The organism is Nonomuraea sp. NPDC050733 (assembly GCF_040654215.1).
Classification (GTDB): domain Bacteria; phylum Actinomycetota; class Actinomycetes; order Streptosporangiales; family Streptosporangiaceae; genus Nonomuraea.
In genome coordinates this window covers 217,201-327,926 of the sequence record NZ_JBFAHO010000003.1, presented here as the reverse complement: position 1 = coordinate 327,926, position 110,726 = coordinate 217,201, and the positions used below count along the sequence as shown (strand labels likewise).

Sequence of the window (110,726 nt, the reverse complement as noted above, 5' to 3'; positions counted from 1 at the left end):
CGGTCCGGAGCCCTTACGAGAGGCGGAGGCATCGGAGCGGCCGCGCTGCTCATCGCAGCCTTGGCACCGGCTTTCGCCTCCGCCCAGACGTCCCCGATGAGCCGGCCGCCTCCGACGCCTTGCCACCCCGCCCTGCCGCCGCCCAACAGCCGCCCAAGAAATTCACCCCCGCAAATGGCGCGATCAGCTCGCCTCGATGCACCAGACGGCAGCGCTGCAAGGCTGGGTAGCCTGTTGATGTGAATCTTGTGCAGCGTGCCGTTGGCGCTGTCGTCGGCTCGGCTGTGGGTGACGCGCTGGGTGCTCCGTTCGAGTTCGGCCCGGCTGGCGCGTTCTCCTCCCGCTTTCCGGTACCGGGTGCCGGCGGTGAGATGAGTGGGGGCGGCGGCTGGGACGCCGGGGAGGCCACCGACGATACGCAGATGGCCGTTCACGTGGCTGAGTCGCTGCTGGAGCACGGCGGCTTGGACCTGCCGGACATCTTCGCCCGCTTCCAACGATGGGCGGCCGATGAGCCTAAAGACATCGGACTGCAGACCGAAGACGTACTGACCCGCGGCCTGCCCTGGGATCAGGCCGCCGCCGCCCACTACCGGAGCAGCAACCGAGCCGCGGGTAACGGCGCGCTGATGCGCGCCACCCCCTCGGCGGTGTACTTCGCCCGCGACGGGCGGCAGGCCACCATGGACGCAGCTCGGCATATCGCCGCCGTCACCCACGGCGACCCGGCGGCCTGGGAAGGCTCCGCGATCTTTCATGACCTGATACGCGTCGCCCTGAACGGTGCGGACCCCTTGGCCGAACTCGCGCAAACTCTCGCCGCTGTCCATCCCGACCATCGTCAGCGCTATACCGCCATCCTCGACCCCGGTTGGCATCCCGACCAGGCCACCGAGTTCAACGGCGCTGTCTGGCCCTGTCTGGGCTCAGCCGTATGGGCGCTGCGTACCACCCGCAATTATGAGGACGCCATTCGCGCCGCTATCGACCTGGGCGGCGACACCGACACCGTCGCCGCGGTCACCGGCGGCCTGGCCGGAGCGGTGTACGGACCGGCTGCGATTCCCACCCACTGGACCGAGCCCTTACACATTCCGCTACCCGGAAGCGGCGGCCGAACCCTTCGTCTGCCCCACCTGCTCGATCTGGCTCGGGACCTCGTCGAGCGTCCAAGCTCGGCCTGACGCCCGACCTCGGCTGCCGGCGACCTCACGAACAAGCCGTCGCCGGCTACATCGCCAAGTTCGCCACCAAAGCCGCCGAATGCGTCGGCACTCTGGACCGCCGCATCAACCCCCCTCGGCAACCTCGGCGCCTTCGACCTCCGCAACCACGCCAAACGCCTCATCACCGAATGCCTCCGCCTCGGCGCCATCGAGGACCTGGCCGATCTCCGCCTCGCTTAATGAGCCGTCGCGTCACCAAGCTGCTGATCACCACGAACATGCTGCTTCCCGTACACCGGGCTACCTGGTCGCACATATGGGCGCCGGCTGCCTGTGCGGCGGGCCTCCCGCCCAGGACCGGTCTCCATTGCCTGCGGCACTACTTCGCCACGCTGCTGATCCACAAGGGCGCCTCGGTGAAGACCGTGCAGCTTGCCCTCGGCCACTCCATGCCGATGGTCACGCTGAACACGTACGTGGGGAGTGGCCCGAGGCACAGGAGAGGACGCGTGCCCTGGTGGACAGCGCACTCGGCCGTGTGCCCCGGATGTGCCCTCCGCGATCCCCGAAGGGCTGAAACGCCAGTTCAGAGCCCCGAAGCAGGCCCTTGTTACCGGTAGTTGACGAACTGCAGCGCGATGTCGAGATCCTTGCCCTTGAGCAGGGAGATGACGTCCTGCAGGTCATCCTTCTTCTTCGAGCTGACCCGCAACTCCTCGCCCTGGATCTGCGCCTTGATCCCCTTGGGCCCCTCGTCGCGGATCAACTTGGAGATCTTCTTCGCGTTCTCCTGGTCGATGCCCTCCTTGAGGCTGACCAGCATGCGGTACTCCTTGCCCGACAGCTTGGGCTCACCCGCGTCCAGGATCTTCAACGACAGACCCCGCTTGACCACCTTCTCCTTGAACACGTCGAGGGCGGCGTTCGCCCGCTCCTCGCTGTTGGCCTTGATCTCGATGTTGTCTTGCCCGGACCAGCTGATGCTCGCCCCTGTGCCCTTGAAGTCGAAGCGGTGCCCGATCTCCTTGACCGTCTGGTTCAGCGCGTTGTCGACCTCCTGGCGGTCGATCTTGCTGACGATGTCGAAAGACGAATCGGCCAAAACGCACATCCTCTCAGCTGCGTACGCATGTCTGCGGTGTCCGGCCCCGGTCTCAGGGCTCGCCGACCACGCATCGCGCCCCCGTGAACACGGACCCAGCGCACGAGCCTAGCCAGCATCGGCCCGCAGTGCAGTCCACCAGGCCCGTACCCCTCCACCCTGCCACCACCCACAGCCTCCGCGACGGCGATCCCCGACGGTACAAACCGGTGTCACGTGCACCCCGGAAGTCCGCTATTCTTCTGTCTGTCGCCGCGAGAGCGGAAGACACGGCAGGTTGCCCGAGTGGCCAAAGGGAGCGGTCTGTAAAACCGTCGGCTCAGCCTACGCAAGTTCGAACCTTGCACCTGCCACACCAGCAGAAAGAGGCCCTTCACCAGCGGAAACACGGTGAGGGGCCTCTCTCGTTGTGTCCGACTGTTCATGGTCATCATCGGCGCTCTACGGGTGCTCGCGTCGTATCCGCGTCGGCGTCAGTCGGCCTCCTGCAGGGGCGCCAGGGCGTCGGAGATGAGCCTCCGGGCGACGGCGTCCTGCCCGACGATGCACTTGGCGTAGACCCGTAGGAGTACGTGCACGCTGTGCCCTGCCCACTCCGCGACCTGAGGCGCAGGAACGCCCGCGTTGAGCCACGTGGACACACAGGCATGCCGGAGATCGTACGGCCGTTCTGCGAGCGGTGAGGCGGCCTCCGCCTTGCTCAGCGCCGACGCGCGTGCCTTCTGCCAGAGGCGGCCGTAGACACTCTCCGACAGAGGTCCGCCGCGCTCCCCGATGAAGAGATGGCCATCCGGACTCACGCCGTGCTCCGCGAGGTGGCTCCGGAGAAGGGCGACCAGCGGAGGAGGGATCGGCACTCGCCGGACCGCATGACGGGCGCGGTGCTTGAGCTCGCGCGACTCCCGCCGTTTGCCGTTCCCCGTCCAGTCGGCGCCCACGGCCGGTGCGGAGTCGCCGAGGAAGAACCAGCCCCAGTCGTCCCCGGTTTCAGGGAGATCGACCTCATCGAGGGTCAGGTCCACGGCTTCGGCCGGCCGCAGCGCGGAGTAGTACATGACTGCGAAGAAGGCGGTGAGACGCGGGGCGATCTTCGAGACGGCGGCCAGCAATGCCTCGGCTTGCTGTGGGTTGATAACCCGTCTCGGAGAGACCTCCTCGCTGATCTTCGGCGTCTTCCACTTCACGCCGATCAGCGGATTGCTCGTCAGGAGCTTCGCCGGCCTCACCGCGTAGTCGAGGACGTTGTAGAACACCGCGCGCTTGCGGGCAATCGTGGTGGCCGCCGCAGTCGTGCCCGCCAGTGTCTTCGAGATGCCCTTCAGTACCTTCAAGACGACCGCCTCGTCGGCCAGCGAGGACACAGGCACCGTGTTCTTCTCCAGCCACGCGACGGCACGCGCGATGTCCTTCGGCACGTCGCCGGAGGCGCGCCGCGGCTTGTGGGCGGCCCACTTGACCACCGCTCGCCTGATGTCCCCCTTCGAGACAGGTCCGGCCCCGTTGGGGAGCAGTGAGAGCGTCGCGGTGGCCAGGGCGTCGGCGGTGGTGCGGCGGCTGTTGGGTGCCGACTCATCCCAACGGTGATCGACGTACTCGCACATCAGCGCCCACCAGGTGACCGAGCGCGCTCGCTGTCCCGCGTGCTGCACAGGGCGCCCTGTGGTCGGATCGAACGCGTTCCCTTTCCTGATCGCAGTGAGGAGTTCGGCGCGGAAGCTCTCGGCCAGTGCGCGGGTCTTGAACGTGTCCCGCCACGGCTTGCCGGCGGTGACCCAGCGCACGGAGTACGTGTTCCCGCGCTTGTTCTTGTTGGTGAGCACGTGCCACACGCGCACGTCATAGGTGCTGTTCACCAGGAGGTCTCCTCTCGGGAGGCGAGCCAGCGTTCGTACTCGGCGCGGCGAATGCGGAGGCTGCCGTTGGGCAGGGTGATGCACTTCGGGGCGCGGCGCTTGGCGCGCCAGTCGTAGAAGGTGCTGCGGGAGATGCCGAGTTCGGTGCAGAACTCGGCAACGGTCAGGGGCCGGCTTCCGGCGGCGGACTCTGGAGCCCGGTCGAGCGTCCTAGCCATTGATGATCACCTCTTCCTTGCCGCGTGCGGAGAGACCGGCTGCGAGTGCGGATTCTCCGGTGGTGAAGCCCTGGCCGCCGTACTTCCAGCGGGCCAGGACGAGGGCGTTGCTCGGGTCGTACGGGAGGCGGTCGTGGTCGCGGGCCTGGCGGTAGTCCAGGCGGACGCGGCGCAGGGCGGTGAGCGTGGTGGAGTAGGCGCGGCTCTTGGTGGAGAAGTGGCCGCGGTAGCCGAGCATGTGGGCCCAGCGGCGGAGCCGCAGTGGGGCGAGGTCGGGATGGGTCTCGGGGTTGCCGAGGTCCCAGGCGGTTCTGATCAGGCGGGCGGCGTGGTCGGTGACGCCGTACTGGTCGAGGCGGGCGAGGTCGTGGTGTCGGACCGGGCGGTCGAGGGTGCCGGAGGTCTCGGCGGCTTTGGTGGCGTACTTGGCGACGTAGCCCGCTACGGCGGCTTCGGAGATCGTGGTGTCGTCTGCCGTGTTGGACTGGATCGGGCGGACGTCGATGGCGCCCCAGCGGAGCGAGAGCGAGCCGTTGCCGTACGGGTCGGGCAAGTCGATGCGTACGCGGCTTGCGGCGGGTGGGATGGCGTCGGTGAGCAGGTCGACCGTGGCCCAGGGCGGCGGGGCGGTGATGTCGCCGTCCGGTGTGCGGCCGTCGAGGCGGACGACGGCGTGGAAGTGGACGATGCCGCGTGCCTGGTACTCGGCGACCTTGGCGAAGGACAGCCGGAGTTGGCGGCTGAACTGGGCGCGGGTGAGTCCGGCCGCGGCGCCCAGGTGCCGGCGGAGGTAGATGCCGAAGCGGTGCCAGAGGACACCGGCGTGGGCGTTCCACAGGACGTGGCCGACGTAGTCGTAGGTGTCGGGGTCGAGTGGTTGGCCGATCTGACGGTCGTCGGCGGGATGGCGGGTGAAGCAGGCCGGGCCGTTGCGGCGTGGGTGGCAGACGTCTGAGTGGCCGTGCTTGTCGGGTCCGCGGTGGACGGGGCCGAAGCTTGGCGCGGTCAGCGTCGCCAGGACGCGCGGGTGGCTGCCCACGGTGGCCGGGACGCCCTTGTCTCCGCCGAGCAGGCCCGCGCGGATGAGGTGGAAGGTGTCGGCGCGGTAGGTCTCGGCGCAGGCCGGGCAGCGGGAGGCGCGTCGGTTGCCGCAGCGGACGAGCAGGTGTCCGTGGGGCTCGTGGTCGGTGGTGTAGTGGTGCAGCAGTTCCCCGGTGGCCGGGTCGAGGGCGGAGACCTCGCCGACCAGGCGGACCGGGTCGGAGCAGCCGCGCAGCCGTTCGACCTGGTGGAGCCAGCGGTTCAGGTCGCGGCCGGAGCGGCGGGCCAGGTCTCGGATGACGGGACCGACGAGGTCGCCGATGACGATGGGCTGTTCGGTCACGTGTCCTCCTTCCTGGAGCCGGGGTGGTCTGCGGTGATGGGCCGGTGGCGCATACTGGGTGTCCTTTGCGAGTGAGCGAAGGGAGACGCCCCGCGGAGCGGCGAGCTGGCCGGCTTGGGCCGCTCCGTGGTGGCGTCGCCGATCAGTCGCGGTTGTCGATGCCGGTGCCGTCGCAGTCGAGGCACGTGGCGGTCGTTTGGGTCAGGTCGTGGTCGTCGTTGACCACGCCGGTGCCGTTGCAGGTGGCGCAGGCGTAGTTGTGGATCACGGGCTCTCGTCCTCCGGTTCGGGGCAAGGGCAGGACGTCTCGTCGTCGGGGTCCAGGCGGTCGCACTCGGCCGGGTCGCCGTCGAGTTCGCAGCCGTAGCGGGCGCAGCAGAAGCAGAACGGGCAGCGCAGGCGGGGGATCACGGCGCGATGACCCAGGCGGAGCGGTCGCCCCCGGCGTGGCGGATGGCGGCCAGGACGAGGGAGAGGTTGGTACGGTCCAGGCGCGCGATGGCCGGGCCGAGGTCGACGGGGTGGCCCTCGGCGAGGCTGAGCGCGATGCGCAGGACGGCGGCCTCGGAGTTGCAGCAGGGGAGCAGGCCGTTGATGAGTCCGCTGTGGAGGGTGTCCCAGCGGAAGACGGCGTACGAGGTGCCGCTGTAGTGCGCCGGGGCGTACTCGATTCCCATGCGGAGGAAGTCGCTGCGTCGCAGCCAGACGTCGTGCTGGATCAGCAGCTCGACTGCGGCTTCGGTGGAGTACGAGCCGCGTGCCCAGGCGCGGGCGGCCTCGATGAGGCGGGGAAGAGCGGGACGGGTCATCGCGAGTCCTTTCTCAGTTCGAATTGGCGGTGATCTTGCGGAGGAGGTCTGTGGCGAGGTCGCCGGAGATGCCCATGCGGGCGCGGAGCAGGTCCGCTGTGATGGGGCGACCGTGCTTGGAGCTGTGTTCGTCGGCCAGGCGTCGGGCGTAGGTGAGCAGGGCCGGCGACGGGGCCGGCTGAAGTTCCAGCTCTGCGGGGGCGGGCTGAAGCGGTGCGGGAGCCGGGTCGCTCTCGGGAGCGGTTGCCGGTGCCGGTGCAGGTGTCGGCTCGTGTGAGGCGCGGCGTTCCAGCATGGAGACGGCCACGAGGAAGGCCACGGCGGGCGTCGCCGCGCACACCCATCCCCAGGCGGACGGCTCTGCGCGGGCCAGGTTCGCGGCCAGGGTGAGCACGATGCCGCCGGTCAGGACGAGTGCCGGCCACGAGACCATCCCGCGGCGAGGGCGTCCGGTGCGGCGGTCGCGCTGGCGCTCCCGGGCGGCCATGACGCACATCAGGTCGATGCACACCGCGACCGCCCAGGACTGCCAGCCGCGCTGACCGTGCTCGGCGGCCAGCTCGGCGATGTGCGTGAACGAGCCCACGGCGGCGATCACGGCCAGGACCACGACGGGCGCGGAGTCCAGCAGCGTGGCGCGGACGCGGCCGGGCCGGGTCTCGGTCATGGCGCGGGCCTCCTTCCGGTTTCAGGCATGGATCGGGTAGGGACGTGGCCGGATTCGGCTCGGGCCGGGGCCGTTTGTGTGCGCCGGGTCAGGCGGGTGCCGACTCGGGGAGCAGGGTGTTCAGCTCTTCGTCGCTGATCGGTTCGACCGTGGTGGTGATCTCCGCCCAGGTCGGCGTCAGGTCCGCGTACGTCTCGGCGGCCCGTTCGGCTTCTTCCTCGGTGACGTACACCGACCGGGCGCGGTACCAGCGGCCGTCTTCGCCGATCACGATGGCTGTGCCGGGCATGTTGGCCGGGATTTGGCGGGAGGCGATGAGTGCGGCCGGGTCGGCGTCGCCGAGGGTCATGTTCGCGGTCTCGGGGTCGTTCACCCGATGGCAGACGCGGCCGGAGAGCTGGGACCGGAGTGCCGTGACGCCGGGGCCGAGGTCGGAGCCGACCCGCTGTCCGCAGACGAACAGGTAGACCCCGAAGGCCCGGCCAAGCTGGGCCAGCCGGAGGAGCTGCGTCGCGGTCTGCGCGATCTCGTCCTTCTCACCCTTGTGCGCCATCAGGAACAGTTCGGCGACCTCGTCCACCAGGACCACGACCGGGATAGGGCGCAGGGCCTCCGGCAGCTTCCAGATGTTGCGTACCGTGTGGGCGCGGCAGAGCGCCATGCGCCGCTTGACCTCGGTCATCAGGTCGTTCAGCAGGCCGGCGCACTCGGGGCGTTCGGTGGCGAGCGCGGTGAGACGTTTGCTGTACGGAGTCAGCTCGACGCCGCCCTTGAGGTCGAACCCGACCAGCGCCACGGGCTGGGAGGCCAGGCCGGTGATCAGGGCGTTGACGAGTGTGGACTTGCCGGACTGAGTCGCGCCGGTGTTCAGCCAGTGCGGCACGGTGGTGAAGTCGAGCACCCACGGACTACCGGTGTCGAGGACGCCGACGCGGACGCGTAGCAGGCCCTCGGACAGGACCGGCAGCTTGACCGTGGTGAGCGGGTCGCCGGTGGTCGCCAACAAGGTCACCCGGCCCGGTTTCCAGGAAGTCAGCCGTACTGAGTGGACACGCCAGGCGTGGGCGAGGTTGGACAGGCGTGCGCTGTAGTCCTCGGGCGTCTGGCCGTCCATGAGCCGGACGTTCAGCCGGAAGCCGAGCTTGCAGGGTCGGACGATGCCGAGGCGGGGCGGCTTGTCGATCGGAACCCGCCGTAGCTTGCGCTTGTGGGACAGGGAGGCGACGGTGATCGTCGCATTGCCGAGGACTGGTAGGCCGTCGAACGTCCAGCGCAGGCGACGGCGCTTGCGCGTCAGTCCGCAGCCGGCGGCGACGTTGCCCCAGGTGAAGTAGACGCTCAGCACTTTGAGCGGGAAGCCGAGGCCGTACCAGAACGAGACCGGGTGAAGTAGGCGCCAGGCGCACAGGGCCGAGACGAGCGAGGCCGCGCCGAGCACGAGCCAGACCATGTGGTCGGACATAATCGGGACAGTCCTTTCGTGCATGCGAGAGGAAGGCCCCGGAGCGGGCGGTAGCTGCCAGGCGATGCGCCCGCTCCAGGGGCATGAACTTCGCGGACCCGGAGTCAGGCCGCCTTGGCGTGGGCCAGGCGGATGGTCTCGGCGCGGAAGCCGAGGCCGGAGCGCCCGTTCATCTGCCAGTAGAAGGCGGCCAGGCCGACGGGGACGACCTGCACGCCCTCCGGGATCTGCGGGAACGTCTCGCTCGGGAACGTCACCACGATCACGGGGTTGCGCCGGTCGTCGTTCGGCTTGGGGAGGAGCGGGATCGTGTAGAGCTCCCGACCCTCCGCGTCCCTCTTCACCTCGCCGGTGGCGCGGTCCACGATCTTGGGCTCGGGCTCGCCCGCGACCGTGAACGCCAGGGCCGAGGTGTCGACGGGGATGTTGCGCATGGAAACCAGCTCCTCCGAGGTTGCCTAACTTGGCTAGGCATCTTGTCGATGGCTCCATGTTGACCAGCATGGCTAGCCATGTCAAGCATCATGGAAGAACTGGCCTAGGCGACCTAGGAGAACTAGACTGGTTTGCGTGATGAGTCTCGATCCTGACGACCCGCGTCCGCCGTATCAGCAGGTGGCGAACGCCCTGCGCGCGGCCATCCTGACGAAGAAGTTCGAGCCGGGGGAGAAGCTGCCCTCAGGGACCGAACTCGCCAAGCAGTACGGCGTGGCGCGGATGACCGTGCAGCAGGCCATCCGGATCCTGCGGGATGAGGGCCTGATCGTGTCGCGTCAGGGGAGCGGCGTGTTCGTGCGTGAGCGCACGGAGCGGCCGGTGGAGCTGCGGCCCCACATCGAGCACGCCTTCGAGGCGAGCAACGTGTCCATCGACTTCGCCGGCTTCTCGGGGGAGACGCTGCAAGGCATGCTCCAGGAGCCGCTGGACAAGATCCGGCTCGGGCGGCTTACGCCGGAGTCGATCGGGATCCGGATCCTGGTGCCGGACATGGGGCATCCGATGTCGCTGCCGTGCCGGGCCGAGGACCTGGAGGACGATCCGGTGATCCGGGAACGCGCCCTGCGGATCCAGCAGCGCAGCACCCAGGCCATCGCCGATGCCGTACATGAGCTGGCGGATCTGGGGTTGGTGAAGACCGCGTCCGTCGAGGTGCGGGTTCATCAGACGACGCCGGCGTTCAAGTTCTACGTGATCAACCGGGATCAGGTGTTCTTCGGGTTCTACCCGGTGGTCAAGCACACGGTGCGGATCAAGGGCGAGCCGCACGAGCTGTACGACGTGATGGGCAAGGACGCGGTCCTGTTCCACTACCAGGTGACCGAGGACGACTCGTCCATGCAGTCGCAGTACGTGGCCCAGGTCCGGCAGTGGTTCGACAGCATGTGGGGCACGATCAGCCGACAGGTCGAGCTGTGAGTGCTGCTGCCCTGGTCGAGATCTTCCGTCAGACGCGCGCCGTGCTGCTCGACTTCGACGGGCCGGTGTGCAAGGTCTTCGCTGGTCTGCCGGCCCCTGAGGTGGCGGCCCGGCTCAAGCGCCTGCTCCAGGACGAGGGGGCCGAGTTGCCCCGTGACGTGGTGGAGCTGGACGACCCGCTCAAGGTTCTCCGGCGTACGGCGGATTTCGCGCCGGAGCTGGTGGACAAGGTGGAGGCCGCGCTGGTGGCGAACGAGGCCGAAGCCGTGGAGTCGGCTGAGATCACTCCTGGCGTACGGGACCTGCTGGCCGCGTGCGCCGAGACAGGACGACCGGTCATAGTCGTCAGTAACAACTCACGGCCCGCGATTGAGCGGTTCCTCGGCGGTGCCGGACTGAATGGCAGCGTGGCCGGGATCGTTGGGCGCCCGATCGGGAGGCCCGACGAGATGAAGCCCCACCCACGATCAGTGCTGCGAGCCTGCGAGATAGCCGCTGTGCGGCCGGAGGAGGCCCTACTGATCGGGGACTCGGGGTTCGACATGGAAGCCGCCATCAACGCCGGAGCTCGCAGCATCGCCTACGCCAACGAGCCAGGCAAGGGCGTGACGCTCACGCAGGCCGGAGCCGACGCAGTGACCAGCGCCATGAGCGATATCGCAGCGGCAGTCAGGGCCGATGGGTAGCACGCCGGACAGGTGTGGTTCAAACCTTCCCTACGTCATCAAGCCGCCGCCCGATGGGCGGCGGGCGGCCGGGCGGTCCGGGCGGGCGTGCGGCCTCTCCGGGCCGGTCCCGCCCGGCCACCCCGCCGCACCATCGAACGAAGACAGAACCACGCGCAGAACGTTCAACAGCACCATGCGAGACGCCGGCCACCGGACTGAGCCGATGAGGCCAAAGAATGCCTCCGGCGGGAGCACTCCGGCACCGAGGCGATCACCACACGGCTCTGAACGTAGATGGGTGGCTGAGGGCTGATCACCTCGCACACCATCGACTCAGGCAAGCCCAGCAGACCGACTCCTCCGTATCAAGCCCGGCTCTGACCGCAGGACAATGCATGATCGAGGAACGGCGGCCGGCGAACGTACACGCGACGCCGAGCTTGACACTCCGTCCCCGGCCCGCTGCCGCTACGCGGTGAGTCGACGGCGTACGAGGTGATCAGAGGGCGCCGCTGTCGCGGTCTAGCTGACGGCCGGTGTCGTGGATCAAACGCAACTCAGGCCGAGCATGAGAAATTGCTTCTCGCCCACCCTTAAGTGCGATAGGGGCGAGACCAAAGATGTGTCTGTTTAGCTCATCTAGGCTTAGGTCCACACTCTTGGCAAGCTGGGGAGCGCTAATTCCGTTATCGCGCAGAACAGCGAGGACCTTGGTGAGAAGCTGAGAGGTCTCTCTAGGAATTCCGCCTGGCTCGGAGCTGCGGTACCCCATTTGCGAAAGCCGTTTGGCTGTGGTCCTGTATACCCAATCGGACATGAGGTTGAGATCGTGCAGCCTGTAGGTCAACGCCATGGCGGCCACTTTCCACTTCTGTTTTGCTTTCAAGATCTGTGGAATAGAGGGGTTGCGTAGACCTTGAGCGAGCAAACCCGCCCTGGGCATGAGAAACGCTGAAGCGAATTGCTGAGCTTCCCTTTCAGCCTCTGGGCCGTGCGGTACTCGGTGTTCAACATGCAGAACTAGATGGCCCAGCTCGTGGGCCGCGTCAAATCGACCGCGTTCACCGCTCTTATGTGTGTTCAAGAACACGAACGGCTGCTTTCCCCCGTGCCGCAGAGAAAAAGCATCAACAGATGCGCAGTCGGTAGCAAGGGAGAAGACCCGGACACCGTGTGCCTCAAGAAGATGGATCATATTTGGTGCGGGGGCTTCGCCAAGTCCCCATCTGGCTCGCAGTAGTTCAGCTGCCTCTTCTGGTTCTAGATGAGGAAAGGTTGGGATATCGGGTAGAGGTAGGTCGAAGCGAGCCTCTATCCACTCACCTAGAGCAATCGCGAACGTGCCAGCGCTGAGTGCCGCATCTCTGTCTAGGGCACTCATCTTTGTCAGCGCGCGAAAACTGGCTTCCCCTACTGGGATCTCATTAAGATCCACGCCCCCAAAGAAGGAGACGGGAAGCTCTAGAGCATTGGCTAGAGCCTCCAGCGTCTCTCCGCTAGGTGCCTTATGCCCGTTCTCAAACGCGGTCAGGCTTCGAACCGATACGTTCGAAGCCTTGGAAAGCTTCGCAAGGGTCATCCGGCGGCGCTTTCGTGCGAGAACAAGGCGTGAGGCAGTGAACACTTAGAACCATCCCTAGTGGACCAAGGCGCGGCCGTAGGGCGTCACCTGACGAGCGACCTAGATGCCCTTGTAGGTGACGTCGAACTCCGGGCCCTGGTCGTCGTTGTCGTCGGTGTTGATGTTGAACTCCGCGCCTCCGTCGCCGAACGGGATGGTGTCCACCATGATCCGTTCGGCCCACGTGTCGACGTACTTCCCGTGCATCTTCACCGGCAGGGAGACTTCGACCGCGATCCCCGTCTCGTCCATCCGGTAGAGGATGAACCAGGTGGGGAGGTCATCGACGTTCCTCTCCGTCTCCTCGGAGATCGTGATGCCGAGGTCTTCGAGGGGGAACAGGCCGAGCTGCTGGTTCAGCTCGACAAGCACCGCGATGGCGGCGCCCTTGGGGTTCTTGGCACGGACAGGAGCATCCGGGTCCCCCACGCCCTTCGAAGCGCTCATCGCGGTGATGGCGAAGGTGCCGGACGGGTGGATCGTGCGCAGGATGGTAAGGCGGTTGCTGAACTTCCAGTCTTCCGGGATGAGCTGTTCACGCATGTAGCGGTTGCTCCGGCTCCAGAAGAGAGAAGCCGCCGCACCGGGAGCGTCCAACGCGGTGCAGGTGCGCGCATCGGCGGCAGCGGTTTCGAGGGCCTGATGAATCATCTCGGTCGACAGACCCAGCTGCGTCAGGCGCGAGATGGCCTGAGCGCCGACATGGCAGACCTCTTCCATGAGCCCCTCCAAGGTCATGATGGTTCCAAGAACTCTACCTCATTTGAGGTCGCAAAAGTGGAACCACGCGACCATCGCCTATGGTATCGAACATGCAATCGATTTGGGAGAAGGTGGCTCCAGCTTGTGCCGGTGGCTGTGAGTGGCGAACTGAATGACGATCGCAGAGTATGAGCACGGACGCTCGCAGACGTCGCCTGACAGTCGATCCAGGTCAGCAGTAGTGATAGGGCTGTCCGGGGGCAGGGTCAGGTGGCTTCGCATCGAAGTGGTCAAGGCCGTGACGATCGCTCGCTTGGTACTCGCCGTTAACTTCGGGGTGATCGCTGGCGGCAAGGAGCGACTTCGTAGGTTCTTGCCGTCGGCTGGCGTGGCTGGACGAAGTGCGCTCATCGATCGGACAGTCAAGTGCTGATCGGAACGCTGCGAGCACAAGCGCACACCCAGGGTTCACGAGCCCTTCCCGTCTATCGGGCGGTTCCCGATAGGAGGCATGTCCAGAGCGTCCAAGCGTCCTTCAGAGGCAAGGGGCTGGTCTCGTGGACCTGGTGGCAGTCGTCGAGCTGTACGGTGCGGCGGATGAAGGCTCGGCCGCCGGCGCTGCAGAGCTCGTACACGGTGGCTCGGCACGGGCACGTCCAGGCGATCACGCCTATCCGGTGAAAGCGGGGTCCGTAGGGGTGCCATTCCAGGCGTACGTGGCCGCGCTGTGGCATCGCCACATGTGGACTCATGCACCGGTCAGGGCCAGTGGGGAAGATCTCCGGAGCAGCCATGGCCGCATTTTAGACTGGTAAAGCTATGGCGCGCTATAGCGCGCTGTCCATCGCCATGGCACGCAGCAGCTTCCTACCGTTCATGGGTGGTGGAGTTGAAAGCTAATCAGCCCAGGTGGCGGCAAGTGCACGCGATCATCGCGGAGCGCATCCGCACGGGTGAGTACAAGGCCGGCGAGCGTATCCCGTCCCTCATCGCGCTCATCGAGGAGTTCGGCATCGCCAACGCCACCGGCCAGAAGGTCATGCGCGCTCTGCGGGCGGACGGTCTGATTCGCACCGAGCCCGGCATGGGCAGCTTCGTGACCACCCCGGAGGAGCGCCGGGCGGCCGAAGATCGGTGATCGAGGAGCTGGCGGTTGCCGCGTGAGGATGACCGGGTGAGGTGCTTTCGCCGACCCTGGGGCGACGATCGTGGGGACGAGTACGCCAGTTGGGGGACGTCGGTGTACTACCTGGCCATTGACGAGGCCGGAACCGTGCGCCAGCAGGTCGAGGTGTACGCCAGTGGGGTGGTCCTCGCGTACGACGAGCAGCATGAGCAAGATCGGTACGGAGCATTGACATGCGCGGATCTCGATCTCGAAGAGTTCTTGCCTTTCGAGATTTCGCGGCAGGAGTTCTTGGATGCTGTGGCTGAGCTCAAGCCCATCAACCGGCGCCGTGGTAAGTGATGAGCTGGGTCGGCGACCCAACAAGTCAGGCGTCGCAGGTTGACGACCAAGGGTAAGCAGCATGGCGCCGAAGTGCTCAGGGGGCTCTCGCCTCTGCTCATCTCCACCCAGGTCAAAGCCAGTCTCCCGTAGCGGAAGGGCCTTTTGCGCGCCGTAAACGGCCGTACAGCAGCCTGCTCACGCGGGGCCGTCGGCAGGGAGGCTGCGGCGCCGCGGTGATCTTTCTGGCCCATCCTTCGACGCACTTTGTCAGATCAAGTGATGTAGATCACACGGCATTTCTTCAGGTGCTGCACGGCCCCGTGACACGCGACTTGACCTGGCAACATGTCGATCATGGTCAATCCGTCCTGACTGGCGGTGTTGGGTAAGTGACGCTCCCGTCGTTGACCGATCTTGGTCTGTCGATCAAAGTCCGGTTGATCCAATTTATGTCTGCCTTAGGCATGTAAGGCCTCGGTGCCCCGGGGTCTGCGTCAGCGTGCCCTGAAGGGATGCGGGATGCCGAGTCGCCGTCTGCCGGTGTGGTTTGTGGCGTTCGTGATCGGGCTTGTGTCACTGGTGCTGGTCTCGGGCGTGGGAGTTCCTGACCAGTTGATTCCACAGGCCGGGGCGGCGACGCCTGATCCGGAGCGTTCGGTGGACGGGCGACCGGTGCCGGCGAAGAAGGCTGCCAAGGGCGCCGAGGAGTCCGTGCCCAAGGTGGAGCGGCGCAAGCCCGTGTGGCCGAAGCCTGGCAGCGCCGAGGTCAAGGTGGCCGAGGTCGGCAAGGTGGCCGAAGTGGGGGCTCTGCCGCTCAAGGTGGGGCAGGTCAAGGGTGCTGACGTCGGCAAGGTCAAGGTGGAGACCTTGGCGCCGGAGGTGGCGCGTGCTCTGGGCGGGGTGGGGATCGCCGCCCGGGTGATGCGGGCCGATGGCGGTTCAGCGTCGGGCAAGGTGCGGGCGGAGTTCTCCTACGCGGACTTCCGGGACGCTTTCGGCGGGAACTTCGCCAGCCGGTTGCAGCTTGTACGGGTACCGGCATGTGCGCTGGAGACGCCGCGGCCGAAGACCTGTGTGGTGCGCCCGAGCGTGGTTCCGTCCACGAATGACGTGAAGGCCGGAACGGTGACTGCGGAGGTGGAGGCGACCCCGGCCGGAGCCGTTGCGGCGCAGGTCAAGCCGGTGGCGCCGGGCAAGGACCGCAAGGCCTGGATGGCGCAGGTGGCGCAGGAGCGGCTGGCGGCGCAGTTGGCCGCGGGGTCGGTGTACCTGTTGGCCGGAGGGATGACGGGGCGCGACGGTAACTGGGGCGCGACCGACCTGAAGCCGTCGGGCACCTGGCAGGCGGGCACGTCGGGTGGCGGTTTCGACTACGACGTGCCACTGCCGGAGCCGCCGTCGGTGGCCGGCAACGGACCGGACCTGTCGCTGCAGTACGAGGCGTCGTCGGTGGACGGCCAGGGCGACTGGACCAACAACCAGTCCACCGTGGTGGGGGCCGGCTGGGACCTGAACGCCGGGTTCATCGAGCGCCGCTACCGCCGCTGCTACGTGGACAACTCCTACGTCGAGAACGAGGGGATGGTGTGGACCGCCCGGGAGAGCGGCATCGGTGGCGAGGCGTTGTGCTGGGAGTCGCCGGACGAGACCGACGACGACTCCACCACCAACGACAGGACGCAGTCGGAGCTGGTGCTGAGCGCGGGCGGCCGTTCGGCGCAGATCGTCAAGGACCGCACCTCGGGGGCGTGGAAGACGGTCCCGGATCTCGGGTGGAAGATCGAGCAGGTCGCGGGCGGCGCGGACGGCCAGCCGTACTGGAGGATCACCAACCAGGACGGCACGGTGTGGCGGTTCGGCTCCACCAAGGATGCCCAGTGGCAGGTGCCGTACGTCGGCAACGAGTCGGGTGAGCCCTGCTTCGACCGCTACAACAACGACGACATCCCGCCGACCTGCACCGGCGTGTGGCGGTGGAACCTCGACCAGGAGGTCGACCGCAACGAGAACGTCGTCGACTACTCCTACACCCGCGAGAGCAACTACTTCTGCCTGCCCTCGTGTGAGCACGAGCTGTACCGGGTGCTGCCGTACGACCGGGGCGGGTTCCTGTCCTCGGTGAAGTGGGGCCACAACACCCAGGTCAGCGGCAGCGCGCCGACGGCGCGGATGACGTTCACCACCGACGCCCGCACCGGCGGTGACGTGCCGACCGACCTGCAGTGCACGCAGGCGACCGGCTGCGTCAACAAGGCGATCGCGTTCTTCACCACCCGCAAGCTGACCTCGGTGCTGACCGAATCGCTCAACCCGACCTCGGGCGGCTGGGATCCGGTGGATCGGCTCGACCTTCAGCACACCTGGATCTACCAGCGCACCGACTTCGGGCCGGCCGATGATCCTGCACTGTGGCTGGACAAGGTGCAGCAGACCGGCCTGGCCGGCACCTCACAGGTGACGCTGCCACCGTTGGACTTCGACGCGGTGATGCTGGCCGGGAAGATGGACCACGACACCATGTCCGACTGGACCGACCTGGTGTCCTGGCGGATGGTCCCGCGCATCGCCGCGATCGCCAACGGGATGGGCGGCCGGACCGAGGTCTCCTACGGCCAGGCCGACCCGTGCAGCGGCGGCAAGGGCCGCGACGGCTCCAACTACTTCGCCGACAAGATCGGCGACTGCTACGACGTCGACCAGGGCAGCGACCCCGAGCAGGGGTACGAGTCGTGGACCCGGTACTACAAGCAGCTCGCGGTCAAGGTGACCGAGCGGGACATGGTGGCCGGTTCGCCGGACATGGTGCACCAGTACGAGTTCCTGGGCAGCCCGCGCTGGACCAAACCCATCCAGTTCGCCGAGCCTAACCAGGCGCCCCAGAACTCGGAGTGGCGCGGCTACAGCCAGGTGCGCACCGTGGAAGGCTCCGGGACCGACCCGTCGGCCTACAGCGTCAGCACCCGTACGTTCCTCCGTGGTACCGGGGAGACCGTCACCGACTTCGACGGCGGCACCGTCGTGGACAAGCCGATCCTGCAGGGCAACGTGCTGCAGGAGCAGGCGTGGAAGATGACCTCGCTCAACCCGCGGGCCTACACCGAGATCGACTCGACCAAGTTCGAGTACACGATCCAGAACACGGGCAACGGCCCCGGCACCATGGACCCCGCCTACGTCCTCCGAACCCGCGAACGCTCACGGGAGAAGGTGACCGGCGGGACCTGGCGCTACAGCGACGAGAAGACCGCCTACAACGCCGACGGCCTACCTGCCAAGGTCAACGACTACGGCCAGGACGGTGTCGCGACCGACAACTCCTGCACCAGCACCACGTATGCCCGCAACGCCGACGCGGGCCAGTGGCTCGTCGCCTTCCCGTCGGTGGTGGAGAAGCGGTCCGGCGACGACTGCGCGGCCGGGACGCTGGTCGGCAAGACCGTCACCCTGTACGACCTGGGCTCGGACCCAGCCACCAACAAGCCGAGCGACGGCAACCCCACCGAGGCCCGCTCCTACGCCAACGCGAGCACCATCTCCACGACCAAGGCCACGTACGACGACTACGGTCGCACGCTGTCCTCGACCGACCCGCTGAACAAGACGACCACCACCACCTACACCCCGCCCACAGGGTGGCCCAGCACCGGGGTGACCGTCACCAACCCGCTCGGTCACACCACCACGGCCCGCCTGTCGCACATCCTGGGAGAGCCGGTCGCGGTCACCGACGCCAACGGCAAGACCACCGAGATCGACTACGACGCACTCGGCCGTACCACCGCCGTGTGGAAGCCCGGCCAGCCCCGCAGCGGCGGCACCCCGTCGGCCACGGCCTCGTACACCATTCCGTTCGACGGCTGGGCCGGCCAGCCCACCGCGCCGATCAAGACCACCGTCAAGACCCTCCTGACGGGTACCGGCAGCTCGGCCAAGTGGACCACCACGCACAGCTACGAGGACGGCTTAGGCCGGACCCGCGAGGCCCAGACCGCCTCACCCGCCGGCGGCCGGATCGTCACCGCCACCACCTACGACCCGCGTGGCCTGACCGCCGCCATCACCGAGCCGGTGCACAACACCGGCGATGCGGGCAGCGGCCTGCTCAACCCCGCCCTGAGCGGCGTCCCCCAGTGGACCAAGACCCTGTACGACGACCAGGAACGGCCGACCGCGGCGATCGCCTACCACCTGGACACCGAGCTGCGCCGCACCACCACCAGCTACCCCGGCCAGGACCGCACCGAGGTCACCCCGCCGGTCGGCGGCAAGACCGCCACCGTCACCGACGTGTACGGCCGCACGGTCAAGGTCGAGGAGTGGTCGGACGCCACCGCCCACGCCGACACGACCTACACCTACGACCTGAGCGACAACCTCACCACGATGACGGACGCCAACGGCAACGTCCGTACCTACACCTACGACTGGCTGGACCAGCGCGCCACCGCCAAGGACCCCGACGCGGGCAGCTCCAGCTACGGCTACGACCTGGCCGGCCGGCAGATCTGGAGCATCAACGGCAAGAACCAGAAGGTCTCCACCACCTACGACGACCTCGGCCGCCGCAAGACCCAATGGTCGGGAGAGCCGGAGACCGGCACCAAGCTCGCCGAGTGGACGTATGACAGTCCCGCCAAGGGGCAGCCCACCGCGTCCATCAGTTACGTGGGCGGCCAGGCCTACACCCAGACGGTCACCGGCTACGACAGCGACTACCGGCCCACCGCCACCAAGGTCACCATCCCCGGCACCGAAGGCGCCCTCGGCCGCGACTACGCCTTCACCTCCTCCTACGACGCCGCAGGCAACCTGCGCGAGCAGACCCTGCCCGACGCCGGCGGCCTGGCCGCCGAGAAGCTGACCCACGCCTACACCGACCTCGGCTTCGCCAAGGCGCTGACCTCCGACCTGGGCGGCGGCTCCACCTACGTCAAGGACACCGCCTTCACCCCCACGGGCAAGCTCGCCAGCCACCTGCTCGGCGGCAACGGCCAGATCAAGCGCACCCTGGAGCGCGACGCCACCACCGACTGGCTCTCCCGCGTCAGCACCCAGACCAAGGCGGACACCTCCAGCCCGACGACCGTCCAGGACGACCGCTACAGCTACAACATCGCGGGCAACATCACCCGCATCCTGGACTCCGCCTCCGCCGTCCCCGGCACGCACGACGGCCAGTCCGAATGCTTCACCTACGACGGACTGCTGCGCCTCAAGACCGCCTACACCACCACCGCCGGCTCGTGCACCGGCTCCGGCGACGGCAAGGGCGTCGACCCGTACGACCAGGCCTACGGCTACGACAAGGTCGGCAACATCACCACGCTGACCGACAACGGCCAGACCGCCACCTACAGCTACCCCACCCCCGGCGCCAACGCGGTGCGGCCCAACGCGGTGGCCTCCATCGCCCGCCCCGGCGGCACCGACACCTACGCCTACGACAACGCCGGGCAACTCGCCGCCCGCACGGTCGGCGGCAAGCAGGCCACCTTCGACTTCGACCCCCTCGGCCAGCTCACCCAGGCCACGGTCGACGGCAAGCAGACCGGCATGGTCTACGACGCCGACGGCCAGCGCCTGATCCGCCGCGACCCCGACGGCAGCACCACCCTCTACCTCGGCGCCCTGGAACTCCGCCTCACCGGCGGCCAGGTCACCGCCAAGCGCTACTACACCGCCTCCGACGGCACCCTCATCGCCCTACGCGAGACCAGCGGCCTCACCTGGCTGCTCGCCGGCCAGCACGGCAGCACCCAACTCGCCATCAACGACGCCACCGGCGCCGTCAGCCGCGAACGCTACACCCCGTTCGGCAAGCGCCGCGGCGGGGACGACCTGCCCTTCACCGACCGCGGCTTCCTCGGCAAGATCGAGGACGCCTCCACCGAGCTCACTTACTTAGGCGCCCGGTACTACGACCCGGCCATCGCCAAATTCATCTCCACCGACCCCGAACTCGACCTCCGCACCCCTGAGTGGGCCAACGCCTACAGCTACGCGGCCAACAACCCCATCGACCTGTCCGACCCGGACGGCCGCCGCGTCGACACCGGCAACGCAAAATCCGACAAGGCGTTCTCCAAGACTCACAAGCCCAGCGGCGCGAAGAAGAAGAATTACGAGATCACGCTGGAGAAGAATCACAAGAAAGCCGTCGCTGCCCAGCAGCGGAAGATGGAAAAGGAGCGTCGTGCTTGGAAGAAGCGCGAAGAGCAAAGGTCTCGTTACCAAAGTCGTGATGCAGGGCTCAGGAAAGAAGAGATCGAGGCGTATCGCTGGCTGCTGAGCAACCCGGGACTGAGTGATGAGTTCGGGTCGGTCTCCATCAGATTCCGGACCTTTAAGAAGAGGTCGACGCCGTCGACTGCCAGTCCAATTCGCAAGGCCGTTAAAGAGGTGTCGTGTAGCAGCTTCCTTCCGGGCACCAAAGTTTTGATGGCCGACGGCACGTACAAGCAAATCGAACGAGTCAAAGCTGGTGATGAAGTCCAAGCCGCCGATCCCCAGACCGGCCGGATCGGAAGCAAGACCGTCGTCACGCCGATCACAAGCAGGGGCGTTAAAAATCTAGTTTCGATCTCCATCCAGGTTAACGGAACGGATAACGGCTCTGTTGGTACGCTAGTTGCTACCGAATCTCACCCATTCTGGGTACCAAATCTTCGCGAGTGGGTGGCCGCAGGAGAATTACGCTCCGGCATGTGGCTGCAGACATCTGCTGGCACATACGTCCAGGTTGCCGCCATCGCGAAACGAACGGCGGCGGATCAGCGGGTTCACAACCTGGCTGTCGAGGACCTGCACACCTACTATGTTCTTTCAGGCGGCCATGCAGTTCTCGTTCACAATGCTGACCCGGGATGCGCGGACAAGCTGCGACGGAACCTCATTGCTGCTGGAATTCCGGAGCCAACCACGCCTCACAGTCCGCACCACATTGTGGCGGGAAACTCAAAAAAGGCTGCTCCTGCGAGGGCGGTGCTGGACAGGTTCGGCATCGATGTAAATGACGCTGAAAATGGCGTCTGGTTGCCACGTAGCAGCAGGTCGCCTAATCCAACCAATGCATCGGTGCATTCAAAAGTTCACACGAACGAATACTATGATTATGTCAACGACCTTATGGCTGGAGCGCGAAGCAAGAAGGAGGCTCTGGATGTGATAAACCATATTAGAAGACAGCTCCAGAGTGGCGTTTGGCCTTAGGGCTATACTATCCGCCTGTCGGGATCTGAAAGATCCCGGCAGGCGGACGCAGTTTGAGGTACAGGCATCAGATGCGGGAGAATTGGTCATGCCAGGTGAGCGGAAGGTAGAGGCGGCTCTGGATCTTGCCAGAGGGCTCCTCGAAGAGATGTCCTTGCTGAACCCTCGGATCTCGGATTTGACTGGGCTGGTGCGACGCTACTCGGCGATCAAGTTTGATGTGCCGGAACTAGCCGAGGCAGACGGATACCTGTTCCAATATGGAAGGGTGGGCTGGTTCTCCGAACCAACCTTTGTCATCAGTTTGGTGCGGCAGCTCGAAGTTGTTGACTCGGGCGGAGAGCACGAGTACTACATCCAAATACAGTTCGAGTTCAGATATGCATTGGATGATGAGCTCGAGTCGGTGGACAGCTGCTCCGAATGGTGGTTTCCGGAAGGCGAGGTATCCTTCGATGTATGGATGGAGTCTGTGGAGCAATCTCCTATTATGAACACTCTGGCCCGAAAAATGCCCCGGGAATTCGAAATATGGCGAGATCAGGATTAATTTAGAGGGCGTTTCAATCCATGCTGCAGAGCTGACGGTGTTCTTATAGCCTCCGATAGCGGGTTGTCGATGTAGTGAGCCGAGAAGCTTCTGGATGCCAGCTGGCAGCGTGTCATATGCGCGTCGTCGGGCACCGCTAGACGCCCCTCACGACCTTGTTATCGCAGGTAGACGCCATCATTACCTGATCGGAGACAGGGTTCTGTAAAACCGTTGGCTCAGCCTACGCAAGTTCGAACCTTGCACCTGCCACACCAGCAGAAAGAGGCCCTTCACCAGCGGAAACGCGGTGAGGGGCCTCTCTCGTTGTGTCCGACTGTTCATGGTCATCGACGGCGGGCTACCGCCAACCGCGGCTAATGCGCGGCCAAGTTTTGAGGGTGCTGGGGCATCCCAGATTTTGAGATGTGTCACAGCGCGGAACCATCCCCGCGTGCGCGGGGAGCACCCCGGGGCGGGAGTCAGCATCTGGCCGAGCGTGGGAGCATGCCCGCGTGCGCGGGGATCACAAGAAGCAGGCGCCCCTACCGGACTACGAGGAGGGATCCTCCCCGCGTGCGCGGGGAGCACCCGATGTGGGGGTTGGAGTACGGCCTCGGACACAAACCAATTGCACATGTGGAGGCCAGGCGAGACCTGAGCCTCCACTAGCCCAGCCTGGACCGCTACGGCCGTTCCCTGGCCGACCTCATCAGCATGGTCGGAGACCTCCGCAAGCGCGAGATCGGCTTCACCTCACTGCACGAGAACCTCGACACCACCACCCCCGGCGGCAGGCGCGGCGACGCGATCCCGGCCCTACTTCTGAAGCTGTTCCAGCACTACCATGAGCGCGCCCACCCGGCGGCCCCCCGGTCGCCCAGTCGAAGCATGCCGATCCGCCAGATCGCATCCCGGGCCGCGGCCAGGGCGTCATCACCGACCGCGGCCTCAAGGACGCTCAACGCCTGGTATCGCGCACGCCAGCGTTCTACGGCCTCAGCGGGAGCATCGGCCGGCGGGCTCTGGGCCAGCAGTTCCTGGCTGAGGAGACGTACTTCGGCGCGGAGCTCGGCGAGAACGGCCGGGCTCGGCACCCCCGCCAGAGCGGCCAGAACACGGTCGGCCACCGGCACGTGCAGGCCACTCAGCTCGCACGCGGTCTCCGCCACCAGCGCGGCGATCTCACGCGCGCGGCCGGGGCCGGGGGCGGCGATGAGGTCAGCCACGCGCGGGTCGCCGGCGAGATAAGCGAGATGGTCGCGCTCGTCCTGGCCAGGCAGAACCGCTCCGGCCGGTCCCGCGTACATGTCCAGAACGGCGCTCTGGTGCTCCGCGGCCAGCCACTCCGCCTCCAGACGCCCGCCGATGAGCATCTCGCCCAAGGTCAGGGCCGCGCTGCGGAGATCGTCCTGTTCCGCCAGTTCGGGCCAGGCCGACAGCACGTCGGGCAGGTCTTCGAGGTCTTCCAGCTCTTCGGGGTCGAACAGATCCGCCGTGACGAGGACGCGACCGTGCTCGGCATAGGCGAGTTGCCCGTCCCGTTGGCGTTCCAGAACACGCTGAGCGCCCGCCCTTGCCGCGCCAACCGGGCCAGAACCTCTGGACGCGTCCCTTGAAAGCCATTGGGCTCGACCAGGACGGTCCAGGACCCCAGGCTTCCGGCCATCGCCGCGCCGGCCCAAGCGGGAAGCACGTCGTAGGCCGCCTCTACGGTCTGCGCGAAAGTTGCGCCTGCCCGAGCCGGCCTCCTGCCCTCCCGCCGCGACGAGCGCCTCAGTGGCCGGCATGGACTCGATCCACGTGACGCACAACGGCACGTCCAGGTTCTCCTCCAGCAGCTTGCGATAGTGCGTCAGCGCATCGGAGTCCAATGTCGTCTCCCGGCAAAGAGCAAGGGCCCGGCCCACCGGCAAAGCCGGAGGCCGGGCCACACCTAATGCGAAGTACGGACGGCTAGGAAGCCTCGGCGTCAGGAACAATCTGCTCGTCGGCCCAGGGTATCCGTGCCCGGCGGCGGCGGATAATCGCCGAGTGATCCAGGTTCCTGGCTGTCCGAGATCCGTACCGTGAACTTCTGTTTCTCCAGAACACGGTTACGCTCGAACCACCAGCCCATCCAGGAGCCCGCGGTGGATTTGTCGGTCGCCAGAATCGCGCGAGCCGAATAGTTGGTGCCCGCCAGTGACGCTCCTTGGTGAGTGGCGGCGAAGGGGAACTCATCGCACGATCGGATGATCGTGTTTCCCTGGGGGTCCTTGAGGTTCCGGGTGTATCGCTTGCCGGGCGGGCGCGGACGCGGATCGCTGAAGGAGGTGTCGCACTGTTTGATGGCCACCTTTCTGTTCTGCCCGCCCAGTCCCTTCTTGCTGGTGTCGGTGTTCCGCTGCAAGGGCGTGCTCCAGGAGAATCCGGGGATCTTCTTGTTGGGGTCGTAGGGCACGGTGCTCGCCGGCTTGTTCCAGGCGTCCCAGACGTGCTGCGCCGACTCTTTGACCGGGTTGGTCATGAGCTGATTCCCCGGCCCCTTCACCTGGGCCGCTTTGCTCAGCTCGAAGACCGGGTTCTCCTGCATCAGGTATGCGTACGGGTCCGACGCCTGCTCGATCATGTGAACCTGCGGCTGCAACTTGCAACGAGCCCCGGCGCTAGGCCTCCGGGGCCCAGACGGCCTGGCGAAGGATGGCCGGCAGGCCGGAGGTCTTCCAGTGGTCGACGACGATGACGTCCAAGGACTTCACGTACCAGACCCGCTGGGTGTAGGAGAGCTTGGTGCCGCACGACACCGTGAACTGGTTGTAGACCGCCGGCTTCCCGCCGAAGGACACCTTCCGGCTGCGGACCGGCTTGGCCCCGCTCTCCAGGTACTTCTTGTTGGGCACGCACACGTTCACCCCGCTGCTGGGGTGATAGGGCTCGCCCACCTGGTACGGCTTGCCCTCGCTGGCGTACTTCACCTGGTCGGGGCCACCGAGGAGGAAACTCTGACACTCGGCGGCCTGCTTGGAGCAGGCACCGGTGATGACGCGCAGGCCGGAGCCCTCGGTCTTGGTCCGCCAGGTGCTCGGAACTTTGATGGCGAAACCCTGGAAGGAGACCGTCTTGACCGAGGCCTCAACGGAAGCGCCTGTCAGCATCAGCGACGCGCTGAGCGCGATAGTCATGATCATGGCCACTGATCTTATGGGTCGCCTGCGCGACGGCGTCAATGACGTCTGAGTATGCGGAAAACCACAGTCTTCTGGCCGAACTTTTCCGCCAATTGAAGCATCCAAAGTCTCGTGGACGCTCTTATTCCAGGGCCCGCGGCGCTCGGGCCGCGATCGGCCGAAAAGATTCTGTGCTGCTCTCACTGGCGCCGCCGATGACGTACGTGACTATGGCCGCCCCAGCCCGACACCGACGAGGAGCAACGTCTCTTTCACCATGCCCGAGATCCGCCTGCGGTGCACAGCAGCCGTTGCATGGCCTGAATGGGAGTTTGCTAGGGGGTGTCTGACAATTCGGCTTGGCGGAGCCAGAGCAAGAGCGAGGCGATGGTGACGCCTGCCAGGTAGCGGCTGGCCAGTTTGTCGAAGCGGGTGGCGATTGGCGCGCCATTGCTTGAGCTTGCCGATGCAGCGCTCGACCAGGTTGCGTTGCTTGTAGGTGAGGGCGTCGAAGGCGTGGGGGCGGCCGCCGCGGCTGCCTTTGCGCTTGCGGTTGGCAATCTGGTGGCGGCGTTCGGGGATGACTGCGTTGATGCCGCGCCGGCGCAGGTCGAGCCGGATCTTGCGAGTGGAGTACCCCTTGTCGCCGATCACGGTGTCGGGCCGGGTGCGCGGACGGCCGCCGGCCGGCCGGCGCAGCCGGAACTTGGCCAACACCGCTGCGAACGCGGTGCAGTCGACGATGTTGCCGCCGGTCAGGTGCAGGACCAGTGGCAATCCGCGCTAATGTAACAGTGCTGTTAGATCGGGAGGGTGAGCACATGCATGCGTACGACAGGGGGATGCTCGACGTCGGCGACGGCAACCTCGTGCACTGGGAGGTGGCGGGCAATCCGGCGGGCAAGCCGGCCGTGGTCGTGCACGGCGGACCCGGCTCAGGCGCCGGGCCGGGCTGGTACCGGAGCTTCGACCTCGACACCTACCAGGTGGTGCTCTTCGACCAGCGGGGATGCGGCAGGAGCACACCGAGCGTCAGCGACTGGGCGGTGAGCCTCGACGCCAACACCACGCATCACCTGATCGCGGACATGGAGCTGCTGCGGGAGCACCTCGGGATCGGCAAGTGGATGGTGTTCGGCGGGTCGTGGGGGGCGACGCTGGGTCTGGCGTACGCCGTACGACACCCGGACAGGGTCTCCGAGGTCGTGCTGTTCGGGGTCGGCACCACGACCAGGCGCGAGGTGGAGTGGATCACCCGTGAGATGGGCCGGGTCTTCCCCGAGGAGTGGGAGCGGTTCAGGGACGGCGTGCCCGAGCAGGACAGGGACGGGAACCTGGCCGACGCCTACGCCAGACTGATGGAGCATCCGGATCTCGCGGTGCGCGAGAAGGCGGCCGTCGACTGGTGCGAGTGGGAGGACCGGCACGTGCGGCTGCTCCCAGGGCTCGAGCGCGACCCCAGCTACGACGACCGCGACTTCCGAGTGACGTTCGCGCGGCTGGTCACCCACTACTGGCGGCACGCCGCCTGGCTGGGGGACGACGAGCTGCTGCGAGGCGTGGCGAAGCTGGGGCAGGTGCCAGGGGTGCTCGTACACGGGCGGCTGGACGTGAGCACGGCGCTGGAGACCGCGTGGAAGCTGTCGCGGGCGTGGCCGGGCTGCGAGCTGATCGTGCTCGACGGCGCCGGCCACGGCCCGGGGCTGGCGGACACCCTCGCGGCAGTGACGGCGCGGATGGCGAAAGCGGCTTAGCGCTGTGCTCGCATTTGGACGTATGTGATCGCATCGTTGAGAGTGCGGATCTTCTCGGCGTCCGCGTCGGGGATGAAACGGTGCCGCTGGCGCCATTCTGAACTCAAACAAGCTCGCACAGTACGGCCTGTTGAAGGGGGCCAGAGTGCGCTTCCCTGTGGAATTCGACGCCTGGAAGTGTCCCGATACTCAGTAAAGGTAGAACTGGTAGACAAGATCTCACATGAGCTGGCACTGCGCGGATGGATACCAATCGACAGCGAAGACCCCATATTCGTCCTGCGCGAGTCGGTGGAGGTTGAGGTTCAATTCGCTCCCCACATGTCGAGACTCGGTTCCGGCATACTCCTACTACCGGCTCTTGGGGTCAGGCATCACGAGACAAGTCTGCTCGTAACCAAGTTTTACGGACTCGCGGCGGACATTGCCACGCCAGCAGAAAGAGGGCCTTCATCAGCGGAAACGCGGTGAGGGGCCTCTCTTGTTGTGTCCGGCTTCCATGGTCGTCGACGGCGGGCTGCGGCCATCCGCGGCTGCATTTCGAGGGCCCTGCGGCGTCTCGGATGGGCACGCTGGCGGGGTCTCGGAGGTGGAGGCCGGTTGAGGTGGGGCATACTTGGTTTCCAAAGCGCTCACTTAGCTTGAGCGTTCCCATTTGCGGGGGAACACAGCCGCCTCTGCTTGGGATGTGCCACAGCTCGGGACCATCCATCATGCGCGGGGAGCTCCTCGGGCGCTCCTCGGTCGGAAGGCTCCGCCTGGGACGATCCCCGCGTGCGCGGCGAGCACGGCAGGGTTGGGTCATGCGGTCCTCCGGGCAAGGAACCATCCCCGCGTGCAGCGCGTCCTCCTGGTGACGTCGGCCTCGACCGGGTCGCCGGCCGTGAGGTGCGCGGCCGCCTGGTCGAGCTCGGCGGCCAGGCGGGCGAAGGCGTCCAGGTCGGCCCGCAGCCGGCGGCGGGTCCAGGCCAGATCGCGCCGGGCGGCGATGATGTGGCCGCGGGCGCGGTGGGCGGCCTGGCGGCAGGGCTTGCCGCAGTAGCGGGCCGGGCGGCCGCGTGTCGAGGCCTGGATCGGCGCGGCGCAGACCGGGCGGGCCGGGCTCAGCGGAGCGGTCATCGCGTGCCACCTCCTCGAGGGCGGGGTTTCGTCCGCGCTGTGCCTGCGGATCCTGCAGGCCGCGCTGGTGTTCGTTTACACCCTCATGCTGCAGGATGTGCTGTCCGAACCGGAGTGGGCTCAGCTGCTCACCCCGGCCGACCGGCGCGGCCTGACCCCGTTGTTCTGGCAGCACGTACGCCCCTATGAGGTACGGCTGAACCTGAACGCACGGCTGAGCCTCGGCCGGCTGCCCGCCCAGCCCTGACCAGGACGGGCCGGTTCCGGCCGCCGCTGTCTTGGCCAGGGCATGATGGGCAGGTGCTGATTCGTATCGAGGCGTCCGAGCTGCCGGGACGCGAGTGCGGGCGGGATCCGGGCTTCCCCGGCTACGCCAACATCCATGTAGGGGTGCAACGGCGCGAGCGCCGCGAAGAGCTTCTCGGCCTGACGCCGGGCGATGCCCCGTCGGCGGCCTGGGAACTGGAAGTGACACCCACCCGGACGGAGCTCGGTTGGGATCTGCGTGGCCCGTTCGTGCAGGGCAGGCCGGAAGGCCGGTTCGTCTACCTCTCGTGGGGGACGGTGGGTGAGGCCGGGGCGTTCGCGATGTTCCGGCGGGCCAAGCTGTTGCTGGACGCGGTCCCCGCCCAGGTACTGGAGGACGCCGTGGCGGGGGGTGTGTTGGTGGCGCGGTTGGGGCTGACCGACGCCAAGGGTCAGCCGTTGTGCGCGGCGGTCCGCCCGCCGCTGGTGGAGTGGTCGGCCCCCTCGGGCTGAGGGTCGCCAGCCGCTGTGCGGGTGGACGGGCCGGCGAGGATGCTGCACACCTGCTCGCTGGCGCAGTCGGCAGGGTCGGTGGCCTGCGCGCGGCGACGCAGCCCGTGCAGCACCCGGCGGGCTTGCCCGAGTTCGGCCAGGCGCTGTTCGATCCGGGCCAGGTGCTCATCGATCAGGCGGTGACGTGCTGGCAGGGGGCTTGGCCGCTGCACGCTCTACAACCACATCCCCGATCTCCAGGGACTTCGCTCAGGACAGCAGTCGGCCCTTACGCAGAGGGCTTGAGCTCCGCACAGGTCGCTCGTTTGGGGTTGGTGGCACGTTCGTTAACGGCACCCGAACGCCGGGCGCTCACGAGCGGTTCCGGGTTCGGGCGGTCATCTGCACCAGCCAGGCTCGGTCCGCGACGGCCGCTGCGGCCGCCGCGGAGTCGATGTCCGCGCCGCTCGGCTCGGCGGTGGACCCCGGGGGCGTCTCGTGGGGGAGGCGGTGCCGGTCGAGGACCTCGCGCTGGAAGACGTCTTCGGGTTCGATCATGCCCGGTAAGGGCGCGGACGCCCCGCAAGCGAGCCCTGAGGGCCGCTGAGCCATCGCCCCGAGGCGGGGTCTGGGTGTCGCTGAGGGGCGTTGAGGCGCTGCTGTGAGATGCCATGATCTTTAAGGCCGGGCAGGGGCACGACCTCGTAGCGCTCGGGTGACTGGCCGTTCCTCGGGCACTGGCAGGGGCACAGCGACCGACAGGCGCGGCCGGCCACGTGGCCTTCCTCATGACGCCTTCACCCGTCGGCCCACGGCGGTACAGCGGTGGAAGGCGAGGGTGGAGGTCGTCAGGAGGAGCATCACGATCGCGCAGTAGCCGCCGAAGACGGCGCCGCCCCTGCCGGCCAGCACGGCCCCGCCCAGCATGCCGACCGCGCCCACCGCGGCCATGGCGACGCACAGCCACAGCGCCACGATCAGCGCCCGTCGCGGCAGCGGACGGCGGATCGGCAGGAAGGACGCCAGCAGCAACCCGATGATGAGCGCCCCTGCCGCGGCGTTGGCCCACTGAGCCTGCGCGACCTCCCACGGCCCGTAGCCGCGGTAGGCGTCGGGGAGCACCCGAGGCCCGCCGGTGACGCCGAGACGCCCGTCGAGGGCGAAGAGCACCTTCGACACCACGTAGAGCAGCGTCCAGCCGATCGCCGCCCAGCCCGCCCGTCGCCTGATCCACATTGTCATGCCGTCAAGGCTGGCAGCCGCCCCCTACGTGGGCCTCCCCATGGCGAGCGACGATGCTCCCCTTGCGAGGGAGAGTTCCGGAACGGGCCGATGTCGGGGGTCTTCTGCCGAATGTGTCCCCAGCCCCAAGGTGAGCCGATCTGCGCAGGTCATCTGCCTATGGTTCCTGTTTTTCGACCGCGGCGGCCTCGGGTTCACGGGCGTAGCTCCTAACAAAGTGATCTGGAGGCGCGTCCTATGGCGATGCTGTCGTTGATCTTCGTGTGAAGAAGGGCGAGCAACTGCCGTGGATCGTGCAGGACAGCTTGTGGGAGCGGATCGAGCCGCTGCTGCCGAAGGTGGAGCGGCGCCTGCGCCATCCGGGCCGGAAACGGCTGGATGACCGGCTAGCGTTGCAGGGGATCTTGTTCGTGCTCTACACCGCGATCCCGTGGGAGTTCCTGCCGCTGGAACTGGGGTTCGGCTCGGGGATGACCTGCTGGCGGCGGCTGCGCGACTGGCGCGCGGCCGGTGTCTGGGACCGGCTGCACCAGTTGCTGCTCGCCGAGTTGCACGCCGCCGGTCAGCTCAACTGGTCCAAGGCGGTGATCGACAGCTCGCACGTCCGGGCGCTCAAGGGCGGCCCAGAACCGGCCCGAGCCCGGTCGACCGTGCCAGGCCGGGCTCGAAGCACCACGTCATGGCCGAGGGAGGAGGTATCCCCCTCGCCGTGTCCCTGACCGGCGGCAATCGCAACGACGTCACTCAGCTGATGCCCCTGATCAAGGCCATTCCGTCGGTACGCGGCCGCGTCGGCAGACCACGTAAGCGGCCGGACTGCCTGTATGCCGACCGAGGCTATGACCACGACAAGTACCGCCGCCTGGTCTGGCGCACCGGCATCAAGCCCATCATCGCCCGGCGCGGTACCCCCCACGGCTCCGGCCTGGGCGTTCACCGGTGGGTAATCGAGCGGACGATCGCGCTCCTGCACTGGTTCCGCCGTCTGCGCATCCGCTGGGAGGTCCGCGACGACATCCACGAAGCGTTCATGAAGCTCGCCGCGGCGATCATCTGCTGGCGACGCCTCGTTCGCTGATCTTTCTGTTAGCACCTCTTAGTCTTCATAGGTGCTACCCATGTGCGTGCGGTGATGCGCGGGTCTGAACTGCTGGCGAGCAGGCCGGACCGGCCTGTTCAGGCGACGACAGGTTCGCCGCTCAGCGCGACACCGGCCAGGCGCAGTTCGTCGAGTGCGGCGCGGGTGGTGTCGGCGGCGACGCCGGCGGTGTAGTCGAGCAGGACCCGCACCGTGAAGCCCGCGCGCGCTCCGTCCAGAGCGGTGGCCTTCACGCAGTGATCGGTCGCGATGCCGACGACATCGAGGTCGGCGATGTCACGGGCCTTCAGCCAGTCTGACAGTGTCGTGCCGTCCTGGGTCGAGCCCTCGAAACCGCTCTTGGAAGCGGAGTGCGCACCCTTGAAGAAGACCTCGTCGACGTGCCCGGAGTCGACGGCGGGCGCGAAATCCGGATGGAACTCGCCCCCCTCACTGCCGGCGACGCAATGCACGGGGAATGAGTCCTGGAAGTCGGGGTCGTCGGAGAAGTGGGCGCCTGGGTCGATGTGGTGGTCACGGGTGGCAACGACGAAGGCATACTGCCCGTCGGCGCGCCGGACCAGCTCGGCGATGGCGGCGGCTCGGTCCGCGCCGCCCTTCACCGGAACGCTGCCGCCCTCGCAGAAATCCTTCTGCACATCCACGATGATCAGTGCACGACTCACCGAAAATCTCCTTCCCTCGGGTGAACCTCTCTGATGACCGATCTTCCATCGGTGACTTTAAGTCAAACATCACTTACTGTATGTGATTCCACTTTGGCGCTCGCATCTGGAGGCGCCCGGCCGGGCGCCTCCCCGGCTCAGGGCCTCAGCGTTCGGCGTCGAGAACGGCCGCCAGGCGTGCGCCGAACCGCACCTCCGCCTGCTTCGGCTCATGCTGCCTGAGTTGGGCGGCCATCCCCACCGAGTCACCACCTGCAGCACCGTGCTGAGCGCCTTCTCCGCGCAGCCCACGCCCCGCGCGATCGGGCCGGGCGCGCCCTCCGCTGGATCGATCAAGCCCCGCCGGCGGCTGAGCATCGACACCGTCGAGCAGCAACGCGCTGGCGGTCGCATGTCCGACGCAACGCCTGCCCACGCTGGGCGACGACTCGCGCTGAGCGCGGCCGTACCGGGTCGCGTCATGGCACAGTCCGGCGTGCTGCTCCGTGAGGTGGCGGGAGTGCAGACCAAGCAGGTCCCGGTCCGGGAGCTACGGCGAGCCGCAAGGTAGCCGGGCCTGGGCGGCGTCAATCCCACGGTGAGATATCGCGGTGCGATGGCGTCGTCCAAGGGTGATCAGATCGAGGGTTGATCGGCCTGCTGGGTACCGCGGAGGGAGCGGTGCGGGCTGGTGGGCTGGGCTTGGGGAGGCCAGTTTGACCGCGATCCGGGCGAGGGACTCGCCTTCGGCTTTGAGCAGCCGGGCGCATTCGATCGCCTCGTCGGGGTGGGCGATGAGTCGTCCGATGCGCCGGCCAGTGACCTGCCGCAGATACGGCGTTTGGGGAGGCTGGGCTTCGCCGGCGAGCGCGCCCGGTCACACGACCCGACCGGGCCAGCGGCGGATCCGCGCGTCGCCTGGCCCCGGCCTGAGCAGGCTTTGGGCGAGCATCCGCTCAGGGGCGAGATGGGACATCCAACACGTTCTCGCTGTGGTATGCCAAGGGCACGATGAAAGCGTTGATGATCGGCATCGCAGCCGTGGCCCTAGGGGCACTGGTCGCGGCCTTCCTCATAGTGCGGGGCCAGCCGCACGTGCGGTCCGCAGCCGCCCCGCCCTCACCTACGCCCACGCCCTACGTGGATCCGCCGTACCTTGGCAGCACGCAGGAGCGGAACCAGCGCCACGAGATGGGCGGCCCTGGACGCACACCGTGCGCCGGCCGAGGCGCTGCACGTCTGCCGCGCGAAGGTGGTGGTGTCCGGGTATGCCGATGAGCTGTACGACACCGAGCTGTACACCGAACGCCAACCCCTCGTGGGGCGTCATACACACGGCCCAGCCACTCAACTCCCAGAAGGACCACAAGTGCGCCTTGCCGTCCCCGTCGCCGTCATGGCGGCTGCCGCCGCTGCTCTCACGCTGGCGGCTCCAGCTCAGGCCGCCGTCCCTGCGGTGAAGATCTCCCGGATCTGGTACGACTCGCCCGGCTCGCCGGACTCCGGCGCGAACAGCAGCCTCAACGGCGAGTACGTGCAGATCAAGAACACCGGCCGGAGCGCGGTCGACCTCAGCGGCTGGACCGTCCGCGACAAGACGACCCGAGCGGACCACGTCTACACATTCGGCACGTTCACCCTCGGGGCCGGGAAGGCGGTCACCCTGCGGACCGGTACGGGCCGCAACACCTCCACCACCCTGTACTGGGGCAGGAGCGGCGGCGGCACCTTCGCCTACATCTGGAACCAGAGCAAGGACACCGGCTACCTCCGCAACGCACGAAGCCAGCTCGTCCACTCGTGCTCGTACAACAGCACCCGCTACGACTACAAGAACTGCTGATGCAGCGCGAGGGGGCCGCACCGTTGTGGTGCGGCCCCTTCGCGCTTTGCGTCGCCCTGTCACCGCGCCGATGCTCAGAGCCGGCCGGCTTCACCGCCGACCTCGACGCGCACACGCCATCGAGGCCTTTTCTCCACTCCGGTCGGTCTCGGTCGCAAGTCAGCCGGCTTTCCGGCTCCAGATGACGAGGTGCCGCCGGGCGCGCAGGGTGTCGGGGTGGTCGGGGCCGAGCACGCGCTCCAGGTCGGGGAGCAGGGCGGCGAGCTGGTCGCGCGCGCCGGTCGCGTCCCCGGCCATCCCGGTCCAGCGGGCGAGGCTGCGCCGAGCGCGCAAGGTGTCGAACCGGGAGCGGCCCAAGACGCGCTCGAGCTCCGGCAGCAGGGCGGTGAGCTGGTCGCGCGCGCCGGCCGCGTCGCCGGCCGCGCCCGTCCACTCGGCGAGGGTGCGCTTGGCGCCAAGGGTGTCGGGGTGGTCGGGGCCGAGCACGTGCCCCATGGCGGGGAGCAAGGCGGTGAGCTGGTCGCGCGCGGCGGCCGCGTCACCGGTCACCCCCGTCCAGCGGGCGAGGCTGCACCGGGCACGCAAGGTGTCGGGGTGGGAGTGGCCCAAGACGCGCTCGAGCTCAGGCAGCAGGGCGGTGAGCTGGTCGCGTCCGCCGGCTGCGTCGCCGGCCGCGCCCGTCCACTCGGCGAGGAGGTGCTTGGCGCCAAGAGTGTGGAGGTGGTCGGGGCCGAGCACACGCCCCATCGTGGGGAGCATGGCGGCGAGGTCCTCACGCGCGGCGACCGCGTCCCCGGCCACGCCTGTCCACTCGGCGAGGGTGCGCTTGGCGTCAAGGGTGTCGGGGTGGTCGGGGCCGAGCACGTGCCCCATGGTGGGGAGCAGGGTGGCGAGCTGATCGCGCGCGCCCTCCGCGTCCCCGGCCGCCCCGGTCCAGCGGGCGAGGCTGCACCGGGCACGCAAGGTGTCAGGGTGATCGGAGCCGAGCATGTCCTCCATCATGGGGAGCAAAGTGGTGAGCTCCCCGCGCGCGCGAACGGCGTGACCGACCACGCCGGTCCACTCGGCGAGGGCGTGCCGGGCGCGCAGGGTCCGGGCGTCGTGGCGGCCCAGGACGCGCTCCAGTTGAGGCAGCAGGGTGGTGAGCTGCTCCTGCGCGGCGGCCGCGTCCCCCGCTTTCCCGGTCCACTCGGCCAGGAGGCGCTTGGCGTTCAAGGCGGGGTGGTCGGGGCTGGAATCGCGCTCCAGGTCGGGGAGCAGGATGGCGAGCTCTTCGCGCGCGGCGGCCGCGTCGCCGGCCATCCCGGTCCAGTGGGCGAGGCTGCACCGGGTCTTCAAGGTGCCGGAGTGGCCGGGGCCGAGCACGTGCTCCATCGTGGGGAGCAGGGCGGCGAGCTGGTCGCGCGCGGCGGCCGCGTCCCCGGCTTTCCCGGTCCAGTGGGCGAGGCTGCACCGGGCACACACGGTAACGAGGTGCTCGGAGCCGAGCACGCGCTCCAGGTCGGGGAGCAGGGTGGCAAGCTCCTCGCGCGCGGCGGCCGCGTCGCCGTCCATCCCGGTCCAGTCGGCGAGGCTCCACCGGCTCTTCAAGGTGTCGGCGTGGTCCGAGCCGAGGTAGGTGCTGAGGGCATGGTGGATCTGATTCTGCAGGGTACGGGCGAGGCGGTACCGGCCGGCATCGGCAAGCTCCTCGGCGACCTCCGACACCACCTGCCACCGGTCGATCTCGACGGTCCCACTGGTCAGCCCGGACGCCCGCGCCCCTGTGGCGCGGCGGGAATCGGCGCGGTGTTCGGTCAGCGCGACGCGTTCCCAGGCGCGTTGCCAGCCGGTGGCGTCGCTCTCTCCGCAGGCGTGCACGAAAGAGGTCAGCACGGCCTTGGAGGGCAGTTTTCGGCCGGCGAGCATCTCCGAGACGGTGGTGCGGCCCAGTGCCACCTGGCCGGGGACCACGCGGTCGCTCAGAGTGCGCAGGGAGGGGCGGTCGGCGCGGATGTGCAGGGCGCGCAGGGCAGCGGTGAGTTGCCGGCGGGTGCGGATCGCGTCCAGCATGATCTCGCCGTTCTGGTCGACAGGTGGGGCCGGGTCGTCGTGGTCCATGAGGGGTCCCCTGTTGTCCGCCGCTGTCCGTGATTGTCCACTCACACTACGGTCGGCTGGCTCATCTGTCCGCCGATCCCAGGCGATCGGCGCCGAGCTGTCCGCAACTGTGTGCCGCCTGTCGCGAGATCGGCGCCGAAGCGTCCGCCGAGCTGGCCGGACATCAGCCGGCCGCGCTGTGCTGGAGACGTTCCCAGTGATCGGGCATGCCGCGGGAGCGGCGCCCCTGACGATGCACGGAGGCGTCATGGCGCAGGTGCTGGAGATCGTCGGTCAGCTGATGCAGCTGGCGGGCGCGGGAGTTGGGCTGTATACCGCGGTGATGCTGGCTCGGCGTGCCCGGGCCCGGCGCCGCCCCGTGCAGCAACCGCCCCGGCCGGACGCCGAGGAAGGGCCCCAGGATGAGACCGCCTGAGCGACCTCATCGCAGGACCAGGCAGTCATGAGGAACGCGTTGCGTGCCGTAGGCACCCGCGGGGCGAGCGTGCGCGAGTTCGGCCGGCGACGGCGCGGCTGGTCCCTGTGCGGCAATGCACCGCGGAGTGGTGGGCTTTGAGGTTGATCCTCGATGTCTACTCGCCGCTGTCGATCGCGGCGATGCCGCCGGTATCGCTGGTCGGCTTGAGTAGGGCCATGGACTCCTCGGACAGGTAACGGCGCGCGCGTGACTGCCGCTCGTGTGCATGTCGGCCGCTGGGTCAGCGGTCTCGCCGGTACTGCAGATATATGATCCCGCTGCTGGAGGCGGTGCTGGAGACCAGGTCGAGCTGGTAGGACTTGGGGACGCCGTCGAACAGCCGGGTGCCCTCGCCCGCGACGTAGGGGAACATGCTCAGCTGCAGCTCGTCGATCAGGTCGAGCCGCATGAGTGACCGCCAGAGGCTGACGCCGCCCCAGACCACGATGTGGCCGTCGCCGCCCAGCCTGAGCTTGTCGATCTCTTCTGTCGTGTCACCAGCGGCGATGGTGGTGTTGGCCCAGTCGGCCGTCTTCAGGGTGCGGGAGAAGACGACCTTGCGCGCGGGGTTCAGGATGTCGGCGAACGGGTGGTCGGTGGAGGTCGTCATGGCCCCGGCGATGGACTCGTAGGCGGTGCGGCCCATGATGTGCGCGTAGGCGCTCTGGAGAAAGTCGAGGTGCGCCGGGTCGTCGGGCTGACGGTTTTCGGGCAGGTCGAAGCAGAACTTCCAGAACTCGGTGCCCTCGTCGGCGAGAAGGCCGTCGAGGGAGTAGTTGAACACCGTCGCCATCAGCTTCCGCATGATCAAATCTCCGTGCTCTCGGGGTCGTCTGGGGACCGTGCTTGCTGGCGGGACCTGTGTGTCCCGGGCCGCAGCGCTCGCGTGGCCACGACGTCCGTGGCCCGTCGCCGATGCTTCAGACGCCGATGCCGCCCGGAAGTCATCGGTGCCCGGCCAACTGACCGGTCGCGCGCCCCGACGATCCGGCACTTCGTTCCTCAACACCGGCTCAACGGACAGCGGCCGCCTGCCCGTACTTCCACCCGCATCCCGCACCCGTAGCCTGTCATCGCCCCGACTCACGATCATGCCCTCGTCCACAGGAGCGCCCACATGAGCGCCATGCACGACTACTACCGCGCCCCCGATCGCGCCACCGCAACCTGGCGGCCGAACGAGCTACGGGCATCAGCCGAACCCCTCCCTGACGCCCCAGCGTTCGACGTCGTGGAAACCAAGTGGATCGATCCCACCGGATGCCTCGGCGACCTCGTGGCCGTGATCAAGGGCGTCCCCCACTCCAACGACCTGGTCGAGACCGTCACCTTGTACCCGCCACCCGAAAGGGGGCCGAAGACCGAAGACGAATGGCTGGCTCTGCCGGAGGACTCCCCCTATCGCGAGGGACCCGTGATCGAGGAACTCTCGGTGAACGCACGGGACGCACTCGCCGAGGTCGATGATGCCCGACTACCCGAAGTGGCCCGGCAATGGATGAAGGAACATCCCTCCAGCCTCGACGGTGACCACGTGCTCGACCTGGTCAAGGAGTTCGTCGCGCTGGCGCGGAGAGCCAAGGTGCGCGACCAATCGCTCTACTGCTGGTGGATCCCCGGCTAGTCAACATCCCGTCCAGAGGCCGAAGGCAACTCCATGATCGTTTCTTGGACGGCCTCGGCGACCCCGGCGAGCGGCCTCAACTCTCCGCCCGTATGTCAGCGGCGGTGTCAGGACGGCGACAGCCCGGTATCAGGGCGGTTGGCGATGGTGGGGACATCGAAAGAACGCAGCGCAAGGAGCACATGATGCAGAAGTTCGACACCACCGCCCCGATCTCCGCCGTCCTGGACATTCCGGCGGGACGCGTCCAGTTCATCGCCTCGGACCGGGCCGACACCACGGTCGAGGTCCGGCCCGCGAACGCCTCGAAGAGCCGCGATGTGAAGGCGGCCGAGCAGACCACGGCCGAATACGCCGACGGCGTCCTGCGGATCGTGACTGCCGCGGCGAAGAACCAGTACCTCGGCCCGACTGGATCCATCGACGTGACGGTCAAGCTGCCCGCCGGTTCCCGCATCGAGGCGAAGACGGCCAGCGCCGAACTGCGGACCGTCGGCCGCCTCGGCGACGTCGTCTTCGAAGGCGCGTACAACCAGATCAAGATCGACGAGGCCGCTGGCGTCCGCCTCACCGCGGTCGACGGCGACGTCGAGGTCGGCCGGCTGGGCGGCCCCGCGGAGATCAGCACCGCGAGTGGCGACATCCGGATCGCCGAGGCCACGGGCGGCAAGGTGGTGCTCCGCACCCAGGCCGGCGACATCTCGATCGCCGCCGCGACCGGAGTCTCGGCCGCCCTGGACGCCGGCACCTCCCACGGCCGCATCACCAACGCCCTCAAGAACGACGGCACCACCGAACTCGACATCCACGCCACCACCTCCAACGGCGACATCGACGCCCGCAGCCTGTGACCCGTAGCATCCCAGGGAGAGGTGGACCAAGCCCGGTGACGACGAGCGGTCCCGGTCCAACCGTGTGGACCGGGGCCGTGCGATGGCAGCGGATCCAACCATGTCGCCGCTGGTCTGCCGAGATTCCTTGAAGCGAACACGGACGACGGGCCGAGCTCCATCCATGTTGAATCTTGCGCGATTGCTGCTGGGCTCCCTATGAGGCTCCTCCCCAAGAGTCGCGTAGAGGAAGTGGACGGGCCGGCCGCGTACAAAGAGTCCTTGGTCCGTGCGTATGGAGATCTCAGCAAGCCCAAGTGGCATTTCGTGAGCGACGCGATGAGGCGAGATCCGTATGCTGGCATTCTGCGAACGCTGGCTTCGACGGCGGATGTCGTCGACGACACCGATGTGAACTGTGACGTGTCTTTCGTTTACATCGCCCGCTATGAGAGCTGTCTGACCATTCGGCTTTCCATGGTCGGTCCCTATGCGACGGTCATGTCCTCGGGGGCGGACGGGCTCGGTCCTCTCAAAGTGCTCTCGACAAGTGCTCAATGTGAGAACGATTCCGAGGCTTCGGTCCTCGATATTCTCAACGAGAATGGATTCAAGGTCCTATCCGCCGAGGAGTTGAGGTTGCGCGTTCCACTGCGGCTGTGCGAAGAAGATTCCTCTTGCACCCTCTATTCGGCGTTGTTTGAGGCCGAAGGTGAAGCGTTCTAGAAGGGTCTGAGCGCGGTGCGCAGCCGCTCCGCGCAGGCGTGGCGGCGGTCGGCGGGGAGCCAGTCCGGCTGCGGGGCGTGCCGTAGAGGTCGTCACCGGGGTAGCGGGGGAGGAGGTGCTGGTGAAAATGCCACATCCACCGAAGCGCAGCCCTTACTTTGCCACCCGGTTCAAGTCGGTCAGCCAGGCCTTGAGGCCCGCACCGAGGTAGGCGGTGGAGGTGGGCACGTCGGCCTCCACCTGGGCGCCGATCCAGGTCTCCTCGGTACGGACCAGCACGCCACCCTTGACCTTGGTGAAGTTCCAGACGTGGACACCGCGGTCGATGCGCAATCCGTCGCCCATCGCGGGTCCGGTCCAGCGGATGCACTGGTTGTCCTTGATCTGCCGGACGGTGGAGGTGATGACCAGGGTTGTGGCGGGAGTCGTGGCCGTTTCGGGCACCGGGGTCGTCCATCGGAACCGTGAGCCCGGGCGCAGCTTGCCGGAGTCCAGGAGCTTCATGCCGGTGACCGGCGGCTGCCATGACGGCCGGCGCTCCACGCCGGTCTGCGGCTTCCGGACGGTGTGCAGTGGCGCCTTGGTCAGGGTCTCGGTGCGGTATCTGATCTTGGCGGCCGGGTCGTGCAATACACGTGCAACGCGGTGAAGGGCCTCGCTCGTAGGTGTGCCTGCTCCGGTGCGGACGCACGCGCCCGCCCTGGTGCAGGATGGGGCGGCACGGATGGCGAGGAGGCGGCAGTTGATAACGGTTCCGGAGTCGTTCCGCGCCTGGGGGCGGTGGCAGCGCGAGGGGGAGGCCGGGCGGCGATGGCTGGCCGCGCTGCCCGACATCGTCTCGGAACACTGCACTCGGTGGGGCCTGCGGGTCGATGGCGAGCCCATGCACGGGGACAACGGTCTGGCGGTGCCGGTCAGCCGCGGTGACGAACCGCTGGTACTCAAGGTGAGCTGGCCGGACGAGTCCGTCGTCGATCAGGCGCAGGCGCTGCGGGTGTGGAGCGGGCAAGGCATGGTTCTGCTGGTTGACGCGGACCTGTCCAGCGGTGTGTTGCTGTTGGAGCGGCTTGACCACAGCCGGTCCCTGCGTGACCTCCCGCTGGAGGATGCCGTTCCGCTCGTCGGGCAGCAGTTGCGTCGGCTGGCTGTACCGGTGGAAGGCGGCTTCCGCTCCACATGGGAGGCGGCTGAGGAGCTGTGTGAGTCGTTGCGCGAGCGGTGGGAGGCGGTGGGCCGGCCCTTCCCCACCCGCGTGCTCGACCTCGCGCTTGGACTGGCGGAGGAGATGGCGGCCGAGCGATCCTCCGAGATGGTGAACCGCGACCTGCACTACTCGCAGGTGCTGCGGGGAAGCCGCGAACCCTGGCTGGCCGTGGATCCGCTGCCCCTTGTGGGCGCGATCGAGTACCAGGCGGGTCAACTGCTCTGGACCCGCTATGACGAGATGGCCGGCACTCGTCGGTTTCGCTGGTGCCTCGATGCGCTGATCGATGCGGCCGAGATGGATCGGCCCCGGGCCCGCGCGTGGGCTTTGCTGCGCTCGGTGGACTACTGGCTGTGGGGTCTGGGCGCCGGCTTCACCGAAGATCCCGTGCGCTGCGCAGGCATGGTTCAGGAGCTCATTTGATCGGGGCGGCGGGCGTACCTGAGCGGGCTGATGACCAACCTGCTGCACCCGAAGATGGTCACCTTCACCATCGCCTTCCTCCCGCAGCTCATCAACCCGAGTCTGGGCCAGGTGTGGCTGCAGTTCGCGATTCTCGGGGTCACTCTCATCGTGCTGGAGTTCCTCGTGGACGGCGCGGTCGGCGTCCTCGCGGGCCGCATCGGCGGCTGGCTCCGCCACCGCCGCACCGCCCGCCGCCGCATCGACGTCGCCACGGGCGGCATCTTCGTCGGGCTGGGCGTGAAGCTGGCGCTGGAGCGGTGATGGCGGCCCGCGGAAAATGAGTGGCGGCGGGCCCGCCGGTGGGAGTGCACTGGAGCGATCGTTTCCCGAGGGAGTCTGCTCACAATGATCGCCGTCTCGGCCGCCTCCGGCGCGCTCGGCCGCCTCGTCATCGACCGTCTACGCGCGCGGGCGGAGGTGGTGGCGGTGGTCCGCGATCCCGTACGCGCCCCGGCGGGTGTCCCGGTACGGCGCGGCGACTACGACGACCCGGCGAGCCTGCGCGCGGCCTTCGAAGGGGTCGAGCGTCTGCTGCTGATCTCCTCCCCGGAGCTCGACACCCCCCGCAGGATCGCCCAGCACCTGGCCGCCGTGACCGCCGCCGCGGACGCCGGTGTCGGCGCCATCGCCTTCACCAGCTTCCTCGGCGCCGACACCGCAGCCACCGGCCTCACCGAGGCCTATCACGCGACGGAGCAGGCCATCCTCGCCACCGGCCTGCCGTACACGATCCTGCGCCACCCCTTCTACAGCGACGCGTTCCTACCGCGGATCACCGGCGGGGAGCTCATGAGCAGCACCGCCGGCCGCGGTCTTAACACCGCGTTCCGCTCCGACCTGGCCGAGGCCGCCGCGAACGTGCTGGAGAGCCAGGCCCATCTCGGCCGTGCCTATGACTTCACCGGCCCGCTCTGGAGTCACCCCGAGGTGGCCGAGGCCCTGGGCGTCGCGTACCGCGAGGTGCCGGACGCCGGCCCCGGCCCGATGAGCTGGATCAACGGCCGAGTTCGGGCGGGGGAGCTGGAGCGGCAGACCCCCGATCTGGAGCACGTGCTCGGCAGGCCCGCCGAGACGGTCGTCTCCCGCCTTCTCACAGGGTCCGTACAGGGCACCTGACCTGCGCCTCATGCCCATCACCCCGGCCAACATCGACGTCGCCGTCGCCGACGGCAAGGGGGTCGACCTCCGGCCCGCGGTGGACGAGCTCAGGCCGCGCGGGGCCACCCGCATGCACGTCACGTGGCACCCGGGCGAGGGCGGGGCCGCGGGATTCCACCGCAGGATCGCGTTCGAGCTCACGGGGGAGACGAGCGGCGGCCAGACGGTCCTCGTACCGGCCGTGTGACGGCGTCCGCGTACCCTTGGTCGGGTCGCCGAGCGCGCGACCGCAGAAGGGATTGCGGGCATGCGTCGTTACTCACGTGTCGTGGTCAAGCTCAGCGGCGAGGCACTCTCGGGAGAGGCCGGCTGGGGCACCGACCCGGCGAGCCTGGCCCAGCTCGCCGACGAGATCCTCTCGGTCCACGACCTCGGCGTGCAGATCGCCGTGGTGATCGGCGGCGGCAACTACTTCCGCGGCCGCATGGCCGAGGGCTGGGGCATCGGCAGGGCCGAGGCCGACAACATCGGCATGCTGGGCACGGTCATGAACGCGTTGATGCTGCGCGGCGTGCTGACCGCCCGCTCGGAGACGGACGTCCGGGTCATGACGGCCATGCCCATGCAGAGCGTGGCCGAGCCGTTCATCCGGCTGCGCGCCGACCGGCACCTGCGTCGGGACCTGATCGTGCTGCTCGCCGGCGGCATCGGCCAGCCGTACGTCACCACCGACTATCCCGCCGTGCAGCGGGCCCTGGAACTCGACGCCGACGCCCTGCTGGTGGCCAAGCGCGGCGTGGACGGCGTGTACGACAGCGACCCGAACCTCAACCCGGACGCCGAACGCTTCACCACCCTCACCTACCGGGAGGCGCTGGCGGCCGGGGTGCGGGTCATGGACGAGAGCGCGTTCGTGCTCGCCAACGAGCAGGGCCTGTCCATGCACGTCTTCGACGTCGCCGCCCGGGGCGTCATGCGGGCGATCTGCGAGGGCGAGGACATCGGCACCCGCATCACCACCGACGAACCGGCGCCGCCCGCCTAGTACGCCGGTGCGTTAGCCGCTCCAGCAGGGAAGATCCGGCTCGTTGCGGGCGGTCGTGCGCGGGTGAAGGATCATGCTCGTGATCAGAGAACCGCAGATCCTGGCCTGCTCCGGAGTGCTCAACCCGCCCGAGGGGTTCGCCCACGTGGGGGTTCAGATCTGGCAGGCGATGCAGTTGGCCGGCGTACGCAGGCCGCGCATGTGCCTGATCGCGACAGCGGTCGGCGACTCGCGGGAGCAGATCGACGGCTGGTACGAGATCGCGCCGAGGTTCGGCGACTCCGACCTTTCCCATTTGCGGCTCTTCACCCAGCCGAACGTCCCGGACGTGCGGGAACACCTTCTCTCCCAGGACGTCGTCTGGGTCTCCGGGGGCAGCGTGGTGAACCTGCTCGCGGTCTGGCGGGCGCACCACCTCGACGAGATCCTGCGCGACTGCTGGGAGGCGGGCGTGGTGCTGGCCGGCCAGAGCGCGGGGAGCCTGTGCTGGCACCTGAGCGGCGTGACCGACTCCTTCGGCGACGACCTCGACCCCGTGCACGATTGCCTCGGCTTCCTGCCGTTCAGCAACGGCGTCCACGACGACCTGGGCGACCAGCCGCGGCGGCCCACGTACCGGCGCCTCGTCGGCGAGGGGACGCTCCCACCGGGATACGCCACGGAGGACGGCGTCGCCCTCCACTACGTGGGCACCCGGCTCCACGAGGCCCTGGGCGTCCTGCCCGACAGGAACGCCTGGTTCGTCGAGCCCGACGGCGAGGGCGGCAGCCGGGAGAAGGCCGTCCCGGCGCGCCGATGGGTGCCTTGAGTCAGCGCGGAAATTCGGCACACTGAGGATGTCGAGAATGCTCTCCCGGCTCCGTCCCAGGGACATCAGCGGCCACCACGGCCGCCGCGGACGGAGGAGAGCCACCATGATCCCGCACGAGATCGCCGAGATCCTGAACCGGCCGATCAGCCAGGAGCTGCTCGCCCGCGACGTCACCCGCCTCGCCTACATCGCCAAGGACGGCACCCCCCGCAACGTCCCGATCGCGTTCACCTGGAACGGCTCGGAGATCGTCATGTGCACCACGAAGAACGCCCCGAAGCTCCCGGCCCTGCGCGAGAACCCGGCGGTCGCCCTGACGATCGACACCGAGGTGCACCCGCCCAAGATCCTGCTCATCCGCGGCCGGGCCGAGCTGGACGTCGTCGACGGCATCCCGGACGAGTACCTCCAGATGAACGGCAGCTACGAGATGACACCCGAGCAGCGGGTCGAGTGGGAGGCGGAGGTGCGCTCGCTCTACGACGGCATGGTGCGGATCGTGGTGACCCCGACGTGGGCGAAGCTGATCGACTTCGAGACGACCCTGCCGAGCGCGGTCGAGGAGCTCGTCCGGCAGCGCGAAGAACGCCGGAGCGCCTGACCGGGTTCCGCGCACGCAGCCGCCGGAAAAAATGTCGCGGCGGGATGTCGAGAACCCGCGCGCGGCTCCGTCCCCGCACTGAACACCGGCCACAATGGCCGTACCGCACGAAGGAGAACACGATGGCCAAGTACCTGTTCCTCAAGCACTACCGGGGCGCGCCGGCAGCGGTCAACGACGTGCCGATGGACAAGTGGACGCCGGAGGAGGTCACGGCCCACGTGCAGTACATGCGGGACTTCGCCGCTCGGCTCGAGAGCACCGGCGAGTTCGTGGACAGCCAGGCGCTCTCCCCGGAGGGCACGTTCGTCCGCTACGACGGCGAGGGGCGTCCGCCGGTCACCGACGGCCCGTTCGCGGAGACCAAGGACCTGATCGCCGGCTGGATGGTGATCGACGTCGAGAGCTACGAGCGGGCGCTGGAGCTGGCCGCCGAGCTGTCCGCGGCCCCGGGCGCGGGTGGCAAGCCGATCCACGAGTGGCTGGAGGTGCGCCCGTTCCTGTCCGCGCACCCGACCAACACGGAGTGACGAACGGTGGACGAGTCCCTGCTGCGGACCCTCACTCCCACGGTGATCGGCGTCCTCGTCCGTCGCGGGGCCGACTTCGCGGCGGCCGAGGACGCCGTGCAGGACGCCCTGATCGAGGCCGTACGCGTGTGGCGGGACGACCCGCCGAGCGACCCCAAGGGCTGGCTGGTCACCGTGGCCTGGCGCAAGTTCCTCGACGCCGCCCGCGCCGACACCTCCCGGCGGCACCGCGAGGTCCGCGTCGAGGCCGAGCCCGTGCCCGGCCAGGGCGAGGCGGCGGACGACACGCTCCAGCTGTACTTCCTGTGCGCGCACCCGTCCCTGACACCGGCCTCGGCCGTCGCGCTGACGCTGCGCGCGGTCGGCGGCCTGACCACGCGTCAGATCGCGCAGGCCTACCTCGTGCCGGAGGCGACCATGGCCCAGCGCATCAGCCGGGCCAAGCGGACCGTCTCGTCCGTCCGGTTCAACCAGCCGGGTGACGTGGCCACGGTGCTGCGCGTGCTCTACCTCGTCTTCAACGAGGGATACTCCGGCGACGTCGACCTCGCCGCCGAGGCGATCCGGCTCACCCGCCAGCTCGCGGCCAGGATCACGCATGAGGAGGTGGCGGGGCTGCTCGCGCTCATGCTGCTGCACCACGCGCGGCGCCCGGCACGGACGGCCGCCGACGGCAGGATCGTCCCTCTCGCCGAGCAGGACCGCAGCCTGTGGGACACCCGCCTGATCGCCGAGGGCGTGGACGTGCTGCAGGCCGCCCTCGCCCGCGACCGGCTGGGCGAGTTCCAGGCCCAGGCCGCCATCGCCGCGCTGCACGCCGACGCCCGCGCGGCCGAGGAGACCGACTGGGTGCAGATCGTCGAGTGGTACGACGAGCTGGTACGCCTCACCGGCAACCCGGTGGCCCGCCTCAACCGGGCCGTCGCGGTCGGCGAGGCCGACGGCCCGCGGGCCGGCCTGGCCGCCCTGGCGGAGCTCGACCCGTCCCTGCCCCGCTACACCGCCGCCGCGGCGTACCTGCACGAGCGCGATGGCGACCTGGTGACCGCGGCACGGCTCTACGCCGAAGCCGCCCGATCAGCGCCGAACCTCCCCGAACGCGACCACCTCACCCGGCAGGCCGCCCGCCTCAACGCGAAAGGTCCTCCGCGGCTCGCTTGATGCCGGCCGCCCAGGATGTCAGTGCCGCCTGCAGCTTGGCCCTGCCGAAGAACAGTCCGAGCAGCGGCCCGGCCATGGACTCGCTCACCTCCAGGTCCGTGCCGCCGTCGGCCCGCTGCCGCAGCAGGTGCCGATGGACGGCCCGGGCCCCGGAGCTCACGCCCGTCCACGTGAGCTCCTCCCCCTGGTGGACCACGGCGAACCTGGACTGGATCTTCGCGTTGCCGTTGGTCCACGAGAACGACGTGTCCGGTGCGACCGCACCGTTCAGCCGCACGTCGCGGATCGCGGGGTCGATGCGGGACCAGGCGGTCGGGGTGGCCAGTACGTCCCAGACAGCCTCGACCGGCGCTTCGATCGCGACGTCGCAGCGGGCACGCACCGCCGCCCGGTCGTCGACGCGACCCTTCTTGGCGTACTGCTCGTGCAGGTCGTCGAGCGCCGGGCCGGTGTACAGCAGTGACTTGACCATGGTGCGACCTCCAGGGGGTGACGATGGAAAGCTTCAGCCGGCGGTCAGCAGGCCGAGTGGTCGTAACAGTCGGCCGACCGCCGCGCGGCCGGCTTCGAGGGCGGCCTTGAGAGGTTCGCCCTCGCGGGTGAGGCGACCGATGCGAGGGGTGTCAGGCGCGGGGCGTACGGACAGGACCGCCGGGTGCGCGGGGGTCCGGTCGTCGGCGGCCGGGCGGGACGCCGGCGGCATGGACTGGTCGTAGCGCGTGAGCGTCGCGTCGTCGTCCAGCAGCCGGTGGGCGCGCGTGAGGAAGCTTCGCTGCAGTGCCTCGGGATACTTCCGCAGGACGGTCGCGGCGATCAGGCGTGCTCCGTAGGACTCCGCGCGCCTGGTGCGGGCGGCCGTCGTCCTGGTGTCGGCTGGAGGCGCGGGACGCGACCGCAGGACCAGGACGTGGCTGGCGCCCTGTGCCAGGGCGGTGCGGTACGGAATCGACTCGGCGAGTCCCGCGTCGTAGTAGAGCCGCCCGGCCAGCTCGACCGGCGGGCCGGCGAGGAACGGCAGCGCGGCACTGGCTCGCAGCGCCAGCCGCAGTTGGACGGGACCGGTCAGATGCGGGCGCAGATCGGTGGAGCGCCCGGTGCGGACGTCGGTGGCCAGCGGGTGATACTCGACGGGATTGGTCAGGACGGCGTCGAAGTCCATCCGGGCCACCTCGCGATACAGGTGCTCGACGAGGTTGCGCACGTCGACCATCGGCCGGCCGCGCAGGAGGTTGGACGGACGGATCATCGCGCTGGCGTAGGCGGGTTCGGCCCAGCCGGTCAGGTGCTCGGGGGTCCCGCTGAGCAGCCAGGCTCCGGTGATGGCCCCCGCCGACGCTCCGTAGACCGCGTCGAAGGCGTGTGCCGCTCCGCTCTCGTGCAGGGCCAGGGCCATGCCGGCGGAGATCGTGCCCCGCATGCCGCCGCCCTCGATGGCAAGTGCCACCCGGTGGCCGTCCTGCCGCTCGCCGGGCCGGCTGCCACGGCGGACCCGGTCGGCGATGACGCGTAGGACCTCGTGCTCGCCGGTCACGGCGACAGGGTCTCGTGGCCGGCCAGGTAGGCCAGGGCCTGGGCCCAGATGCCGGGGTCGGGCTGGGTGGTCGTCCAGGTGGTCGACCTGAGCCGTCCCCGCCAGCGGTAGCGTCGCACGATGGCGACGTGGTCAGGCCAGCCGACGAACCCGCGCAGGGCTTGTTCGTCCTGCCAGATCGACACCGAGCCGCACCTGCCTCGCAGCGGCTCCGTCCACAGCCACATGCCGACCGCGCCCGGTAGTTGGGGCCAGGCCCGGCGCAGGGCGAGCCCGGCCTGGTAGACGCCGGGCAGGTCGCGCAGACGGTGGGCGTGGAAGTCGGTGACGCTGACCAGCACCGAGCCGGTGACGTCGGCCGCCGCTCCAGGCGTCCAGCGGCTTCTCAGCATGACGCCGCCCACGACGGGGAGCGGCCCAGCAGACCGAGCAGCCGCTGGAAGGCCGGGGCGTCGGCGGCCACCGGAACCCGGGAGTCGAACGCGGCACCCGGACCGCGGGTCTTCGACGTGTCCGGCCACAGGGAGGCTGTCGTCAGTGCGGACGCGACCAGCTCGTCGTCGGGCCGGTAGGACACGTCGATGCTCATCGCGACGTCCCATCCGTGCACGAGGACGTCGACCAGGTGCATGCTGATGGCGATCCGCGCGGGGAAGACACCGAACTCGGGGATCTCAGCCTGCCGCTCGTAGACGTCCGGGGCGGCGAACGCCGCCGTGACCGCGGCCGCGGAGTCGTGGTAGGCGCCGAACGGGTCGTCTCCGAGGTCGCCGCCGGGCCGGACGGCCCCCTGCGCGGGCGAACCCGCGACGTTCGCGGCGAAGCCGTGGTTCTCGCTCACCATGTGCCGCAGCAGTTCGCCCAGGTTCCACTCCGCGCACGGGGTGGGCCGGTCGAGGTCCACGTCGGTGACCTGAGCGATCACCCCTCCGGCGAGGTCCAACGCACGCCGATCCAGGTCCCGGAGGTCCACGGCTGGGAGTCCAGTCATCATCCGCCTTTCTAAGTACGAACGTTCGTGCTGAGATTAGAGTCGCGCTGATGACACGTCAAGCGGCTATCCTGAACCGAACGTTCGTGCACGGAGGGGTGGAGATGCCGGGAAGGCCGCGGGACGAACGGGTACGCAACGTGATCCTGCGCCGGGCGGCGGACATCGCCTCGCAGGACGGGCTGGAAGGGCTGTCGATCGGGCGGCTGGCCACAGACCTCGGCGTGAGCAAGAGCGGCCTGTTCGGTTACTTCGGCTCCAAGGAAGAGCTCCAGCTCGCCACGATCCGCACCGCGATGGGCGTGTACGCCGACGAGGTCATCCAGCCCGCGCTGACTGTGCCGCCGGGACTGGGACGGGTGCGCCGGCTGTGCGAAAGCTGGTTGAGCTACTCGCAGCGGCGGGTCTTTCCGGGTGGCTGCTTCTTCTTCGCCGTCACCGCGGAGTTCGACGCCCGCCCGGGCCGGGTGCGGGACGCCGTGGCCGCGGCCGGGCTCGACTGGACCCGCTTCGTTGCGCGCGCCGTCGACGATGCTCGCCAGCTCGGCGAGCTCGCCGACGACACGGACCCCGACCAGCTCGCCTTCGAGCTCATAGCGTTCCTGGAGACCGCCAACGCCGTCTCCTTGCTGCACGACGACCCGAACGCCTACGAGCGGGCCAGAACCGCCATCCGCCGACATCTCGACGTCGCGAGCACGGACCGGTAGACGGCGCCCCTCTCTGGACTGGCCGGCCGAGCGTCAGGCGATGTCGAGCCTGACCAGCTCGATGTTCAGTGCTGAACGGATGTGGACCTCGATGAAGCCCGGAAGCCGTCCCCCGTAGGTGCGATGGCTGAGCGCCTCGGCGAGGCGCTCGTCCGGTTCCGGGGTGAGATGGACGATCCGCCACAGGTTGAGCGGCTCGTCCTCGTCGCCGCCGACCGCGTGCTCGATATGGAAGAGCGGTTGCCTGGTTCCCGCCCGCAGCGTGGCGCCGGTCGGACCGGGTAGTTCCGCCGCGCCGATGAAGGTGACGCGTCGCTCTGCGGGATTCAGCCGGACTCTCTCCAGGACGAGCCCGAAGTCGTCCTGCTCCACCCAGCGCCGTTGCCGCGACGCGCGGTCGAACGTCATGAGGTCGTCCGCGGCGTTCCATGTGTAGGCGCTGCCCTCCCGTACGACGTAGGGGAGGTAGATGTCGGGATGCCACGCCTTGCGGACCTCCAGGTCCCACAGCATGGCGCGGGTGAACGTGAGCGGTTCGCTCGTCTTGTACCGCTCGGCGAGCACGCGATTGATGTCGATGGGCGGGGCTTCGAAGCGGGTGCTGCGCGGATCGGCCCATGCCCGGGCGAATTCGTCCTCGTGATTCATGGCCGGCCTCACGGCACCAGGACGAGGCGACCGCGGACGCCGCCCTTGGCGAAGAGCTCGTGAGCCTCGGCGGCCTGCTCGAAGGTGAAGGTCCGGGCCCGCCGGACAGTGAGCAGGCCCTGCTCGACGAGGGTGACCAGCTCGCGGAGGCGCGCGCCGTCGCTGTGCACGAAGACGGTCTGGACTCTGATGCCGCGTTCGGCCGGTGGCGTGGCGGGCGGCATCATGCTCACGAACGCGCCGCCGTCCTTGACCGCGGCGAGCGTCCGGGCTCCGATGACCGCCGCGTCCAGCAGCCCGTCAACACCTTCGGGCGCGATCGCGCGCAGGGCGCGGGCCGGGTCGTCGGAGCGGGGGAGGAAGGTCGCTCCGAGCCCACTGACGAAGGGCTCGTCCTGGACGGACCCGATACCGATGACATCGAGACCCCGATGCCGGGCCAGTTCGACGGCGTAACCGCCCACCGCGCCGGCGGCCCCGGTGACGGCCAATGTCTGGCCTTCGGTCAGGCCGAGCAGGTCCAGAGCCTGGTCGGCGGTCAGGGCGTTGACGGGGAGCGTCGCCGCTTCGGCCGGGTCGACCCCGGCCGGAGCAGGCGCGATCGCGGTGGCGTCGAGCACGACGAATTCGGCGTGCGTGCCGCGCCTGGTCGTCAACCAGTCGGACATGCCGACGACTCGGTCCCCCGGTGTGAAGCCGGACGTGGCCGATCCGGTCGCGTCGACCGTGCCCGCCACGTCCCAGCCGAGGACATAGCGCGGCCCGGTGGGCAGCATCGGCCCGAAGGCACCGGAACGGGCCGCGATGTCGGCCGGATTGACGGTCGCGGCTTCGACGCGGACGCGTACCTGCCCTTCTTCGGGCTCGGGCACGGGCGCGTCCGTGACGGCCAGCACACTGGGGTCGCCGAAAGAGGTGAAGCCCACCATACGCAAGGTGATCTCCCTTGTAGACTCGAGCGGACGATTATGCGGATAACGTTATGCGTATAATCATTATGCATATAATGATCTCTGGCGCAAGGGGGCCTGGTGGACTTCGAACGGGCGGAGGCGCTGAACGGAGCGATCCGGATGATCGCCCTGAAACACCGGGCGCGGGCCGCGGCCAAGCTCACGGAGCTGGGACTGCATCCCGGACATGAAGCCGTGCTGTTCCTGCTCCACGCCGACGGCCCGCAGAGTCAGCGACAACTTGCCACCGGAGCGGGCTGCGAGCCGCCCAGCATCACCCTCATGGTGCGCAAGCTGGAGGCGGCGGGTCTGGTCAGCCGCGTCCCCGCGGTCCAGGATGCGCGCGCGAACGTCGTACGGCTGACCGACGAAGGGGAGAAGGTGATCGTGCGGCTGAGGGAGCTGTGGCGAGATCTCGCGGACGAGACCGTCGCCGGGCTGGCCGACACCTCGGTGGACCAGCTCGTCAAAACCCTCACCGACCTGGCCCACAGCCTCCAGCGCCAGGCACCCGGAGCCGGTGAGGTTGAGAGAGGGACGCGCGCTTGACCTTGTCTCGGCGGCCACCGGCGGGGGACGGCGACTCGCTCGCGGCCTCGCGCACCTGACGGCCCGCCACGACACTCACCAGGATTCCCCTCGGGCGCGCGGACGGGTCTCCGAGGGGAACGGGTGGAGGGGTACATGTCAGGGTCCGGGCGATGCCGATCGATGTGGACCTGTCGCCGGCGTTCATTCTGATCTCGCTCGTGGCGATGATCGCCCCGGACCCGACAGGCCTGGCCGAGTATTGAGATATTTATCCCGTTGTGCGAAGCGGAATTTTATGGCCTACGCCAGTCGAGTTTTCCCGGCTCAACCATTCTGACCTGGGGCGGGGCCATTCTTGATGGCAGAACGAGTGCGCGAACCCGCCGGTGAAGGCGGCGTTTCGACTTTCCCCGCGGATGCCGGCGACTTGTGCGGGATCGAGCGTCTGCGGCAGGCCGTTACTGTCTAATTCATGGAGTGGAGTTTTCAGACAGCCGAAGAACTCGCGGCTGCCATGCGTGCCGGTGAAGTGACCTCGGCCGAACTGACCGACGAGGCGATCGCCCGTATCGAGCGGGACGACAAGGCGATCAACGCGATCTGTGTGCCGGACTTCGACCGTGCGCGGGCCGCCGCGCGGGATGCCGACAAGGCGCGCGCCCGCGGCGAGGACCGGCCGCTGCTCGGCATCCCGGTGACGGTCAAGGAGTCGTACAACATCGCCGGGCTGCCCACGACCTGGGGCATGCCGCCGCACCGGAACTACATGCCGGCCGAGGACGCGGTACAGGTGTCGCGGCTCAAGGCCGCGGGCGCGGTGGTGCTCGGCAAGACCAATGTGCCGTTGGGGCTGCAGGACATACAGAGCTTCAACGAGATCTACGGCACCACCACCAACCCGTGGGATCACGGTCGCACGTCGGGCGGATCCTCCGGCGGGTCGGCGGCGGCCCTGGCGTCCGGGTTCGGCGCGCTGTCCATCGGCTCCGACATCGCCGGCTCGCTGCGCACCCCCGCGCATTTCTGCGGCGTCTACGCGCACAAGCCGACGCTCGGACTGGCGGCCAACCGCGGTATGGTCCCGCCGTCCGAGCCGGCATTGCCGGTCGACCTCGATCTGGCCGTCGTCGGTCCGATGGCGCGCACCGCCCGCGACCTCACGCTCCTGCTCGACGTCATGGCCGGGCCGGACCCGCTGACGCACGGTCTGGCGCACCGTTCGGCACTGCCGCCCGCGCGCCACGAGCGGCTCCGCGACTTCCGGGTCCTGGTCCTCGACGAGCATCCGCTCATTCCGACCGGGTCCGCCGTGCGGGCGGGCGTGAACCGGGTGGCCGACGCACTTGCCGACGGCGGCGCCCGCGTCGATCGGCACAGTCGGCTGCTGCCCGACATGACCGAAGCCGCGACGCTCTACATGCAGTTGCTGATTTCGGGCTCCGTTGCGCGTTTTCCCATCGAATCGCTCGAGCAGCTGCGGACCCGCGTCGCGGGGATGAGCGCGGACGACCAGAGTCTTGACGCCGTGCGGCTGCGCGCCATGCTGTTCAGCCACAGCGACTGGATGGAGGCGAACAACCGCCGCGAGGTCCACCGCCACGGCTGGCGGCAGCTGTTCGCCGAGTTCGACGCCGTGGTGTGCCCGATCACGCCGACGCCCGCGTTCCCGCACGACCACAACCCCAATCCGTTGGAACGGCGCATCGACATCGACGGCGTCGAGTACCCGTACTTCGACCAGCTCGTCTGGGCCGGCCTGGCCACCATGCCCGGCCTGCCCGCCACCGCCATACCAGCGGGTCGGTCCCCCGAGGGCCTGCCGGTGGGAGTGCAGGTCGTCGGTCCGATGTTCGAGGACCGCACCCCGCTGCGGCTGGCCGAACTGCTCGAGCAGAAGATCGGCGGCTTCCAGGCGCCGCAGTAGGGCGACTCCTCTGCCGGATCGTAGCCGCGCACGTAGCCGGTGCACCGGTCAGAATGCTCGCGGTGGAGTGAGACGGAATGAAGGAGGCGTGTGGACGACAGCGTGTCGTTGGCCCGACTGGTCGATCGCCTGGAAGGGGTGGTGGGCGAGCTACGCGGGATTCCCGTCGACGTCGAGCGGATTGATGATGATGCGCTGGTCCGGCAGCGGATCGCGGAGATTGTCCCGGCGGCCGGCGAGCTGCGAGCCATGCAGCCTTTGGGCGCGGTGGAGAAGGGTTCTGAGGAGCAGAAGAGCAGGCGTGCGGTACTCGACGCGCTGGAGCGTGGCATGAGGATGCGCACGATCGTCCACACGAGCGTGATGGACGACTCGGGCAAGGCAGCCCGGATCAGGCAGTTGCATGCCTCCGGTGACCTGCACCGGGTAGTCGACGAGCCGATTCAGCAGGTGCTCATCTTCGATCGCGCCGTGGCGTTCCTGCGGATGACGCCCTTCGCGTACGCGCCGGGCACTCTGGTGATCAGGCAGCAGAGTCTCCTCACCGCCCTCATCGACCTGTTCGAGCGGACCTGGGACAGGGCCAGGGAGGTCGACGAACCCACGCACCGGCTGAGCGCCCGCGAGCGGGAGGTGCTCGCTCTGATCGCGAAGGGGCGCTCCAACAGCGCGGTCGCGCGCGCCCTGTCGATCACGGAGGCGGCCGTCGGCAAGCACGTGGCCAGCGTGTTCGCCAAGCTTGAGCTGCCCGAGACCCCTGACGACAACCGGCGGGTGCTGGCGGTGCTCGCTTACCTGCGAGGCACGGTGAGGTAGGGCCAAGCCGACCACGTTCTCGCCCCAGCCCCCATGCGGGCGGCTACCGGGGCGCACTTCAATGACGTCATGCAACGAATGAATGGATTACTGGTCGGCGCGATCTTCGGCGCGGTCTTCGTCGTCGTGAACGCGCAGAGTCCGTTGAACGCCCTCACCGTCAACCTGCTGCGGGCAGCGGCCTGCCTGGCGGCCGCGAGCGTCATCGGCATGTGGTTCGTCTCCGCCCGGAGGGGGCCGTCCACCGCGGGGCGGGAGCGGAACATGTTCAGCCGCGGCTACCTGATCGTCGTAGCCGCCGAGGCGATCCTGCTCTTCGGCGGGCTTCGCGTGCTTGCCGCCCTGGGAGTACCTGAGCAGGCCAACGTGGCGTGGGTGGCCCTGGTGGTGGGCGTGCATTTCATCGCGTTGGCGCCGGTCTGGAAGGACTGGGGCATCGCTGTGCCCGGCGTGGTTCTCACCTTGCTCGGCGTCGCAGGTCTGGTACTGGCGTCCACGGCCGCCGTCGCCTGGGTGTCGTTCGTCAGCGGCGTGTTGTCCGGGGTGGTGCTGCTGGCCGGGGCCGTCGCCTTCGGCTGGCGCACGGTGACGGCTCGGACGGCACAGGCGGCACGGTGACGGCTCGGACGGCACAGACGTCATGAGTTCGGCCGGCCGCCGTGAAGGGCCCGGCAGGACAGCGAGCAACGGGTGAGAGTTCGTCGTTGCGCGCTGTCGCAGGCGTCGGCCGGGTGTGGTCAGTCGGGTGGTCCGTGGTGTTGGCGGAGTTCTTCGTTGATGCGCAGGGCCTCGGCGAGCTGGTCTTCCAGGATGATGATGCGGCAGGCCGCCTCCAGGGCGGTGCCGGCGTCGACGAGTTCGCGGGCGCGGGCGGCCAGGCGTAGCTGGTAGCGGGAGAAGCGGCGATGGCCGCCCTCCGAGCGCAGCGGCTCGATCAGCTTGGCGGCGCCGAGGCTGCGCAGGAACGCCGGGGTGACGCCGAGAATCTCGGCGGCCCGGCCCATGCTGTAGGCAGGGTAGTCCTCATCGTCGAGCCGGAGCTCGGGACTGTCACCTGAGGCGCCGACCGGCTCGTTGCTCTGGCGGGGCCGGTCTCGCCTGGAGGTGGTGGCCGTTGCCTGGTGTGTTCGATCCATTCAACCTTCCTGTAACGCGGACAGGGGCCCCGGCGCCTGATGCGCCGGGGCCCGAATGAGGTTTAACACCATCCACCGGCTTCGAGGCCGGTTCATTTGCTCCGCATCTGCTTACCCGTCGGGGCGGGATGCGGGGATCGCGTAAGCGTGACCGTAGACCACCGTCCTGTTCGTGGAGCTCCGGTACCCGTGCGGCGCCTTGCGGCCGGCGACGGGCGATCCTGATGGCGTTCAACACTCCTTTCCGATGTATCCGTACGTCGACACCTCGACAGCTGTGCCGACTTCGTGCGACGGCAGCGCGTCCACCGCCCCGGCCCTTCTCTCAACTGCACTGGCCGCGGCAGTCCGACCTTCTGCCTGCTTCTCACTCCGATCTTGCTGTCCACGTTCGTCCGGGCAGTTCGTCGTCGTGCTCGTCCTGCGCTGCCCTCGTGGATCCGTCCCTTGCGATGTCAGAAACTCTACCCCGACCCGGCGTGGATGTCTACAGCGACGGATGCAGATTTTCTCTCGCGTGAAGGCGAGAGCCGTGAACGGGATGATTCGGGCGACGGCGCTGTCGCGGCGCTGCCAGGCTTGGAGCATGTCCCGTGATCTCCGGCTGCGAGCCACGTTCGACGAAGCGGCCGCCTTCTACCAGGAGGCGCGCCCCGACTACCCGGCTGAGCTGTACTCCGACCTGACGGCGATCACGGGGGTCACGCCGCCCGCGCACCTGCTCGAAGTCGGATGCGGTCCGGGGAAGGCCACGCTGCCCTTGGCGCGGATGGGCTTCCGGATCACCGCGGTCGAACTCGGCGGCGCCCTGGCGGCGGAGGCACGGCACCGGCTCGCCGGGTTCGCCGACGTCTCCGTGATCACGTCGTCGTTCGAAGGCTGGGAACCGCCGGCCGGGGTCCGCTTCGATCTCCTCTACGCGGCCACGGCGTGGAAGTGGGTGGACCCGGAGGCCAAGTACGCGAAAGCGGCCGCCCTTCTCACCCGGGGCGGCCACCTGGCCGTATGGAACGCCGACCACGCCTTTCCGGCGGGCTTCGACCCCTTCTTCGCCGAGATCCAGAAGGTCTATGACGAGATCGGCGAAGGCCATGGGGACCCGTGGCCCCCGCCACTGCCCGAGGACCGGTCCGACCCCGTGGGCGCCGAGTTCGAGGCCTCCGGGCGCTTCACGGTGGTGGGGACGAAGCTCTACGTATGGGCCTTGCGCTACACGGCGGACGAATACCTCGCCCTGCTGGATACGTTCTCCGGCCACATCGCCATGGAGCCGGCAAAGCGGGAGCACCTCTACCGGGAGATACGCCGCCGCCTTGCCGCACGCGCGGACGGGACGCTCACCCGCCACTGGTCGGCCGTCCTCACCGTCGGCCGACGCCTGTGACGTCGAGGTGAAGTGCGCCGCGTGGTGGGCCGCGGGATGGTTCAGGTCAGGGCGAGGAGGGTGACGGCGACGGCGGCGGTGCCCAGGCCGGCGAGCTGGCCGCGGCCGATGCGTTCGGCGAGCACGCCGCGGGCGAGCAGGACCGTGCCGGCCGGGTAGAGGGCGACGATCACGGCCACGACGGCGAGGTCGCCGCTGCGGGCGGCGAGCAGGAACAGCAGGTTCGCCACGGAGTCCAGCACGCCCGCGGTCGCTGACATCGCGTACGCGGGCCGCTCGGAGCCCAGCCTGCGGTGCATCAGCCCGGCCGCGGTCAGGGTGACGGCCGAGGCGACCGCCCGGCCCACGATCAGCGGAGCCACCCCGCTGTCCGACGGCGCCTGGTGCAGAAAGACCAGCTGGAGGGCGATGGCGGCGCCCGCGCCGAACGCCAGCAGCAGCGCGGTCCGTGAGGGGCGCGCCGAGCCCGCGCCGTGTCCGGCGCTGACCAGCACCACCGCCACCAGCGCGAGCGGCAGACCCACCAGTCCGGCGGCGGACAGGTGCTCGCCCTGGAGCAGGCCCACGCCGACGGGCAGCACGGCCGACACCAGCGCGGTCACCGGCGACAGCACGTTCATCGGACCGATCGCCAGAGTGCGGTAGAGCAGGGCGAACGCGGCGGCCGAGGCGACCCCCGAGGCGGCGCCCCAGCCGAGGGCCGCGGGGCTGAAGGAGGCGCCGAGCACCGGCCACAGCAGCAGCTCGACCACGAGGCTGGCCGGGGCGGCGATCATCACGGTGCGCAGCACATGAGCCTTGCGGGCACCCAGGCCGCCGAGGAAGTCGGCGCATCCGTACGCGAGTGAGCTGCCCAGGGCGAGCAGGAGAGCGAACACAACAGATCCTCACCATCTATGGAACGACCACAGAGTACAATGAATCGACCGGTGCGTGTCAACCGAACGACCGCGCGGTGCATTGAAGTGGTCCAGTGGCGAGGATGGTGATCAGATGGCCGAGACAGCCGCAGCCCTGCGGACGGTGGCGCACAACGTCAGGGCGGCCCGCACCCGCGCGGGCCTGTCCCTGGAGGAGCTCGGCCGGCGCGCCCAGGTCAGCAAGGGGGCGCTGGTCGCGCTGGAGAGGGCCCAGGGCAACCCCAACCTGGCCACCCTGGTCCGGCTGGCCGACACCCTCGGCATCTCGGTGTCCGCCCTGATGCAGGGGCCGTCCGAAGGCCGCGTCCGCGTCGTGGCCGCCGACGCCGTGGCGCCCCTGTGGACCGGGCCGCGGGGCGGCGAGGCCCGGCTCATGCTGACGACCTCGGGGCCGGCCCCGGTCGAGGTCTGGCGCTGGGAGCTGGCGCCGGACGAGGAGTACCCCAGCCAGGCCCACCAGGCCGGGGTCGTGGAAACCGTCAGCGTCATCTCCGGCCGGATGGCCCTGGTCGTCGACGGCACCGAGCACACCGTCGAAGCCGGACAGACCGCCACGTTCAACGGCGACGCCTCACACACCTACCGCGGCTCGGGCACCGAAACCTGCAGACTGATCATGACCGTCCATCTGCCGCCCGGCCCCGGTTGATGCGCCAGGCGGCGCAGGGGGAGTCCGTCAGGCCGCCGACCAGCCTCCGTCCACCGGAACGATGGCGCCGTTGATGAACGATGCCGACTGTGACGCCAGGAAGACGGCAGCCTCGGCCATCTGCTCCGGCTGGGCCATGCTCTCGCCGAGGGCCAGCACGGGAGCGAGCCTCGTGATGCCGGCCGGATCGAAGGTCGCGGTGGTCGCCATGCCGGTCATGGTCGGTCCGGGCAGGATGGCGTTGCAGCGGATGCCGTCCTTGGCGTAGGCCCAGGCGACGTTGCGGGTCAGCCCGACGACGCCGTGCTTGGCGGCCGTGTAGGCGGCGCCGGCCGCGCCGCCCCGGATGCCGGCCTCCGAAGCCGTGTTGACGATCGCGCCGCTGCCCTGCTTGAGCATGTACGGCAGGACGGCACGGGTGACGAGGAACGTGCCCGTGAGGTTCACGCCGAGCACCCGGTGCCACAGCTCGACGGGGATCTCGGCGGGCAGGGCCATGGTGTCCATGATCCCGGCGTTGTTGCACAGGACGTCGATCCGGCCGAACGCGTTGATCGCCGTCTCGACCAGGGCCGCGACGGAGCTCTCGTCGGAGATGTCGGCGGCGACGGCGATGGCGGCGCCCTCCAGGTCGCCCGAGTCCCCGAGGGCCCCGATGTCGGCGGTGGTCCGCTTGGCGCTGTCGGCGTCGATGTCGCAGGCGACCACGCGCGCGCCGGCCTGGGCGAAGGCGAGGGCCATCGCCCTGCCGATCCCCGAGCCCGCACCGGTGACGAGGGCGACGAGGCCGTCGAATTCCTTCAAGAGCTTGTCCTTTCAACCTGAGAAGCAACCTGAGAAGCACCCCGAGAAGCACCCCGGGAGGCGTCCTGAGCAGCCGGAGCCGCGAGGCCCGGGATGACCGAGAGGAAGAACTGGCGGATGGCGGACTCGACCTTCACCGAGTCCCGGTCGAACAGCCACTGCGCCTGCAGGCCGTTGATGAGGGAGATGGTCATGGTGGCCAGGGTCTCGGGGTCGATCGACGAGCGCAGCCCGTCGCGTTCGGCCAGGGCGGTGAACGTGTCCGCGTAGAAGCGGCGGAGGTTTCGGTAGCGGTCGGCGTAGTAGGCGTGCGCGGGGTGGTTGGGCGAGGTGGCCTCGCCGGACACGACGCAGTGCAGCTCCATGAGCCCCGGCTGGAGCTCGTTGTCGACGATGACGGCGATCATGCCGTTGAGGGTGTCGAGGGGGTCGGCCGCCGGGTCCAGCACCTTGGCCGCCTGCAGGAACTCGGTGCCGCGCTCGTCACGCAGCTCCAGCACTCCGAGGAGCAGGTCCTCCTTGCGCGGGAAGTGGTGCAGCAGCCCGGTGTGGCTGATGCCCGAGCGCTTGGCGATGTCCTTCATGGTGGCGCCGTAGAAGCCCGTTTCGGCGAAGGCGTCCACGCAGGCCTCCAGGACGCGCCGCCGCACCGCCGCTGTCTTGGCGTACGGTCCGCGGTTGCCGGATGCCGTCATGGGCGCCCTCCAAATTAGTAGCGTGATTCGGTTTTCATGCTAGCGTGACGCCAGCGTCAATCCCATGGTCTCGAGCAAGGAACTCAACCATGCCCCAGCTCCCCTCCGGTTTCCTCTGGGGTGCGGCGACCGCCCCGCACCAGGTGGAAGGCAACAACGTCAACAGCGACTGGTGGCTTCTGGAACAGCAGATGCCCGGAATGCAGCGCAGCGGCGACGCGATCGACAGCTACCACCGCTACGCCGAGGACATGCGCCTGCTGGCGGAGGCGGGGCTCAACTCCTACCGCTTCGGCATCGAGTGGGCCCGCGTCGAGCCGGTTCCCGGGGAGTTCTCGCGGGCCGAGCTGGCCCACTACCGCAGGATGATCGACACGGCTCTCGGCATGGGTCTCACCCCGGTCATCACCCTGCACCACTTCACGCATCCGCGGTGGTTCGCCGAGGTCGGCGGCTGGCTGGGCGACCAGGCGATCGAGCGCTTCCAGACCTACGTCGGGGAGGCCGCGAGCATTCTCGACGGCGTCGAGTGGGTGTGCACGATCAACGAGCCCAACATGCTCGCCCTCATGGTGGGCATGGCCCGGGACGCGCAGCAGACCGCCCGGACCACCGAGGACTGGATGAGCCCCACCGTCGAGGGCGCCGCCCGGCCCGTGCTCCCCGACCCCGACCCCGAGATCGGCAAGCGCCTGGCCGAGGCGCACGCCGCCGCCCGCGAGGTGCTGAAGCAGCGCACCGACGCGGCCGTCGGCTGGACGGTGGCCTGCCAGGCGCTCACCGCGACCCCCGGCAACGAGGAGAAGCTCCGCGAGGTGCGCCACGTCCGCGAGGACCTCTACCTGGAGGCGGCCCGCGGCGACGACTTCATCGGCGTGCAGTCCTACTCCAGCCAGGCCGTCGACGAGAACGGCGTCGTCCCGCACCCGCAGCGCCCGGACAACACGATGACCGGCAACGCCTACCGGCCCGACGCGATCGGCATCGCCGTACGGCACGCCTGGGAGACGACGAACCGCACGCCGATCCTCATCACCGAGAACGGGATCGCCACCGCCGACGACGCCCAGCGCATCGCCTACACCTCCGAGGCGCTCGGCCACGTGTCCGCCGCGATCCAGGACGGCGTCGACATCCGGGGCTACCTGCACTGGAGCGCGCTGGACAACTTCGAATGGGGCCACTGGGCGCCCACTTTCGGCCTCATCGCCGTCGACCGCACCACCTTCGAACGCCACCCCAAGCCGAGCCTGGCCTGGCTGGGCGAGGTCGCCCGCCGAGGAGAGGTCTGACGCGCCGATGCTGAAGCCCCGAGCAACCCCCACTCGTGAGCTGGTGAGCCTCGACGGTCTCTGGCGGTTCTCCATCACGGGGACGGAGCCGTGGACCGGGCCGCTGGACACCACGCTGGAGGCGGCGGTCCCGGCCAGTTACAACGACCTGTTCACCGACAGCGCGATCCGCGACCACGTGGGCTGGGCCTGGTACCAGCGCCAGGTACGGGTGCCGCGCGGCTGGGCCGGCGAGCGCGTCGTCCTGCGCGTCGACGCCGCCACCCATCAGGGCAGGGTCTACGTCGGCGACGTCCTGGTGGTCGAGCACGTCGGCGGCTACACGCCGTTCGAGGCCGACATCACCGAGCACGTGCGTGCGGGACAGGAGTTCCGCCTCACCATCGGGGTCGGCAACGAGCTGACCGACACGACGATCCCGCCCGGCACGATCACGGTCACCGCCGACGGCCGGCGCCGGCAGACGTACCTGCACGACTTCTACAACTACGCGGGCCTGGCGCGCTCGGTGTGGCTGCACAGCCGTCCCGCCGTCCATGTCGAGGACATCACCGTCGTGACGGGCCTCGAAGCGGGCACCGGGACGGTCGAGTACTCGGTCCGTACCAGCGCGCCCGCGTCCGTACGGGTGCGCGCGCTCGACGCCACCGGAGCCGAGGTCGCGACCGCGGACGGGGCCGAGGGCACACTGCGGATCGCCGGGGTGACCCCATGGCGACCGGGCGCGGCCTACCTCTACGACCTGCTCGTCGAGGTGCTCGACGGCGACCGGGTGATCGACAGCTACACCCAGCCGTTCGGCGTGCGGACGGTGGAGGTGCGGGGGACCCGGTTCCTCATCAACGGCGAGCCGTTCTACTTCACCGGCTTCGGCAAGCACGAAGACACCCCCGTACGGGGCAAGGGCCATGACGACGCCTACCTCGTCCACGACTTCCAGCTCATGGACTGGGTCGGCGCCAACTCCTTCCGCACCTCGCACTACCCCTACGCCGAGGAGGTGATGGAGTTCGCCGACCGGCACGGCATCGTCGTCATCGACGAGACCGCCGCCGTGGGTCTCAACCTCGCCGTCGCGGCCGGCCTCACCGGCGCTCCGGCCCGGCCCACCTTCTCGCCGGAGACCTTCGGCACGGCCACCCGCGAGGCGCACGCCCAGGCGATCCGCGAGCTGGTCGCCCGCGACAAGAACCATCCCAGCGTCGTCATGTGGTGCATCGCCAACGAGCCGTCCTCCAACGAGGACGGCGCCCGCGAGTACTTCGAGCCGCTCGTGGAGCTCACGCGCGAGCTCGACCCCACCCGCCCGGTCAGCTACGCGGCGGTGATCTTCGCCACGCACGAGAACGACCGCATCGCCGACCTGTTCGACGTCCTGTGCATCAACCGCTACTACGGCTGGTACGTGGCCACCGGCGACCTGACCACGGCGGAGACGTACCTGGAGCACGACCTGCGCGGCTGGGCCGACAAGCACGGCAAGCCGATCATGATGAGCGAGTACGGCGCGGACACCCTGCCCGGCCTGCACTCGGTGTGGGACACCCCGTGGACCGAGGAGTACCAGCAGGCCTACCTGGAGATGAACCACCGGGTGTTCGACCGGATCGAGGCGTTCGTCGGCGAGCACGTGTGGAACTTCGCCGACTTCCAGACCTCCCACGGCATCCACCGGGTCGACGGCAACAAGAAGGGTGTCTTCACCCGCGACCGCAGGCCCAAGGCCGCTGCTCACGCGCTGCGGGCCCGCTGGAAGCCGCTCGCCGGCCGTAAACCGCCGGCCCCCGAGTAGCAGGCGGGCCGCCGGCGGACCCAGGCGGGCCCGCCGGCGGCCGGTCAGGCGGTGTCGCCGCCGTCGGCGAGCAGCGTGCTGCCGGTCATGAAGGCCGACAGGTCCGACGCGCAGAACAGCACGACGCGCGCGATGTCGTCAGGAACGCCCACCCGGCCGACGGGACCGTTCAGCATGAGGTCGGTCGGCGGGACGTCGCCCAGCGCGGCCGCGGCCGCCATCATGTTGCCTTCCGTGGGGACGTAACTCGGTGCGACGCCCAGCACGCGGATGCCGAGCGGGGCGAGTTCGAGGGCCAGCTCCCGGGTGAGACCGCGGGCGGCGTGCTTGGACCCGACGTAGGCGGCCAGGCCGGGGGCGCTGCCGCGGAAGCCCGCGGTCGAGATGATGTTCACGATGACACCGCCCGTGCCCTCGGCCGACATGCGCCGTGCCGCCTCCCGCGCGCCCAGGAAGACGCCGCGCGCGTTCACGGCGAACACGTTGTCCCACGTCTCCTCGGTCATCTCCAGCACGGGGACGGCCGGGAAGACGCCGGCGTTGTTCACCCAGACGTCCAGGCCGCCGAGCTCGGCGAGCGCGCGGTCGGCCGCCGCCGCCACGGACGCCGCGTCGGTGACGTCCATGGCGGCGCCGATCGCGCGCACGCCGTGGTGCTCCGCGACCTGCTTGGCGGCGGTCACGGCGAGCCCTTCGTCGATGTCGCCGATCAGGACGTCGGCTCCCGCCTCGGCCAGGCGCGCCGCGATGGCCTTGCCGAGCCCGCGACCGCCTCCCGTCACGACCGCGCGCCGCCCGCGCAGGGAGACGAGCTCGGCCAGGGATTTGCCGGACACATCGGCAATGGACATGAAATTTCTCCTTCAGTGGGAAAGGGGATGACGCCGGAAGAAGCGCCCTGGACCGGTGTGGAACGTGCTGCCGTCCGGCAGCCGGACCCGTGCCTCGGAGCCTCCGGGCACGTCGACCGAGATGGTCAGGTGGCCGTCCTCGACGCGCCAGTCGACGGCGATCTCGCCCTGCGGGCTGTCGAACGTGCCCTTGGCCCAGGTGATCGCCTCGTCGAGCACGGGCTCCACGACGAAGGACGTCCACCCGACGGAGCCGGGCGCCTGCCGGAGGCCCAGAGTGTGGGTGTGCAGGAAGCGGATGACCGCACCCTTGCTGTAGTGGTTGAGGGAGGCCGTGGCGGTGCCGTCGTCGGAGACGCCGTCCCAGTCCTCCCAGATGGTCGTCGCCCCCCGGTCGAGCATGCCGAGCCACGACGGGGAGGTCCGCTGGTACAGCACCGCGTAGGCGACGTCGGGATGGCCGGTGTCGGCGAGGACGGGCAGCAGGTCGGCGGTGGAGAGGAAGCCTGTGGCGAGGTGGCCGCCGGCCGCGTCGATGAGGTCCACGAGGTGCCGGGCCGTCGCGCCGCGCAGGTCCTGGGGCACGAGGTCGAAGGCCAGGGCGCGCACGTGGCTCGCCTGGGTGCCGGCGGTCGTCCGGCCCTCGGCGTCCAGGAACTCACGCTGCCACGCCTGGCGGATCCTCTCGGCCGTCTCCCGGTAGCGGGCCGCGTCGTCGGTGTGCCCGAGTACGTCGGCGACGGCGGCCAGGGTGCGCACGGAGCGGAACAGGTAGGCGGTGCCGACCTCGCCCTTGTCGCTGGTGTACCAGGCGACGGGGTCGCTCATCACCGGGTCGACGAGGGAGCCGTCGGCGGCGCGCCGCTTCGGCTCGGTCCATTCCCCCCAGTGGAAGGAGCCGTCCCAGATGTACTCCTCGTGGGGCAGGGGGACGGCCGAGCGTTCGACGCGGGAGGGGTGCCGGGAGCCGCGGGCGGTGGTGAGCGCCCATTCGACCCACCGCCGCATCGCGGGCCAGTTCTCCGCGAGCGCGGCGGTGTCGCCGTACGTCTCGTACAGGACCCATGGGACGTGGACGATGGCGTCGCCCCATCCGGCGGAGCCGGTGATCGCGTCCGCCATCGGGTCGTCGTGGGTCTTCAGCCGGTTGGCGTCGGGGGAGGAGTTCACCACGCGGCCGTCGTCGAGCTGGTCGTCGCGGACCGAGCGCAGCCACTTGCGGCTGAAGCCGTCGACGTCGTACAGGCGCGCGGCGGTCGGGACGAAGATCTGGTAGTCGCCCGTCCAGCCGAGGCGCTCGCGCGTCGGACAGTCGGTGGGGATGTCGACGGCGTTGCCGCGGAAGCTCCAGCGGGCCGCCTCGTGCAGGCGGTTGAGGTCGTCGTGGCTGCAGGCGAAGGTCGCCGTCGGGCGGAGGTCGGTGTGCACCACCCGCATGGTGATGCTCGCGGGGTCCACGGCCCGCGAGAGGCGCGCGTAGCGGAAGCCGTGCACCGTGTGCCGGGGCTCGAACACCTCGCCCGGCCTGCCCGAGGAGACGACCTCGTCGCGCTGCGTGAACGGGATCGCGGGCTCGCCCGGCCGCTGACTGTCCAGGTGCGCCGTGGTCAGCCTTCCGGCCGGGTCCAGGTGCTCGCCGTGGTCGATCACGGTACGGGTGCCGGCCGGGCCCAGGTCGGTGAGGCTGATCCAGCCGGACGCGTTCTGGCCGAAGTCCACGACGCACGTGCCGTCGTCGTGCCGCCTCACCGACAGCGGCGCGCGTTGCTCGACCCGGCGCACCGGCGGGGCCGGCGACCAGCTGATCGGCGGCGCGCTGACCGCGTCCACCAGGACGGGCCGGGCGGGGCCGGGCGAGGCCGTGAAGTCGGTCGTCTGGCCGTCCATCAGGTCGGCCCTGGTGACGGCGCCGCGGCGCGAGGTCCAGTCCTCGCCCGTGACGGCGACCGCCTCGGTCCCGTCGGCGTAGCGGACGTGGAGCTGGAGTCGCGCGGCGGTGGTCGTGCCCCACGAGTCGCGCTTGCGCCACGTGCCGACGCTGCCCCGGTACCAGCCGTCCGAGAGCAGGATCTCCAGGTCGTTGAGGCCGCCGCGCACCAGCTCGGTGACGTCGGCGGCCTGGGCGTGCAGCGTGTCGTCGTACGAGGTGGACCCCGGGGTCAGCTCCGCCGTCCCCACCCGCGCGCCGTTCACGAACGCCTCGTAGACGCCGAGAGCGGTGGAGTAGAGCCGGGCCCGGACGATGTCGCCGCGCAGCTCCACGCGGCCGGAGAGAACGTGGGCGGGACGGGAGTCCTCGTCCTCCGCAGGGGAGATCCATCGCGCCGACCAGTCCCCGTCCAGCAGGGCCGCCTCGAACTCGTGCCACGGCGACCACTCCGAGGTCCGCCCGTCACGACGCGTGCGGACGCGCCAGGCGACGGACTGCCGGCTGCTCAGCGGTGGCAGCGGCCACTCGACGAACAGGTGCCGGCCGGAGGTGACGTCCAGCACCGCGTGCTCGTGGCCGTCGACGCGGAGCAGCAGGTCGTAGCCGTCCTGTCCGGTCCACGTCCGCGGCAGCTTCCACGACAGCAGCGGCCGCTCCTCGGCGACCGGGAACCGGTCGCCGCCGCCGGCGATCCGCAGGTCGTAAGGCGCGTTCTCGCTCATGCTCATCGCACCGCCTTCACGCGCGTGAACACCAGCAGGCCACCGGCGAGCGCCAGCACCGCGCCGCAGAGGTAGAGCAGCGTGTAGTTCTTCTCGGCGCCGCTCGCGCCGATGGTGATGATGAACGGGGCGATGAGCGGCGCGAGCGCGCTCGGGAGCTTGTGCGCGAACGACACCACCGCCATGTACCGCCCGGCCTCCTCCCGGCTGGGCAGTACGGCGAGCACGATCGCCTGGTCCACGGCGCTGAAGAACGCGATCGCGAGCTGCATCAGGATGGAGCCGATCATCAGCACGGGGAAGGAGTGGGCGAAGGCCTCGACGGTTCCGCCCGCGACGAAGAAGAACGACCCGATGAGGGCGAAGAGCTTCCGGCGGCGCAGTCTGTCGGACAGGAAGCCGCCGCCGATCGCGCCCAGAGCGGCCGCGGCGACGCCGAGGACGCCGATGACGGCCACCGTCCCCGCGACCTCCCGCACGGGCAGCTGCAGTCGCTGGGCGTAGAAGAAGGTGGTGAACGTCGTGTTGAAGTACAGGCCCATGAAGAACACCAGGCGCCCGAGCCAGTTCCACCCGAAGTCCGGATACCTGCGAGGATTGAACACGTAGCTGGACGCCAGCGTCCGCACCGACACGGCGGTCCGGTGCACGGCCTCGCGCGTGTCGGCCTCCTTGCCCACGACGAGGAAGACCGCCAGCAGCACCGCACCGATCAGACCGGGCAGGACGAAGACGAGGAACGTGTTCCCGGTCACGGCGGACGTGATGCCGATACCGACGATCGGCGCCACCTGCCCGGTCAGCCCGGTCAAGCCGCCGATCTTGCCGCGCTGCTCCTCGGGGACCCGATCGGCCTGCACGTTGAGGATCGCCTGCGACGCGGTCGCCCAGCCCACCATCGCGACGACCCAGCCGGCGCCCACGAGCGGCAGGCTCGGCGCGACCGCGATGGCGGCCAGCGCGACCAGCCCCAGGAACAGGCCGGCGAGCATGAAGGGGCGGCGACGGCCGAGGCGGGTGCGGGTGCGGTCGCTCCACACGCCCAGCAGGGGGCTGAGCACGAGGTAGATCGCCTGCGCGGTACCCGTGACGTACCCGAGCACCTCCTCGTGTCCGGGGGCGAGCTCGTCGATCCGCACCGCCAGGGAGAAGGACAACGGAACGACGAAGGCCATGGAGATGCCGAAGTTGGCGGCCATCATCCAGAAGATGTAGCCCGCACTTACCCTGGGCAGCTCGCCGGGCGCCTGGGTGTCGGGAGATCCGAGAGAGGGGGGAGTGGCCATGATTACCCTTCCCAAAGAAGTCAGGCCAGAAAAGTGCAGCTCAGCACTTAAGCGCATCAGTAACCTACCCTTGCGCCTCCGTCCGATCGCAAGACATCGCCCCGTAACAACTACGCAACGGAGCCCCCTGTCGCCCAGGTGCCGCCGATCTTCTACGATGAGCCGACATGAGCCCCGCAGCCAAGCGGACCACCAGCGCTGATGTCGCCCGAGCGGCCGGCGTCTCCGCCGCGACCGTGAGCTACGTGCTCAACGACACGCCGGGGCAGTCGATCCCCGAGGACACCAGGCGCCGGGTCCTGGAGGCGGTCAGGCAGCTGGACTACCGTCCGCGCGGCTCGGCCCGCAGTCTGGCCGCGGGGCGCAGCGACGTCGTCCTGCTGTCCATCCCGCATCTGTCGATCGGCCCCGGGATCACCCGCTTCGTCGAGCACTTCGCCACCTCGCTGGCGCACGCCGGGCTGACCCTGGTCACCCACCTGGCCGGAGCGCCCGGTCGGTCGCTGCCCGATGTCTGCGCCGCCATCGACGCCTCGGTGGTCGCCAGCATCGAGCCGCTCGACGACGACACCGCGCAGGCTCTGCGCCGGGCGGGTGCGGACGTCGTGTTCACCACCGAGGTGGAGGCCCACCCCACCATGCGGGGCACGGGCCGCCTCCAGGCGGAGCACCTCATCGCCCTGGGGCATCGGCGCCTCGGCTACGCCATGCCGGAGCACCAACTGCTCCGTAAGATCGCCGACGACCGTCTGCTGGGTGTCGCCGACGCCTGCGCGCAAGCCGGTGCCGAGCCTCCGCTGGCCCTCGACACCAGGCTGGACACCGCCGCCATGGCCCGTGCCGCGCGGCGGTGGCGGCGCGAGTCGGTGACGGCCGTGTGCGCCTACAACGACGAGGTCGCGATCGCCCTGCTGGCGGGCATGAGACGGGCCGGGCTCACCGCGCCGGGCGATCTGGCGGTCATGGGCGCCGACGACATCCCCCTCGCCCAGGCGGCCGACCCCCCGCTCAGCACGGTCGCCTTCGACCTGGAGAAGGTGGGCCGTTCCCTGGCCGAGGCGGTCGTGGCGAGCCTGTCGGGCGGCAGGCCGCGCCTGACTCCCGCTTCGCTGTCCCCGTACGTCATTCACCGCGCCTCGACCTGACGCGCCTCATCGCCCGCTGTCCTCCTCGCGCGTGTCGATGCGGTAGTACCCCTGCAACAGGGGCCAGGTCATCTCGGCGATCTCGGTCGGAGTCCGGGAACATCCGGCCTGGAGCCAGTCGATCGCCACGCCGATGAGGGCGCCGGCGGTGAACGAGGCCGTGACGTCATGCGGAATGTGCCGCAGCGGATCGCCGGCGCCGGTCTGGACCAGGTGCTCATGGATGACGCCGGCGATCCGGCGGCGCGTGTGCTCGACGACGCGCGCGCTGCCCTGCGACCCCAGCAGCGCGCGGTAGAGCCCCGCGTGCGCGGAGAGGCTGGCGAAGAACGCCGCCAGCGACCGGGTCGCCTCCTGCGCCAGGTCCGCCGAGTCGAAGGCGGGAGCGGGCAGGGACTCGATCAAGCCGTCGATCATCGCGGTGCAGGCGTCCTCGGCCAGCTCGTGCACGTCCCGGTAGTGGGCGTAGAAGGCGGAGCGGCTCACCCCGGCGCCTTCCGCGACGTCGGAGACGCTGATCCGGGAGAGGTCCTGCTCCTCGACCAGCTCGATCAGCGCGCGCGCCAGGGCTGATCGGGTACGGCGCACGCGCCGGTCACCCGTCGGGGTGCTGCTCGCTCTGGTGCCGGCCACGCCTGCCAGCATACCGAACGCCTACAGGTGTAAGTTATCTTGCAGTTGTAGGCCAACGCGCCTGCCCGATGGCGAGACCCTTCCCCTTCACGTTCGTTCACGAGGAGACGCCGAATGAGTGTCAATGAGCAGGTCCTGAGCTATCCGATCCCCGCGGACGCGGCGCTGGAGCCGCCCGCGGAATGGGCCGAGCTGCGCGGCACGTGTCCCGTGGCGCACGTGAAGCTGCCCAGCGGTGACCAGGCGACGCTGCTGACCCGCTACGAGGACGTCAAGCAGGTGCTCGCCGATCCGCGCTTCAGCCGCCTGCTGAACGCGCCCGACGCCGCCCGGCTGTCGGCCACCGACGACGGCGGGCTGTTCAACAGCGAGATGGCGACGATCATCCCCGACGGCGGGGAGGAGCACCAGCACTGGCGGCGCCTGGTCGGCAAGTGGTTCACCGCCAAGCGCATGAACGCCCTGCGCCCCGCGATGATCCAGATCGCCGAGAGCCTCATCGACGACATGGTCGAGCGCGGCGCCCCCGGCGACCTCAAGGCGTCCCTGGGCTTCCCGCTGCCGGTGTACGTCATCTGCGACATGCTGGGCGTTCCCGCCGGCGATCGGGACCGGTTCTCGTACTGGTCGGACACGCTGCTCAACCTCACCCGATACGAGAAGGCCGAGATCGAGGCCGCCCAGGCCGAGTTCTTCCAGTACATGTCCGACCATCTGGCCGCCAAGCGCGCCGAGCCGGGCGAGGACCTGCTGAGCGAGCTGATCGCGGCCGGCGGCCCGGAGGACGGCGGCCTGTCCGACATCCAGATCCTGGTCACCGGCATGGCCCTGCTGGTCGCCGGGCACGAGACCACCGCCAACATGATCAGCAAGATGATCTCCATGCTGCTGGCCGACCGCAGCCGGTGGGAGGCGCTGCTGGCCGACCCGTCGCTGGTCCGCACCACGGTGGAGGAGAGCCTGCGCATGGACGCCAACTCCGGCTTCGGCCTGCCGCGGTACCTCAAGGAGGAGACCGAGGTCAGCGGCACGGTCCTGCCCAAGGGCACCACCGTGATCTGCAGCATGGCCGCGGCCAACCGCGACGAGAACGCCTTCGAGGCCGCCGATCAGATGGACCTGACCCGCAGCCCCAACCCGCACCTGTCGTTCGGCGCGGGCGCGCACTCCTGCCTCGGCCAGGCGCTGGCCCGCACCGAGCTGCAGGTCGTCCTGGAGGTGCTGCTGCGCAAGCTCCCGTCGCTGGAGCTGGCCGTGCCCGTCGAGGAGCTGGAGCGGGTGGAGGGGCTGGCCGTCGGCGGCCTGCGTACCGTCCCGGTCCGCTGGTGACCTGGATCGAGAAGGAGGAATCCCAGATGAAAGTGACTGTGGACGAGGCCAAGTGCTGCGGCGCCGGCCAGTGCGTGCTGATCGCGCCGGAGGTGTTCGACCAGCGCGACGACGACGGCATCGTCATCCTGCTGGAGTCCGAGCCCGGCGCTGACCAGCACACCCAGGTCCGCGAGGCCGCCGCCGTCTGCCCCGCCGCCGCCATCCAGGTGACCGACGAGGCCTGACCGTCAGCCGCGCTGTGATCATGGGGGTCAGGCGGGACGTCGGCCGAACGGCTGGGCGATCTGCGCGAGCGCTTCCTCCGTGAGCTCGCGCAGCGAGCGCGTCTCCTGCTCGGCGCACCACCACTGCGTGGCGACGCGCAGCGCGGCCAGGAACGCGGCGGTGAGCATCTCCGGGCTGACGTCGCTCTGCTGCTCCCGGCCGGCCACCGCCTGACTCAGCTCGCTCTCCAGCCGGACCCTGTTCGCCAGTTGCCTGGCCAGGAGGGAAGGGTGGCGCATGGCCAGCCGGGTGCGCAGGTGCAGCTCACGGTCGGTGTTGCCGACCTCGTCGTACAGGCTCTCCAGCGCGCCGCGCAGCGCCTGCCAGGCGGACCGGTCCGCGGGCTGCTCGTGCACCCGCCGCACCAGGGTGCCCAGGCGCTGTTCGTCGCCGTACAGCAGGGCGTCTTCCTTGCCGTCGAAGTAGTTGGAGAACGTCCGCCGGGAGATGTTCGCGGCGTCGGCGATGGCTTCGACCGTGACATTGTCCAGGCCGTGCTCGACGGTGAGCCGCAGCGCGGCCTCGTGCACCGCCTGCCGGGTCTCGGCCTTCTTGCGCTCGCGCAACCCTGCTGTGCTGTCCATGATGCGGACCAGCTTACCCAACGGGAATAATTGCTCAGTGCGCAAAGTTGCCGTATGTGCATGTATGGTGTCGGAGTCACCTTCCAGTCCTCAGATCGGAGGCTGCGCGTGAGCGCACAGCCGGCAGCGCCAACCGCGGCGGAGCCGATGACCCACCGCCAGATCCTCGAAGCCCTCAGTGGCCTGTTGCTCGTCCTGTTCGTCGCGATGATCAGCGGAACCATCGTCTCGGTGGCGCTCCCGCAGATCATCGGCGCGCTGGACGGCAGCCAGTCCCAGTACACGTGGGTCGTCACCGCCTCGCTGCTGGCCTCGACCGCCTCGACTCCCATCTGGGGCAAGCTCGCCGACCTGTTCAACAAGAAGCTGCTGCTCCAGATCTCCATCGTGATCTTCATGGTCAGCTCGCTGGCCTGCGGCTTCGCCCAGAACACCGGGCAGCTCATCGCCTTCCGCGCGATCCAGGGCCTCGGTATGGGCGCCCTGCAGATCCTCGTCCAGGTCGTCATCGCCGCCATGATCAGCCCGAAGGAGCGCGGCCGCTACAACGGCTACCTCGGCGCCGTCATGGCCGTGGCCACCGTCGGCGGCCCGCTTCTCGGCGGCCTCATCGCCGACACGTCCTGGCTCGGCTGGCGCTGGTGCTTCTTCATCGCCGTCCCGTTCGCCATCGCCGCGCTGGCGCTGCTGGCCAAGACCCTGAACCTCCCGACCCAGCGCCGCGCGAGCGTGAGCATCGACTACTGGGGCGCCACCCTCATCGCCGTCGGCGTCAGTGTCCTGCTCATCTGGGTCACCTTCGTCGGCAACGACTTCGACTGGCTGTCCTGGCAGACCGCGGCCATGGCCGGCGGCGGCGTGCTGGTGCTCGCGCTGGCCACCTGGATCGAGTCCAAGGTCAAGGAGCCGGTCGTCCCGCTGCACGTCATCAGCAGGCGCACGCCCGCCCTGGCCATCCTGGCCAGCCTCGCCGTCGGCATGGCCATGTTCGGCGGTGCGGTCTTCCTCGGCCAGTACTTCCAGATCGGCCGCGGCTACGGCCCCACCGCCGCCGGCCTGCTCACCATCCCGATGATGGCGGGCGTGCTGTTCTCCTCCACCATCAGCGGCAGGATGGTCTCCCGGACCGGCCAGACCAAGCCGTTCATCCTCGTCGGCCTGGTCGTCCTGCTCCTGGGCTTCGGCGGGCTGGCCACGATCGACCACGAGACCGCGCTGGTGCTGGTCGCCGCGTACATGCTCGCCGTCGGCATCGGCGTCGGCATGTCCATGCAGAACCTCGTCCTGGTCATCCAGAACACCGTCCCGCTACGCGAGATCGGCGCCGCCAGCGGTGCGATCACGTTCTTCCGCTCGCTCGGCGGCACCGTGGGAGTCTCGGTGCTCGGCGCCGTCCTGGCCAACCGGGTCGCCGCCAACATCGCCGAGGGCCTGGCCAAGGCGGGCATCCCCACCGGCGGCGGCGCGGCGGGCGGCAGCCTCAACATCGCCGCGCTGCCCGAGCCGATCAGGGTGATCGTCCGGTCCGCCTACGGCGACGCCACCGGCCACATCTTCCTGATCTCGGCCGGGATCACCGTGGTCGGCCTGATCGCCGCGGCCTTCCTCAAGCCGGCCAAGCTGCGCGACAGCCTCGACCTTCCCGAGCAGGCCGCCAAGCCGGAGCCCGCGACCACCACCGCCTGACCGGTCCCAGGCCCGGAAGGCCGCGTCCCCGCATCGCCCGCGAGGGACGCGGCCTTCCCTGTTCGTCAGGCGTCCATGCCTGCTGGTCAGGCACCACATCGACCCGGCTCAGCCTAAGCGCAGGTCTTCCGCTCGACGTCACACACTTTGACCTCCGGGTAGCGGGTTGACGGCTTGTCCAGCAGGGGCTGGGGCCTGTGGCGCAGGTGCAGGTCGAAGAAGGCTCGAACGTGGCTGCGGGTGATCTCGGCGGCGCGCTCTCCGGACAGGCCGGGATTGCGGTAGATGCCGAGTTGCTCCACCAGCAGGGCGGTGTCGGTGAAGGAGGCGTGCTCAGCCCCTGCCACCACCAGCCAGCGCTTCCAGCCCGTCAGCCGCACCCAGTCACGTTCCCACGTGGCGTCCTTGCCTCCGGGGCTGTGCATCGCCTGCGAGCCCAGGAAGAGGAACGGCCGCGACAGTCCCCTGTCCGGGAGCGGGGCGAAGGTGGTGCCGTCCATGTTGATCCCGGCACGTACGCGGGAGTCCTTCAGCATGGCGGTGATGGCGCTCGCGCCTCCTGCCGAGTGCCCGGCCATCGCGATCCGGGAGGGGGCGATCAGCGAGGCGCCCTTCCACGCGGGGTGCGCGCCGGTCAGTTCGTCGAGCACGAACGACACGTCGGCCGCTCGGTTCCGGCCCACCTTGTTCCAGAACTCCGCGCCCTTGACCCCTTCACAGGCGACGCACGTGGTGACCCGGCCGTCAGGGAAGGCCGTGGCCAGGCTCTCGTACGTGTGCTCGACGCCGGCCACCACATAGCCCCTGCTCGCCAGCTCCTCGGCCAGGGCGGTGAGCGAGCTGCGGGGTTCGGTGAAGCCCGGGGAGAGCACCACCAGGGGCAGGCTGTGTTCGCGTCCGGCCGGTTCGGCGTCGCTGAAGGCGGTGGTCCGCGTTCTGCTCAGCGCGTCGTACGGCACGCCGGTGATCTCGCCGCCTTTCAGGATGAGCTCCGACTCCTTCGCCGTCATGTACGGGGCCCGCTTCCCGCTGCGGGCTCTCGTCGGGTACCACAGGGAAACCATGAGTTCCCTCGCCTTCACGCTGGAGACCCAGGGATCGGCGCGGGAGGTGTCCTTGAGGTGGAGGGACGTGGTGCCGACCCGCTGGGACCCGGTCGGTTCGGGGAGGTGCGGTGTAGCGGTGACTGCCGCGGTCAAGCCGGGCGACGCCTTGCGCGAGGCAACGCCGGACGCGGCCGAAGCGGGCGCGGAGGCGCAGGAGGCGGCGGCCACCACGGCGACCAGCGCCGCGACGGCGCGACCCCTCTTCAACAGATGACCCATGAACTGTCCTTCCTCATAGGGGCCGCCTCGCCGGGGCATCCGCGGGCGGCCGGTGGCGGGAACGACGCTAGGGGCCGGCGAGATCCGTCCGCGTCGGCTGTCATGCCGATATCAGCCCCCTCCCAGGGAGGAGCCCTCGCCGTGTCATCCTTGCGATGTACTTCTGGCGGAGGCCGGACCCGATCCCTGGGGCTGACGCGGGACGTGCCGTACGGTCGGGACAATGCATCCGTGACAGCGATAGAACGACGTGAATGGTGGCGGCTCGGGCTGGACGTGCTCCGCCCTGTGCGGGAACCCGCCCGGCCCTCGCGCCGGTCGCTCCTCGCCGACCTGCTGCTCGCGATCGTCCTGACCGTTGTCGCGGTGGCCGCGACGGCGGGCGTCGCAGACGGTGCCCATCGCGTCGACGGGAAGCCGCCCGCCCTGCTGGAGCCCTTGCAACTGCGGCCCTCTCCACCGCCACGAAGCAGCGGGGCCCCGCCTGACCGCCTGGAACGTCCCGTCGTCCCCGCCGGCGACCAGGAGGATCCGGGTCCGCTTCCGCTCCTCGTCGTTCTGACGGCTCTGCCGCTGGCCGTCCGACGGCTGTACCCACTGATCACCTTCTGGGCGGTGCTGGCCGCGGCGTTGGCCACCCGCGACGACGCGACATGGATCACCGTGCTGACGTTCGCCATCGCCGCCTACGGAGCCGTGGCCCACAGCCCTCACCGGGCGCCGGCCATCGGGGGACTCGTCCTCGCCACCGTGCTGGCAGGCGCCGCCTTCCGGGACTCCGTCCCGCCGCTGCCAAGCTGGTTGGGACCGTTCGTGCTGCTGTTGAGCGCCGGCGTCGCCGCCAGTCTCGTCCGGTCCTGGCGGCGGCAGCTCGACGCCGGCCGCCGCCGGTTCGCCGAGCTGCAGCGCGACCAGGAGGAGGCCATGCGCAAGGCCCTCCAGGAAGAGCGCTCCCGGATCGCCGGCGAACTGCACGATGTCGTCACCCACAATGTGAACGTGATGGTGATCCAGGCAGGAGCGGCACGCAAGGTCATGGACACGGCCCCGGCCCAGTCGAAGCAGGCCATGCTGGCGGTCGAAGCCGGCGGCCGAGCCGCCATGGCCGAGCTGCGCCACGTCATGGGCCTGCTCGCCGGTCCGGAGAGCGAGCGGGCGGACAGCCGCGCCGACGGGCTCGAACCGCAACCAGGACTCGACCAGCTCGACTCGTTGATCGAACGGGTTCGCGCAGCCGGAGTGCCGGTCAGCGTCAAGATCTCTCCGCCGCACGGCCCGCTGCCGCCCGGGGTGGAGCTGGCCGTCTACCGCGTCGTCCAGGAAGCGCTGACCAACACCATCAAGCACGCGGCCGGTGCGGCGGCGTCCGTCACGATCGGCCACCGCGGCGACTGGCTGGAGATCGAGGTCACCGACACCGGCGGCAGGCGGACGACGCGTGCCGGAGACGGCCAGGGCCGGGGCCTGATCGGGCTGCGGGAGCGGCTCACCCTCTACGGCGGCACCCTGGAGGCCGGGCCGCAAGGCGGCGGCTACCGGCTCAAGGCGTGGGTTCCGTGGACCACCAGGTGAACAGGCCTGTGCGCGTGGTCATCGCCGACGACCAGGCGCTGGTACGCAGCGGGTTCGGGATGATCCTGGCCGCCGACGGCATCGAGGTGACGGCCGAGGCGGCGAACGGAGCGGAGGCCGTCGCCGCCGTCCGGCGTACTCGGCCTGACGTCGTACTCATGGACATCCGGATGCCGCAGATGGACGGCCTCGAAGCCACCCGGGAGATCATGGCGGAAGGCGCGGACGGCACCCGCGTCCTCATTTTGACCACGTACGACCTCGATCACTACGTCTACGCCGCGCTCACTGCGGGGGCCAGCGGATTCCTGCTCAAGGACGTCACGCCCGAGCATCTGGTGGCCGCGGTGCGTCTGGTGCGCGCGGGGGACGCCCTGCTCGCGCCGACGATCACCCGCCGCCTGGTCGAGCGGTTCGCCCGCCGCGACGAGGTCAGAGCAGCCGTACACCGGGATCTGTCGGAGCTGACACCCCGGGAGCTGGAGGTGTTGCGCCTGCTCGCCACCGGGCTGAGCAACGCCGAGCTCGCCGACCGGCTGAGCCTCAGCGCGACGACGGTGAAGACTCATGTCGCGCGCATCCTGTCCAAGCTCGGCCTGAGGGACAGGGTTCAGGCGGTCGTGCTCGCCTACGAGACCGGCTTGATCGCCCCTGGTTCACCCGCCGACCGGCCGCCAGGGACCGGCCGGACCCGTTAGAGGTGTGCCAGCCAGTCCGAGATGACGGTGTAGTCGCCGTCCGTGAGGCCATGGCACGGGTCGACGCGCCGGAGCAGGGCCGGTCCGGGATGGTACGCGGACACCCAGGCGCGATCGGCGCCCGGCGTGCGGTGGTGGCATCCCGAACGGGATCAGTGGTCCGTCCACGTCGAGGAACAACAACGCACGCTCCGCCGAACCAGGCATTGCCGAAGGATAGCGAGGCCGATCAGCCGCATGGGCCGATCAGCGGAGGAAGTCCAGGAGGACCGGGACGATGGCGTCCGGGGTGGGGCCGTGGCCCTGGCCGGGGAGGATGCGGCGGGTGGCGTGGGGCAGGGCCGCCGCCACCGCGTCGGCGGCCTCCGGCATGCCGGGGAAGGTCTGGTCGCCCGAGTACACGATCGTGGGCACGGTGATCGAGGACCAGCGCCCGGCCCAGTCCGGGTCGACGTTGACGTCGTGGACGGCCGCGAGGTCGTAGGCGAGCGTCGGGGCGACGGCGACCATGTCCGCCCATCCGGGTGACTGGGCCATCCCGTCGACGGCCTCGGCCGGCACGCCGATCACCGCAGTCAGGTTGTAGCGCATCGCCTCGTCGTTCTTGCCGGTGGCCAGCAAGGAGCGCAGCGTGTCGAGGTGCTCGGCATGGTCGGCGCCGGCGAACAGCGGCGGCTCGTAGAGCGCCAGCGCGGTGACCCCGACGCCGGCGGTCGCGGCGGCCAGGGCCACGGTCGCGCCCGAGGAGCTGCTGTAGAGGGTCGCGGTGCCCCCGGCTGCCTTGATCAGCGCGGCGACGTCCTCGACCTCTCGCTCCAGTGCCCACGGTGCGGTGTCGCCGGATCGGCCGCGTCCCCGCCGGTCGTAGTCGATCGCCGTGAAGCCCTCGGCGCCGAGCCGCCGCGCGACCTGACCGGTGCTCGGGTCGATGCCGCGATACTGGGTGGCCCCGCCGATGAAGACGACGGCGGGCCCGTCACCGTAGCGGTCGTAGTCGATGACCGTGCCGTCCTGCGAGGTGACTGTGCTCAAGATCGTGCCTTCCGTGCGTGATGGCGTAATGTGTTCCGGCTCCTCCCGGGCGTCCGCCGCCGCTGCGGCCGGGGGGCAAGGCCGAGGTCAACGCTATGGGAGAGGGCTGACATTTTTCTTCCGAGGGTGTCCGCAGGGGCCTCGCGGGCGCGCCTGAAGCATGCCCTTCTGTACGGCCGTGCGGTTTCTGGACGTTTTTTGTGCGCGCTCCCATCACGCTTGTCCGCTAGCAGGAGCGTTTCGGGGGCTCGGTGAACACGGCGCCCGCCGAGGTACGTCCTCGGCGTCCGTGCGGGTCCCCGACGTTACGTTGAGGAGACACACGTTGAAGGCTCGACTCCGCCGTCCAGCCGCGCTGTTAGCGGGCGCGATCATCCCCCTCTCGCTTCTCACGGGGCAACCGGCCGGCGCCGCGAGCGCCGACCCCGTCGCCGACGCCTTCGCGCGGGCCTCCTCCGCGTACGAGGTGCCGCGCGATCTGCTGGTGTCCGTCGCGTACGCCGAGACCCACCTCGACGGGCACGACGGCAAGCCCAGCGCCTCCGGCGGCTACGGCGTGATGCACCTGGTCAGCAACCCCAAGGTGCACTCGCTGGAGCGGGCCGCCACGCTGACCAAGCAGTCCGTGTCCGCCCTCAAGTCCGACATCGCGGCCAACATCACGGGCGGCGCCGCCGTGCTGCGCGCCTACGCCGACGAGCTGGGGCTGGACGTCGCCGCGCGCAAGGACCCCGCGAAGTGGTACTCCGCGGTGGCCAAGTACGGCAACTCCGCCTCGCCCGAGGTCGCCCGGCTGTACGCGGACACCGTGTACGAGATCATGGGCGACGGCGTCAGCGCCACCACGCCCGCCGGCGAGACCGTGAAGGTGGCGGCGCGCGGCGTGGAGCCCGACCGGGGCACGTACGCCAAGGTCCAGAAGCTGGGCGAGCAGAGCTCCACGCTGGCCGCGGCCGCGGTGGACTACCCCGGGGCCACGTGGGTCCCCGCCCACAGCACCAACTACGCCGTCTCCGATCGTCCCAACAGCGACGTGATCGACCGGATCGTCATCCACGTGACGCAGGGCTCGTACAGCGGGACGATCTCGTGGTTCCAGACCGGTCCCCGGGAGAAGCCGACCTCCGCGCACTACGTCGTCCGCTCCTCCGACGGCGCCATCACGCAGATGGTCAGGGAGAAGGACCGGGCCTTCCACGCCGGTGACTACAACCGCCGGTCGGTCGGCATCGAGCACGAGGGCTACGTGGACAACGCGTCCTGGTTCACCGACGCGATGTACCGCTCCTCGGCCGCGCTGACGCGCAGCATCGCCGACCGCTACGGCATCCCGAAGGACCGTGCCCACATCATCGGGCACAGCGAGGTCCCCACCGCCGACCACACCGACCCGGGTCCGAACTGGAACTGGACGACGTACATGCGGTACGTCACCAACAGCGGCGGGGCCACGAACCCGCACACGCCCGAGTCGGTCTGCGGCACCGGCTACAAGGTGATCGACTCCGCGCCCCTCGGGACCGCGGGCAACGTCTACCTGCTCTACAACTCCACCAGCGGCAACAACTGCGTGGCCACGCTCAAGACGTCCTCTCTCGGCCAGGCCACGGCCACCAGCGCCTTCCTGGAGGTGCAGGGCAGGACCCGGGTCACCGACAGCGGCAACTTCTCGTACTACGCGGGGCCGGTCGTCGCGGCGGCGGCCGACAAGTGCGTCAAGTGGGGAGGCAAGGCGGGCTCGTACACCTACGAAAGCGGTTTCGAGCACTGCCAATAGCGGCTGAGGACGACGCGAAGGGTGCTGGCCGGTTCACCGGCCGGCACCCTTTTCCGTGTCAACCGAGGAGGGCGCGGTGGGCGGTGAGCCACACCTGGCCGGCGCAGCGCCGTTCGACCTCCTCGGGCGCCAGCCACTCCGCCCCCGTGCTCTCCGACTCCGGGGGCGGCGCGGTGGGCGGCCCCGGCTCGGCGAGCCGGGCCTCGAACATCACCATGTACGTCAACGGCGCGTAGCGGTAGCCGGCCGGAGGCGGGCCGGTCAGCTCGATGCGCTGCCAGGCGAACACCGACAGCCGCTCCGGCGGCAGCGCCAGGCCCGTCTCCTCGGCCAGTTCGCGGGAGGCGGCCTCGGCGGCCCGCTCGCCCGGGTCCAGGTGGCCGCCCGGGATGTCCCAGCCGCGCCCTTCGCGGCCGACGCAGGTCAGCAGCGTGCGGCCCGCGCCGTCGAGGACGAACGCGAAGGCGGAGGTGGTCTGCTCCACCGGCGGCAGGCTCCGGGTCAGCGCGACCTCCAGGCGGTGGGGCGCGGGGATCCACGGCACGGTGATGGTCGAGAGGACACGGGTCATTGGCTCATTCTCCATCGGTGGGCCACCCCGGGGGCGCCGATCCTCCCTACGTCACGCTGCGCGACATTTCCCATGAAACGGGCATGAGAGGAGTGATTGTCGTTGCCCGTGACGCCGGCCGCCCCGGGGCTCAGACGCCCTTGCGCAGGGCCCGGTTGCCGGCGACGAGGCCGAGGACGGCGACCAGCGCCGCGGCGGCCGTGCCGTACAGGACCGAGGGGTGGGTGAGGTCACCGGAGAAGAGGGCGCGCTGCGCGTCCACGACGTGCGTGACGGGGTTGACCTCGCCCACCGCCCGCAGCCAGGACGGCCCTCCGCTCATGGGCAGGAACACCCCGGACAGGAGCATCAGCGGGAACAACAACGCCTGGGTGACCAGGAAGAACAGGGTGCCGTCGGGCGCCGACCTGATGGCCAGCATGAACGACAGCGAGCCCAGCCCCGTGGCGAACAGCAGCAGCATCGCGATCCCGGCCAGCGCCCCCGCGGGGTGGAGCCGGAACCCGAGCGGGAGCGCCAGGACGACGATGAGCAGGGCCTGGCAGAGCAGGACCACGGTGACCTTCATCGTCCTGCCGACCAGCATGGCGGTGCGGTTGAGCGGGGTGATCAGGAGGCGCTCCAGCGAGCCGCCGATCAGCTCCACCAGCATCGTGTAGCCGGAGGCCAACGGCCCGGTCAGGCACATCATCACAAGGATGCCCGGCACGAACCACTGCCAGGACGACCCGACCGCCCCGTCCAGCAGCGCCCCGTACAGGAACAGGAACAGCAGCGGCTGGCCCATCTCCAGCAGGAGCCCGGCCGGCTGCCGGAGCGCCGGGGTGATCTCGCGGCCGAAGACGGTGGCGGTGTCACGCAGGAAGGTCTTCATCGGTGAGGCTTCTCCCGGTGAGAGTGAGGAACACGTCGTCGAGGGTGGGGCGGCCGGTCTCGGCGGCGACGGGCTTGACCCCCGCCTCCTCCAGCGCGCGCAGGTGGACGGGCAGGGCGGCGGGAGCCACGGGGACGCGCAGGCGCACGGTCGTGCCGTCCACGGTGACATCGTCACCGGAGGTCCCGGGTGCGGCGATCGTGCGGGCGACGACCGCGGCCGTCGCCGCCTCGGCCTCCGTCCGGGTGGTGATCGTGATGTGGTCGCCGGCGAGGTCGTTCTTCAGCCGCTCGGCCGTGCCGTCGGCGATGATCCGGCCGCCGTCCACGATCACCACCCGCTCGGCCATGGTGTCGGCCTCCTCCAGGTAGTGCGTCGTCAGGAACAGGGTCATGCCGTACGCCTCGCGCACCCGCAGGATGTGCTCCCAGATGTCGGCGCGGCTCTTGGGGTCGAGACCGGTGGACGGCTCGTCCAGGAAGAGCAGGGAGGGCCGGTGGACGAGCCCCAGGGCGATGTCGAGGCGGCGACGCTGGCCGCCGGACAGCGTGCCCGGCCGGCGGCGGGCCAGGGCGCGCAGGCCGAGCAGGTCCAGCAGCTCGTCGGCGCGCCCGGCCGCCGTCGCGGTGGTCATGCCGTAGAAGCGGCCCTGGCTGACCAGCTCGTCGCGGACCTGGAAGTTCTCGCCGGCGCTGCTCTTCTGGCCGACGTACCCGATGTGGGCGCGCACCCGGCCGGGGTCGCGGACGACGTCGTGGCCGGCGACGACGGCGGTGCCGGAGGTCGGGGGCAGCAGGGTGGTGAGCATGCGCAGCGTCGTGGACTTGCCGGCGCCGTTCGGGCCGAGGAAGGCGACCAGCCGGCCGGCCTCCACGTCGAGGTCGATGCCGCGTACGGCGTGCACGGTCTCCTTCTTCACCGTGAAGTCTCGGGTCAGCCCCCGGGTATGGATCATGCTGTGGCTCCTCTGAGCATGGCGGGGAGACCCCGGGCGGGGTCGGTCTAGGGAATCCAGGACATCTTGCGGCCGCATGTCCCTTTCCGCAAACGTGAAACAGACGTTCATGTACGGCGCTGACCTGCGGATATGACGTCGTGGACAAGTACTCGAAAGGGCGTCTTTTCGGTCATTGAGCTGCGACTTCTGGAAATAAGGACATTTTTTGGGGAAAGCGCTTTGATAATGGTGAACTGAATCGCCTTGCGGGCCCGTACGGGCTCCACGATGATCGCCGGCGTGAATCGTCTGTTGGGGGCCGCGCTCGCGGCCGTGATGGCCGGCGCCCTGAGCGCGTCCGGCGGCGCCGCCGCGGCGGCGGACGGCGCGATCGCCGGGGTGGACGTGAGCAACTGGACCGGCGAGGTCGACTGGAGCACCGTCGTCTCCGGCGGCGGGAAGTTCGCCTTCGTCCAGGCCACCGAGGGCGTCGACTACCGCAACCCGCGCTTCGACGCGCAGTACGACGGCGCCGCGGCGGCCGGTCTGGCCCGCGGCGCGTACCACTTCGCCCAGCCGCACGAGTCCGACGGCGCGACGCAGGCGGCCTTCTTCCTGCTCAACGGCGGTGCCTGGAGGTCCGACGGGTGGACGCTGCCCGGCGTGCTGGACCTGGAGGACAACCCGTACAAGGACCGCAACGGCAAGGACGCCTGCTACGGCCTGTCGCCCGCCGACATGGTGAGCTGGATCAAGGGGTTCACGGCGAGGTACCTGCGGGAGACCGGCCGCCGGGCGATCATCTACACGACCGTGAGCTGGTGGCGGACCTGCACGGGCGACTCCGCCGCGTTCAAGGCCAACCCGCTGTGGCTGGCGCGCTGGGGGGCCGACCCGGGCGAGCTGCCCAAGGGGTGGAAGCGGCACACGTTCTGGCAGTCGGCCGAGAAGGGGACGCTGCCGGGCGGGCAGGACTCCTTCAACGGCACCCAGGACGAGCTGGACGACCTGGCCAACCCGCCGGCCGAGATCACGGTCGCGGGAGCGGCCAGGGACAGGAAGCACTACACGGTCACGGTGTCCAACACGGGGCCGCACCCGGTGACGAGCATCAAGGTCTCCGGCCGCGCGTACGGCGGGCAGCGGGTGGTGGCGGCGCCCGGCTGCTCGTTCAGCGGCACGGCGGTGCGCTGCGAGATCGCCGAGCTACGGCGGGGGCAGAAGGCCACGTTCACCTTCACCACCAGGCCCCGGTCGGCCAAGGGCGCCGTCGGACTGCGGTTCGAGGTCGGGTCGGTACGGCTCACGCTGAGCGCCTCGTGAGCTGATAAGGCAGTATCTGTCCAGAGAAGACCCTTTTGACCGGAGGGAGCGCTGGGTGTCCGTGAGGCGGCGGCTCGCGCTCGTGATGGCGCTCCTCCTGCTGACCGCGACCGCGTCCGTGCCGCTCATGCCGTACGTGCAGCCCGAGATCGTGCGGATCGCGCTCCGGGTCGAGGGGCAGCACATCGCCTACTCGTGGGGCGGCGGCCACGGCGCCGAGCCGGGGCCGTCGAAGGGCACGTGCGCGGGTTACCGGGGGAGCATCCTGCCGTGCCCGGCGGAGCGCACGCGCGGGCTGGACTGCTCGGGGTTCGCCCGATGGGTGTACGCGCAGGCGCACGGTGAGGACGTGCTGGGGCCGGGCACCACCAACGACCAGGTGCGCAGGATGCGCCGGGTCGGTTCGGCCGTGCCCGGAGACCTCGTCTTCTTCGGCAGGGCCACGCGGAAGGGCCTCGACACCCACCATGTCGGGATCTATCTGGGCGACGGAAAGATGATCAATGCGCCCGAGACGGGGGCGTTCGTCCGCGTGGACCCCATCACCCGGCTCAAGGACTTCGCCGGCTTCTACCGGCTCTGACGCCGTTCCGACCTGCTTGGTATGGGTGTAACGAGAGTCGCCTGGCGAAAAATGAGAGACCCGAGGGCTAATCTGTGCCGCTATGGACAGGCGATGGGTCGGGCTCGACGGCTATGAGATCGTTCCGGGGCTGCGCGACGGGCGGGAGGTGCTGCGGGTGTGCCGTCAGGGGCAGGTCGTCGCCGACTGCTTCTCGGTCGCCGAGGTCGCCGCGTTCGTCGACCTGGCCGATCTCTGCGAGGTCGTCAGCCTGCGGCCACGGCAGGGCTTCGAGGCGGTCGGCTAGCGCGACCGGCGCGGCCTCGACGAGTTCGCATCATCGCTGAGGGCCGTGTATGGTTACACCTGTCCGCAGCGCCGGACAGGCCCCTATAGCTCAGTCGGCAGAGCGTCTCCATGGTAAGGAGAAGGTCAACGGTTCGATTCCGTTTGGGGGCTCGCAGCACGAGCAGTCAGTACGCCCGACCCGCAGAAACGCGGAGTCGGGCGTTTCTCGTTGCGCCGGTTCCCGTCCTCTGCGCACCGACCACCGATCCCCGGAGGTGGGAGGGAGGGAGGCGGGAACGGGTCGCGCGGCCGGGGGCTCGCTGCTACGCTGGCGCGCACTCCGCGCGGCCAGGGAGCCCGCCCCCCTTCAGCCCCGCTCGGAGCGATCGGCCCCTCCCCGGAATGCGGGAACGGGCCCTTGACGTTGATTTCGTCAGAGTGGTGTTCCTGAGGCATACTGGGAGCACTCACCCGATCAGGCGAAGTACGTATGTGCTTCACGGGTCGGGTATCCTCTACGGGCCGGGTCGTTTCATCCGGCTCTAAGGCGGAGTAGCTCAGTCAGGCAGAGCAAACGGCTCATAATCGTTGTGTCGCCGGTTCAAGTCCGGCCTCCGCTACTGCCCCTCCCCAGGTCGCCGACCTGGGCTTGGGCATGTCCTAGTCCCGAACGTAGAAAGGCACTCCCACGTGGCTGCCACCGACGTTAGGCCGAAGATCACGCTGGCCTGCCAGGAGTGCAAGCACCGCAACTACATCACGCGGAAGAACCGGCGCAACGACCCGGATCGGCTTGAGCTGAAGAAGTACTGCCCCAACTGCCGCTGCCACCGCGCGCACCGCGAGACCCGCTAGCTCTTCCGAGCGCGGCTCGCCCGGCAGCACTGCCTGGCCACACGCACCACACAACCGGCGCCCCGGATCGAGGCGCCGGTTTGTCGTGTTTGCCCACCGGTGTCGCTCGGCTCGGTGGCCTGATCCCCTCGGCAAAATCCCGGAAAAGCGGCGGCGACAGCCGAACCTTGTTCTGTTAGCGTCTGGCTCGACGGCGCAGCCCATGCGGGGGAGCCGATGCGAAGGAGCACAGATGGCCTTGAACCGTGACTTCGTCGGGCGCACGTACGCGTCCAGCGCCCCGTACGAGGTCAGCCGGGTGAAGATCAGGGAGTTCGCGGCCGCGATCGGCGACGGCAACCCCATCTACCGGGACAAGGAGGCCGCGCGGGCGGCCGGTCATCCCGACGTCGTCGCACCGCCGACGTTCCCCATCGTGTTCAGCCTCCAGGGCGGCAGCGAGGCGCTGGTGGACCCCGAGCTCGGCCTGAACATCGCGATGGTCGTCCACGGCGAGCAGCGGTTCGAGTACATCCGTCCCATCTACGCGGGCGACGAGCTGGTCACCAGCTCCACGATCACCGACATCCGCAGCGCCGGCCGCAACGAGCTGATGACCATCCGCAGCGAGGTCACCACCGTGGCCGGCGAGCCGGTCTGCACCACGTACAACACGATCGTCGAGCGCGGAGGTGCGGCCTGATGACCGCGACGGTGAAGTACGACGAGGTCGAGGTGGGCCTGCAGATCCCGGCCGCCGACTACCCGGTCCGGCGGGTGAACCTGGTCATGTACGCGGGCGCGTCGGGCGACTACAACCCGATCCACTGGAACGAGCGCTTCGCCAAGGTGGTCGGGCTGCCCGACGTCATCGCGCACGGCATGTACACGATGGCGCAGGCCGGCCGCTTCGTCACCGACTGGGCCGGGGATCCGGCGGCGGTGGTGGACTACGGGGTGCGGTTCTCCTCGATGGTGGTCGTGCCCGACGACGACGAGGGCGCCACGATCACGGTCAGTGGCGTGGTGGAGGAGAAGCTGGAGGACCGGCGAGTGGTCGTCGGCCTGACGGCCCGCTCGGGCGACGCCAGGGTGCTGTCCAAGGCGCGCGCCGTCGTCCAGCTCGCCTGAGCCGTGCCCACCTGAGCCGTGCCCGCCTGAGCCGTGCCCGCCTGAACCCCGCTCCTCCGACCCTCCGCTCCGCGCTCCTTCTGCGGCGAGATCGCCGCCACACCGGCTCCACACCGGCGCTCCGTACATTCGAGTACGCCAAGCGATCAAGGAGAACGGAGTCAACAGCATGCCGACTCAGACCGTGGAAGTACCGCAGTTCACGCTGGCCGCGAACGCGGCGCCGGCCGTCACGACCGACGCGCAGCACGAGCGCGCCTGGTACCCGCCCTTCGCGTCCCCCCGCGCCGAGTAACGCGGGGCCGGGCGGCCGGCGGCGGGCCCTCCGCCGCCGGCCGTCCGGCGAGGTCCTCCCATGAGACCCCCTGGTGAGATCAAGGTGACGCCCGTGGACGCCGTACCGAACGACGACCTGATATCCCGCATCGACCTGGCGCTCGGCTCCGACCCCCGGTTCGGCGACGCCGCCGCCATCGAGACCCGCAACCTCGCCCGTCACCGCCTCGGTCTCGGCGTGCTCGCCCGGCACCATCCGAGCGCCGCCGGCAGGCTGGAGCGGCTGGCGCAGGCCGGGGACGCCGAGCTGCGCCCCCTGATGTACGACCCGGTGCTGCGCAACGCGTTCGAGAACGACCTGACGGCCCTGGAGCGGCGGGCCGGTCAGAGCGGGGCCCTCGCCGGGTTCCTGGAGAGCGGCGTCGCCGACACGCTCGACGGGGTGGGCCCGTGCGAGCGCCTGTCCGAGCCGAGGGTGCGCCCCTGGCCGGGGGCCGTCTCGTGGGTGTGGACGGACCTCCACCCGTCCTCCGGGCCGGAGCGCGAGCTGAGCGCCCGGCTGGAGGAGCTGCTGGCCGGGACGCTGTCGCAGGAGGGCTCCGGCGGCCGGGTCCGCCCCGACGCCGGCCTGCTGTCGGCCCTGACCCGCGCCGCGGCGCTCCTCGGCGAGCTGCTGCCCCGCACGGGCGCCGGGGTCCTGCCGCACGTCTCGCTGACCGGGTTCGTCCGCGACGAGCTGGCCGACGGCGCGCTCAACTCGATCTCCGGCGGCGACCCGCTGCCCTCGGCGCTGTTCCTGGCCCCCGAACGGCTGGACGACCCGTGGACGGCGGCCGAGACGCTGTTCCACGAGGGGCTGCACCTGAAGCTGTTCGACGTGCTCCGCACCGGGTCCATGGTCGCGGACGCCGACCAGATGGTCCCCATCCCGTGGCGGGTGAGACCGTGGACGCTGACGCGGGTCCTGTTCGCCCTGCACGTGTACGCCCACCTGCTGCTGTTCCAGGCGGCGGCCGCGGCGGCGAGTCCCGCCGTCCGGTCACGGTACGGCACGCCGCCGGCGACCGCGTTCGCCGACCTGGCCACGCCCGGCAGCCCGGCCGCGGCGGAGGGCACGCACACCACCAACCTCGAACGGGTCGCCTATCTCGCCGGGCAGGCCATGCTGGCGTACGGCGAAGGGCTGACGGACAACGGCAGGCGCTTCGTCGACTGGCTGGTGGAAGCCGTGTCTCCCCTCGCGCCGGGCCACCTGCCCGAGTCCGCCCCCTCTCGTCCTGCCCGGCCGCGGCCGGACGTGCGGCCGGAGGTGGAGCTGGAGGCGCGCGGCTACCGCCAGGCGCGGCCGGTTCACGTGTGCCCGATCCCCGAGCAAGGACAGCTCGTGGCCGTCTCTCCCGGAACGCCGCGGTTCCAGTGGCTCAACGGCCACGCCTGGCTGCTGTACGCCCTGTGCGACGGCGGGGACCTGACCTCGCTGCGCGCCCGCTACCGCGAGGCGGCGGGGCCGGACGCGGACGCCGGGCTCGGCGCCGGCCTGGCGGGCCTCCTGTCGGCCGGTCTCATCGAGCCGGTCGGCGCCTGACGGTCAGGACGCGGTCGTGCGTCGAGCCGGTCGGCGGCTGACCGCGAGGATGCGGTCAGCCGGTCACGCCCAGCTCGTCGAAGAGCCGCTCGGCCGTCACCAGATGGTGCCGGGCGGCCTCGGCGTCGCCCCGGGCCGCATGGGCCTCGGCCAGCTCCTGGTGGGTCTCCGCCAGCCCTTTGCGGTCCCCGATGCCGTCCCGGATGCGCAGAGCCTCGGCGTAGTGCGCCAGCGCCTCCTCCTCCCGGCCGAGCCGGTGGTAGAGGCCCGCGAGGTCGTTGGCCACCTGCCCCTCGCCCCTGCGGTCGCCCGTCGCGCGGTGCAGGGCCAGCGCCTGCCGCAGGTGCCCGAGCGCCGCGGCGTGCCGCCCCAGGGCGACCTCGGCCAGGCCGATGTTGTTGAGCGCGCGGGCCTCGCCCTTGCGGCTGCCCGCCGCCCGGCGCAGGTGCAGCGCCTCTCGGAACAACTCCAGCGCCTGGGCGGGCCGGCCCTGGGCGTTGCGTACGACGCCCAGGTTGTTGAGGGTGTTCGCCTGGCCGTGGACGTCACCGGTGCCACGGTGGACCGCCAGCGCCCGCTCGTAGCAGGTGACGGCCTCCTCCAGGCGGCCGAGGTGCCGCAGCACGATGCCGGTGAGGTTGAGCGTCCGGCCCACGGCGTCGTCGTCGCCCGACCTCTCCAGGAGCCGCCAGGCCTCGTCCAGCTCGGCCAGCGCGGCGTCGTACCGGCCGAGCAGCCACGAGACGGCGCCGATGCTGCGCAGCGCGACGCCGGCACCATGCGCGTCCCCGAGCCGCCGGTGGATCTCGAGCGCCCCGCGGTGCTCGGCCAGGGCCTCCGGGTAGCGGCCCAGGTGCTCGAACACGGTGCCGAGGTCGCCGCGGGCGGCGGCCTCCTCGCGGCTCCTTCCCGCCCGCCCCGCGGCGGTGGCGGCCAGGGCGTGCAGCTCGGCGGCGTCGATCAGGCGGTGGCGCAGCCGCAGCGGCTCGGCGAGCGCGGCGGGCAGCCGCCAGGCGGCGTCGAGGCCCTGCTCCGCGGCATGGCGAGTGGCGGCGAGCACGTTCTCGTGCTCGTCGTCGAGCGCGAGCGGGTCGCGGAGCGTGACGTACCACTCCAGCAGCCTCCTCAGCGCCTCCTGCCGCGTGTGCGGGGCGTCCTCGGTCTCGGCCCGGTGACGGGCGTAGTCGCGGAGGAGGTCGTGGAAGCGGTAACGCTCCTCGCTCAGCCGGCCGCGACGGCACTGGAGCAGGCTCGCGGCGCGCAACGCGTCCAGCCGGGCACGGGCCTCGGCGGCGGAGACGCCGAGCATCGCGGCCGCGGCCGGGGCGGTGAAGTCGCCGCCGGGGACCAGCCCGAGGCGGCGGAACGCGACCCGGTCGGGCTCGGCCAGCGCCTCGTGCGACAGGTCGAACGCGGCCATGACGGCGGCGGCCGGGGCGTCGCCGAGGCGCAACGCGGCGAGCCGTCCCCGCTCGGCGAGGTCGGCCAGGTAGGTGCGGATCGGCCGGTGGGGATGGCCGGCCAGATGGGCGCCGGCGATCCGCAGAGCCAGCGGCAGCCGCCCGCACTGACGGGCCAGCTCGGCCACGGCCTCCGGCTCGTCGGCGGCGCGGGGGCCGACGACCGCGGCCAGCAGCGCCACGGCCTGCGGCTCGGTCAGGACGTCCAGCTCGACGGTCGTGACCGCGTGGCGAAGGGCCAGCCCGGAGAGCCGGCCGCGGCTGGTGACCAGTGCCAGGCTGCCGCCGGTGCCCGGCAGGAGCGGCTCCACCTGTGCGGGGTCGCGGGCGTTGTCGAGCACGACGAGCACGCGCCGGTCGGCGAGCAGGGACCGGTAGGCGGCGGCGAGCTCGTCCTCCCCGGCCGGGACGCGCTCCGGCGGCATGCCGAGGGCGCGCACGAATCGGTCCAGCGCCTCCCGTGGCGTGACGGCCTCCCGCGGCCGGTGCCCGCGCAGGTCGATGAAGAGCCGCCCGCCGGGGAAACGCCCGGCCATCCGGTGCGCCCAGTGGACGGCGAGCGCGGACTTGCCCACGCCGGGCATGCCGCTGACCACGACCACGGTCTCGCGCCCGGCCGACGAGCGCCCGAGGTCGGCTGGCGAGCGCCCGAGGTCGGCCGATGAGCGTCCGTGGTCGGCTGGCGGGCGTCCGTGGTCGGCCGGTGAGCGGCTGCCGAGGGCCGGCAGCGGGTCCTCGCCCTCGGCGGGCGCCGTCTCGTTCCCGCCCTCGGCGAACGCGGTCAGCTCGCGCAGGGCGGCGCGGTGGCCGGTGAAGTACGCCAGATCGGGCGGCAGCCCCTGGGGCGCCCCGCCCGCCTCCACCCCGGCCTCCCCGTCACCGCCGTCCCGGGAGCCGCCGTCCCCGGAGCCGCCGGCGGCGGCCCTGGAGCGGCGCCGGAGGATCGTCTCCTGGAGCAGGCGCAGCTCCGGCCCCGGGTCCAGCCGCAGCTCCTCGGCGAGCACGCGGCGCGCCTCCTCGTAGGCGGCCAGTGCCTCCCGCGGCTGTCCCGACCGGTCCAGCGCCAGGATCAGCCGTTCCCACAGGGACTCGCGCAGCGGGTGCTCGGCCAGCATCCCTCGCAGTTCCCCGGCCGCCTGGGCGTGCCGGCCGAGCCCGGCGAGCACGTCGGCGTACTCCTCGACGACCGCTGGCCGCAGCCCGTCGAGCCGCGCCCGCTCGGCCGTCACGATCGGCGAGTCCGGCACGTCGGCGAGGGCCTCCGCCCGCCACAGCCCCAGGGCCTCACGGAACAGTCCCGCCGCGCGTTCGAGCCGTCCTTCCCCGGCGAGCTCACGCGCCCGTACGGCGTGCCGCTCGAAGACGCGGGCGTCGAGCGTCGCGCCGGCCGGCTCCAGCCGGTAGCCGCCCGGCTCCCTGACCAGCCCGGTCAGGCCCTTGCCGCGCAGCCGGGAGAGCAGGGAGTGCAGTGTGCCGTCCGCGCTGCGCGGAGGCTCCGCTCCCCACAGCTCGTCGACCAGTCTCTCCGCCGGCAAGGGCCGCCCCGCCCTGATCAGCAGAACGGCCAGCAGCCCCCGCTGCTTCGGCGCGGTCAGCGGCACGGGAGAGCCCTCGCGCCGGAACTCCAGGGGCCCGAGAATCCGGAACTCCAGGCATCCCTCCGCACCCGCCAAGCCCGTCGAACCCGTCAAGCCTGTCAAGCCTCCTCGTACCTGGCGAAGTAACCGGCGAAGCAATCGGCGAAGTCCCCGGCGAAGCAGCCGGCGGAGACACCCGGCGAAGCCGCCCCATGCGCGCAAGGTCCGCGCAAGCGCGGCGTGGCAGTCTAGATCGAGATCCGCTCCGCCCGATAGCACAGATGTGGCCTGTCCTTTTCAGCAGGAGCTCAGGAGGAGTCATTGCCCCCGACGTCCCAGGGAGTCCGTCTCGGCCTGCTCGGCCCGCTGCAGGTCCTCCGCGGTGACGGCGCGGTGGCCGTCACCGCGCCCAAGCACCGCGCCGTCCTTGCCATCCTCGCGATCAACGCCGGCCGTCCCGTCTCGGCGGACCGGATCGCCGAGGAGCTGTGGCAGGGCTCGGAGCCGAAGTTCGCGCGCAAGACGCTCCAGGGGTACGTGTGGCGGCTGCGCCGGCTGCTCGGCGACGACCTGCGCACGCGGCAGGGCTCGTACGAGCTGAGCGTGACCTCGGAGGAGACGGACGCCGCCCGCTTCGAGCGGCTGCTCGAGGACGGCCGGCGTGCCGTCCGGGACCGGCAGCTGACGCAGGCCCGCGCGCGGCTGGAGGCGGCGCTGACCTTGTGGCGCGGGCCCGCGCTGGCCGACGTCCCCGCCACCCCGATGGTCCGGGCGCACGCCGGCCGCCTGGAGGAGGCTCGGCTGATGGCCGTGGAGGCGGTCCTGCGGACCGACGTCGACCTCGGCCGGCCCGCGGCGGCCATCCCGGAGCTGCGGGAGCTCACCCTGACGTACCCGGCCCGCGAGCCGCTGCACGCGCTGCTCATGCTGGCGCTGTACCGCGCGGGCCGCCCGGCGGAGGCGTTGTCGGCGTACGGCGTGCTCCGCGCGACGCTGATCGCCGACCACGGCCTGGAGCCCGGCAGGCCCGTCCAGGAGCTCCACCGCCGCATCCTGGCCGCCGACCCGGACCTCGACCGGGCCGACGCGCGTCCGGACGCGGATCAGCGGAGCGAGTCGATAGGGCGGGTGGCTTCGGGGTAGCGGTGTGGACATGACCGAAGCTCCGCACCACGTCACAGTCTGGCCAACGGTCCGTTCGATCCCCGTGTCCGCCGTGACCGACGGCACGCCGTCGCGCCGCCTGCGTCCCCCGAGGCCGCAGGACATCGCGGGCGGCACGGGCACCGGCCGCGACACCGCGGGCGGCGCGGGCCCGGGCGGCGCGGGCCAGAGCCCCGCCGACGGGCCGGCCGGAACCGCTGAGACGGTAGCCACCGGAGTCGGCACGGGCAGGGCGCGTCCCGCCGGGGCGGGCGCGCGCGGCAACCCCGCCGCGGAGTTCGGCTTCTCCGGAGACCCGGCCCAGCACGGCGACCCCGGCGACGACCTCCTCCACGCCCAGCGCGTCTGGGACGGCTCGCTGGCCGTCAACCGCCTGGACGACCTCGGCGTCAACGCCGAGCGGCAGCGGGTGCGCACCGAGGACATCACGACCACCGTCGGCGTCGTGGTCGACGGGAACCCCGAGGACACGCGCCGGACGCTGCGGTCGGTGGTCGACCACACCGCCGCGCACGTCCTGGCCCTCGACCTCGGCGACGTGGACGGCGCCGGAGCGGTGCTGGACGAGCTGGCCGGCCGCCACCCGGAGCGCTTCACGGTCTGGCACGTCGAGGAGAAGCCCGCCTGGCGGGGCGGCACGGCCACGTGGGGGGAGTGCCGGGCCAAGCTGCTGCGGCTGGACACGGCCGAGGTGCACGTCGTGGTGGACAGCTCCGTCGTGCTGGACGGCGACGCGATCACGCCTCTCGTCGCGGCGATCGACGACGGCGCGGTGGCGGCCGGGTGGACGGGCCTGGAGCAGGACGGCGGCGCCTGGCGCGAGAGCGGCCCGGGAGAGGTCGCGCGGGAGGTCTCCGCGCTCGGCGGCGACCTGCTGGCGGTACGCAGGTCGGCGGCCCTCGGCGACGCGCCCGAGGACGCGCGGGACGGCTCGGAGCTGTCCCGGGCGCTGCGCGGCGTCCAGGTGGTCCCCGGTGACCGCCTCCCGGTGCGCCGCCAGCGCTGACGAGCCTCCCGATCCCGTCGATGAGGAGAGACCCCGGAGCGGTCCGGGCATCTCCTAAGCTTGGGGCTCATGGAGATGCTCGCGCCGTACACCACGCTGGGCCTGGGCGGCCCCGCCCGCCGCTTCGTCGAGGCAGCCACCGCTGAGCAGCTGGTCTCCGAGGTGGCCGAGGCCGACCGGACGGGCGAGCCGGTGCTCGTGCTCGGCGGCGGCAGCAACGTCGTGGTGGCCGACGACGGCTTCGACGGCCTGGTCGTGAAGGTCGCCTCCGAGGGCCTGTCGGTCTCGCGCGACGGCGAGCAGGTGGTCGTCACGGTCGAGGCGGGCGAGAGCTGGGAGCCGCTGGTCGCCCGCGCCGTGGCGGAGGGCTGGGCCGGCGTCGAGTGCCTGTCGGGTGTCCCCGGCCTGGTCGGCGCCACCCCCATCCAGAACGTCGGCGCGTACGGCCAGGAGGTCTCCCAGACCATCAGGTGCGTACGCGCCTATGACCGCCGCACCCGTCACGTCGTCGACCTGGAGGCGCGCCAGTGCGGCTTCTCCTACCGCGACAGCGCGTTCAAGCGCGACCTCGGGCGGCACGTGGTGCTCGCGGTGACCTACGCCCTGGACGTGTCCGGGCTGTCGGCGCCCATCGCGTACAAGGAGCTGGCCGGGCGGCTCGGCGTCGAGCCCGGCGAGCGGGTGCCGCTGGCGGACGCCCGTGAGGCCGTGCTGGAGCTCCGGCGCTCCAAGGGCATGGTGATCGACCCGGCCGACCCCGACACCCGCAGCGCGGGCTCGTTCTTCACCAACCCGGTGCTGAGCCGGGAGGAGGCGGAGGAGCTGGAGACCCGCGCGCCCGGTCACCCGCGCTGGGACCTGCCGGACGGCTCCGTCAAGATCCCCGCCGCCTGGCTGATCGAGCAGGCGGGCTTCGCCAAGGGCTACTCCCGCGGCCCGGCCCGCATCTCCACCAAGCACACGCTGGCGCTGACCAACCCCGAGGGCGAGGCGACGGCGGCCGACCTGCTGGCGCTGGCCGGCGAGGTGCGCGACGGGGTGCGGGAGAAGTTCGGGGTGACGCTGGTCAACGAGCCGGTGCTGGTCGGCTGCGAGCTGGACCCCGGGCAGCCGCCCGTGGCCGGGGCCCCGGAATAGGGCACACCCGGAGGCTTGTTACAGTTCTCCGGAAACACACCGAGGGGGAGTAGTCCCAATCGCGTGATCGACACACTGGCGCCGCGGCGCCCGGTCACGCGGGCCTGAGACGGGCGGACGAGACCTTCGGCCTGGCAGTCGTGGACATGTACGTCATGGACGAAGACGCTGCCGGGCCGGAGTCATGCCCGGATCTCCCCCGGGCGGCCCGCTCACGGTCCGGCCGCGCGGAAGAGGACCGTTGGAAGCGTTCTGGATCAGTCTCGCCGTCATCTTCGTGGCGGAGCTGGGTGACAAGAGCCAGCTCATGGCGATGACGTTCGCCACCCGTTTCAAGTTCTGGCCGGTGCTGGCCGGCATCACCCTGGCGACGGCCGTCGTCCACCTGTTCAGCGTGGCCGTCGGCGGGCTGGTGGGCGACGCGCTGCCCACCACCGCCATCTCCGTGGTTGCGGGCATCGCGTTCCTCGGGTTCGCGCTCTGGACGCTCAGGGGTGACGAGCTCTCCGAGGAGGAGTCGAACAAGGCGCAGCGCACCACCCGCAACGCGCTCGTCGCCGTCACCGTGGCGTTCTTCCTGAGCGAGCTGGGCGACAAGACCATGCTGGCGACGATCACGCTGGCCACGCAGCACGGCTGGCTGGGCACCTGGATCGGCTCCACGGTCGGCATGGTGGCCGCCGACGCGCTGGCCATCGTGGTCGGCCGCATGCTGGGCAAGCACCTGCCGGAGAAGGTCATCAGGTACGGCGCCGCCGCCGCGTTCGCCGTGTTCGGCGTCGTCCTGCTGGTGGAGGCGTTCGTGTGAGGCGTGCCTAGAGCGACAGCAGCGAGAGGCGGTGGGCCGCCGCGGCGGCCTCGCCACGCGTCGTCACCCCGAGCTTGGCCAGGATGTTCGACACGTGCACGCTGACCGTCTTGGCCGAGATGAACAGCTCGCCGGCGATGTCGCGGTTGGTGCGGCCGAGCGCCACCAGCCGCAGCACCTCCAGCTCGCGCGGCGTGAGCAGCTCCGGCGTCATCTGGGCGGGCTGCTGCGGCTGCGGCACGCCGACCCGCCGGGCCAGCGCGTCGATCTCCTCCAGCAGTGGCGCGGCTCGCAGCTCCGCCGCCAGCGGCCGGGCCAGTGCCAGCCGCGACGCGGCGCCGTCACGGTCGCCCGACCGGGCCGCGACCCCCGCGGCCCGCAGGTGCGCCTTGGCCTGGTTGTGCGGGCGGTTGAGCCGCTCCCACGCCGCCGCGGCGGCGTCGAAGTCGCGTGAGTACGACAGCCGGTACGCCCCGGCGACCGGCCCGCTCACCTTCAGCCGGGCGGCGATCTCCGCGGCCTGCTCGCGCACCGCGCGGGCACGGACCGGCTCGGCCTCCTGCATCGCGTCGCAGACCACGCTCAGCAGCGCGAGCAGCCGCCAGCCGAGCATGGCCTTCGGCGACTGGGCGGGCCGGGCCAGCGTGCGCTCGGCGACCGCCAGCGCGGCGTCCGGCTCGCCCCGCAGCAGGTGCCAGCCGATGCGCAGCCGCATGCTGTTGGTGATGTCCTGGACGAAGTCCTCCGGCCGCTCGGTGAGCACGCCGGTCTCGCGCAGGATGCTCTCCACGAGGTCCACCTCGCCGCGGCCGATGGCCACGTCGGCCCGCACCCGCAGCAGGTGGTACCGGTTGCGCAGCACGGGGCCGAGGTTGATCGCGCGCTCGACGGTGTCGAGGGCCTCGTCCCAGCGGCCGATCGCCTCCAGCGTCTCGGCCATGTTGAGCAGACTGAACAGGCCGGACAGCCGGACCCGGCCGTACTTCTTGGCCTGCCGCCAGCCCTCCTCGCCCAGCGCCAGGGCCTCCTGCCAGCGGCCGAGGTCGTTGAGCGTGTCGATGTTGTTGCCGAGCGCGCGGGTGATCACCCGGCCGGAGCCCTCCTCGCGGCCGATCTCCAGCGCGCGCAGGTTGGTGGCGAGCGTGGCCTCGGTGTCGCCCGCGAGCGAGTGGCCGAGCGCCAGGTTGAGCAGCAGCTCCGCCTCCTGGCAGCGGTCGCCGAGCTTCCTGGCCAGGGCCAGGCCCTCCTCGGTGAGCGCGGTGCCCTCCTCGGCGTTGCCGCGCAGCATGAGGTGCTGCGACATCATCACGATGACGTCGACGCGGGCCGAGGTTGGCTCGGGCACGAGGCGCAGCGCGTGGCGGAGCTGCTCCACCACGTCGGTCACCTGCTTGTAGCTCTTGAGCTGGGCCCAGCGCACGGTCAGCCTCGCCACCCGGGCCGGCTCACGCGTCTCGTCCAGCTCGGCCAGCGCCGCCTTGACGAACTTCAGGCCCCGGTCCAGGTCGCCGCTGGCGCGGGCGGCCTCGCCGGCCTGCTCCAGCACCGCGGTGTGGTCGGCGCCGATGCGCTCCTGGGCGTCGGGCACCCGGTCCCACAGCATGAGCACGCGTTCGAGCAGCGGGATGGCCTCGGTGTAGGCGAACGCGTGGAACGACGCGCGGGCCGCCTCCCAGGCGGAGACCAGCGCCCACTCGTCGTCGCGCGCGCCGTACCAGTGGTGGGCCAGCTCGACCTCGGCGCGGCCGGGCGGCACGAGCGTGCGGTCGCGCGAGATCTCCTCGGCGTAGCGGGCGTGCAGCCGCTGGTGCTCGCCGGGCAGCAGCTCGTCGTGCACGGCTTCGCGGATGAGCGAGTGGCGGAAGAGGTAGGCGCGGTTGTCGGCGATCTGCAGCACGTTGCCGGCGATGGCGGGGCGCAGCGCGCTCTCCAGCTCCACGTCGGACAGGCCGCTGACGGCGGCCAGCAGGGCGTGGCCGACGCGGATGCCGCCGGCGGCGGCGATGCGCAGGACCCGCTGGGTCTCCTCGGGCAGCCGCTCGACCGCGCCGAGGATGAGGTCCTGCATCGAGGTCGGGAACGCGCAGTCCACGCCGCAGTCGAGCAGCGCCTCGACGAACAGCGGGATGCCCTCGCTGCGGTCGTAGACCTTCTCCACCTTGTGGTAGGCGGGCGATTGGCCGAGGATGCCGGCCATCTGCTGGGCCACCTCGTCCTTGGACAGGCGGGGCAGGTCGAGCCGGAGGACGCCGTTGACCCGCCCCAGCTCGGCCAGCACCGGGCGCAGCGGGTGCTGCCGGTGCAGGTCGTCGGAGCGGTACGTCATGACGATGAGCACCTGCGGGGCGCTCAGGTTGCGGCACAGGAACGCGATCAGGTCGCGGCTGGACCTGTCGGCCCAGTGGATGTCCTCGATGAGGAGGACGGTCGGGCGGCTCTCGGCCAGCCGCTCCAGGAGCGTGAGGATCTGCTCGAACAGCCGTGCCCGGCCGGTGTCGGTGTCGCCGTCCCCGCTGGGCTCGCCGAACTCGGGCAGCAGCCGGGCGAGGTCGCGCTCTGCGCCCTCGGGCAGCAGCGCCGCCACCCGGGCGCGGCCCTGCTCGCGGACGAGCTGCCGCAGCGCGGCGGTGAACGGCGCGTAGGCCAGGCCCTCGGCCGACAGCTCGACGCACCCGCCGTACAGGATGAGGGCGCCGTCACGGGTGACCTGCTCGGCGAAGCGCTGCGCGAGCCTGGTCTTGCCGACGCCGGCCTCGCCGCCGAGCAGCACGGCCGTCGCGTTGCCCTGCCGGGCCTCCGCGAACGCCTGCGAGAGGGTCGCCAACTCCTCCGCCCGTCCGACGAAGACGGGACTCACCGAACGGCCCAGCATGTCTTCCAGCATGTCATGCCCTTTGATGAGCTTTCGCCGTATTTATGAGGGATTCCCGGAGGGGACGGTTCTTCAGGTGGGCGCAGAGGCCCGGCCGCGAGGGAGGATGCGGCCGGGCTCTCGTGACGTGCTCATGAGGAACGGCGCTTGCCGAAGACCGAGCGGCGCTCGGACTTGTTGCCCTTCTCCGCCTCGCGTACCCGGCGGTGCTGGTCGGCGGCGGCGCGCAGCTCCCGCGCGTGGCTCTTCATCAGCTGGTAGTCCATCTCGGGGTTCATGGTGTCTCCTGACTCAACCCGCTTCTTCCTGACATCTTCAAGATTCGGGCTAAGGCCCACCCCGCCACATCGGGCGGATTCCCTATCTCCGGGGCGGTTCCGGCAGGGGGGTACCTAGGACGTGGCCCCGTACCGCCTTAGACAGCCCTACGCGCACCTCAGAGCCGCCTTACGCCGCACTGGGGGCCCTCTCCTCCGCCCGCCGGACGCGAGTGGCCGGACACCAGGGGAAAGATCCGGTTTGGAGCTGGCCACCCTGGTCGGCGATGCTGTGGAGGTGTCAACTATGACTACTTCGCTCGCGGACGTGGCCGCTTCCGGCGCGACGCTCAGAGCGTTCCTGCACGGCCTGCCCGGTGTGGACCGGGTCGGCGCGGACCAGCGGGCGGCGATGCTGGGCACCCGTTCCATCAAGACGACGGCCAAGGCCCGGGCGATCGATCTGGCCATCTCGATGGTTGACCTGACCACCCTGGAGGGCGCCGACACCCGTGGCAAGGTGCGGGCCATGTGCGTCAAGGCCGTCCACCCCGGCGCCGGGGTCCCCCGTGTGGCGGCCGTCTGCGTCTATCCCGACATGGTTCCCGTGGCCGTGGAGGCCGTGGCCGGCTCGGGCGTGAAGGTGGCCTCCGTGGCCACGGCCTTCCCCAGCGGCCGCTCTTCCCTCGACGTCAAGGTGGCCGACACCGAGCTCGCGGTCGCCGCGGGCGCCGACGAGATCGACATGGTGATCGACCGGGGCGCGTTCCTGTCCGGCGACTACCTCAAGGTGTGGGAGGAGATCGTCGAGGTCAAGGCGGCCTGCGGCGACGCCCACCTCAAGGTCATCCTGGAGACCGGCGAGCTGGCCACCTACGACAACGTGCGGCGCGCCTCGTGGCTCGCGATGCTGGCCGGCGCCGACTTCATCAAGACCTCCACCGGCAAGGTCTCGCCCGCGGCGACGCTGCCGGTGACGCTCGTCATGCTGGAGGCGGTGCGCGACTTCCGCGACCGCACCGGCCGCCAGGTCGGCGTCAAGCCCGCCGGCGGCATCCGCACCACCAAGGACGCCATCAAGAACCTGGTGCTCGTCAACGAGGTCGCCGGCGACGACTGGCTCTCGCCCGACTGGTTCCGCCTGGGCGCCTCGTCGCTGCTCAACGACCTGCTGATGCAGCGCGAGAAGCTGGCCACCGGCCGTTACGCCGGTCCCGACTACTTCACCCTGGACTGAGGATGGCGATGTTCGAGTACGCGCCGGCCCCCGAGTCGCGCGAGGTCGTCGACCTGCGGCCGTCCTACGGCCTGTTCATCGACGGCGAGTTCACCGAGGGCTCCGGCCCCGAGTTCAAGACCGTCAACCCCGCCACCGAGGAGACGCTCGCCGAGGTGGCCTGCGCCTCGGCCGACGACGTGGACCGCGCGGTGCGCGCCGCGCGCAAGGCGTTCGGCGGCTGGAGCGCCCTGCCCGGCTCCGAGCGGGCCAAGTACCTGTTCCGCATCGCGCGGATCATCCAGGAGCGCTCGCGCGAGCTGGCGGTGCTGGAGTCCCTCGACAACGGCAAGCCGATCCGCGAGTCGCGGGACGTGGACCTGCCGCTCGTGGCCGCGCACTTCTTCTACTACGCCGGCTGGGCCGACAAGCTCGCTCACGCCGGGTTCGGGCCGAGCCCGCGCCCGCTCGGGGTGGCCGGCCAGGTCATCCCGTGGAACTTCCCGCTGCTCATGCTGGCCTGGAAGGTCGCCCCGGCGCTGGCCTGCGGCAACACGGTGGTGCTCAAGCCCGCTGAGACGACGCCGCTGACCGCGCTGCTGTTCGCCGAGATCTGCCGCCAGGCCGAGCTGCCGCCCGGCGTGGTCAACATCGTGACCGGCGCGGGCGAGACCGGCGCCGCCGTGGTGGCCCACCCCGAGGTGGACAAGGTGGCCTTCACCGGCTCCACCGAGGTCGGCCGGCTCATCGCGCGGACCGTCGCGGGCACCGGCAAGAAGCTCACGCTGGAGCTCGGCGGCAAGGCCGCCAACATCGTCTTCGACGACGCCGCGATCGACCAGGCCGTCGAGGGCATCGTCAACGGCATCTTCTTCAACCAGGGCCACGTGTGCTGCGCCGGCTCCCGCCTGCTCGTGCAGGAGTCGGTCCAGGAGGAGCTGCTGGCCGCGCTCAAGCGCCGGCTCGGCACGCTGCGGCTCGGCGACCCGCTCGACAAGAACACCGACATCGGCGCGATCAACTCCGCCGAGCAGCTCGCCAAGATCCGCTCGCTCAGCGACATCGGGGAGAGCGAGGGGGCCGAGCGCTGGTCGCCGGCCTGCGACCTGCCCGAGCGCGGCTACTGGTTCCCGCCGACCCTCTTCACCGGCGTGGCCCAGTCCCACCGCATCGCCCAGGAGGAGGTCTTCGGCCCCGTGCTGTCCGTGCTGACCTTCCGCACCCCGGCCGAGGCCGTGGAGAAGGCCAACAACACCCCGTACGGGCTGTCGGCCGGCGTCTGGACCGAGAAGGGCTCGCGCATCCTGTGGATGGCCGAGCGGCTGCGGGCCGGCGTCGTGTGGGCCAACACCTTCAACCGCTTCGACCCCGCCTCTCCGTTCGGCGGCTACAAGGAGTCCGGCTACGGCCGGGAAGGCGGGCTGCACGGGCTGGAGGCGTACCTTGACGTGTGACCACCGCCGCGCCCGCCGCAGGGCGCGCCGTGCCCAGGCCACCCGTGGCCACGCCTACGCCCGCGCCGGGCGGCCCGTACGCACCGGCTGGTACGCCCACCGCTGCGGCGTGAGCCGGTGCGGCCAGGTTTTCGTGCCGGTCGAGATGTCGCAGGAGATCACGTGGAGGGGACGCGGCGATGAGTAGGTTGGCCGTGCGCAAGACCTACAAGCTGTTCATCGGCGGGGCCTTCCCCCGCTCGGAGAGTGGGAGGTCCTACACCGTGACCTCGCCCGACGGCGACTTCCTGGCCAACGCCTCCCGCGCCTCGCGCAAGGACGCCCGCGACGCCGTGGTGGCCGCGCGCAAGGCGTTCCCCGGCTGGTCCGGGGCGACGGCCTACAACCGGGGGCAGATCCTCTACCGGATCGCCGAGATGCTGGAGGGCCGCCGGGCCCAGTTCGCCGACGAGCTGGGCCTCGGCCGCGCGGAGGCGCTCGCGTCGGTGGACGCGGCGGTCGACCGGCTGGTCTGGTACGCGGGATGGTCCGACAAGATCGCCGCCGTGCACGGCACGGCCAACCCGGTGGCGGGGCCGTACTTCAACCTCTCGTCGCCGGAGCCCACCGGCGTGGTCGCGGTCGTTGCGCCGGCCGACCCGCTGCTCGGGCTGGTGTCGGTGGTGGCGCCCGTCGTCGTCACCGGCAACACGTGCGTCGTGGTGGCCTCCGAGCCGTCGCCGCTGGCGTCGATCACGTTCGCTGAGGTGCTGGCCACCTCCGACCTGCCGGGCGGGGTGGTCAACGTCCTCACCGGGCGGCAGGCGGAGCTGGCGCCGTGGCTGGCGGCCCACATGGACGTCAACGGGCTGGACCTGACCGGGGTGGACGACGCCGACCTCGCGCTGCGCTGCGAGCAGGAGGCGGCCGGCAACCTCAAGCGGGTCCTGCGGCCGGCGGCGGAGCCCGTGGACTGGACGGCCGACCCGGGCCTGACCAGGATGACCCGCTTCCTGGAGACCAAGACCGTCTGGCATCCGCTGGGCGTCTGAGCCCCCCGTAGGCCGCTCGTACGTGGTCGGGGGCCGCGTGCTCGCCGGACAGGAAGGTGAGCGCGCGGCCCCCGGTCGAGAAATCAAAGAGATGAATACGCTCCTTGGCATAACATCCAGTTATGGAGCTCCGTCAGCTCGCCTACTTCGTGGCCGTCGTCGAGGAGGCGAGCTTCACCCGGGCCGCCGCCTCCCTGCACGTCGCTCAGCCCGGGGTCAGCGCGCAGATCCGCCAGCTCGAACGGGAGCTGGGCCAGCCGCTGCTCGACCGGTCCGGGCGCACGGTGCGGCTGACCGCGGCGGGCGAGGCCGTGCTGCCCTACGCGCGGGCGGCGCTGCGGGCCGTGGCCGGCGTCCGGCAGGTGGTGGACGAGCTGACCGGGCTGCTGCGGGGGCACGTCGTGATGGGCGCCGTCTCCCTGCCCGGCGTGCTCGACGTGCCGGGGCTGCTGGCCGACTTCCACGACGCCCACCCGGCCGTCGAGATCACCCTCAAGGAGGCCGAACCCGAGACCGTGATCCAGGAGGTGCGGTCCGGGCGGATGGACCTCGGGCTGTTCGGCCTCGGACCGGCCGTGCCGCCGGGGCTGGACGTCCAGATCGTGGCGAGTCAGCCGCTCGTCGCCGCCGTGAGCCTCGACCACGAGCTGGCCGGCCGGCCCGGTGTCGAGCTGGCCGACCTGGAGGGGCGGGTGCTGCTCAGCCTGCCGCCGGGCACCGGGCTGCGGGCCGGCCTGGAGGAGGGGTGCGCGGCGGCGGGGTTCCGGCCCAGGGTGGCGCTGGAGGCCAGCGAGCCGCTGGTGCTCGCCCGGCTCGCCGCCCGGGGCCTGGGCATCGCCGTGCTGCCGGAGACGGCGGTGAGCGCCGCCGAGGGGCTGGTGCACGTCATGGAGCTCACCAAGCCGCGGCTGCGCGGGCGGATGGCGATCGCGTGGCGGTCGGAGGGCGAGGTCAGCCCGGCGGCGCGGGCGCTCATCGGCCATGCCAGGCGGGCGCTGCCCGACCTGGGCCTCGACTAGGGCGCCGGGGCCTGCCGGCAGACGGTCCCGGCCGGGGGAAGCTCGCCCGACGTCAGGTAGTCGTCGATGCGGGCCGTGGCGCAGGCCGCTCTGAGGTAGGAACTGTGCCCGTCGCCGCCGTTCTCGTCGTTCACCAGGAGCCCGGAGCCGTGGATGCGGGACGACAGGCTGCGCGCCCAGGACAGAGGAGTGGCGGGGTCGTGGGTGTTGCCGACCACGAGCACCGGTGGGACGCCGCGGACGTCGAGCGGGCGTTGCGGGTTCGTGGGCCGGACCGGCCAGCCGAGGCAGCCCGCCGTCATGTCCCAGAACTCCGACGTGCCCTTCATGTGGGGGGAGAGCTCACGGACGTGGCCGAGCCTGGCACGCAGGTCGCGGTAGCCGCTGATGCCGTGGGCGATGTCCAGGCACAGGATCGACCGGTAGGCCGCCGTGCTCGCCGGGTCGTCCAGGGCGGATGCCCGGACGGAGGCGAAGATCTGGGCGTCGTCCTTCTCGGCCTGGGCGATGCCGTTGGCCAGGCCCTTGCCGTACTCGGGGAGCTGGTTGAGGAAGACGTAGGCGACGTAGCGCAGCTCCTCGGCGGTCATGGGGCGGCCGCCCTTGACCGGGATGGGCTCGCGCGCGGCCCTGGCCACCAGGTCGTCCCACACCCGCCCCACGTCGCGGCCGTGCAGCGCGCAGGCCGGTGTCCCGGCACACCAGTCCGTGAAGCGTTCGAAGGAGTCCTCGACGGCGACGGAGGCGTCGGCGACGAGCCGCTCCGAGCGGAGGCCGTGGTCGACGGCGCCGTCGAGCGCCATCGTGCGGACCCGGTTCGGGAAGAGCCGCGCGTACTCGGCGCCCAGCATGGTGCCGTAGGACTTGCCGAGGAAGCTGATCTTCGACTCCCCGAGCGCGGCTCTGACCGCGTCGAAGTCGCGGGCGACGCTGGTGGTGTCGATCTGGCGAAGCAGGGGGCCGGTGCCCGACAGGCAGCTCAGGCCGACGGCCCGGTTGTGGGCCACCAGCTCGCGGTACTGGGCGAAGGTCTCGGGGAACTGCGTCACGGCCGGGTCGTGGACGGGCCGCTCGCACCGCACGGCCGAGCTCTCGCCGACGCCCCGCGGGTCGATGCCCACCACGTCGAACCGGCGCAGCAGCTCGTCGCTGACGGCGTACTGGGGGTAGTCGCGCAGCAGCAGCACGGCCTGGGCCCCGGGGCCGCCGGGGTTGAAGAAGAGCGTGCCGAGGCGTTCGCCGGTGGCCTTACGGCGTACGACGGACAGCTTGACCGTGCGGCCGGCGGGGGCGTCCCAGTCGAGCGGGACCTCGACGGTGCCGCACTCCGCCTGCAGCGTGCCACAGGGATGCCAGGAGACGGACGCCGGAGCGGGCGCATGAGCGGGTGTTGGAGGTGACGCCAGGAGAAGCGCCAGGAGGACATGTTTCACAGCACGCCATACTGTCCGCGTGCCGGACCACGGACATCGGCCGTCCGGCCGATCCGGCTCGGCCGTCCGGCCGGAAGGCACCGCGCTTACGCGATGGCGGCCGTCAATCCCGCGCTCCCGGTCCGGGCGGGCGTCACGTGGACATGCCGGGCGGGCGGACCAGCGGGTGGGTGGCTTCGAGCTGGGCGGCCAGGCCGAGGAGCTGCGGCTCGCCACCCGGGGGCGCGACGAGCTGCACGCCGATCGGCAGGCCGCTCGAATGCGTCGCGATCGGCACGGCCAGAGCCGGCCAGCCGCACATGTTCCACGGCCCCGTCGCGGGGGCGAACCTGATGTTGGCCAGCGCGTTCCGGGCGAACCCCCGCGCCCGCCAGCCGCCGGCCGCGGGCGGCACAGTGGCCAGGACGGGCGTGATGAGCACGTCCGCGGTCCCGAACCACTGGTCGGCCGCGTACGCCTGCCAGCGCGCCCGTCCCCGGGCCCCGTCCAGGCTCAGCGCCCGCAGCAGCCGGCCGCCACGGGCCAGCGCCCTGCTGCGACGATCGAGCCCACCGGCCCTCCCCGCCGGCGGGAGGGCATCAGCGGACTCCGCCGCGCGGGTCAGCCAGGTGGCGACCGTGGACGGCCCCAGCCAGAACGGCAGGCGGCGCTCCTGCTCGACCACCGTGTGCCCGGCGACCCGCAGCGTCTCCGCCGCCCCGCGCACCGCCGCCCGGAACTCCCGGTCCATCGGCAGCCCCGCCGGCAGCGGCTGCGGCGCGTACGCGATCCGCAGGTCGAACGGCTCCACCTCGGCCGGCGGCTGGGGCGCGTCCCACACCTCGTCCTCGCCCGCCCACACCGACCGCAGCATCCGGGGCGCCGGCTCCATCCGCCGGCCGGCCCGCCACGACTCGGCCAGCGTGGGATCGGCCGCCAGCACCGACAGCGCCAGCGCCAGGTCCGGTACGCGCGCCGCCAGCGGGCCGTTCTCGCTCAGCCCGTCCCAGTCGTCACCGGGCGCCGGAACGAGCCCCGCGCCGGGCTTGACCGCGTACACGCCGCAGGCGGCCGCCGGGATGCGCAGCGAGCCCATGCCGTCGTTGCCCAGCGCGATCGGCACCATGCCCGCCGCCACGGCCGCGGCGCTGCCCGAGGAGGAGCCGCCGGCCGTACGGGAGAGGTTCCACGGGTTGCGGACGGTGCCGAACACGCTGTCGCCGAACGCGACCAGGCCGAGCTCGGGCAGGTTCGTCAGGCCGACCACGACCGCGCCGGCCGCGCGCAGGCGGGCGACGGCCTCGTGGTCGCGCGGCGAGGGCGAGTCGGCCGTCGCGGCGGAGCCGGCGCGCATGGCCTCGCCCGCGACCTCCAGGTTGTCCTTCACCGCCACCGGCACCCCGGCGAGCGGCAGATCGGCGAGGTCACGGCGCTCGCCCACCGCCCGCGCCTCCTCCACGGCCCGCTTCCTGACCACCCGGAACGCGCCCACCTGGGGGTCGCGCCGGGCGATCAGGTCCAGATGCTCCTCGACGACCGCGGCGGCGCTCACCTCGCCGCGGCGCACGGCGGAGGCGATCTCTCCCGCTGATCTTCCGGCCCACGACATGCCTAGAAGTGTGCAACGTCCGGCGTCCGGTGGCGAGGCCCTTTTCCGGCGGCGCCGTCAGCTCCTGAGCCAGACCCTGAGGGGGCCGGCCGGGGTGAAGCCGTGGCGCTCGGCGGGCGCGGTGTCCGTCTCGTAGCCCACCAGCGGGCGGCCGAACCGTGTCGCCCGGGCGATCGTCCCGGCCCAGGCCGTGTCGTCGTCGCAGCCGTTCGCGAAGACGTTGGACACGCCCGTCGCCTCCCCGCCGACGGTCAGCACGCAGCCGCAGACGATCTCGCCGTCCCGCCGGCCGTACAGGATCGTGACCTCCTCCAGCAGCGACGGCGGGAAGAGCCCGTCCGTCCCGCCGCCGAAGCAGGCGTGCTCCCACTCGCGGAGCTGCGGCGCCGTGCGCACCCGCCGCCAGACGACCTCCCCGGCGTTGCCGGTTCCTTCCGGGGCCGGCATCGGCGGCCGGTGGATCCAGCGCGCCTCGAACAGCACGTGGAAGCCGTGCGGCGTGAGATCCAGCGTGGCGAAGCTGTCCTTGACCGAAGCCCCCGGGCCCGCGTCGATGCCGTCGAGCACGTCGGCCTCGGTGGTGTCCGGGGAGAGGGTGACGGCGTCGGGATAGTACGGCGGGGTCCGGCGCGGGCTCGTCCAGGCGAGGGGTGTGAAACGGCCGGGCACGCCGTGGGCGCGGCACATGGTGTCACACCAGGCCGCGTTGTCGCGGGCCGCTTCGAGCGCGTGGGTCATGGTGTCCTCGTCGCCCGGCCGGCGGGCGCGGGTCATGATCGCCGGTTCGCCCGGCGCGTGGGCGTCGCCGTCAGCGGGTCCTCCGGCCAGGGATGCCGGGGGTAGCGGCCGCGCAGCTCCGCCCGTACGGCGCGGTAGCCGTCGCGCCAGAACGACGCCAGGTCCGCCGTCACCGCCACCGGACGGCCCGCCGGCGAGAGCAGGTGCACCAGCAGCGGCACCCCCGCGACCGCCGGGGCGGCGTCCCAGCCGAACAGCTCCTGGAGCTTGACCGCGAGCACCGGCCGCTCCCCGGAGTAGTCCACGCGCACGCGCGAGCCGCTGGGCACCTCGACGCGCTCCGGCGCGACGGACTCCAGCCGCTCGCTCCACGGAACCAGCCGCAGCAGTGCCGACGCCACGTCGATCCGCTCCAGGTCGGCCCGGCGGCGGGCCCGCGACAGCTCGGGCTCCAGCCACCGATCGGCCAGGTCCACGAGGGCGTCCATGCCCGTCCCGGCCCCGCCCTGGCCGCCCACGTCCGGCCAGGGGTCGCCGGCGGCGCGGTGGCAGAACGCCAGCCGGTCGCGCACTGCCAGCGCCTCCTTCGTCCAGGTGAGGACGTCCTCGGTGCGCAGCCCGTGCAGGAGGGCGGCGCGCACGTCCGCGTCGAGGAGCGGCGCGGACGACAGCTCGATCGCGCCCAGCCGCTCGACGATCCGCGCGGAGACGTCGCCGCGCCGCTCGCCGGGAGGCACGCGCCAGGCGACCTCCTCCTCGAACGTGACCGGGTACGCCAGCCGCGCGATCGCCTCGTCGATCTCCACGGCCTGCCGGACGCGTGCCGACGCCGAGCCCGTGGGACGGTCGGCCACCGCCACGGCCAGCCAGGGGGCGCGGGCCAGCTTCGAGCCCTCGCCGAGGGCGGCGGCCGTGCCGGAGGCCATCAGGTAACCGCCGCCACGCCGCCTGGCGACCCGCTCGGGGAACGCCAGCGCGACGACCAGCCCGGCGAGCGCGTCGTCCGCGGAGACCCCGCCACCGGGTGCCCGGCCCTGAGATGTCCGGTCGTCCTGGGACGTGCGGCCGTCCTGGGACGTCCGGTCGCGGTCGCCGGCGGTGGCGGATCTCGACAGGCGTCCGACCTCCTGGCGCCAGCGGGCGGCGAAGGCGTCGCCGCCGCGGCGGGCCGCCCGCCAGACCTCCACCAGGTCGTCGCCCGCGTCCCGGGGGAGCTGCTCCGACAGGAGGGCGACCACCTCGGCGGCGCGCGGACCGGCGTCGATGAGCGCCCGCGCCAGCCTGGGATGCACGCCCAGCCTGGCCATCCGCCGGCCCCGGGCGGTCACCCGGCCGCCGTCCAGAGCGCCGAGAGTGGTCAGGGTCCGGGCGGCGGCGGTCATCGCGGCGGCCGGCGGCGGGTCGAGCAGCGCCAGCGCCGCCGGGTCGGTCACGCCCCAGCACGCCGCCTGGAGGGCGAATCCGGTCAGGTCGGCGAGCGCGATCTCCGGTCTGGCGTGCTCGGCCAGGCGCTCGTGCTCGGCCTCGGGCCAGCAGCGGTACACGGTGCCGGGGGCCTCGCGGCCTGCCCGGCCGGCGCGCTGGACGGCGGCGGCCTTGGAGACGCGGACGGTGGTGAGGGAGCCGAGGCCGCGGGCGTGGTCGGTACGCGGCTCGCGGGCCAGGCCGGAGTCCACCACGACGCGGACGCCCGGCACGGTCAGGCTCGACTCGGCGACCGAGGTGGCCAGCACGACCCGGCGGCGCGTCCCCGGCGACAGGACGGCGTCCTGCACCCGGGCGGGCGCCTGCCCGTGCACCTGGAGGAGCTCCACGGACGCTCCCCGGTCGTCCGTCACATCGTGCAGCAGGCCGGCCACCCTGCCGATCTCGGCCGTGCCGGGGAGGAAGCAGAGCACGTCCCCCTCCCGCTCGGTCAGTGCCCGCCGTACGACCTGGGCCACGTGGGTGAGCAGCGCCGGGTCGACGCGCAGCCCGTGCGGCGGCGCGACCGGGCGGGCGGGCGGCGCCCACACGGTCTCCACCGGATGCGGCGCACCGGACGCCGCCACGACCGGAGCCCCGCCCAGCAGCCGCGACCAGGGACCGGCGTCGGCCGTCGCGGAGGTGGCCAGCAGGCGCAGGTCGGGGCGGAGCGTCTCACGCACGTCCAGGAGGAAGGCGAGGGCCGTGTCGGCGTCCAGGTGACGCTCGTGGCACTCGTCCAGCACCACGACGTCGGTGCCGGGCAGCTCGGGGTCGCGTTGCAGCCGCTGGAGGAGGAGGCCGGTGGTGACGACCTCGACCATGGGGTTCGCGCCTGTGTGCCGCTCGCCGCGGATCGCGTAGCTCACCCCCATCCGGCGGGCCGCCGCCCGGACGGCGAGCCGCCGCGGCTCGGCCACCAGCACGCGCAGCCCCGCCTCCGCCAGGGCCAGCGGGACGACCGTGGTCTTGCCGCTGCCCGGCGGGGCGGTCAGCACGGCCGTGCCGTGCGTGTCCAGCGCGCTCAGCAGCTCGGGCAGCGCGTGCCGTACGGGCAGCGAGGCTCCGTTCGCCGTCACGGACGCCGGCTCAGGCGCCGTCATGAGGGGCGGGTACGGCGTCAGGTGCGATGGTGACGTCCGTCTGCGCGGCCCGCAGGATGGTGTCGAGGAGGCCGGGGAAGCGGGCGTCGAGGTCCTCCCGGCGCAGGCGCATGTACTTCTGCCGCCCGTCCTGCCGGGTGAGCAGCACGCCGGCCTCGCGCAGGGTCCGGTAGTGGTGTGAGGCCGTGGACTTGTGCACGCCGAGCTCCTCGAGCACACTTGAGCAGTTCTGCTCCGTCTGCGCGGCGAGCCGGACGGCGATCTCCAGGCGCACCGGGTCGGCCAGGGCCCGCAGGACCTCCGTGAGCCGGATGTCCTCCGTCGCCGGGTGCGGTAGCTGGCGCATGGTCAGACCCTATCTCCGTCGCATGGTTTGACAATTATCAAACTATGCGGCGGTTCGATGGGCGTCCAATCGATGCGTACGGATTGATCGCGTGCGAAGGATCAGCGGCTCGGCGGGTCAGGCCGTGGTCAGGCCGCTGCGGGCCAGGACGCGCAGGTGCTCCAGCATGTCGCGGGCGGTGTCGGCGAGCGGCTGGACGCAGACGTGGTCGGCGCCGGCGTCGTGGTGGGCCCGTACCCGCTCGATGATCGTCTCGGGGTCGCCCCACGCCACGACGGCGTCCACCAGCGCGTCGCTGCCGCCGTCGGCGAGGTCCTTGTCGTCCCAGCCGAGCTCGCGCAGGTTGTTCGCGTAGTTGGGCAGGGAGAGGTAGAGCGACATGAAGCGGCGGGCGGTCTGCCGCGCGCGCTGCGGATCGGTGTCGAGCACGACCGTCTGCTCCGGCGCCAGCACGGGATCGGGGCCGAGGGCAGCTCGGGCGCGGGCGGTGTGCTCGGGGGTGACGAAATAGGGGTGAGCGCCCTGGGCCCGCCGCGCGGCGAGCTCCAGCATCCTGGCCCGGA

The 110,726-nt window shown here is 70.4% G+C and carries 110 protein-coding genes, 3 tRNA genes and 2 pseudogenes (1 of these 115 running past the window's edge); 63 read left to right on the top strand and 52 right to left on the bottom strand.

The window, feature by feature from the left end; genetic code table 11:
* Positions 1-239 precede the first annotated feature (239 nt).
* Both AB0H64_RS08310 and AB0H64_RS08305 read left to right on the top strand, forming a co-directional pair.
* Positions 240-1,184 (top strand): ADP-ribosylglycohydrolase family protein, encoded by a 945-nt coding sequence (locus AB0H64_RS08310; RefSeq protein WP_357621541.1) that lies wholly within the window; start codon positions 240-242, stop codon positions 1,182-1,184.
* A 170-nt stretch (positions 1,185-1,354) separates the two neighbouring features.
* A complete protein-coding gene (locus AB0H64_RS08305; protein WP_357621539.1) occupies positions 1,355-1,786 on the top strand; it encodes a tyrosine-type recombinase/integrase in 432 nt (143 codons plus the stop codon).
* On the opposite strand, the gene AB0H64_RS08300 is transcribed toward AB0H64_RS08305, so the two are convergent.
* Positions 1,777-2,277, bottom strand: coding sequence for a YajQ family cyclic di-GMP-binding protein (locus tag AB0H64_RS08300; protein WP_310707134.1), 501 nt, complete (start codon positions 2,275-2,277; stop codon positions 1,777-1,779). The two genes, AB0H64_RS08305 and AB0H64_RS08300, sit on opposite strands and share 10 nt — an antisense overlap.
* Before the next feature lie 262 nt (positions 2,278-2,539).
* Here AB0H64_RS08300 and AB0H64_RS08295 point away from each other — a divergent pair.
* Positions 2,540-2,621: transfer RNA gene (locus tag AB0H64_RS08295), tRNA-Tyr, on the top strand.
* Positions 2,622-2,741: 120 nt separating this feature from the next.
* Here AB0H64_RS08295 and AB0H64_RS08290 read toward each other — a convergent pair.
* From AB0H64_RS08290 to AB0H64_RS08250, 9 genes are all read right to left on the bottom strand, one after another.
* Positions 2,742-4,097, bottom strand: coding sequence for a tyrosine-type recombinase/integrase (locus AB0H64_RS08290; protein ID WP_357621537.1), 1,356 nt, complete (start codon positions 4,095-4,097; stop codon positions 2,742-2,744).
* A 20-nt stretch (positions 4,098-4,117) separates the two neighbouring features.
* The gene (locus AB0H64_RS08285) at positions 4,118-4,339 is read right to left on the bottom strand and encodes a helix-turn-helix domain-containing protein (RefSeq protein WP_357621534.1); all 222 of its coding nucleotides are present in this window, start codon (positions 4,337-4,339) and stop codon (positions 4,118-4,120) included.
* On the bottom strand, positions 4,332-5,723 hold the full coding sequence (locus AB0H64_RS08280) for a replication initiator (RefSeq protein ID WP_357621531.1): 1,392 nt from the start codon (positions 5,721-5,723) through the stop codon (positions 4,332-4,334). The genes AB0H64_RS08285 and AB0H64_RS08280 overlap by 8 nt, the downstream gene beginning before the upstream one ends.
* A 142-nt stretch (positions 5,724-5,865) precedes the next feature.
* A complete protein-coding gene (locus AB0H64_RS08275) occupies positions 5,866-5,991 on the bottom strand; it encodes a hypothetical protein (RefSeq protein WP_357621528.1) in 126 nt (41 codons plus the stop codon).
* On the bottom strand, positions 5,988-6,134 hold the full coding sequence (locus AB0H64_RS08270; RefSeq protein WP_357621525.1) for a hypothetical protein: 147 nt from the start codon (positions 6,132-6,134) through the stop codon (positions 5,988-5,990). Before AB0H64_RS08270 ends, AB0H64_RS08275 begins: the two co-directional genes overlap by 4 nt.
* A complete protein-coding gene (locus AB0H64_RS08265) occupies positions 6,131-6,532 on the bottom strand; it encodes a hypothetical protein (protein ID WP_357621523.1) in 402 nt (133 codons plus the stop codon). Before AB0H64_RS08265 ends, AB0H64_RS08270 begins: the two co-directional genes overlap by 4 nt.
* A gap of 13 nt (positions 6,533-6,545) precedes the next feature.
* The gene (locus tag AB0H64_RS08260; protein ID WP_357621520.1) at positions 6,546-7,199 is read right to left on the bottom strand and encodes a DUF2637 domain-containing protein; all 654 of its coding nucleotides are present in this window, start codon (positions 7,197-7,199) and stop codon (positions 6,546-6,548) included.
* An 88-nt stretch (positions 7,200-7,287) separates the two neighbouring features.
* Positions 7,288-8,661 carry an FtsK/SpoIIIE domain-containing protein gene (locus AB0H64_RS08255; RefSeq protein ID WP_357621518.1) on the bottom strand — a complete coding sequence of 458 codons (1,374 nt, stop codon included), beginning with the start codon at positions 8,659-8,661 and terminating at the stop codon, positions 7,288-7,290.
* 104 nt (positions 8,662-8,765) lie between these two features.
* Entirely contained in the window at positions 8,766-9,095 is a 330-nt protein-coding gene (locus tag AB0H64_RS08250) for a hypothetical protein (protein WP_357621515.1), read from the bottom strand.
* 139 nt (positions 9,096-9,234) lie between these two features.
* Here AB0H64_RS08250 and AB0H64_RS08245 point away from each other — a divergent pair, with 139 nt between their 5' ends.
* Complete coding sequence (locus AB0H64_RS08245) at positions 9,235-10,077, top strand: GntR family transcriptional regulator (RefSeq protein ID WP_357621513.1); 843 nt, start codon at positions 9,235-9,237, stop codon at positions 10,075-10,077.
* Entirely contained in the window at positions 10,074-10,763 is a 690-nt protein-coding gene (locus tag AB0H64_RS08240; protein ID WP_357621510.1) for an HAD family hydrolase, read from the top strand. The genes AB0H64_RS08245 and AB0H64_RS08240 overlap by 4 nt, the downstream gene beginning before the upstream one ends.
* A gap of 481 nt (positions 10,764-11,244) precedes the next feature.
* Here the strand turns inward: AB0H64_RS08240 and AB0H64_RS08235 are convergent, their stop codons facing one another.
* Both AB0H64_RS08235 and AB0H64_RS08230 read right to left on the bottom strand, forming a co-directional pair.
* Entirely contained in the window at positions 11,245-12,369 is a 1,125-nt protein-coding gene (locus AB0H64_RS08235) for an XRE family transcriptional regulator (protein WP_357621508.1), read from the bottom strand.
* Positions 12,370-12,426: 57 nt separating this feature from the next.
* The gene (locus AB0H64_RS08230; RefSeq protein WP_357621506.1) at positions 12,427-13,104 is read right to left on the bottom strand and encodes a hypothetical protein; all 678 of its coding nucleotides are present in this window, start codon (positions 13,102-13,104) and stop codon (positions 12,427-12,429) included.
* Positions 13,105-13,987: 883 nt separating this feature from the next.
* Between AB0H64_RS08230 and AB0H64_RS08225 the strand changes: the two genes are divergently transcribed.
* The 5 genes and pseudogenes from AB0H64_RS08225 to AB0H64_RS08205 form a co-directional block, all read left to right on the top strand.
* Positions 13,988-14,206 carry a GntR family transcriptional regulator gene (locus AB0H64_RS08225; protein ID WP_357621503.1) on the top strand — a complete coding sequence of 73 codons (219 nt, stop codon included), beginning with the start codon at positions 13,988-13,990 and terminating at the stop codon, positions 14,204-14,206.
* A gap of 102 nt (positions 14,207-14,308) precedes the next feature.
* Positions 14,309-14,536 carry a hypothetical protein gene (locus AB0H64_RS08220; RefSeq protein ID WP_357621501.1) on the top strand — a complete coding sequence of 76 codons (228 nt, stop codon included), beginning with the start codon at positions 14,309-14,311 and terminating at the stop codon, positions 14,534-14,536.
* A gap of 501 nt (positions 14,537-15,037) precedes the next feature.
* Positions 15,038-21,727 (top strand): polymorphic toxin-type HINT domain-containing protein, encoded by a 6,690-nt coding sequence (locus tag AB0H64_RS08215; RefSeq protein WP_357621498.1) that lies wholly within the window; start codon positions 15,038-15,040, stop codon positions 21,725-21,727.
* Between the two features lie 88 nt (positions 21,728-21,815).
* Positions 21,816-22,277, top strand: coding sequence for a hypothetical protein (locus AB0H64_RS08210; protein WP_357621495.1), 462 nt, complete (start codon positions 21,816-21,818; stop codon positions 22,275-22,277).
* A gap of 657 nt (positions 22,278-22,934) precedes the next feature.
* A pseudogene (locus tag AB0H64_RS08205) lies at positions 22,935-23,054 on the top strand (recombinase family protein); the annotation flags it as partial.
* 44 nt (positions 23,055-23,098) lie between these two features.
* Here the strand turns inward: AB0H64_RS08205 and AB0H64_RS08200 are convergent.
* The 4 genes and pseudogenes from AB0H64_RS08200 to AB0H64_RS08185 form a co-directional block, all read right to left on the bottom strand.
* Positions 23,099-24,130: a hypothetical protein gene (locus AB0H64_RS08200; RefSeq protein WP_357621492.1), complete on the bottom strand. Its 1,032-nt coding sequence runs from the start codon at positions 24,128-24,130 to the stop codon at positions 23,099-23,101.
* Positions 24,131-24,228: 98 nt separating this feature from the next.
* Entirely contained in the window at positions 24,229-24,867 is a 639-nt protein-coding gene (locus AB0H64_RS08195) for a hypothetical protein (protein WP_357621490.1), read from the bottom strand.
* 37 nt (positions 24,868-24,904) lie between these two features.
* Positions 24,905-25,426, bottom strand: a complete 522-nt coding sequence (locus AB0H64_RS08190; RefSeq protein ID WP_357621488.1) for a hypothetical protein — start codon at positions 25,424-25,426, stop codon at positions 24,905-24,907.
* Positions 25,427-25,740: 314 nt separating this feature from the next.
* Positions 25,741-26,182: pseudogene (locus AB0H64_RS08185) on the bottom strand (transposase).
* A 44-nt stretch (positions 26,183-26,226) separates the two neighbouring features.
* Between AB0H64_RS08185 and pip the strand changes: the two are divergent.
* Complete coding sequence (pip, locus tag AB0H64_RS08180; protein ID WP_357621485.1) at positions 26,227-27,159, top strand: prolyl aminopeptidase; 933 nt, start codon at positions 26,227-26,229, stop codon at positions 27,157-27,159.
* Between the two features lie 801 nt (positions 27,160-27,960).
* On the opposite strand, the gene AB0H64_RS08175 is transcribed toward pip, so the two are convergent.
* Complete coding sequence (locus AB0H64_RS08175) at positions 27,961-28,278, bottom strand: hypothetical protein (RefSeq protein ID WP_357621483.1); 318 nt, start codon at positions 28,276-28,278, stop codon at positions 27,961-27,963.
* Between AB0H64_RS08175 and AB0H64_RS08170 the strand changes: the two genes are divergently transcribed.
* A complete protein-coding gene (locus AB0H64_RS08170) occupies positions 28,232-28,525 on the top strand; it encodes a Tn3 family transposase (protein ID WP_357622162.1) in 294 nt (97 codons plus the stop codon). The genes AB0H64_RS08175 and AB0H64_RS08170 overlap by 47 nt on opposite strands.
* Before the next feature lie 53 nt (positions 28,526-28,578).
* Positions 28,579-29,037 (top strand): DUF5990 family protein, encoded by a 459-nt coding sequence (locus tag AB0H64_RS08165; RefSeq protein WP_357621480.1) that lies wholly within the window; start codon positions 28,579-28,581, stop codon positions 29,035-29,037.
* A 351-nt stretch (positions 29,038-29,388) separates the two neighbouring features.
* Here the strand turns inward: AB0H64_RS08165 and AB0H64_RS08160 are convergent, their stop codons facing one another.
* Positions 29,389-29,574, bottom strand: a complete 186-nt coding sequence (locus tag AB0H64_RS08160; protein ID WP_357621478.1) for a hypothetical protein — start codon at positions 29,572-29,574, stop codon at positions 29,389-29,391.
* A 228-nt stretch (positions 29,575-29,802) separates the two neighbouring features.
* A complete protein-coding gene (locus tag AB0H64_RS08155) occupies positions 29,803-30,258 on the bottom strand; it encodes a hypothetical protein (protein ID WP_357621475.1) in 456 nt (151 codons plus the stop codon).
* 281 nt (positions 30,259-30,539) lie between these two features.
* Here AB0H64_RS08155 and AB0H64_RS08150 point away from each other — a divergent pair.
* Positions 30,540-31,336 (top strand): IS5 family transposase gene (locus AB0H64_RS08150; protein WP_357622160.1). Its coding sequence is split into 2 segments (ribosomal slippage): positions 30,540-30,882 and positions 30,882-31,336, totalling 798 coding nucleotides; the frame shifts between segments, so codons are not numbered across the junction.
* Positions 31,337-31,434: 98 nt separating this feature from the next.
* Here the strand turns inward: AB0H64_RS08150 and AB0H64_RS08145 are convergent.
* Positions 31,435-32,022, bottom strand: coding sequence for an isochorismatase family protein (locus tag AB0H64_RS08145; RefSeq protein ID WP_357621472.1), 588 nt, complete (start codon positions 32,020-32,022; stop codon positions 31,435-31,437).
* 1,348 nt (positions 32,023-33,370) lie between these two features.
* On the opposite strand from AB0H64_RS08145, the gene AB0H64_RS08140 reads away from it, so the two are divergent.
* Positions 33,371-33,844, top strand: a complete 474-nt coding sequence (locus AB0H64_RS08140; protein ID WP_357621469.1) for a lamin tail domain-containing protein — start codon at positions 33,371-33,373, stop codon at positions 33,842-33,844.
* A gap of 159 nt (positions 33,845-34,003) precedes the next feature.
* Here the strand turns inward: AB0H64_RS08140 and AB0H64_RS08135 are convergent, their stop codons facing one another.
* Positions 34,004-35,944 (bottom strand): tetratricopeptide repeat protein, encoded by a 1,941-nt coding sequence (locus AB0H64_RS08135; protein WP_357621466.1) that lies wholly within the window; start codon positions 35,942-35,944, stop codon positions 34,004-34,006.
* A 247-nt stretch (positions 35,945-36,191) separates the two neighbouring features.
* Here AB0H64_RS08135 and AB0H64_RS08130 point away from each other — a divergent pair, with 247 nt between their 5' ends.
* Complete coding sequence (locus AB0H64_RS08130; RefSeq protein WP_357621463.1) at positions 36,192-36,359, top strand: hypothetical protein; 168 nt, start codon at positions 36,192-36,194, stop codon at positions 36,357-36,359.
* Positions 36,360-36,642: 283 nt separating this feature from the next.
* Here the strand turns inward: AB0H64_RS08130 and AB0H64_RS08125 are convergent, their stop codons facing one another.
* On the bottom strand, positions 36,643-37,206 hold the full coding sequence (locus tag AB0H64_RS08125) for a dihydrofolate reductase family protein (RefSeq protein ID WP_357621461.1): 564 nt from the start codon (positions 37,204-37,206) through the stop codon (positions 36,643-36,645).
* 312 nt (positions 37,207-37,518) lie between these two features.
* On the opposite strand from AB0H64_RS08125, the gene AB0H64_RS08120 reads away from it, so the two are divergent.
* The 3 genes from AB0H64_RS08120 to AB0H64_RS08110 all read left to right on the top strand — a co-directional run bounded on the left by AB0H64_RS08120 (position 37,519) and on the right by AB0H64_RS08110 (position 39,581).
* Positions 37,519-38,025 carry a hypothetical protein gene (locus AB0H64_RS08120; RefSeq protein WP_357621458.1) on the top strand — a complete coding sequence of 169 codons (507 nt, stop codon included), beginning with the start codon at positions 37,519-37,521 and terminating at the stop codon, positions 38,023-38,025.
* Positions 38,026-38,210: 185 nt separating this feature from the next.
* The gene (locus AB0H64_RS08115; protein WP_357622158.1) at positions 38,211-38,876 is read left to right on the top strand and encodes a DUF4097 family beta strand repeat-containing protein; all 666 of its coding nucleotides are present in this window, start codon (positions 38,211-38,213) and stop codon (positions 38,874-38,876) included.
* A gap of 306 nt (positions 38,877-39,182) precedes the next feature.
* Positions 39,183-39,581: a hypothetical protein gene (locus AB0H64_RS08110; RefSeq protein WP_357621455.1), complete on the top strand. Its 399-nt coding sequence runs from the start codon at positions 39,183-39,185 to the stop codon at positions 39,579-39,581.
* A 153-nt stretch (positions 39,582-39,734) separates the two neighbouring features.
* Here AB0H64_RS08110 and AB0H64_RS08105 read toward each other — a convergent pair whose 3' ends face one another.
* A complete protein-coding gene (locus AB0H64_RS08105) occupies positions 39,735-40,211 on the bottom strand; it encodes a hypothetical protein (RefSeq protein WP_357621452.1) in 477 nt (158 codons plus the stop codon).
* A 49-nt stretch (positions 40,212-40,260) separates the two neighbouring features.
* On the opposite strand from AB0H64_RS08105, the gene AB0H64_RS08100 reads away from it, so the two are divergent.
* The 9 genes from AB0H64_RS08100 (at position 40,261) to AB0H64_RS08060 (ending at position 46,496) form a co-directional block, all read left to right on the top strand.
* Positions 40,261-41,208, top strand: a complete 948-nt coding sequence (locus tag AB0H64_RS08100; protein WP_357621449.1) for an aminoglycoside phosphotransferase family protein — start codon at positions 40,261-40,263, stop codon at positions 41,206-41,208.
* Positions 41,209-41,226: 18 nt separating this feature from the next.
* Positions 41,227-41,511: a LysE family transporter gene (locus tag AB0H64_RS08095; RefSeq protein ID WP_357622155.1), complete on the top strand. Its 285-nt coding sequence runs from the start codon at positions 41,227-41,229 to the stop codon at positions 41,509-41,511.
* Between the two features lie 84 nt (positions 41,512-41,595).
* A complete protein-coding gene (locus AB0H64_RS08090; RefSeq protein ID WP_357621446.1) occupies positions 41,596-42,366 on the top strand; it encodes an NAD(P)H-binding protein in 771 nt (256 codons plus the stop codon).
* A 10-nt stretch (positions 42,367-42,376) separates the two neighbouring features.
* Positions 42,377-42,595 (top strand): hypothetical protein, encoded by a 219-nt coding sequence (locus AB0H64_RS08085; protein WP_357621444.1) that lies wholly within the window; start codon positions 42,377-42,379, stop codon positions 42,593-42,595.
* Between the two features lie 60 nt (positions 42,596-42,655).
* Positions 42,656-43,393 (top strand): UMP kinase, encoded by a 738-nt coding sequence (pyrH, locus tag AB0H64_RS08080; protein ID WP_357621443.1) that lies wholly within the window; start codon positions 42,656-42,658, stop codon positions 43,391-43,393.
* A gap of 79 nt (positions 43,394-43,472) precedes the next feature.
* The gene (locus tag AB0H64_RS08075) at positions 43,473-44,201 is read left to right on the top strand and encodes a peptidase E (protein WP_357621441.1); all 729 of its coding nucleotides are present in this window, start codon (positions 43,473-43,475) and stop codon (positions 44,199-44,201) included.
* Positions 44,202-44,307: 106 nt separating this feature from the next.
* Entirely contained in the window at positions 44,308-44,805 is a 498-nt protein-coding gene (locus tag AB0H64_RS08070) for a pyridoxamine 5'-phosphate oxidase family protein (RefSeq protein WP_357621438.1), read from the top strand.
* Positions 44,806-44,927: 122 nt separating this feature from the next.
* Complete coding sequence (locus tag AB0H64_RS08065; protein ID WP_357621432.1) at positions 44,928-45,335, top strand: YciI family protein; 408 nt, start codon at positions 44,928-44,930, stop codon at positions 45,333-45,335.
* Between the two features lie 6 nt (positions 45,336-45,341).
* On the top strand, positions 45,342-46,496 hold the full coding sequence (locus AB0H64_RS08060; protein ID WP_357621430.1) for a sigma-70 family RNA polymerase sigma factor: 1,155 nt from the start codon (positions 45,342-45,344) through the stop codon (positions 46,494-46,496).
* Here AB0H64_RS08060 and AB0H64_RS08055 read toward each other — a convergent pair.
* Genes AB0H64_RS08055 through AB0H64_RS08040 form a run of 4 tightly spaced genes read right to left on the bottom strand, consistent with a single transcriptional unit; the run spans position 46,465 to position 49,000 of the window.
* A complete protein-coding gene (locus tag AB0H64_RS08055) occupies positions 46,465-46,968 on the bottom strand; it encodes an SRPBCC family protein (RefSeq protein WP_357621428.1) in 504 nt (167 codons plus the stop codon). The genes AB0H64_RS08060 and AB0H64_RS08055 overlap by 32 nt on opposite strands.
* Before the next feature lie 33 nt (positions 46,969-47,001).
* Complete coding sequence (locus tag AB0H64_RS08050) at positions 47,002-48,027, bottom strand: patatin-like phospholipase family protein (protein WP_357621425.1); 1,026 nt, start codon at positions 48,025-48,027, stop codon at positions 47,002-47,004.
* The gene (locus tag AB0H64_RS08045; protein ID WP_357621422.1) at positions 48,024-48,419 is read right to left on the bottom strand and encodes a hypothetical protein; all 396 of its coding nucleotides are present in this window, start codon (positions 48,417-48,419) and stop codon (positions 48,024-48,026) included. Before AB0H64_RS08045 ends, AB0H64_RS08050 begins: the two co-directional genes overlap by 4 nt.
* Positions 48,413-49,000: a TIGR03086 family metal-binding protein gene (locus AB0H64_RS08040; RefSeq protein WP_357621420.1), complete on the bottom strand. Its 588-nt coding sequence runs from the start codon at positions 48,998-49,000 to the stop codon at positions 48,413-48,415. Before AB0H64_RS08040 ends, AB0H64_RS08045 begins: the two co-directional genes overlap by 7 nt.
* Before the next feature lie 122 nt (positions 49,001-49,122).
* Between AB0H64_RS08040 and AB0H64_RS08035 the strand changes: the two genes are divergently transcribed.
* On the top strand, positions 49,123-49,728 hold the full coding sequence (locus AB0H64_RS08035; protein ID WP_357621418.1) for a TetR/AcrR family transcriptional regulator: 606 nt from the start codon (positions 49,123-49,125) through the stop codon (positions 49,726-49,728).
* Positions 49,729-49,761: 33 nt separating this feature from the next.
* Here AB0H64_RS08035 and AB0H64_RS08030 read toward each other — a convergent pair whose 3' ends face one another.
* Positions 49,762-50,376 carry a hypothetical protein gene (locus AB0H64_RS08030; protein WP_357621416.1) on the bottom strand — a complete coding sequence of 205 codons (615 nt, stop codon included), beginning with the start codon at positions 50,374-50,376 and terminating at the stop codon, positions 49,762-49,764.
* A gap of 8 nt (positions 50,377-50,384) precedes the next feature.
* The gene (locus tag AB0H64_RS08025) at positions 50,385-51,305 is read right to left on the bottom strand and encodes an NADP-dependent oxidoreductase (RefSeq protein ID WP_357622152.1); all 921 of its coding nucleotides are present in this window, start codon (positions 51,303-51,305) and stop codon (positions 50,385-50,387) included.
* A 102-nt stretch (positions 51,306-51,407) separates the two neighbouring features.
* On the opposite strand from AB0H64_RS08025, the gene AB0H64_RS08020 reads away from it, so the two are divergent.
* The 4 genes from AB0H64_RS08020 to AB0H64_RS08005 all read left to right on the top strand — a co-directional run bounded on the left by AB0H64_RS08020 (position 51,408) and on the right by AB0H64_RS08005 (position 55,218).
* The gene (locus AB0H64_RS08020) at positions 51,408-51,878 is read left to right on the top strand and encodes a MarR family winged helix-turn-helix transcriptional regulator (RefSeq protein WP_357621413.1); all 471 of its coding nucleotides are present in this window, start codon (positions 51,408-51,410) and stop codon (positions 51,876-51,878) included.
* A gap of 454 nt (positions 51,879-52,332) precedes the next feature.
* Positions 52,333-53,784 (top strand): amidase, encoded by a 1,452-nt coding sequence (locus tag AB0H64_RS08015; RefSeq protein ID WP_357621410.1) that lies wholly within the window; start codon positions 52,333-52,335, stop codon positions 53,782-53,784.
* A 90-nt stretch (positions 53,785-53,874) separates the two neighbouring features.
* A complete protein-coding gene (locus AB0H64_RS08010; RefSeq protein ID WP_357621407.1) occupies positions 53,875-54,600 on the top strand; it encodes a LuxR C-terminal-related transcriptional regulator in 726 nt (241 codons plus the stop codon).
* A gap of 69 nt (positions 54,601-54,669) precedes the next feature.
* Positions 54,670-55,218, top strand: coding sequence for a hypothetical protein (locus tag AB0H64_RS08005; RefSeq protein ID WP_357621404.1), 549 nt, complete (start codon positions 54,670-54,672; stop codon positions 55,216-55,218).
* Positions 55,219-55,337: 119 nt separating this feature from the next.
* Here AB0H64_RS08005 and AB0H64_RS08000 read toward each other — a convergent pair whose 3' ends face one another.
* Complete coding sequence (locus AB0H64_RS08000) at positions 55,338-55,604, bottom strand: MerR family transcriptional regulator (RefSeq protein WP_357622150.1); 267 nt, start codon at positions 55,602-55,604, stop codon at positions 55,338-55,340.
* A 718-nt stretch (positions 55,605-56,322) separates the two neighbouring features.
* Between AB0H64_RS08000 and AB0H64_RS07995 the strand changes: the two genes are divergently transcribed.
* Entirely contained in the window at positions 56,323-57,120 is a 798-nt protein-coding gene (locus AB0H64_RS07995; RefSeq protein WP_357621402.1) for a methyltransferase domain-containing protein, read from the top strand.
* A gap of 41 nt (positions 57,121-57,161) precedes the next feature.
* On the opposite strand, the gene AB0H64_RS07990 is transcribed toward AB0H64_RS07995, so the two are convergent.
* Positions 57,162-57,998, bottom strand: coding sequence for a DMT family transporter (locus AB0H64_RS07990; RefSeq protein WP_357621399.1), 837 nt, complete (start codon positions 57,996-57,998; stop codon positions 57,162-57,164).
* 115 nt (positions 57,999-58,113) lie between these two features.
* Between AB0H64_RS07990 and AB0H64_RS07985 the strand changes: the two genes are divergently transcribed.
* Positions 58,114-58,689 (top strand): XRE family transcriptional regulator, encoded by a 576-nt coding sequence (locus tag AB0H64_RS07985; RefSeq protein WP_357621397.1) that lies wholly within the window; start codon positions 58,114-58,116, stop codon positions 58,687-58,689.
* 27 nt (positions 58,690-58,716) lie between these two features.
* Here AB0H64_RS07985 and AB0H64_RS07980 read toward each other — a convergent pair whose 3' ends face one another.
* Together AB0H64_RS07980 and AB0H64_RS07975 are read right to left on the bottom strand one after the other, a co-directional pair.
* On the bottom strand, positions 58,717-59,493 hold the full coding sequence (locus AB0H64_RS07980) for an SDR family oxidoreductase (RefSeq protein ID WP_357621395.1): 777 nt from the start codon (positions 59,491-59,493) through the stop codon (positions 58,717-58,719).
* Positions 59,490-60,188 carry a TetR/AcrR family transcriptional regulator gene (locus AB0H64_RS07975; RefSeq protein ID WP_357621392.1) on the bottom strand — a complete coding sequence of 233 codons (699 nt, stop codon included), beginning with the start codon at positions 60,186-60,188 and terminating at the stop codon, positions 59,490-59,492. Before AB0H64_RS07975 ends, AB0H64_RS07980 begins: the two co-directional genes overlap by 4 nt.
* Positions 60,189-60,277: 89 nt before the next feature.
* Between AB0H64_RS07975 and AB0H64_RS07970 the strand changes: the two genes are divergently transcribed.
* Positions 60,278-61,480, top strand: a complete 1,203-nt coding sequence (locus tag AB0H64_RS07970; protein ID WP_357621390.1) for a family 1 glycosylhydrolase — start codon at positions 60,278-60,280, stop codon at positions 61,478-61,480.
* Between the two features lie 7 nt (positions 61,481-61,487).
* On the top strand, positions 61,488-63,272 hold the full coding sequence (gene uidA, locus AB0H64_RS07965) for a beta-glucuronidase (RefSeq protein WP_357621388.1): 1,785 nt from the start codon (positions 61,488-61,490) through the stop codon (positions 63,270-63,272).
* 44 nt (positions 63,273-63,316) lie between these two features.
* Here the strand turns inward: uidA and AB0H64_RS07960 are convergent, their stop codons facing one another.
* The 3 genes from AB0H64_RS07960 to AB0H64_RS07950 are packed head-to-tail and all read right to left on the bottom strand — an operon-like array spanning position 63,317 to position 68,061.
* Complete coding sequence (locus tag AB0H64_RS07960) at positions 63,317-64,123, bottom strand: SDR family oxidoreductase (protein ID WP_357621386.1); 807 nt, start codon at positions 64,121-64,123, stop codon at positions 63,317-63,319.
* Positions 64,124-64,135: 12 nt separating this feature from the next.
* Positions 64,136-66,781, bottom strand: a complete 2,646-nt coding sequence (locus AB0H64_RS07955; RefSeq protein WP_357621384.1) for a family 78 glycoside hydrolase catalytic domain — start codon at positions 66,779-66,781, stop codon at positions 64,136-64,138.
* A complete protein-coding gene (locus tag AB0H64_RS07950; RefSeq protein WP_357621382.1) occupies positions 66,778-68,061 on the bottom strand; it encodes an MFS transporter in 1,284 nt (427 codons plus the stop codon). Before AB0H64_RS07950 ends, AB0H64_RS07955 begins: the two co-directional genes overlap by 4 nt.
* A 167-nt stretch (positions 68,062-68,228) precedes the next feature.
* Between AB0H64_RS07950 and AB0H64_RS07945 the strand changes: the two genes are divergently transcribed.
* Positions 68,229-69,206 carry a LacI family DNA-binding transcriptional regulator gene (locus tag AB0H64_RS07945; protein ID WP_357621379.1) on the top strand — a complete coding sequence of 326 codons (978 nt, stop codon included), beginning with the start codon at positions 68,229-68,231 and terminating at the stop codon, positions 69,204-69,206.
* Between the two features lie 6 nt (positions 69,207-69,212).
* On the opposite strand, the gene AB0H64_RS07940 is transcribed toward AB0H64_RS07945, so the two are convergent.
* Positions 69,213-69,839: a TetR/AcrR family transcriptional regulator C-terminal domain-containing protein gene (locus tag AB0H64_RS07940; RefSeq protein ID WP_357621377.1), complete on the bottom strand. Its 627-nt coding sequence runs from the start codon at positions 69,837-69,839 to the stop codon at positions 69,213-69,215.
* Between the two features lie 114 nt (positions 69,840-69,953).
* On the opposite strand from AB0H64_RS07940, the gene AB0H64_RS07935 reads away from it, so the two are divergent.
* Entirely contained in the window at positions 69,954-71,168 is a 1,215-nt protein-coding gene (locus AB0H64_RS07935; RefSeq protein WP_357621374.1) for a cytochrome P450, read from the top strand.
* A gap of 26 nt (positions 71,169-71,194) precedes the next feature.
* Positions 71,195-71,395, top strand: coding sequence for a ferredoxin (locus AB0H64_RS07930; protein WP_357621371.1), 201 nt, complete (start codon positions 71,195-71,197; stop codon positions 71,393-71,395).
* Between the two features lie 27 nt (positions 71,396-71,422).
* Here the strand turns inward: AB0H64_RS07930 and AB0H64_RS07925 are convergent, their stop codons facing one another.
* Positions 71,423-72,019 (bottom strand): TetR/AcrR family transcriptional regulator, encoded by a 597-nt coding sequence (locus tag AB0H64_RS07925; protein WP_357621368.1) that lies wholly within the window; start codon positions 72,017-72,019, stop codon positions 71,423-71,425.
* A gap of 147 nt (positions 72,020-72,166) precedes the next feature.
* Here AB0H64_RS07925 and AB0H64_RS07920 point away from each other — a divergent pair, with 147 nt between their 5' ends.
* Positions 72,167-73,705 carry an MFS transporter gene (locus AB0H64_RS07920; protein WP_357621365.1) on the top strand — a complete coding sequence of 513 codons (1,539 nt, stop codon included), beginning with the start codon at positions 72,167-72,169 and terminating at the stop codon, positions 73,703-73,705.
* Between the two features lie 113 nt (positions 73,706-73,818).
* On the opposite strand, the gene AB0H64_RS07915 is transcribed toward AB0H64_RS07920, so the two are convergent.
* Positions 73,819-75,030 (bottom strand): alpha/beta hydrolase, encoded by a 1,212-nt coding sequence (locus AB0H64_RS07915; protein WP_357621362.1) that lies wholly within the window; start codon positions 75,028-75,030, stop codon positions 73,819-73,821.
* Between the two features lie 231 nt (positions 75,031-75,261).
* Here AB0H64_RS07915 and AB0H64_RS07910 point away from each other — a divergent pair, with 231 nt between their 5' ends.
* Together AB0H64_RS07910 and AB0H64_RS07905 are read left to right on the top strand one after the other, a co-directional pair.
* Positions 75,262-76,602 (top strand): histidine kinase, encoded by a 1,341-nt coding sequence (locus AB0H64_RS07910; protein WP_357621359.1) that lies wholly within the window; start codon positions 75,262-75,264, stop codon positions 76,600-76,602.
* The gene (locus AB0H64_RS07905; protein ID WP_357621357.1) at positions 76,599-77,300 is read left to right on the top strand and encodes a response regulator transcription factor; all 702 of its coding nucleotides are present in this window, start codon (positions 76,599-76,601) and stop codon (positions 77,298-77,300) included. Before AB0H64_RS07910 ends, AB0H64_RS07905 begins: the two co-directional genes overlap by 4 nt.
* A gap of 246 nt (positions 77,301-77,546) precedes the next feature.
* On the opposite strand, the gene AB0H64_RS07900 is transcribed toward AB0H64_RS07905, so the two are convergent.
* Entirely contained in the window at positions 77,547-78,332 is a 786-nt protein-coding gene (locus AB0H64_RS07900) for an alpha/beta hydrolase (RefSeq protein ID WP_357621354.1), read from the bottom strand.
* 325 nt (positions 78,333-78,657) lie between these two features.
* Here AB0H64_RS07900 and AB0H64_RS07895 point away from each other — a divergent pair, with 325 nt between their 5' ends.
* Entirely contained in the window at positions 78,658-80,109 is a 1,452-nt protein-coding gene (locus tag AB0H64_RS07895) for an N-acetylmuramoyl-L-alanine amidase (protein WP_357621351.1), read from the top strand.
* Positions 80,110-80,167: 58 nt separating this feature from the next.
* On the opposite strand, the gene AB0H64_RS07890 is transcribed toward AB0H64_RS07895, so the two are convergent.
* The 3 genes from AB0H64_RS07890 to AB0H64_RS07880 all read right to left on the bottom strand — a co-directional run bounded on the left by AB0H64_RS07890 (position 80,168) and on the right by AB0H64_RS07880 (position 82,509).
* The gene (locus AB0H64_RS07890; RefSeq protein WP_357621349.1) at positions 80,168-80,680 is read right to left on the bottom strand and encodes an NUDIX hydrolase; all 513 of its coding nucleotides are present in this window, start codon (positions 80,678-80,680) and stop codon (positions 80,168-80,170) included.
* A 130-nt stretch (positions 80,681-80,810) separates the two neighbouring features.
* Positions 80,811-81,554 (bottom strand): ABC transporter permease, encoded by a 744-nt coding sequence (locus AB0H64_RS07885; protein ID WP_357621346.1) that lies wholly within the window; start codon positions 81,552-81,554, stop codon positions 80,811-80,813.
* Positions 81,535-82,509, bottom strand: a complete 975-nt coding sequence (locus AB0H64_RS07880) for an ATP-binding cassette domain-containing protein (RefSeq protein WP_357621343.1) — start codon at positions 82,507-82,509, stop codon at positions 81,535-81,537. Before AB0H64_RS07880 ends, AB0H64_RS07885 begins: the two co-directional genes overlap by 20 nt.
* A 282-nt stretch (positions 82,510-82,791) precedes the next feature.
* Here AB0H64_RS07880 and AB0H64_RS07875 point away from each other — a divergent pair, with 282 nt between their 5' ends.
* The 10 genes from AB0H64_RS07875 to AB0H64_RS07830 all read left to right on the top strand — a co-directional run bounded on the left by AB0H64_RS07875 (position 82,792) and on the right by AB0H64_RS07830 (position 88,490).
* Positions 82,792-83,814 (top strand): GH25 family lysozyme, encoded by a 1,023-nt coding sequence (locus tag AB0H64_RS07875; RefSeq protein WP_357621340.1) that lies wholly within the window; start codon positions 82,792-82,794, stop codon positions 83,812-83,814.
* 55 nt (positions 83,815-83,869) lie between these two features.
* Complete coding sequence (locus AB0H64_RS07870) at positions 83,870-84,397, top strand: NlpC/P60 family protein (RefSeq protein ID WP_357621337.1); 528 nt, start codon at positions 83,870-83,872, stop codon at positions 84,395-84,397.
* Between the two features lie 82 nt (positions 84,398-84,479).
* Complete coding sequence (locus AB0H64_RS07865; protein WP_357621334.1) at positions 84,480-84,683, top strand: transposase; 204 nt, start codon at positions 84,480-84,482, stop codon at positions 84,681-84,683.
* A 79-nt stretch (positions 84,684-84,762) separates the two neighbouring features.
* Positions 84,763-84,835: transfer RNA gene (locus AB0H64_RS07860), tRNA-Thr, on the top strand.
* A 375-nt stretch (positions 84,836-85,210) separates the two neighbouring features.
* Positions 85,211-85,284, top strand: a tRNA-Met gene (locus AB0H64_RS07855).
* 70 nt (positions 85,285-85,354) lie between these two features.
* The gene (gene rpmG, locus AB0H64_RS07850; RefSeq protein WP_019632658.1) at positions 85,355-85,519 is read left to right on the top strand and encodes a 50S ribosomal protein L33; all 165 of its coding nucleotides are present in this window, start codon (positions 85,355-85,357) and stop codon (positions 85,517-85,519) included.
* A 232-nt stretch (positions 85,520-85,751) separates the two neighbouring features.
* Entirely contained in the window at positions 85,752-86,201 is a 450-nt protein-coding gene (locus tag AB0H64_RS07845; RefSeq protein WP_357621331.1) for a MaoC family dehydratase N-terminal domain-containing protein, read from the top strand.
* The gene (locus AB0H64_RS07840; RefSeq protein WP_357621328.1) at positions 86,201-86,629 is read left to right on the top strand and encodes a MaoC family dehydratase; all 429 of its coding nucleotides are present in this window, start codon (positions 86,201-86,203) and stop codon (positions 86,627-86,629) included. Before AB0H64_RS07845 ends, AB0H64_RS07840 begins: the two co-directional genes overlap by 1 nt.
* A 169-nt stretch (positions 86,630-86,798) precedes the next feature.
* Positions 86,799-86,924 carry a hypothetical protein gene (locus tag AB0H64_RS07835; RefSeq protein WP_357621325.1) on the top strand — a complete coding sequence of 42 codons (126 nt, stop codon included), beginning with the start codon at positions 86,799-86,801 and terminating at the stop codon, positions 86,922-86,924.
* A gap of 60 nt (positions 86,925-86,984) precedes the next feature.
* Positions 86,985-88,490, top strand: a complete 1,506-nt coding sequence (locus AB0H64_RS07830; RefSeq protein ID WP_357621322.1) for an HEXXH motif-containing putative peptide modification protein — start codon at positions 86,985-86,987, stop codon at positions 88,488-88,490.
* A gap of 55 nt (positions 88,491-88,545) precedes the next feature.
* Here the strand turns inward: AB0H64_RS07830 and AB0H64_RS07825 are convergent, their stop codons facing one another.
* Positions 88,546-91,641, bottom strand: a complete 3,096-nt coding sequence (locus AB0H64_RS07825; RefSeq protein ID WP_357621319.1) for a tetratricopeptide repeat protein — start codon at positions 91,639-91,641, stop codon at positions 88,546-88,548.
* Between the two features lie 207 nt (positions 91,642-91,848).
* On the opposite strand from AB0H64_RS07825, the gene AB0H64_RS07820 reads away from it, so the two are divergent.
* From AB0H64_RS07820 to AB0H64_RS07805, 4 genes are all read left to right on the top strand, one after another.
* Positions 91,849-92,670, top strand: a complete 822-nt coding sequence (locus tag AB0H64_RS07820) for an AfsR/SARP family transcriptional regulator (RefSeq protein ID WP_357621316.1) — start codon at positions 91,849-91,851, stop codon at positions 92,668-92,670.
* A 64-nt stretch (positions 92,671-92,734) separates the two neighbouring features.
* Positions 92,735-93,697 carry a hypothetical protein gene (locus AB0H64_RS07815; protein WP_357621313.1) on the top strand — a complete coding sequence of 321 codons (963 nt, stop codon included), beginning with the start codon at positions 92,735-92,737 and terminating at the stop codon, positions 93,695-93,697.
* A 69-nt stretch (positions 93,698-93,766) separates the two neighbouring features.
* Entirely contained in the window at positions 93,767-94,834 is a 1,068-nt protein-coding gene (locus AB0H64_RS07810) for a UDP-N-acetylmuramate dehydrogenase (protein ID WP_357621310.1), read from the top strand.
* A 241-nt stretch (positions 94,835-95,075) separates the two neighbouring features.
* A complete protein-coding gene (locus tag AB0H64_RS07805) occupies positions 95,076-95,642 on the top strand; it encodes a TMEM165/GDT1 family protein (RefSeq protein ID WP_357621307.1) in 567 nt (188 codons plus the stop codon).
* Positions 95,643-95,649: 7 nt separating this feature from the next.
* Here the strand turns inward: AB0H64_RS07805 and AB0H64_RS07800 are convergent, their stop codons facing one another.
* Both AB0H64_RS07800 and AB0H64_RS07795 read right to left on the bottom strand, forming a co-directional pair.
* Positions 95,650-98,526 carry an AAA family ATPase gene (locus tag AB0H64_RS07800; RefSeq protein ID WP_357621304.1) on the bottom strand — a complete coding sequence of 959 codons (2,877 nt, stop codon included), beginning with the start codon at positions 98,524-98,526 and terminating at the stop codon, positions 95,650-95,652.
* 119 nt (positions 98,527-98,645) lie between these two features.
* A complete protein-coding gene (locus AB0H64_RS07795; protein WP_357621301.1) occupies positions 98,646-98,792 on the bottom strand; it encodes a hypothetical protein in 147 nt (48 codons plus the stop codon).
* A 286-nt stretch (positions 98,793-99,078) separates the two neighbouring features.
* Between AB0H64_RS07795 and deoC the strand changes: the two genes are divergently transcribed.
* The 5 genes from deoC (at position 99,079) to AB0H64_RS07770 (ending at position 103,491) form a co-directional block, all read left to right on the top strand.
* Positions 99,079-100,008, top strand: coding sequence for a deoxyribose-phosphate aldolase (gene deoC / locus AB0H64_RS07790; protein ID WP_357621298.1), 930 nt, complete (start codon positions 99,079-99,081; stop codon positions 100,006-100,008).
* Positions 100,009-100,016: 8 nt separating this feature from the next.
* Positions 100,017-101,441, top strand: coding sequence for an aldehyde dehydrogenase family protein (locus tag AB0H64_RS07785; protein ID WP_357622147.1), 1,425 nt, complete (start codon positions 100,017-100,019; stop codon positions 101,439-101,441).
* Positions 101,431-101,628, top strand: coding sequence for a hypothetical protein (locus AB0H64_RS07780; protein WP_310707047.1), 198 nt, complete (start codon positions 101,431-101,433; stop codon positions 101,626-101,628). Before AB0H64_RS07785 ends, AB0H64_RS07780 begins: the two co-directional genes overlap by 11 nt.
* Entirely contained in the window at positions 101,621-102,472 is an 852-nt protein-coding gene (locus AB0H64_RS07775) for an aldehyde dehydrogenase family protein (protein WP_357621295.1), read from the top strand. The genes AB0H64_RS07780 and AB0H64_RS07775 overlap by 8 nt, the downstream gene beginning before the upstream one ends.
* Positions 102,473-102,594: 122 nt before the next feature.
* On the top strand, positions 102,595-103,491 hold the full coding sequence (locus AB0H64_RS07770; RefSeq protein WP_357621292.1) for a LysR family transcriptional regulator: 897 nt from the start codon (positions 102,595-102,597) through the stop codon (positions 103,489-103,491).
* Here AB0H64_RS07770 and AB0H64_RS07765 read toward each other — a convergent pair.
* The 6 genes from AB0H64_RS07765 to AB0H64_RS07740 form a co-directional block, all read right to left on the bottom strand.
* The gene (locus AB0H64_RS07765; protein WP_357621289.1) at positions 103,488-104,924 is read right to left on the bottom strand and encodes an alpha/beta hydrolase; all 1,437 of its coding nucleotides are present in this window, start codon (positions 104,922-104,924) and stop codon (positions 103,488-103,490) included. The two genes, AB0H64_RS07770 and AB0H64_RS07765, sit on opposite strands and share 4 nt — an antisense overlap.
* A gap of 133 nt (positions 104,925-105,057) precedes the next feature.
* The gene (locus AB0H64_RS07760; RefSeq protein ID WP_357621286.1) at positions 105,058-106,512 is read right to left on the bottom strand and encodes an amidase; all 1,455 of its coding nucleotides are present in this window, start codon (positions 106,510-106,512) and stop codon (positions 105,058-105,060) included.
* 57 nt (positions 106,513-106,569) lie between these two features.
* Entirely contained in the window at positions 106,570-107,286 is a 717-nt protein-coding gene (locus AB0H64_RS07755; protein ID WP_357621282.1) for a hypothetical protein, read from the bottom strand.
* Positions 107,283-109,817: an ATP-dependent helicase HrpB gene (gene hrpB / locus AB0H64_RS07750; RefSeq protein ID WP_357621279.1), complete on the bottom strand. Its 2,535-nt coding sequence runs from the start codon at positions 109,815-109,817 to the stop codon at positions 107,283-107,285. The genes AB0H64_RS07755 and hrpB overlap by 4 nt, the downstream gene beginning before the upstream one ends.
* Positions 109,804-110,163 (bottom strand): metalloregulator ArsR/SmtB family transcription factor, encoded by a 360-nt coding sequence (locus tag AB0H64_RS07745; RefSeq protein WP_357621276.1) that lies wholly within the window; start codon positions 110,161-110,163, stop codon positions 109,804-109,806. Before AB0H64_RS07745 ends, hrpB begins: the two co-directional genes overlap by 14 nt.
* Positions 110,164-110,280: 117 nt before the next feature.
* A protein-coding gene (locus tag AB0H64_RS07740; RefSeq protein ID WP_357621273.1) for a TIGR03620 family F420-dependent LLM class oxidoreductase crosses the window boundary here: on the bottom strand, positions 110,281-110,726 show its 3' portion. 430 nt of this gene lie beyond the right edge of the window; 446 of the gene's 876 nt are visible here — the last part of the coding sequence; the start codon falls outside the window, past its right edge; it ends in the stop codon at positions 110,281-110,283.

What these genes read in the sequence shown, in the direction of transcription:
- AB0H64_RS08305 (WP_357621539.1), top strand. Translation starts at nt 1,355, where the DNA reads ATGCCTCCGCCTCGGCGCCATCGAGGACCTGGCCGATCTCCGCCTCGC.
- AB0H64_RS08300 (WP_310707134.1), bottom strand. Translation starts at nt 2,277, where the DNA reads ATGTGCGTTTTGGCCGATTCGTCTTTCGACATCGTCAGCAAGATCGAC.
- AB0H64_RS08285 (WP_357621534.1), bottom strand. Translation starts at nt 4,339, where the DNA reads ATGGCTAGGACGCTCGACCGGGCTCCAGAGTCCGCCGCCGGAAGCCGG.
- AB0H64_RS08265 (WP_357621523.1), bottom strand. Translation starts at nt 6,532, where the DNA reads ATGACCCGTCCCGCTCTTCCCCGCCTCATCGAGGCCGCCCGCGCCTGG.
- AB0H64_RS08260 (WP_357621520.1), bottom strand. Translation starts at nt 7,199, where the DNA reads ATGACCGAGACCCGGCCCGGCCGCGTCCGCGCCACGCTGCTGGACTCC.
- AB0H64_RS08255 (WP_357621518.1), bottom strand. Translation starts at nt 8,661, where the DNA reads ATGTCCGACCACATGGTCTGGCTCGTGCTCGGCGCGGCCTCGCTCGTC.
- AB0H64_RS08250 (WP_357621515.1), bottom strand. Translation starts at nt 9,095, where the DNA reads ATGCGCAACATCCCCGTCGACACCTCGGCCCTGGCGTTCACGGTCGCG.
- AB0H64_RS08245 (WP_357621513.1), top strand. Translation starts at nt 9,235, where the DNA reads ATGAGTCTCGATCCTGACGACCCGCGTCCGCCGTATCAGCAGGTGGCG.
- AB0H64_RS08230 (WP_357621506.1), bottom strand. Translation starts at nt 13,104, where the DNA reads ATGACCTTGGAGGGGCTCATGGAAGAGGTCTGCCATGTCGGCGCTCAG.
- AB0H64_RS08215 (WP_357621498.1), top strand. Translation starts at nt 15,038, where the DNA reads ATGCCGAGTCGCCGTCTGCCGGTGTGGTTTGTGGCGTTCGTGATCGGG.
- AB0H64_RS08210 (WP_357621495.1), top strand. Translation starts at nt 21,816, where the DNA reads ATGCCAGGTGAGCGGAAGGTAGAGGCGGCTCTGGATCTTGCCAGAGGG.
- AB0H64_RS08195 (WP_357621490.1), bottom strand. Translation starts at nt 24,867, where the DNA reads ATGATCGAGCAGGCGTCGGACCCGTACGCATACCTGATGCAGGAGAAC.
- AB0H64_RS08190 (WP_357621488.1), bottom strand. Translation starts at nt 25,426, where the DNA reads ATGATCATGACTATCGCGCTCAGCGCGTCGCTGATGCTGACAGGCGCT.
- pip (WP_357621485.1), top strand. Translation starts at nt 26,227, where the DNA reads ATGCATGCGTACGACAGGGGGATGCTCGACGTCGGCGACGGCAACCTC.
- AB0H64_RS08175 (WP_357621483.1), bottom strand. Translation starts at nt 28,278, where the DNA reads ATGACCGCTCCGCTGAGCCCGGCCCGCCCGGTCTGCGCCGCGCCGATC.
- AB0H64_RS08160 (WP_357621478.1), bottom strand. Translation starts at nt 29,574, where the DNA reads ATGATCGAACCCGAAGACGTCTTCCAGCGCGAGGTCCTCGACCGGCAC.
- AB0H64_RS08155 (WP_357621475.1), bottom strand. Translation starts at nt 30,258, where the DNA reads ATGACAATGTGGATCAGGCGACGGGCGGGCTGGGCGGCGATCGGCTGG.
- AB0H64_RS08135 (WP_357621466.1), bottom strand. Translation starts at nt 35,944, where the DNA reads ATGGACCACGACGACCCGGCCCCACCTGTCGACCAGAACGGCGAGATC.
- AB0H64_RS08130 (WP_357621463.1), top strand. Translation starts at nt 36,192, where the DNA reads ATGGCGCAGGTGCTGGAGATCGTCGGTCAGCTGATGCAGCTGGCGGGC.
- AB0H64_RS08125 (WP_357621461.1), bottom strand. Translation starts at nt 37,206, where the DNA reads ATGCGGAAGCTGATGGCGACGGTGTTCAACTACTCCCTCGACGGCCTT.
- AB0H64_RS08120 (WP_357621458.1), top strand. Translation starts at nt 37,519, where the DNA reads ATGAGCGCCATGCACGACTACTACCGCGCCCCCGATCGCGCCACCGCA.
- AB0H64_RS08115 (WP_357622158.1), top strand. Translation starts at nt 38,211, where the DNA reads ATGCAGAAGTTCGACACCACCGCCCCGATCTCCGCCGTCCTGGACATT.
- AB0H64_RS08090 (WP_357621446.1), top strand. Translation starts at nt 41,596, where the DNA reads ATGATCGCCGTCTCGGCCGCCTCCGGCGCGCTCGGCCGCCTCGTCATC.
- AB0H64_RS08085 (WP_357621444.1), top strand. Translation starts at nt 42,377, where the DNA reads ATGCCCATCACCCCGGCCAACATCGACGTCGCCGTCGCCGACGGCAAG.
- pyrH (WP_357621443.1), top strand. Translation starts at nt 42,656, where the DNA reads ATGCGTCGTTACTCACGTGTCGTGGTCAAGCTCAGCGGCGAGGCACTC.
- AB0H64_RS08070 (WP_357621438.1), top strand. Translation starts at nt 44,308, where the DNA reads ATGATCCCGCACGAGATCGCCGAGATCCTGAACCGGCCGATCAGCCAG.
- AB0H64_RS08065 (WP_357621432.1), top strand. Translation starts at nt 44,928, where the DNA reads ATGGCCAAGTACCTGTTCCTCAAGCACTACCGGGGCGCGCCGGCAGCG.
- AB0H64_RS08055 (WP_357621428.1), bottom strand. Translation starts at nt 46,968, where the DNA reads ATGGTCAAGTCACTGCTGTACACCGGCCCGGCGCTCGACGACCTGCAC.
- AB0H64_RS08045 (WP_357621422.1), bottom strand. Translation starts at nt 48,419, where the DNA reads ATGCTGAGAAGCCGCTGGACGCCTGGAGCGGCGGCCGACGTCACCGGC.
- AB0H64_RS08035 (WP_357621418.1), top strand. Translation starts at nt 49,123, where the DNA reads ATGCCGGGAAGGCCGCGGGACGAACGGGTACGCAACGTGATCCTGCGC.
- AB0H64_RS08030 (WP_357621416.1), bottom strand. Translation starts at nt 50,376, where the DNA reads ATGAATCACGAGGACGAATTCGCCCGGGCATGGGCCGATCCGCGCAGC.
- AB0H64_RS08025 (WP_357622152.1), bottom strand. Translation starts at nt 51,305, where the DNA reads ATGGTGGGCTTCACCTCTTTCGGCGACCCCAGTGTGCTGGCCGTCACG.
- AB0H64_RS08015 (WP_357621410.1), top strand. Translation starts at nt 52,333, where the DNA reads ATGGAGTGGAGTTTTCAGACAGCCGAAGAACTCGCGGCTGCCATGCGT.
- AB0H64_RS08005 (WP_357621404.1), top strand. Translation starts at nt 54,670, where the DNA reads ATGCAACGAATGAATGGATTACTGGTCGGCGCGATCTTCGGCGCGGTC.
- AB0H64_RS08000 (WP_357622150.1), bottom strand. Translation starts at nt 55,604, where the DNA reads ATGGGCCGGGCCGCCGAGATTCTCGGCGTCACCCCGGCGTTCCTGCGC.
- AB0H64_RS07995 (WP_357621402.1), top strand. Translation starts at nt 56,323, where the DNA reads ATGTCCCGTGATCTCCGGCTGCGAGCCACGTTCGACGAAGCGGCCGCC.
- AB0H64_RS07985 (WP_357621397.1), top strand. Translation starts at nt 58,114, where the DNA reads ATGGCCGAGACAGCCGCAGCCCTGCGGACGGTGGCGCACAACGTCAGG.
- AB0H64_RS07975 (WP_357621392.1), bottom strand. Translation starts at nt 60,188, where the DNA reads ATGACGGCATCCGGCAACCGCGGACCGTACGCCAAGACAGCGGCGGTG.
- AB0H64_RS07970 (WP_357621390.1), top strand. Translation starts at nt 60,278, where the DNA reads ATGCCCCAGCTCCCCTCCGGTTTCCTCTGGGGTGCGGCGACCGCCCCG.
- uidA (WP_357621388.1), top strand. Translation starts at nt 61,488, where the DNA reads ATGCTGAAGCCCCGAGCAACCCCCACTCGTGAGCTGGTGAGCCTCGAC.
- AB0H64_RS07960 (WP_357621386.1), bottom strand. Translation starts at nt 64,123, where the DNA reads ATGTCCATTGCCGATGTGTCCGGCAAATCCCTGGCCGAGCTCGTCTCC.
- AB0H64_RS07955 (WP_357621384.1), bottom strand. Translation starts at nt 66,781, where the DNA reads ATGAGCATGAGCGAGAACGCGCCTTACGACCTGCGGATCGCCGGCGGC.
- AB0H64_RS07950 (WP_357621382.1), bottom strand. Translation starts at nt 68,061, where the DNA reads ATGGCCACTCCCCCCTCTCTCGGATCTCCCGACACCCAGGCGCCCGGC.
- AB0H64_RS07945 (WP_357621379.1), top strand. Translation starts at nt 68,229, where the DNA reads ATGAGCCCCGCAGCCAAGCGGACCACCAGCGCTGATGTCGCCCGAGCG.
- AB0H64_RS07935 (WP_357621374.1), top strand. Translation starts at nt 69,954, where the DNA reads ATGAGTGTCAATGAGCAGGTCCTGAGCTATCCGATCCCCGCGGACGCG.
- AB0H64_RS07930 (WP_357621371.1), top strand. Translation starts at nt 71,195, where the DNA reads ATGAAAGTGACTGTGGACGAGGCCAAGTGCTGCGGCGCCGGCCAGTGC.
- AB0H64_RS07925 (WP_357621368.1), bottom strand. Translation starts at nt 72,019, where the DNA reads ATGGACAGCACAGCAGGGTTGCGCGAGCGCAAGAAGGCCGAGACCCGG.
- AB0H64_RS07920 (WP_357621365.1), top strand. Translation starts at nt 72,167, where the DNA reads ATGACCCACCGCCAGATCCTCGAAGCCCTCAGTGGCCTGTTGCTCGTC.
- AB0H64_RS07915 (WP_357621362.1), bottom strand. Translation starts at nt 75,030, where the DNA reads ATGGGTCATCTGTTGAAGAGGGGTCGCGCCGTCGCGGCGCTGGTCGCC.
- AB0H64_RS07890 (WP_357621349.1), bottom strand. Translation starts at nt 80,680, where the DNA reads ATGACCCGTGTCCTCTCGACCATCACCGTGCCGTGGATCCCCGCGCCC.
- AB0H64_RS07885 (WP_357621346.1), bottom strand. Translation starts at nt 81,554, where the DNA reads ATGAAGACCTTCCTGCGTGACACCGCCACCGTCTTCGGCCGCGAGATC.
- AB0H64_RS07880 (WP_357621343.1), bottom strand. Translation starts at nt 82,509, where the DNA reads ATGATCCATACCCGGGGGCTGACCCGAGACTTCACGGTGAAGAAGGAG.
- AB0H64_RS07865 (WP_357621334.1), top strand. Translation starts at nt 84,480, where the DNA reads ATGGACAGGCGATGGGTCGGGCTCGACGGCTATGAGATCGTTCCGGGG.
- AB0H64_RS07845 (WP_357621331.1), top strand. Translation starts at nt 85,752, where the DNA reads ATGGCCTTGAACCGTGACTTCGTCGGGCGCACGTACGCGTCCAGCGCC.
- AB0H64_RS07840 (WP_357621328.1), top strand. Translation starts at nt 86,201, where the DNA reads ATGACCGCGACGGTGAAGTACGACGAGGTCGAGGTGGGCCTGCAGATC.
- AB0H64_RS07835 (WP_357621325.1), top strand. Translation starts at nt 86,799, where the DNA reads ATGCCGACTCAGACCGTGGAAGTACCGCAGTTCACGCTGGCCGCGAAC.
- AB0H64_RS07830 (WP_357621322.1), top strand. Translation starts at nt 86,985, where the DNA reads ATGAGACCCCCTGGTGAGATCAAGGTGACGCCCGTGGACGCCGTACCG.
- AB0H64_RS07810 (WP_357621310.1), top strand. Translation starts at nt 93,767, where the DNA reads ATGGAGATGCTCGCGCCGTACACCACGCTGGGCCTGGGCGGCCCCGCC.
- AB0H64_RS07800 (WP_357621304.1), bottom strand. Translation starts at nt 98,526, where the DNA reads ATGCTGGAAGACATGCTGGGCCGTTCGGTGAGTCCCGTCTTCGTCGGA.
- AB0H64_RS07795 (WP_357621301.1), bottom strand. Translation starts at nt 98,792, where the DNA reads ATGAACCCCGAGATGGACTACCAGCTGATGAAGAGCCACGCGCGGGAG.
- deoC (WP_357621298.1), top strand. Translation starts at nt 99,079, where the DNA reads ATGACTACTTCGCTCGCGGACGTGGCCGCTTCCGGCGCGACGCTCAGA.
- AB0H64_RS07785 (WP_357622147.1), top strand. Translation starts at nt 100,017, where the DNA reads ATGTTCGAGTACGCGCCGGCCCCCGAGTCGCGCGAGGTCGTCGACCTG.
- AB0H64_RS07775 (WP_357621295.1), top strand. Translation starts at nt 101,621, where the DNA reads ATGAGTAGGTTGGCCGTGCGCAAGACCTACAAGCTGTTCATCGGCGGG.
- AB0H64_RS07770 (WP_357621292.1), top strand. Translation starts at nt 102,595, where the DNA reads ATGGAGCTCCGTCAGCTCGCCTACTTCGTGGCCGTCGTCGAGGAGGCG.
- AB0H64_RS07760 (WP_357621286.1), bottom strand. Translation starts at nt 106,512, where the DNA reads ATGTCGTGGGCCGGAAGATCAGCGGGAGAGATCGCCTCCGCCGTGCGC.
- AB0H64_RS07755 (WP_357621282.1), bottom strand. Translation starts at nt 107,286, where the DNA reads ATGACCCGCGCCCGCCGGCCGGGCGACGAGGACACCATGACCCACGCG.
- hrpB (WP_357621279.1), bottom strand. Translation starts at nt 109,817, where the DNA reads ATGACGGCGCCTGAGCCGGCGTCCGTGACGGCGAACGGAGCCTCGCTG.
- AB0H64_RS07745 (WP_357621276.1), bottom strand. Translation starts at nt 110,163, where the DNA reads ATGCGCCAGCTACCGCACCCGGCGACGGAGGACATCCGGCTCACGGAG.